Here is a 113,150-nt window from a genome sequence, read left to right on the forward strand (position 1 = left end):
TCCTTCTTCTCTCCATGAACCACCTCCGGTTTCATCTTCCACCTTAACAAGGTGTCATCGAAACCGGCAGCAGCCCAGTCTGGGGGTTCGCATTAGCAAGTTCGAGAGTGCAAAGATCGCAGATTACACCCCACAGTCACTCTTATTACATCTGCTCTGGCGTCACCGCTTGGAGCTGTACAGAGGGATTCCCTGATCGGGGGCTCTGCAGCCGCATCTGCATACAAGCGCGGCTTTCAAGTCGGTCCAGACGACACTGCAGCAGGTCTCCTATTGCTCAACAAGTGCAACTACCGCTACGTTTTTTGGCCCTGTGACAGCGAGAATAGAGACAAGGGGGAGTTGATCGAGCAGAGCAGCGAGCGCATTGACGAGCTGTGCTGTCATCGCGAGGCCATGTCTCACCCTGGTCCAGTACATGTTAATGCGATGCACCTGAGCCCAGACATTCAGGGGATCTCGCTGCCCTGAGCCGACAAACGTCTACGACAGGAAAAAGTCAAAAATGACAATAAGTGTTTGGTTTAGATCGTCCATCGCGGCGACCTTAACGGCAGGCTTCACAGGCGCCATCGCAGCGCCACTATCGGACCTCAGTGGCGGTCAAACCGGCCGCATTGAATTCACATCCGCCACCCCCGACCACCGCTGGGCACTGATCCGTGGCCGCTTGGGTCCTGAAGTCACGGTTTACGGCGACCTGTTGATGCCAACCCAAGCGAGCAGCGGAAAAGTGCCCGCCGTGGTGTTCTCGCACGGCAGTGAGGGCGTAAGTAGCCTGTACTTCGATGTGTGGGCCAAAGCACTGAACAACGCGGGGTATGCCGTTTTCGTGGTGGACAGCTTCAAGCCGCGTGGAGAGGACCGCGTGACCGGCCCCACAAAGCAATTGACTTGGAACACAGTGGCCAACACTACGGATGCCCTGTATGCGCTCAAGCTGCTGGCAACCCATCCCCAGATCGACAGCAACCGTGTCTTCCACATGGGTTGGTCGCGTGGCGCGCAGGCTTTGCTGGATGCGGCATGGCCGACCTACCAGCAGCATGTGCTTCCCGCCAACGTGAAATGGGTCGGCAGCGTGGCGGTCTACCCCGGCTGCAACATGCGCTACCGGGTGGATCAGCACAGCAAGCTACCTGCACCCCTGCTCATGATTCTTGGTGAAAAAGACGACATGACCTTCCCCAAGCCCTGCATGGAGTTGGCAGAGGAGTACGCCGCAGCTGGCAATCCGGTGAGCTACAAGATTTATCCGGGTGCAACGCATGTGTTTGACCGGCTCAACCAGCCATGGAAGAAGTACAACGAGGGCAACTTCAATCTCTGTTCCATGGACGTGCGAATGCCCTATGGCACGAATGACCGCAGTTGGGGGCCAGCTCACGACAAGTATTCAGGAAAGAACTTTACGGACAACGCGGAATGGAATGCCTACTTGCCAAAGTGCAGACAGACGTCCTGGGTCACGGTGGAAAGCAATGACAAGGCCCGCGAGCAGGCCGTGAAGGACGTTCTGGCGTTTATGAAAGGCATCCAATGAAGCGCGCCGCCAAGCTTTGCCTGCGTTTGCTGGCTGGTGCTGCGTTGGCCTTCTGCGCAAGCGTAATGGCTCAGGTCACTCCAGTGGCAGATGGCGGTGCAGCCGCGCCGGACGAATGGCTGCTGGCCAAAACTGGCCCGCGCTGGTTCCAGATCACGCAGCCCAGCCCTAACCCGAGCGCGTTGAACACCCGCGCGCCATCGGCTGGTGAAAGCGCTCTCGTAGACCGTGCTCGCGCCCTCGTCGGCCAACGGCCAGCCAAAGCCTTTGCGCTGCTGGACGGCAACACCATCGTGTACTCGGCGTTCAATGCGCCGGCATACTCTGAATCACTGTTCTTCGGGATGTCCATGGGCAAGACGGTGACGGCGATGGCGGTGGGACAAGCCCTCTGCGCGGGCAAGCTCACGCTGCAATCCAAGGCCGGTGAGGTGCTGCCGGAACTGCAGGGCAAAGCGCTGGGCAATGCCACGGTGCACGATCTGCTGCGCATGGCATCGGGTGCCGCCGAACAGAATGGCGACAGCACCATTTGGACGCCAGAGCAGACCAAGGATTGGAACCAGGGCTTGCTGAATCTTGCGGAGTTGATTGCGACAGAGCGCATCTCTAAAGCGGCGCGCGGCGCTTTCTCAGAGTACAAGCCCGGTGAGGTGTTCGCGTACAAGTCCACCGACCCCGTGACGCTTGGCCTCATGGTCAGCCGCGCAACCGGCATGCCGCTGAGCCAGTGGATTCAAGAACAGGTACTGAACCCCATGGGCGCGGCTCATCCTGGGCTGTATTCACAAGACCGCGCCAAGAATGGACTTGGAGATTCAGGCATGCGGCTGCGAATGGAAGACTGGATGCGTTTCGCGGTATGGGTTAAGGAGTCGTCCAAAAAGTCTGATTGCTTTGGCGACTTCGTGAAGACCGCGATGGCCAAGCAGATTGGCAACGACCGCAACCCAGCGGCGCACAAGCATGGCCGGATGTTCGGTGGTTATGGCTACTTGATCTGGACGGAAAACGTCACAGCGCCTGATACGGCGTGGGCATCTGGCTGGGGTGGTCAGCGCATTGGCTGGAACTACCGCAATGACCGGATGTTGGTGGTGTTCTCCAGCCGAGAAGCGTGGATGCCGGAGGTGTATGAGCTTGCGCGTGACTGGGGAAAAGCTAAGCGCTGATCCTTGAGTCGAAAATCTGTTCGATGCAGACGAATCCATCGCACGAAGGCAGACTTGAAATTGGCTGTATTGATCAGTGCCAAAGGTCACTGTTTCGACGGTGGAAAAGTTCCAATTTTCCACGCCAGAAAGGCCAGCAGAGTGCTGGCACATCTGCATCTAGTTCAACGGAAAACCAGAAGGTTGAAATGATGGTAGTTAAAAAGCAAACAAGCGCCCCGAGGGGCGCTTGTTTATTGATTGGCGGAGACGGTGAGATTCGAACTCACGGACGGTTGCCCGTCGGCAGTTTTCAAGACTGCTGGTTTAAACCGCTCACCCACGTCTCCGGGCACGCAAGCTCCGAATTCTAGCCCACGGAGAGCGCTGATTTTTACAGCATGCCCCGGGTCTCGATGAACTTGACCACATCGGCCACGCCGGCCAGGGTTTTGAGGTTGGTCATCACAAACGGCTTGAGGCCCTGGGCGTTGGTGCGCATGCGGGTGGTGTCGGCGTGCATCACATCCAGGTTGGCGCCCACGTGGGGGGCCAGGTCGGTCTTGTTGATGATGAACAGGTCGCTTTTTGTGATGCCAGGGCCGCCCTTGCGGGGGATTTTTTCGCCAGCGGCCACGTCGATGACGTAGATGGTGAGGTCGCTCAGCTCGGGGCTGAAGGTGGCGGCCAGGTTGTCGCCGCCGCTTTCCACAAACACGATGTCTGCGTTGGGGAACTCGCCCAGCATGCGGTCGATGGCTTCGAGGTTGATGGAGCAGTCCTCGCGGATGGCGGTGTGGGGGCAGCCGCCGGTTTCCACGCCCAGGATGCGCTCTGCGGGCAGCGCGCCGCTCACGGTGAGCAGGCGCTGGTCTTCCTTGGTGTAGATGTCGTTGGTGATGGCGATGAGGTCGTAGTCATCGCGCATGGTCTTGCACAGCATTTCCAGCAGTGTGGTCTTGCCGGAGCCGACGGGGCCACCGATGCCCACGCGCAGGGGCGGCAGGTTCTTGGTGCGGTTCGGGATGTGGTGCAGGTTGCTGGTGGTCATGATCGGAAGAGGCGGGAGTATTGGGTTTCGTGCTGGGCTGACAGGATGGCGAGCATGGGCGAAAAGGCCTGGCGCTCGCTGTCCATCAACCCGATGGCATGGTCGGCTGCGGCTGGGATGGCATCGGCCAGCCGGGCCAGGATGCGCTGGCCGGCGCTTTGGCCCAGCTGCATGGATTTGAGGGCGGCCTGCACCATGTTCTCCGCCCAGCCAAAAGCGTAGGCCAGCAGGACGTCGCGCACGGGCGCCTGGGTGGTGGAGGCGGCCAGTGCGAATGCCACAGGGTAGGTGGGAGGCAACGCGGCCAAGTGGCGCACGGCGGGCATCAGGGTCTCGTCGCCCTGGCTCTGATTGCGCAGCCAGTCGGCCATCGATCGGCCCATTTGCTCGGTCTGCAGGCGCAGTTCGCTCGTTTCTCGGGTGTGCAGCACCCAGTCGTTGAGTTCGCGCACATGCGCCCAGTCGGCGCGCCGCCACGCACCCACAGCCTTGGCGATGAGGGCCATGTCGCCCCGGGCCTGGGTGATGTGGAGCTGGTCCTGCAGCCAGTCACCCACGGCGGTTTCGCTGGCGAGGCCCACATATTCAATGGCGCTTTCCAGCCCCTCGGAATACGAAAACCCGCCCACCGGCAGTGCAGGGGAGGCCAGCCACATCAGCTGCAAAAAGCTGGCGGCCGGCAGCGGCGCGGGGCGGTCCAGGCGCATCGGCGGTGGCTCAGTGGTCGTGGTTGCAGTTCGGGCCGTGCACGTGCCCTTGGGCCACCACGGGGATGGACACGGTGCGGCCTCGGGCTGGGGGCGTGGCCGCAGCCGGTACCTCTGTGTGAGCGTGCCCGTGGTCATGGCCATGATCGTGCGCGTGACCATGCTCGTGCTCGTGGCTATGGCCGTGACCCCCATGGTGGTGCCCGCCGCCATGCCCCGCAGCATAGGCTCCGCCTTCGGGTTCAAACGGCAGGTTTTGCTCGTTCACGATGAGGTGCATGGCGCGCAGCATGTCGGCCAGCACGTGGTCAGGCTCGATCTTGAGGTGGTCGGGCTGCAGCTCGATGGGCACGTGGCGGTTGCCCAGGTGGTAGGCGGCGCGGGTCAGGTCAAACGGTGTGCCGTGTTGTTGGCAGTGGGTGATGACCAGCACCGGCTGCGGCGCTGCGATCACGCGCACCATGGAACCGTCTTCGGCCACCAGCACATCGCCGCCGCGCACCAGGGTGCCACGGGGCAGGAAGATGCCCAGTTCGCGTCCGGCCGAGTCGGTGGCTGCAAAGCGGCTTTTCTGGCGCACGTCCCAGTCCAGCTCGATGGTGGTGGCGCGCTTGAGCAGTACGGGAGCGAGGCCTTGGCCTTGGGGGAGAAGTTTGGAGACCTGGATCATGGCAAGAGGGAAGGGCGGAGCCGGATAGGCGAGGTCAACATTGTGGCCCTGGCCGAAAGGCGATGCGCGGATGCGCTACAGGGTGCGGCTCATGTAGCGGCTGTGGGGATCGGGCCGGTAGCTGCCGAATGGTGCACAGTCGGTAAAGCCATAGAGCAGGTAGAGCTGGTGCGCGGGCTCAAAGAAGGGCTGGGTGCCCGTTTCCAGGCTGATGCGCTGGTAGCCCAGGTCCACCGCCTGGCCCAGGATGTGTTCCAGCACGGCCCGGCCCACCCCCTGGCCACGCACGCTGGCTGCTGTGCGCATGGACTTGAGTTCGGCATGGTCGGCATCCAGGTGCTTGAGTGCACCGGTACCCACCAACTCGCCCTCGCCGCGCCAGGCCGTCCAGAAGCGGATCTCGGGCTGGCGCAGTTGCACCATGTCGAGCGCGTGCACGCTCTCCGGTGGCGAGGTGGCACGCATGTCCTTCAAATGCTCCTGCATGAAGGCTTCGATGCGGGGATCGGTCAGGTCGTCCAGGCGGATCCGCAGGTCTTGCAGCAAGGCGTTCATGGGAAGCGACCTCAGAACAGGAAGTAGCGCTGTGCCATGGGCAGCACGGTGGCTGCTTCACAGGTGAGCAGCTGGCCGTCGGCGCGCACGGTATAGGTCTGCGCGTCCACCTCCATCTTGGGCGTGTAGCTGTTGTGCACCATGTCGCGCTTGCGGATGCCGCGGATGTTGCGCACGGCGGAAAGCGTCTTGCGCAGGCCAAAGCGCTCGCCAATGCCAGCAGCCAACCCTGCCTGCGAGACAAAGGTGAGCGACGTTTTGGCGATGGCCCCGCCAAACGCGCCAAACATGGGCCGATAGTGCACGGGCTGCGGCGTGGGGATGGACGCGTTGGGGTCGCCCATCGCGGCCATGGCGATCAGCCCGCCCTTCAGGATGAGCGCGGGCTTCACGCCGAAGAAGGCGGGCTTCCAGATCACGATGTCGGCCCATTTGCCCACTTCGAGTGAGCCCACCTCGTGGCTGATGCCATGCGCAATCGCGGGGTTGATGGTGTATTTGGCCACGTAGCGCTTGATGCGCTGGTTGTCGTTGCGGGCCGTGTCGCCCTGCAGGCTGCCGCGCTGCACCTTCATCTTGTGCGCCGTCTGCCAGGTGCGCAGGATGACCTCGCCCACGCGGCCCATGGCCTGGCTGTCGCTCGACATCATGCTGATGGCGCCCAGGTCGTGCAGGATGTCTTCGGCCGCGATGGTTTCCTTGCGGATGCGGCTTTCGGCAAAGGCCAGGTCTTCGGCAATGCTGGCATCGAGGTGGTGGCACACCATGAGCATGTCCACATGCTCGTCAAGCGTGTTGTGCGTGTAGGGCATGGTGGGGTTGGTGGAGCTGGGTAGAAAGTTGTCTTCGCCCACCACGCGCAGGATGTCCGGTGCATGGCCGCCGCCCGCGCCCTCGGTGTGGAAGGCGCAGATGCCGCGCCCGCCCACGGCGGCAATGGTGTTCTCCACAAAGCCCGATTCGTTGAGCGTGTCGCTGTGGATGGCCACCTGCGTGTCGGTGGCTTCGGCCACATCCAGGCAGTTGCTTATGGCCGAGGGCGTGGTGCCCCAGTCTTCGTGCAGCTTCAGGCCAATGGCACCCGCGTTGATCTGCTCGTGCAGCGCATCGGGCAGGCTGGCGTTGCCCTTGCCGAGGAAGCCGAGGTTCATGGGGAAGGCGTCGGCCGCCTGCAGCATGCGCTCCATGTTGAAGGGGCCCGACGTGCAGGTGGTGGCCAGCGTGCCTGTGGCGGGGCCAGTGCCGCCGCCCAGCATGGTGGTCACGCCGCTGGCCAGTGCCTCTTCGATCTGCTGCGGGCAGATGAAGTGGATATGGCTGTCGATGCCGCCTGCGGTGACGATGTTGCCTTCGCAGCTGATGACCTCCGTGCCGGGGCCGATGACGATGTCCACGCCGGGCTGGGTGTCGGGGTTGCCGGCTTTGCCGATGGCGGCGATGCGACCTGCGCGCAGGCCGATGTCGGCCTTGAAGATGCCGGTGTGGTCTACCACCAGGGCGTTGGTCAGCACTGTGTCCACCGCGCCTTGTGCGTTGCTGCGCTGGCTCTGTGCCATACCGTCGCGAATCGTCTTGCCGCCGCCAAACTTCACCTCTTCGCCGTAGCTGCCGGCGCGCAGGGTGTGGTCGGCCTCGACTTCGAGAATGAGTTCGGTGTCGGCCAGGCGCACGCGGTCGCCCACCGTGGGGCCGAACATCTCGGCGTAGGCGCGTCGTCCAATGGTTGCCATGTGAGGGGTGCTCCGCAAGAACGGTTTACTATGTTTTTGATAGCTGCTGGGGTAATTGATACCGGCGCTATCGGCCAATTGGGCTTGAATTTGCTACAGCGGGCCCTGGGTCAGGCCCTGAAAGCCGAACACGCGGCGCTCGCCTGCGTAGTCCACCAGCTCCACGGTGCGCTCCTGGCCGGGTTCAAAGCGCACGGCGGTGCCGGATGCGATGTTGAGCCGCATGCCGCGTGCAGCCGCACGGTCAAAGCCCAGGGCGTTGTTGGTCTCGGCAAAGTGGTAGTGCGAGCCCACCTGGATGGGACGGTCGCCGGTGTTGCGCACCACCACGGTCAGCGTACGGCGGCCGGTGTTGAGCGCGTGCTCGCCGGGTTCGGTAAAGAGTTCGCCTGGGATCATGGTCGGGTCCTTGAGGGGGGAGCTGCTGCGGTGTCGGTATGCATGACGCCAGTCAGACCTGTCAGGCCATCTGGGCCAGCAGGGCGCCACCCATCAGCGCCACGGCAGCGCCTGCAGCGCGGCTGAGCCACACGGTGCGGTGGCGCAGTGCCCAGCCTGCCGCCAGCCCCGCGCCATGCAGCAGCACGGTGGCCGTCAGCATGCCCGCCAGGGTTTGCCAGGCGCTGTGGCTGCCCGCCAGCTCGACGCCGTGTGCCACGCCGTGAAAGACGGCAAACACGCCCACGCCTAGCGCGGCCATGAGGCCGGGCACGCGCAGGCGCGACACGACGAGCAGGCCCGTGGCCAGCAGCGACACGGCAATCATCGGCTCCACCGCAGGCAGTGTCACGCCCTGCAGGCCCAGCACGGCGCCTGCCAGCAACATGGCCGCAAAGCCCACGGGGCCCCACAGCAGTTCGCGTCCAGCACGGCGCGCGGACAGGGCGCTCCACAGGCCCACGGCCACCATGGCGGCCAGGTGATCCAGGCCGAACAGGGGGTGGGCCAAGCCGCTCAGAAAACTGTTGTGGATGTGGGATTCAGCGCCGGTATGGGCGAAGGCGCTAGAACTGATTGCACTGGCTGCTATGAAAAGAAGAGCGGCTGTGTGACGGTGTGAGAGGGCGATGCGCATGGGGGCTCCACAGAGAGAAGAGGGGGAATAGAAAGTAGAAGGGGGTTCAGACGATCGGCTGGTGCACGGTGACCAGCTTGGTGCCGTCGGGGAACGTGGCCTCGACCTGGATGTCCGGAATCATCTCGGGGATGCCTTCCATCACATCGGCACGGGTCAGCACGGTGCGGCCTTCGCTCATGAGCTGGGCCACAGTCTTGCCGTCGCGCGCGCCTTCCATCACGGCGGCGCTGATCAGGGCCACCGCCTCGGGGTAGTTGAGCTTCAGCCCCCGGGCCTTGCGGCGCTCGGCCAGCAGGGCGGCGGTGAAGATCAGCAGCTTGTCTTTCTCACGAGGGGTCAGTTCCATGTCGTTCTGCTCAATGTAAGGAGAGGTGGGCTCGTGTAGCGGGTTGTTCAGGCCGGACACACGGGGCAATCGTCAACGATGGCCATGCGGTCCGAAGGGCAGTGGATTCATCATAGGCAGCAAGCCCCGTGCCCGCCATACGCCAGAGGGCGAAGGTGCACCGCATACAAAGGCAACCCGTGGCATGGAAACTGCACTTGCAGGGGCTGTCGCCGCCCTTTGCCCATGCCTCCCTCCAACACCTCCTTTGCCCTGCCCGACGCCAGTTTGGCCCCTGTGCCAGGGCCGGACGCCGACGCGCAGGCGCCCCAGCAGGTGGTCAAGGTCCGGCGCGACTACAACAGCTGGGTGGCCACCGAGACCATGGAGGACTACGCACTGCGCTACACGCCGCAGCGCTTTCGCAAGTGGTCCGAATGGCGGGTGGCCAACACGGCCTTCGGCGCCGCATCCTTCCTGATCCTTGAAGCCGTGGGCGCCACGCTGCTGGTGCAATACGGCTTCATCAATGCCTTCTGGGCCATCGTGGCCACGGGGCTCATCATCTTTCTGGCGGGGCTGCCCATCAGCGTGTACGCGGCGCGCTACGGGGTGGACATGGACCTGCTCACGCGCGGCGCGGGCTTTGGCTACATTGGCTCCACGCTCACCTCGCTGATCTACGCGAGCTTCACCTTCATCTTCTTTGCGCTCGAAGCCGCCGTGATGGCCTATGCGCTGGAGCTGGCGCTCGACATCCCTCCCACCTGGGGCTACCTGATCTGCGCCATTGTGGTGATTCCGCTGGTCACCCACGGCGTGTCGGCCATCAGCCGCCTGCAGGTGTGGACGCAGCCGCTGTGGCTGCTGATGCTGGTGGTGCCGTTTGTGTACGTGCTGGTGCGCGATCCTGGTGCGTTTTCTGGGGTTGTGCACTACGGTGGTGAATTGGCGCGCGGCGCCACGTTCCAGCTGCCCTTGTTTGGTGCGGCACTCACCGTGGGCATCGCGCTCATTACCCAGATGGGGGAGCAGGCCGACTACCTGCGTTTCATGCCCGCCCGCACCGCCACTACGCGTGGCCGCTGGTGGCTGGGGGTGCTGGTGGGCGGCCCGGGCTGGGTGGTGCTGGGCGTGCTCAAGATGCTGGGCGGCGCGCTGCTGGCTTGGCTGGCGCTCACGCACATGGTGCCCGCCGAGCGCGCGGTGGACCCGAACCAGATGTACCTGGTGGCCTACGAATACGTCTTCCCGCACTACGGCTGGGCGGTGGCGGCTACGGCGCTGTTTGTGGTGGTCTCGCAGATGAAGATCAACGTGACCAACGCCTACGCGGGCTCGCTGGCATGGTCCAACTTTTTCTCGCGCCTCACGCACAGCCACCCGGGGCGGGTGGTGTGGGTGGTGTTCAACACGCTGATCGCCTTCATGCTGATGGAGATGAACGTGTTCCGCGCCATGGGCGAGGTGCTGGGGTTGTACTCCAACATCGCCATCGCTTGGATCATGTCGGTAGTGGCGGACCTAGTCATCAACAAGCCGCTGGGCCTGTCGCCCAAGGGTATCGAGTTCAAGCGCGCGCACCTGTACGACATCAACCCCGTGGGCGTGGGATCGATGGCGCTGGCGTCGGTGCTGTCCATCAGTGCGCACCTGGGGTTGTTCGGCCCGCTGCCGCAGGCGTTCTCGGCCGTCATTGCGATGGCCGTGGCCTTTGTGACTGCGCCGTTGATCGCCTGGGCCACGCACGGCAAGTACTACATCGCACGGCAGAGTGAGCCGGTGGCTGTGCCTGTGGCAGGGCCCGTGCCTGGCGCGCGGGCTTCCGACATGGGCAGCTACCAGCGCTTCACTGTGCAGCGTTGCGTGATCTGCGAACGCGAATACGAAGCGCCCGACATGGCCCAGTGCCCCGCCTACCGGGGCGCCATCTGCTCGCTGTGCTGCACGCTGGACGCGCGCTGCGGCGACCTGTGCAAGCCCCATGCGAGCATGGCGGTGCAGTGGTCGGCCGCGCTGCGCTGGGTGCTGCCGCGTGCCATCTGGCGCTATCTGGACACGGGCCTGGGCCACTTCCTGCTGCTGATGCTGGTGATTGCGCCGCTGCTGGCCTCGGTGATGGGGCTGCTGTACCACCAGGAGCTCAACACCATTGCCCAGGCCGCTACCGACACCGAGGTGATGGCGGCCCCTGAAGTGGCGCTGCGCTCGGGCCTGCTCAAGGCCTATCTCGCGCTGCTGGTCATCTCGGGCATCGTGGCGTGGTGGCTGGTGCTGGCGCACAAGAGCCGCCAGGTGGCGCAGGAGGAATCCAACCGCCAGACGGGCCTGCTGGTGCGCGAGATCGAGCTGCACCGCCAGACCGACGAAGCGTTGCAGACCGCGCGCAGCGTGGCCGAGGCCGCCCAGCAACAGGCTGAGGAAGCCCGCTTGCGGGCCGACCAGGCCAACCAGGCCAAGAGCCGCTACATCAGCGCCATCAGCCACGAGATCCGCACGCCGCTCAACTCCATCCTGGGCTACGCGCAGCTCATGGGCGAAGACGCGGGCGTGCCGCCGCACCGCAAGCAGGCAGTGCACGTGATCCGGCGCGGGGGTGAACATTTGTTGTCGCTCATCGAGGGCACGCTGGACATCGCACGCATCGAGTCGGGCAAGCTCACGCTGGATGTAGCGCCCATGCGCTTTGCCGACGGTCTGCACGAGATGGCCAGCCTGTTCGAGCTGCAGGCCGCCGCCAAGGGCCTGGCGTTCACGTTCGACGTGCAAGGGGTGATTCCGGAGGTGGTGCGCGCCGACGACAAGCGGCTGCGCCAGATCCTCATCAACCTGCTGGGCAATGCCGTCAAGTTCACGTCGCAGGGCACCGTCACCTTGCGTGTGCGCTATGCGCGCGAGATGGCACGCATCGAGGTGCAGGACACGGGCCCGGGCCTCACGGCCGAGGAGATCGAGCGCATCTTTGAGCCCTTCGCGCGTGGCGGATCGGGCGGCGGTAGCACCGCTGCCGCGCCGGGAGCAGGGCTGGGCCTGACCATCGCCAAGATGCTCACTGCGCTTATGGGCGGCGAGCTGACGGTGAGCAGTACTCCGGGCGTGGGTTCGGTGTTCCATGTCAAGCTGTTCTTGCCCGAGGTGCATGGCGATGCGCTGGGCAAGGCCGCAGCGCCGGCGGCACTGGCTGCCCATGGTCAACGCCAGCGCAAGGGCTACGCGGGCGAGCGCCGCCGCATCCTGGTGGTGGACAACGAAGAGCCCGACCGCGAGCTGCTGGTGCAGCTGCTGGAGCCTCTGGGCTTTGAGCTGCGCCAGGCTGCCAGCGGCCACGATGCGCTGGACCTGCTGGCCACTGGCTACCGTCCGCACGTGATCTTCATGGACCTGGCCATGCCAGGGATCGATGGCTGGGAAACGCTGCGGCGCGTGCGGCAGATGCACCTGCCCAATGTGCAATGTGCCATTGTTTCCGCCAATGCTTTCGACAAGGCGCTCGACAACGACGTGGACATCCGCCCCGAAGACTTCATCGTCAAACCCGTGCGCCACAGCGAGCTGCTGGACTGGCTCGAACGCCGCCTGGGCCTGCAGTGGCAATACGACGAGGCCACTACAGCGCCCGCGGGTGCTGAACCCGCCGTGGCGTCTGCGGCGCCCGCACCCCTCACGTACCCCGATGCCGCTGCGTTGCTGGCTCTGGCACAGGCGGTGTCCTTGGGCTACTACCGGGGCATTCTCAACACGCTGGACGATATTGAACGCAGCCAGCCCGCGCACAGCGCTTTTGTCGGCACCATGCGGCAGCTGGCCAAGCAATTCCAGTTCGATGCCATGGGCCAGATCCTGGAGCAGGCACCCTCGTGATGACCACTGCCAACCCCTTTCCCTCTCACCCCCCCACAGCGCCCGCCAGCGCGCTGGACCGCAGCGACAGCGATGTGGTGCTGATCGTGGACGACGTGCCCGACAACCTGGCCGTGCTGCATGATGCGCTGGATGAATCGGGCTACACCGTGCTGGTGGCCATGCATGGCGAGGCGGCGCTGCAGCGTGCGGCCCAGGCCCTGCCCGACATTGTGTTGCTCGACGCCATGATGCCGGGCATGGACGGCTTTGAAGTCGCCCGGCGCCTCAAGGCATCACCTGCCACGGCGCACATTCCCATCATCTTCATGACCGGCCTCACCGAGACCGAGCACCTGGTCGCCGCGCTGGAGGCGGGCGGCGTGGACTATGTCACCAAGCCCATCAAGCCGCGCGAGGTGATGGCACGCATGGGCGTGCACCTGGGCGCAGCCCGCAAGGCCCGGCAGGACGCGCGCCAGGCGCGTGAGGCGCGCAACGCGCTGGATGCGTTTGGCTACGCCAGCATCACCGTGCGCGCAGCGGACGGGCGCATCGTGTGGCAGACCCCGCTGGCGCGCGAGCTGCTGCAAAGCTACTTTGGCGAAGTGGGGCCGGACGGCGCGCCCACCCCCTTTGGCCAATGGGCGCCCGAGCCCGTGCAGGCCTGGCTGCGCCGCCACGTGCTGGCCGACAACGCGGTCGAGCTGCTGGAGGCTTCGCTGGCCGAGCCGCCGCGCCTGGCGGTCGAGCAGGGAGCGCGCCGCCTCACCTTCCGCCTGCACCAGCAGGCGGGCGACAGCGCAGGCGGTGGCGACTGGCTCATCGTGATGCGCGAGGTGTCCGACGCGAAGATCATCGAGTCCATGAGCCTGTCCTTCAAGCTCACCGCGCGCGAGGCCGAGGTGCTGTACTGGGTCGTCAAGGGCAAGATCAACCGCGACATCGGCGACATCCTGGGGGCCAGCCCCGCCACGGTCAAAAAGCACCTGGAACGCGTGTTTGCCAAACTGGGCGTGGAAACCCGCACTGCGGCGGCCGCCATGGCCATGAACCGTATCCGGCAACTGCATCCCCAGTTCGAGGGCTGACCGCGGCTTCATCGCCGGGAAGGCCCAAAAAACACGTTGACCAACCAATGTTGCAGCGCAATAATCGCGCACCTTCATTTCCGGAGCCCCAGCGTGGAAAGTGCCAGTTGTTGCAGTGAAACCCAGCAAGCCGTGACGGCTGCTGCCTGCCAGGCCTCCTGACGCCCGCTCCCGGGCCGTGGGTTGCCTCGTGCAAGCCCCGGCCCCGTCCCTCCCAACCCCTGTTGTACCTGTGCGCCCATTGGGGCAGCTTTGGCCGTTTTGGCCATGGTGGTGTGGGTGGCTCCTCCGTCTTGCCGCTTCGTTGCATCTGTGCCGTCCGCACAGGCCATGCCCCCTTCGCCGGGGCGTTGCCCGCGTGCCGTGACGGCACCTTTCGGCATATCTCTGCGTCTGCGTGCTCCGTCCTGCCTGCCAAGGACGACGGCCATGCGTTTTTTTGTTGTAGACCTGCCCAGCCTTTTCCAGCGTGCGGTGGCGCCTGGCGCTGCCAGCGCTGAGCCGGGGGCACAGCTGCCCCCTGGCGCACAAGGCCCGGCCTGTGCGGCGGCTGACAGCCTGCAAACCGTGGCCGACCTGGATGGCGCCACGCTGTGGCCCACACACCGCATTCGCTGCTACCTGCACAGCCAGCCGCCAGCGCGCGCATCGCACCGCCGCGCGCGGCAGTCCTGAGAGGCTGAGAGTCTTTTGCCCATGCCCGCCTTGCACGCCAAAACACCGCTGCTCATCGTTGCAAATGCGCGCCATAGCCCGAGCTATGGCTGTGCTTTGCGCCTCGACCAGCGGCGTTTTGACGCACCTTTCGGGCTCGGGCAAAAAAACCTCAGCCTCTGAACCCGCCCACGACCGGCCCTGCACCCCAACCACCCCCCCAGGAGGCCCCATGGACCCAGACCCGCGCTGGCGCTCTGAAGCGCCACCCCACACCACCCCCTTGAACTTTGCATACCGGGCCCTGGGCCGGAGGCGATGGCTTGCGTGACCGCGTGAGCCGCATCCTCTGGCCGTTGCGGGCCAGAAGGAGTGACTCACCATGTTCCGTTTCATCCACATTTCTGCGCACACGGCACCACAGCCCGTGACGCGCAATACCGTCAGCGTTGGCTGCTAGGGAGACCGCCATGAGCTTCCTGCACCACCTGTTCGACCGCTTTTTGCACACCCGCCATGTGACGCGCCACTTTGCACGGCGGTTGATTCTGGACACGCTGACCCTGGGCCGCGCGCCCACCCCCGCCACGTCGCCCGACCTGCTCAGCCGCGAGCTGCAGCGTGCCGCGAGCGATGACCTGCCCAGCCTGCTTGAGCGCCTGCAGTCCGACCCTGCGGGCCTGAGCGACGCCCAGGCCGCCACCGCCCTGGCCCAGCACGGCCCCAACGAGGTCGAGCACGAAAAGCCGCTGCCCGCCTGGCTGCACCTGTGGCATTGCTACAAGAACCCGTTCAACGTGCTGCTCACAGCGCTGGCGCTGGTCTCCTATCTCACCGAGGACCGGGAAGCCACCGTCGTGATCCTGGCCATGGTGGTGCTCTCCACGCTGCTGCGGTTTGTGCAGGAAGGGCGCTCCAACCGCGCGGCCGAGCGTCTCAAGTCGCTGGTCAGCAACACCGCCACGGTGCTGCGCCGCAGCGACGCGGAAGGCGCCGCAAGTGCAGCCACGCCGCGCGAGCTGCCCATCCACCAGCTGGTGCCGGGCGACCACATCGTGCTGTCGGCGGGCGACATGATCCCGTCGGACTGCCGCGTGCTCACGGCCAAGGACCTGTTCGTGAGCCAGTCGGCCATGACGGGCGAATCGCTGCCGGTCGAAAAATTTGCCGAGCGCAGCCAGCCCGGCACGAGTGCGCTGGACGCCACCAACCTGCTGTTCATGGGCACCAACGTGGTCTCGGGCTCGGCCACGGCGCTGGTGGTGGCCACGGGCAACCACACCTACTTTGGCACGTTGGCCACCCGCGTCACGGCCACCGACCGCACGCCCACCGCGTTCCAGGCAGGCGTCAACAGCGTGAGCTGGCTGCTGATCCGCTTTGCGCTGGTCATGGTGCCCATCGTGCTGGTGGTCAACGGCTTTACCAAGGGCGACTGGCTGGAGGCGTTTCTGTTTGCGCTGTCGGTGGCCGTGGGCCTCACGCCCGAGATGCTGCCCATGATCGTGACCAGCACGCTGGCCAAGGGCGCCGTGCTGCTGTCGCGCAAGAAGGTGGTGGTCAAGCGGCTGGACGCGATCCAGAACTTTGGCGCCATGGACGTGCTGTGCACCGACAAGACCGGCACGCTCACGCAGGACAAGATCTTTCTGGAGCGCCACACCGACGTGTTTGGTCACAACAGTGACGAGGTGCTGGCCTTTGCCTACCTCAACAGCCACTACCAGAGCGGCCTGAAGAACCTGCTGGACCACGCCGTGCTGGAGCATGTGGAGCTGCAGACCGACCTGCGCCTGGCGCAGGACTACCGCAAGGTCGATGAGGTGCCTTTCGACTTTGTGCGCCGGCGCATGTCGGTCATCGTCAGCGAGCGCAACGACCACCACGAGCTGATCTGCAAGGGCGCGGTGGAGGAGATGCTGGACGTGTGCACCCAGGTGCGTGTGGTGGAAGACTCCGGCGCGCAAGACCTGCCGCTGGACGCCACCCTGCGCGCGCGGGTGCTGGAGGTGACGCGCGGCCTGAACAACGAGGGCCTGCGCGTGGTCGCCGTGGCCATGAAGGAGACGCCGCCCCAGCAGACGGTGTACAGCGTGGCCGATGAATCGGGCCTCACGCTGATCGGCTACGTGGCGTTTCTGGACCCACCGAAGGAATCCACTGCCCCCGCGCTTAAGGCGCTGGCTGCGCACGGTGTGGCCGTGAAGGTGCTGACCGGCGATAACGAGCTGGTGACGCTCAAGGTCTGCCGCGAGGTGGGCCTGGCGGTGCAGGGCGTGTTGCTGGGCAAGGACGTGGACGCCATGGACGACACCACCCTGGCGCGCGCGGCCGACACCCACAACGTGTTTGCCAAGCTCTCGCCACTGCACAAGGAGCGGCTGGTGCGCGCGCTGCGCGCGGGCGGCCATGTGGTGGGCTTCATGGGCGACGGCATCAACGACGCCCCCGCGCTGCGTGCGGCCGACATCGGCATCAGCGTGGACAGCGCGGTGGACATTGCCAAGGAGGCGGCCGACATCATCCTGCTGGAGAAAAGCCTGATGGTGCTGGAAGAGGGCGTGATGGAGGGGCGCAAGACCTTCAGCAACATGCTCAAGTACATCCGCATGACGGCCAGCTCCAACTTCGGCAACGTGTTCTCGGTGCTGGTGGCCAGCGCGTTCCTGCCCTTCTTGCCCATGCTGCCGCTGCACCTCTTGGTGCAGAACCTGCTGTACGACCTGTCGCAGATCGCCATCCCGTTCGACAACGTGGACGAGGAGCTCATCCGCAACCCGCTGAAGTGGAACCCGGGCGACATCGGCCGCTTCATGGTGTTCTTCGGACCCATCAGTTCGGTGTTCGACATCACCACCTTCGCCGTCATGTGGCACGTGTTTGGTGCCAACAACGTCGGGGCGCAGACGCTGTTCCAGTCGGGCTGGTTCGTGGTGGGGCTGCTCACGCAGACGCTGATCGTGCACATGATCCGCACCCCCAAGCTGCCGTTTGTGCAGAGCGTGGCCTCGGTGCCGCTGCTCACGGCCACGGTGCTCATCATGGCGGTGGGCATCTTCATCCCCATGGGGCCGCTGGCTGGGCACTTCAAGCTGCAGGCGCTGCCGCTGGCTTACTTTCCGTGGCTGGTGGGCATTCTGGCGGGCTATGTGCTGCTGACGACCGTGATGAAGCGCTGGTACGTGCGGCGCTACGGCTGGCAGTGAGGGGGCGCCAGGTGCGCGCCCGGGTCAGCGCGCCAGCGCCTGCTCCAGCTGCTGCTTGTTCATCCGGGACCGGCCCCGGATGTTCTCTCGCTTGGCGTCCTCATACAGCTGCTCGCGCGTGCGGCCCTGGGGGCCGCGGTGTGAGTTTTTGCCGCCGCGCACCGGCGCGGGCGTGGCTTTCAGGGTCTTGGGGTTGGCCGTGCGGGCTTCGCCATGTTGCGCGCGCTCCTTGTTCACGGTGCGCGCGGCAATCTCTTCGGCGGTGCTTTCGCTCTCACCGCGTTCCAGCAGGCTGTCCTTGATGTGTTCGTACTGGCGCTCGCGTTTGGCGCTCCAGGCTGCACGTGGCATTGGGGGCTCCTTTCCGATCAACAGCTGGGTTTTTCAGCTTAGGCCTGTGACCGGGAAGCATCGTCAGTACTTCGTGACGGCGGTTGTAGGACGGGCCCGCTGGGCTGGCCGGAGGAGCACCGCAGGCACTTCGGGCGCGTATTTGAGAAAAAGTGGCTGCAAGCGCTAGTGTTTCATGCGCTTGCAGCTATCTTTTTTGTAGTGTTTCTACATCCCCAACGACTTGAGCAGGGCATCCGTGTCGTCCTGGCCGGCGGGCGGTGGGGCGGGCACGGGAGGTGCTTCTTGCGACTGGGCCATCAGCGCGTCCGGGTCGGGGGCTTCCTGCGCTTCAAAGTCGTAGAGCTTGATGAACTCGGTGCGGTCGATGGCGAGTTCCAGATAGAAGATGTTGTTGTTGCTGGTGTAGAAGGTCACGCGCCGGGCCTCGGGCTTGTCGAGGTTGGCGTCCACCGACAGCTGCACCTGCTTGTTCAGCACCAGCATCTTGGGCTGGTTTTGTGTGATGTGGGTCTGCAGCTCGCGGCGCACCTTGCCGGTGAAGTCGCCCACCACCTGGTTCATCAGCTCGCCCATGACGTTGCTGACCTCGTCGGAGGTGTACGAACTGACCAGGTCGTCCTTGGACATGCCCATGTTCAGCAGGTAGTTGGCGTACAGCTCCATCGCCGCCTGGCCTGAGAAATTGATGATCACCAGCCCCGAGAAGCCGCCGTCAAACAGCACAAAGCAGCCAATGTCGGGTTTCAGGCAGGTCTTGCTGATGCGCTGCACCATGCCGGAATAGTGGATCTGGCTGTGTGTAGCCACGCCCAGCACGCGGGTGACGGAGTTGCACAGGCTGATCAAAAGGTCTTCGGTGCCGTAAACGGGGGATTTTTCGGGGGTGCTCATGGTGGGGTAGCGGAAAACAACTTAGTGCACAGCATAGGCGATGATGCCGCCGTAAACCAGAGTGCAGGCCCTGCCGTGGTGCCGATCCCCCCGTGGTATCCCGGTCATTGACTTTCGACGGGGCTCGGATATCGTGCTTTTCATCCAAATAAGAGAGGGGGGCCCGATGGGCAATGTCTATTTCTATGGCCTGACCGATTTCCAGGCGATCGCCACCGGGGCGGCCGTGCTGGCCAGCGGCGGTGGTGGCAGTTACCAAGACGCATGCGCCATCGTGCAGCAGCTGGCAGACCAGGGCTACACGGGCACGGTGCAGGTGCAGGACTACGACGGCGCCACCAATGCCTGTGTGCTGGCCATCATGGGTTCGCCCGACGCGGCCGACAACCTCACCCTCACGGCGGTGCAGAACTCCATCAGCAACACCGTGGCCGTGATGCAGGCGTACACCGGCATGCAGCCAGGCGCCTTCATCCCGGTGGAGATCGGACCCATCAATTCGCTGGTGCCGCTGATTGGCGCGGCCATGTCGGGCGGCAGCATCTGGGTGGTGAACGGCGATGGCGCAGGCCGTGCCGTGCCTGAGCTGCCCCAGACCACCTTCACCGCCCCTTCCGGGCCAGCGCCCAGTCCCGCCGTGCTGGCCAGCGATGCGTCCACGCTTATGGCGGCGGAGTACGCGGTGCTGGGCTCCGGCACGGCGTCGGGCATCGAGTCGCTGGCGGGCGGGGTGGTGGGCGGCTTCGGCGGGTATTCGGGCATTGCGATGTGGCCCTCCAACGCGGGCAACCAGTTCGCGTTGTCGGGCAGCTACATTCCGGGCACGCTGGAGCAGGCGCGCCAGCTGGGCCTGCAGCTCTTGCAGGCGGTCACGCCGCTGAGCACCCAGGCCGTGGCGGCGGGCATCCAGAACCTCACCGGCCGTGCCGCGCGCGCCGTGGTCACCAACTTTTTCATCACCTCGGTCAGCCAGTCCACGTCCAGCGCGTCGCTGGACTCGGGCATCATCCGGCTGGACAATGCATCCGACCCGGCCCAGAGCACCGAGACACATTACCTCTACAACCTCAACGAGAACCTGATCATGTATTCGGCGGCGAGCACCACCCCCGACATCATTGCGCCCGACTCGATCTGCTACTACTCAGAGAGCACGGGTCGTGGGTTCTCCAACGCCAGCGACGACCTGGCCCAGTATTTCGACCCTAAAACGGGCCGCAGCACCGGCAACCAGGTGAGCGTGATTGCGGTGCAGACTGCACCCCAGCTCTACAACACCCCCGGCGTCGTGGCATCGTTTGCCGCGCTGCTGCGCAATATCGGTTACGCGGGTGGCATGCCGCCCGGCTGAACCTTGAAGCCCGCACCGACGCACGAGAGAAACGGAACGCTGTGAAAAAAGGTGGTCATGGCCATGGGTGAGGCGGACCTGAACAAGGAGCGGCTGGAGCTGGCCCTGGAGGCCGCCGGGCTCGACCTGTGGGAGAACGACCTCATCACCGGCAACGTCACGCGCAAGGCGACCAAGACGTTTGAAGAGCTGGGGTTCTCCGAGGATGAAATCGTCTCGGGCGTTCAGGACATCTACGGCCTGTTCCACCCCGACGACATCGACACCGTGCGCAAGGCCGTGGCCGACCACCTGACGGGCGTCACGCCGCAGTACCGGTGTGAGTTCCGGCTGCGCTCCAAGAGTGGCGAGTGGATCTGGTTTGCCAACTATGGCCGCATCATGGACGGCCACAGCGAGACGCCCGGCAAGCGCTTGATCGGCGTCACGTTCAACATCCACGACCGCAAGTGCCGCGAGACCGAGATCGCCCAGATCAACCAGCAGCTCACCGAGCAGAACCGCCTGCTGCAGCAGCTCAACGCCACGCTGGAGCGGCTGGCCGCCAACGACTCGCTCACGGGCCTGTCCAACCGCCGCACGCTGATGGAGCTGGGCGCCAAGGAATACAAGCGCACGGAGCGTTTTGGGCACCCGATGTCCGTGCTGGTGGCAGACATCGACCTGTTCAAGACCGTCAACGACCTGTACGGCCACCTGGCGGGCGACCGCGTGATCTGCGCAGTGGCCCAGGTGTGTGCTGGGCACAAGCGCAGCGGTGTGGACATCGTCGCGCGGTTTGGGGGCGAGGAGTTTGTCATCGTGCTGCCCGAGACCGACAGCGCGAGCGCGTTGCAAGTGGCAGAGTCGCTGCGCCGCGAGGTCGAGTCCTTGCTGGTGTGCGTGGGCGACGAAGGGCAGGAGGTGGCCGTCACCGTGAGCATTGGCGTAGCCACCCTGTACAAGGGCTCGGGGATGAATTTTGAAGAGCTGGTGAACCGTGCCGACCAGGCCCTTTACCAAGCCAAGGGCACAGGGCGCAATGCCGTGTACTGCGCCGACATGCCGCCCGAAAAAGGGGGCGTGGTCGAGCAGGTTTCGCTCGACCTGGGAGGGGGGATCTCTCAGCCCTGAGGCCCGCGCGCAGCCTGGTGGATCGCCGCCCGGATGCGCGGGTAGGTGCCGCAGCGGCAGGCATTGCCCGACATGGCGGAGTCGATGTCGGCATCGGTAGGCTGCGGCGTTTTCTTCAGCAGGGCACAGGCCGACATCAGCTGCCCGCTCTGGCAGTAGCCGCACTGCGCCACATCCACTGCGGTCCATGCGGTGCGCAGTGCAGAGGCTTCGGGGCCCTGCAGGCCCTCGATGGTGGTGACCTGGGCGCTGCCCACGGCCGACAGGGGCGTGATGCAGGCGCGCACCGGCTCGCCGTTCAGGTGCACCGTGCAGGCGCCGCACAGCGCCATGCCGCAGCCAAACTTGGTGCCGTTCATCTGCAGTTCGCCGCGCAGCACCCACAGCAGGGGTGTGTCGGGTTCGGCGTTGACGGCGACGGGTTGGCCGTTGAGGTTCAGGGTCGTGGTCATGGGGGCTCCGGTGCGGCGGGTCAGCTGAGCTTGAGCGGCAGCGCGCGCAGGCGCTGGCCGGTGAGGGCAAACAAGGCATTGGCCACGGCGGGTGCAATGGGCGGCACGCCGGGCTCGCCCACGCCCTCGGGGGGCTCGGCGCTGGCGATGATGTGGGTCTCCACGCGGGGGCAGTCGGCCATGCGCAGCAGGGGGTAGTCGTGCAGGTTGCTCTGCTGCACCTGGCCGTCCTTGATCGTCACTTCGCCCCACAGCGCAGCGGTGAGGCCATAGACCACGGCGCTTTCCATCTGCTGGGCAATGAGGTTGGGGTTGATGGCCGCGCCGCAGTCGACCACGCACACCACGCGGTGCACGCGGATGGCCTTGTCGGCACCCACCGACACCTCGGCCACCTGCGCGACGATGGAGCCGAACGACTGGTGCAGCGCCACGCCGCGCGCCCGTTGCACGCCCGACGCATCCGGCGGCAAGGGCTGGCCCCAGCCCGCCAGCTCGGCCGCCTTTTGCAGGACCTTCAGGTGGCGCGGGTGTTTTTGCAGCAGCGCGGCGCGGAAGGCCACCGGGTCCTTCTTGGCGGCGTGGGCTGCTTCGTCCACAAAACTCTCTTTGAAGAACGCCTGGTGCGAATGCCCCACCGAGCGCCAGAAGCCCACGGGCAGCGGCAGGTCGATGATCTCGTGGGCAATGCGTGCGTGGGGCCACTCGTAGGGTTGGTCGAACGCGCCTTCGGACGTGGTCTTGTCCGGCCCCGCGCCCGGCAGGCCAAAGGTGCGGGCCAGCACCTGCGGCACGATGGCCTGACCGGCCGACACGTTGTGCCAGGCCACCAGCTGGCCCTGTGCGTCCAGCCCGGCCTTGAACCGGGCCACGCAGGCGGGGCGGTAGAAGTCGTGCTGCATGTCCTGCTCGCGGGACCACAGCGTCTGCACCGGCGCGCCGCCCGCGGCCTTGGCAATGGCGGCGGCCTGGGCCACATAGTCCACCTCCAGCCGCCGGCCAAAGCCACCGCCCAGCAGCAGCTGGTGCACAGTCACCTTGGTGTCGTCGATGCCCAGGGCCTTGGCGGCAGCCATGCGCGCCAGGCCCGGCACCTGGGTGGATGTCCACACGCTGGCCGCGCCATCCTTGAACTGCACGGTGCAGTTCATGGGCTCCATGGTGGCGTGGGCCAGGTAAGGCGCGCGGTAGTCGGCAGTGAGGGTGGTTGCAGCGCCTTGCAGGGCCTGGTCCACATCGCCCACGCTGTGGTAGCCAAAGCCCTGGGCCTGGTCCAGTGCCTGGGTCAGCTGGGTCATGACGGCGGCGCTCGACAGCGCGGCGGCGGGGCCGTGGTCCCACTGCGCGGTGACTGCTGCGGCGGCCTTTTTGGCGTGCCAGGGCGTGTCGGCAATCACGGCCACGCCGCCAGTGCCGCCGTGGTACGGCGCTACGGCCAGCACCTCCTTCACCCCGGGCATTTTTTGCGCGGCTGCGCCATCGAACTGGACTACTTTGCCGCCCCGCGTGGGGCACATCACCACGCTGGCGTACAGCAGGCCGGGCGGGTGGGCATCGATGCCAAACACCGCACTGCCGTCGAGCTTGGAGGGCGCCTCGATGCGGGTGAGCGGCTTGCCGATCAGCTTGAATTCAGCAGGCGCCTTGAGGGGCACCTTGCCTGGAGGCGGCTGCTGCGCCGCCAGTGCGGCCAGCTCGCCAAACGTGGCGCGCTGGCCTGCCGCATGTTCCACCACGCCGGCGTTGGCCTTGCATTCGGCGGCCTGCACCTTCCATTGCACGGCCGCTGCGTTGATGAGCATGGCGCGGGCGTGGGCACCGGCCTCGCGCATGGGGCGCCACAGGTCCTTGATGCTGCTGGAGCCGCCCGTCATCATCACGCCCACTTCGCGCATGGTCTTGGCGGTCAGCCAGCCCGCCACGGCCTTGATGGAGCCGTCGTTGTCGGGGTGGAACGGCAGGCCGTCCACCACCGTGGCCAGGTTGTTGTAGATGTCGTCGATGGGCGCCATCTCCAGCCGCACCTGGGCCCAGTCGGCGTCCAGCTCTTCCGTCAGTATGGCGGCCAGTCCGGTGTGCGCGCCCTGGCCCATTTCGGACTTGGCCATCATCACCGTCACTGTGTTGTCGGCTGCTACCTTGAGCCAGCCATTCAGCGCCACCTGGCCTGTGCCCTGGGGCAGGGGCTGCGCGGTGTGTAGCCGCTGGCGCGGGGGCACCACGCCCCAGCCGATGACCAGCGCGCCGGCTGTTGCGGCGCCACCGAGAAGCACTGTGCGTCGTTTCACCATGGGTTGTCCTGAGCGGTTGAGAAAGTGCACGCCGGCGCCTTCGATGGCAATCACCGCGTGGCAAGGGCAGGGGGCCATCCTAGCGCCACTGCGCAGCGCTGCGTTGCTGGCGAATGTCGGCTATGTGACGCTGCGCCGCACGCGCATGGCAATGCGGTTGAGCCCGACGGGCGTCAATCCCAGGTGGCGGGCCAGGTCTTTTTGCGGGATGCGCAGCGCCAGGTTGGGGTGTGATGCCAGGAAGGCGCGGTAGCGGCCCTCGGGGGTGAGGGTGAGCAGTTCGCGCTCACGCGCCTCCTTGCGCGCGGCGTACACCAGGGTCAGCTGGTACAGCGCCTTTGCCCAGGGCAGGTGGCGTTCGGCCAGCGCGAGCAGCACGCCGTGGTCGATGCGCTCCAGGGTGGCGGACTCGATGGCCGTCACCATGAAGGCCGTGCGGCCGCCCGGCTGCAGGGCGGACACGCTGGCAAAAAAGCGTCCTTCTTCGGCAAACGACTTGATCCATTCCGTGCCGTCATCCTGCAGGTAGCTCAGCTTGAACAAGCCTGCTTGAACCGCGTAAACATACGGGTGCTGTACCCCCTGCAGAAAGACCGTGCCGCCTGCCTGTACCGCGTGCGTGGTGATGGCGCGCTCTGCCGTGGCCCAGTCGGGCAGGGCCTGCGTGCCCGCCGCCTGTGTGAGGAGCGACCAGAAGGCGGGGTGCGGGATGGGTGCCATGGCGCGCAGTATGCCGCGTGGCAGCGTTGCGAAGTTTCCGCCGCGCCTGAGGGTGAGAGCCTCCTTCGTTCGCCAATTAACCTGGGTTGATGACGACGGACGGCGCCATGCCTAGAGTGCGGCCCATGTCACACGCTCGCACCCCCACCACCGCACGCCATGCCACGTCCGCAGGCCCGTTGCCACGCACCATCGTCACCGGCGCCAGCTCGGGCATTGGCCTGGCGCTGGCCCTGGAGCTGGCACGGTGCGGCGTGCCCGTACTGGCCGTGGCACGGCAGGCCGAGCCGCTGCAGGCGCTGACAGATGCCCATGGACTGATCGAGCCCTGGGTGGCCGACCTGTCCCGCATTGAAGAGATCGACGGCCTGGCGGCGCAGTGGTTGCTGCGCTATCCCGATATTGGCGCGCTGGTGAACAACGCAGGCATCCAGCACGACCTGCGGGTGGACGATGCCGGTTACAAGGTGCAGGACATGCGCGCGGAGGTCGAGATCAACCTGCTGGCGCCGATGGCGCTGACGCGTGCGTTGCTGCCCCATTTGCAGGCCCAGCAGCGCGCATGGGTGGTCAATGTCGGGTCGGTGCTGGGCTCTTGCCCCAAGCGCACGGCGGCGGTTTACAGCGCCACCAAGGCCGGGCTGGACCTGTTCACCCAGGCGCTGCGGGTGCAGATGCAAGGCAGCCCAGTGCGGGTGGTTCACGCTGTGATGCCGCTGGTCGATACGCCCATGACCCGGGGCCGAGGGCGCGGCAAGATCCCTTCCGATGTCGCTGCACAGGCACTGGTCCGCGGCCTGATGGCGGGGCACACCGACATCCGCATCGGCAAGGCGCGCGCGGCCTGGCACTTGCAGCGCTGGGCGCCCGGGCTGCTGGCCCGCCTGCTGCGCACGGCTTGATCCAAGCCCGCTGGCTCAACACCTGTCTTCTCATCGACCCCAGGAGATCACCCCCATGGCCACCCGTTATGCCTTCTTCATCCACCTGCGCGCACTGCCCGAGTGGCTGCGTTTGCCCCGTGAGCAAAGGCGTGAGCTGGGTGGGGCGCACCTGCATGCCCTGCTGCCCCGCTACCAGGGAGCCCTGCGCCTGCGCCACTTCGATGCCGAGGCCTTCGCAGCGCCCTGCAGCGACCTGATGCTGGTGGAAACCGATGACCCGCTCAAGCACTACGACTTCATGGAGCGGCTGCGCGATTCCCCCCTGCTCACCGTGCCGTATTTCGAGGTGCTGCAGATCCTGCCTGCCATCGAAGACGGCTACGTGGCGTTCGAGCGCGCACAAACGGCTTAGGCCGCCTTGCAGTCGGCCAGCGCCGGAGCCTTGTGTGTGGGCTGCCGGTCCAGCCAGGCAATGTAGGCTGTGAGCGCCAGCGCACTCAGCGTGACGGCGGCCGCCACCAGCGGAATGGTCTGCAGCGACCATCCGGCCGTGATGACTGCGCCCCCCAGCCAGGCACCAATGGCATTGCCGAGGTTGAATGCGCCGATGTTGAGCGTGGACGCCAGGCTGGGCGCATCGCCCGCCTGCGACACCACCCGCGCCTGCAGCGGCGTGCCCGCCGCGAACGACACCATGCCCCACACCACCACGGTGATGACGGCAGGCCACAGCCACACGCTGGTGAACGAAAACGCTGCCAGCACCCCCGCCAGCACGGCGAAGATGCCCATCAGCGAGGGCAGCAGCTTCCAGTCTGCCAGGCGGCCGCCCAGCAGGTTGCCAATGGTCAGGCCCACGCCGCACAGCAGCAGCACGCCGCTCACGTTCTGGGGCGAGACACCGGTCACGTCGCGCAGGATGGGCGTGATGTAGGTGAACAGCGTGAACATGCTGGTGGATGCGAGCACGCTCACCGCCAGCGCCAGCCACACTTGGCGAATGCGCAGCACGCGGAACTCGCCCAGCGCGCTGCCGCTGATCTGGTGGCGCAGGTGTGGCACCCAGCGCACCACGGCGGCCACGGCCAGCACCCCAATCACCACCACCGCCCAGAAGGTGGAGCGCCAGCCCAGGTGCTGGCCCAGCAGCGTGCCCAGCGGCACGCCCAGCACGTTGGCGAGCGTGAGCCCAGTGAACATCAGCGCCATGGCCTGGGCGCGCTTGTGGGGCTCCACCACGCTGGCGGCCACCACGGCGCCAATGCCAAAAAACGCGGCGTGGCAGAACGAGGTGACCACGCGCGCCACCATTAGCCACGCATAGCTGGGGGCCAGCGCGCAACCCACATTGCCCACGATGAACAGCACCATCAGCCAGGTCAGCGTGGTCTTGCGCGGCCAACGCGCGGTGGCCACCGCCAGCAGCGGTCCACCCACAGCCACGCCCAGTGCGTAGGCCGACACCAGCATGCCGGCGGCGGGGATGGAGACGGACAGGTCACCTGCCACTTCGGGCAGCAGCCCCAGGATCACGAATTCGGTGGTGCCAATGCCAAAAGCGGCAATGGCCAGGGCCAGCAGGGGGAGGTTCATGGAGCGCAGGGGGACTAAAGGGCAGCACCGGGGCCGATGGGGCCAGGCGCGCAAGACTAGGGAAAACCCTTGGATTCTACGGAGGCCCCACAACCTTTGCAGGCCAAGGTTTTTGCATGAAATGGGCCGGTAGCGCTAGTGGTACATGCCGTAACAGCTATTGTTTTCATAGTGAATGCCATCCTTGCCCTTGTGCGCCTGTGGCGTGCATCGGGGGTGGTGAGTCGCCTCGCAACGGCCCCCGTGTGATGCGGGCTCGCAGCGGGGCGTGTACGCCACCCGGCGTATTTCGCCAACTGGCCCCGCTCTCCAGAATCCATTCCATCGCCCGATCCACAGGGGCTCCAGACCGGGGCCCACCGGGCGAAGCGGTTTGATTGATTTCCTGATTGAAACCACCACCGGAGAAGCACACATGCAACGTCGTTATTCCCTCAAGGCCCTCGCGGCCGTCGCTACGCTCGCTGGCCTGTCTGCGCTGCCAGCCCACGCCCAGGACACGATCAAGGTCGGCATCCTGCACAGCCTGTCGGGCACCATGGCCATCTCTGAGACCGTGCTGAAAGACACCGTGCTCATGGCGATCGACGAGATCAACGCCAAGGGCGGCGTGCTGGGCAAGAAGCTCGAACCCGTGGTGGTGGACCCAGCATCCAACTGGCCTCTGTTCGCCGAAAAGACCAAGCAGCTGCTGGGCCAGGACAAGGTCTCGGTCATCTTCGGCTGCTGGACCTCGGTGTCGCGCAAGTCGGTGTTGCCGGTCGTGGAAGAAATGAACGGCCTGCTGTTCTACCCCGTGCAGTACGAAGGTGAAGAGCTGTCCAAGAACGTGTTCTACACCGGCGCCGCGCCCAACCAGCAGGCCATCCCCGCAGTGGACTACCTGATGAGCAAGGACGGCGGCAGCGCCAAGCGCTGGGTGCTGCTGGGCACCGACTACGTCTACCCCCGCACCACCAACAAGATCCTGCGCGCCTACCTCAAGAGCAAGGGCGTGAAGGACAGCGACATCGACGAGAAGTACACCCCCTTCGGCCACTCTGACTACCAGACCATCGTGGCCGACATCAAGAAGTTCAGCCAGGGCGGCAAGACGGCGGTGGTCTCCACCATCAACGGTGACTCCAACGTGCCCTTCTACAAGGAACTGGGCAACGCCGGCCTGAAGGCCAAGGACGTGCCCGTGGTCGCCTTCTCGGTGGGCGAGGAAGAGCTGCGCGGTGTGGACACCAAGCCGCTGGTCGGCCACCTGGCTGCCTGGAACTACTTCCAGTCCATCAAGAGCCCGGCCAACACCGAGTTCATCAAGAAGTGGAGCGACTACGCCAAGGCCAAGGGCATTGCCGGCCACAAGGACAAGCCGCTCACCAACGACCCGATGGAAGCCACCTACATCGGCATCAACATGTGGAAGCAAGCGGTTGAAAAGGCCAAGAGCACCGATGTGGACAAGGTGATTGCCGCCATGGCCGGCCAGACCTTCAAGGCACCGTCGGGCATCGTCTCCAAGATGGACGAGAAGAACCATCACCTGCACAAGAGCGTGTTCATCGGCGAGATCAAGGCCGACGGCCAGTTCAACGTGGTGTGGAAGACCCCCGGCCCCGTGAAGGCCAAGCCATGGTCTCCTTACATCGAAGGCAACGACAAGAAAAAAGACGAACCCGAGAAGAAGTGATCTCCCCCTGAGCGGCTACGCCGCTTCCCCCTCTCTCACGCTGCGCGTGGGAGGGGGACGCCCCCAGCGCGGCGGGGCGGCCCTTGCGCGGGGGCCCTGGTCTAGGCCCTGCCCTCTGCATGGGCCTTTGCATATTGACCGACTGGCCCCTCCATGAATTTCTCTTTCGTATCTCGCCTCATTGTCTGCCTCTTGCTCTACGCAACTGCGCAGGCACAAGCACTCACCGCCGAGCAGGCCCTGGCCATGGCCGCTGGTGACACCGACGACCGTGTGGCCGCCGTGCAGCAGGCCGTGGTGGAGCCCAGCGAACGCACCGCCGCCTTCTTGCAGGCGCTGGCCGACGACGCGGTGAAGGTGGCCGATGGCAAGGCGCTGATCGTGCGCGATGACAAGGGCATCGACCCTGTCACTGGCGCCGAGGTCCCTGTGCCCGCCGATGCCGAAGACATCATCAACAACAACCGCATGCGCGGCGAGATCGACACGGCCCTGGCGGGCCTGGCGCTGTTTGGCAAGGACGAAACCCAGCGCATGGCCGCCGCCAAGGCACTGACCAAGGAGCCGGATGCAGGCCGTCTGCCCCTGCTCGACAAGGCACTGGCGCAGGAAACCAACGACAAGATCAAGACCCAGCTGGAGCTGGCGCGCGCCGCTACGCTGCTGGGAAGCGACGACCCCGCACAACGCATCGCAGCCGCCCAGGCACTGTCGCTCAGCGCCACACCTGATACGCGGCTGCTGCTCAACGAACGCGTCACCGTCGAAGAAGACGCCAAGGTCAAGGCAGCACTGCAGGCCGCACTGCGCGCCATGGAAGGCCAGCTCGCCTGGGGCGAGCGCCTGGGCGCCGCGTTCTCGGGCATCAGCCTGGGCTCCATCCTGCTGCTCGTCGCCTTGGGCCTGGCCATCACCTATGGCCTGATGGGCGTGATCAACATGGCCCACGGCGAGCTGATGATGATCGGCGCCTACGCCACCTATGTGGTGCAGGGCATCTTCCAGAAGTATTTTCCGGGTGCGTTCGACTGGTACCTGGTCGCTGCGCTGCCCCTGGCCTTTGGCGCCTCGGCCGCCGTGGGCGCGGTGCTGGAGCGCGGCGTGCTGCGCTTTCTGTACGGCCGCCCGCTGGAGACGCTGCTGGCCACCTGGGGCATCAGCCTGGTGCTGATGCAACTGGTGCGCACGATTTTTGGCGCGCAGAACGTGGGTGTGGAAAACCCCGCGTGGATGAGCGGTGGCGTGCAGGTGCTCTCCAACCTCACGCTGCCCTACAACCGCCTCGTCATCATCGGCTTTGCCATCGCCGTGCTGCTCGGCATGGGTTACCTGATCGGCCGCACGCGCCTGGGCCTGTTCGTGCGTGGTGTGACGCAGAACCGCCCCATTGCCTCGTGCATGGGCGTGAACACTGCGCGCATCGACACCATGGCCTTTGCGCTGGGCTCGGGCATTGCGGGCCTGGCGGGTTGCGCGCTGAGCCAGGTGGGCAACGTGGGGCCGGACCTGGGGCAGAGCTACATCGTCGATGCCTTCATGGTGGTGGTGCTGGGCGGCGTGGGCCAGCTGGCGGGCACGGTGTATGCCGCGCTGGGCCTGGGCATCCTGAACAAATTCCTCGAAGGCTGGGCGGGCGCGGTGCTGGCCAAGATTGCGGTGCTGGTGTTCATCATCATCTTCATCCAGAAGCGGCCCCAGGGCATCTTCGCGGTCAAAGGGCGTACGGCCGACTGAAGCACCAGAGACGACTGATCATGACTACGCCAACCTCTCCCAACATCCAACTGCCCGCACCGGCGCCGCTGCTCACGCGCGGTGGCTGGTCGGCCTTCATCGTGGCGCTCATCGTGGTGTGCGCCGTGGCCCCCGTGCTCAACCTCTGGGTGCCCGTAGGCAGCATGTTCCACCTGTCGGACTACGCCGTGGCCCTGCTCGGCAAGATCATGTGCTACGCCATCTGTGCACTGGCCATGGACCTGATCTGGGGCTACACCGGCATCCTGAGCCTGGGCCACGGCCTGTTCTTTGCGCTGGGCGGTTACGTGATGGGCATGTACCTCATGCGCCAGATCGGCCGCGACGGCAACTACAAGAGCGACCTGCCGGACTTCATGGTGTTCCTGGACTGGAAGGAGCTGCCCTGGCACTGGGCGCTGTCCGACAGCTTCATCGCCACGCTGATCCTCATCGTGGCCGTGCCGGGCGTGATCGCGTTTGTGTTTGGCTACTTCGCCTTCCGCTCGCGCATCAAGGGTGTGTACTTCTCCATCATCACCCAGGCCATGACGTATGCGGCCATGCTGCTGTTCTTCCGCAACGAAACCGGCTTTGGCGGCAACAACGGCTTTACCGACTTCAAGCGCATCCTGGGCACGCCCATTGCCACGCAGAACATGCGCATGACGCTGTTCGTGCTGACGGGGTTGTCGCTGCTGGGCTTCTTCCTGCTGGCGCGCTGGCTGGTGCGCAGCAAGTTTGGCCGCGTGCTGCAGGCCGTGCGCGATGCCGAGAGCCGCGTCATGTTCTCGGGCTATTCGCCGCTGCCCTACAAGCTCACCATCTGGACCATCAGCGCCATGATGTGCGGCGTGGCGGGGGCGTTGTATGTGCCCCAGGTCGGCATCATCAACCCCGGCGAGATGAGCGCCGCCAACTCCATCGAGATCGCCGTATGGGCGGCCGTGGGCGGGCGCGCCACACTCATCGGACCCATCGTGGGGGCGTTCATCGTCAACGGTGCCAAGAGCTGGCTCACGGTGACGGCGCCGGAGTTCTGGCTGTACTTTCTGGGCGCGCTGTTCATTGCGGTCACGCTGTTCCTGCCCGATGGTGTGGTGGGGCTGGTCAAGAAGCTCAAGGCAAAAATGACAACAACGAAGGGAGCCGCGCAATGACGCCCGATCTGATGGAAGAAGGCGCGCGGCGGCTGCAGAAGACGCTGGCGCCCGTCGCACTGGGTCAGACCGAGTCGGGTGGCCGCACTGCAGGCTTCTCGCGCATTGCCACGCCGGGCGAAGTGGACGTGACCCACGGCCGCATCCTGTACCTGGAAGACGTGCATGTGAGCTTTGACGGCTTCAAGGCCATCAACGGCCTGAGCCTGGACATCGCACCCGGCGAGCTGCGCTGCATCATCGGCCCCAATGGTGCGGGCAAGACGACGATGATGGACATCATCACCGGCAAAACCCGGCCCGACAAAGGCACGGTGTTCTTTGGCTCCACCATCGACTTGCTGCGCCACAACGAGCCCGAGATTGCGAGCCTGGGTATCGGCCGCAAGTTCCAGAAGCCCACGGTGTTCGAGCAGCTTACCGTGTTCGAGAACCTGGAGCTGGCGCTCAAGACCCACAAGGGCGTGAAGTCCAGCATGTTCTTCAAGCTCGACTCCGCACAGTCGGACCGCCTGGCCGAGATCCTGCACACCATTCACCTGGCCGACAGCGTCACGCGCCAGTCGGGCAACCTGAGCCACGGGCAAAAGCAGTGGCTGGAGATTGGCATGCTGCTGATGCAGGACCCCAAGCTGCTGCTGCTGGACGAACCCGTGGCCGGCATGACCGATGAAGAGACTGCCCGCACTGCGGAGCTGTTCCTCACGCTCAAGGGCAAACATTCGCTCATGGTGGTGGAGCACGACATGGGCTTCATCCGCACCATCTCAGAGAAGGTGACGGTGCTGTGCGATGGCTCGGTGCTGGCCGAAGGCACGCTCGATCAGGTGCAGGCCGACGAGCGCGTGATCGAGGTGTACCTCGGCCGGTGAAAGTATTCACTATCAAAAATATAGCTGCCGGCGCATATTGAACTAGCGCTAGCGGCCCAAAACACCCCAAGTCACCATGCTCACCGTCCAGAACATCAACCAGTACTACGGCGGCTCCCACATCCTGCGTGACGTGAGCCTCACCGCCACCCCGGGCAAGGTCACCGTGCTGCTCGGCCGCAACGGCGTGGGCAAGACGACGCTGCTCAAAAGCCTCATGGGGCTGGTGTCCATCAAGAGCGGCAGCATCAGCTTCGACGGCAAACCCATCGACAAAGCCACGCCCTACGACCGGGCGCGCGCAGGCATCGGCTTTGTGCCGCAAGGCCGCGAAATCTTCGGCCGCCTGACCGTGGAAGAAAACCTGCGCATGGGCCTGGCCTACAAAAGCGGATCGACGCCGGTGCCTGCACACCTGTACGAGCTCTTCCCTGTGCTCAAGCAGATGCTCAAGCGCCGGGGCGGTGACCTGTCGGGCGGGCAACAACAGCAGCTGGCCATTGCCCGCGCGCTGGCCCCCGGCCCGCGTTTGCTCATCCTGGACGAGCCCACCGAGGGCATCCAGCCCAGCATCATCAAGGACATCGGCCGCGTGATCCGCATGCTGGCCGACCAGGGAGAAATGGCCATCCTGCTGTGCGAGCAGTACTACGACTTTGCGCAGGAACTGGCCGATGAGTACCTGGTGATGGAACGCGGCGAGGTCATCGCCCGCGGGCCAGGTAGCGAGATGGAAGCCAAGGGCATTCGCAACCTCGTGGCGATTTAAGAGCGCACCCCCTGAGTCGCCTGCGGCGCCTTCCCCCTCTCTTGCTGCGTGGGAGGGGGATGCACCCGGTGGCCCGGCGAGGCCAGTTCCACGGGGGCACTGGCGAGGGGCGTACCAGTTTCAGAGAGCTGAAGGCAATGCCACGGCGGGGGAAGGTGCTTCCATCGCCTCCACCAGCAGTCGCGTGAAGGTGTCATGCAACGGCGAGGCCGGTGCGTTGTTCACCGTGGCGATGCCCAGCTGGTAGGCGATGCGGGGCCTGAACGGGCGCGACGTGATCGCCTCGTACGGGCAGTGCTGCGCCAGCAAGGCGTTCACGATCGAGACCCCGAGCCCTTGGGCCACGTGGGCGCAGGCCTCGCTGATGGAGTGCACCTCCAGCGCCACGCGCGGCTGCACGCGCCGCTGGCGAAAGGCCATGTCGATGTCGTGGCGGATCTGCCGCTGGCGCCCCAGCAGGATCAGGCTGACGTCGATCAGGTCGGTGGGGCTGACCTCTGCCAGGCCTTCGAGCGCATGGCCCCGGGGCATGATGCACACGGCTTCGGAGTCCAGGCTGGCGCGGGTGTTCAGTCCCTGCATTTCCATGGGCAGGCGCACGAGACCGATGTCCGCATCGCGGCTCAGCAGCGCGCGCTCCGTGTCGTTGTACGAGCCTGACAGCACCTCCAGCACCACGTCCGGGTGCGCCTGCATGAAGCGCTTGGCCAGCACCGGCATGAGCGTGGTGGCCAGCGTGCTGGGCACCGCCACCTTCAGCAGGCGCCGCTTGAAGCCGCCCAGACGCAACTGTTCGGCATGGCGGCGAAAGCACTGCGCCGAGTCCATCAGCACCTGGGCGTCGTGCAGCAGCGCATGGGCTTCGGCCGTGGGGCTCAGGCGGCCTTTTTCACGCACGAACAAACGCAGGGCCAGGTCCTCCTCCAGCTGCGCCAGCAAGCGGCTGATGGCGGGCTGCGACAGCCCCATGCGCTCGGCCGCGCCGGTGGTGGAGCCGCTGAGCATGATGGCCTGGAAGGCCTCGAGTTGCTTGAAGTTCATGGGGTGGAAAAGGGGCAGACGTTCGGGTATGCAGGCAGCCAGCCTGCATCTTTGCACTGCTGCCACCCCAGCGCAAACCTGCGGTCTATTGCATAGGGTCATCAGCGTTCGTCATAGCGTTGTGGCCGAGCACCTCGCTCCACAGAATCGGCGGCGTCATAAGCCAACCTGGCACCACCCCTTCAAGGAGCAAGATTTCATGAGGCGCTCATTTCCCTTCGCGCTGGCCGCCTGCGGCCTTTCCGTTTCGGCTGCGGGGCCCGCTGCTGCACAGGACCTGCAGGTCTATGGCCAGGTGCGACTCACCGTCAACAATGTCAAGACCGGCAACGCCGGTTCCGTCACGGAAGAGCGCGACAACGCATCCCGCCTGGGCTTTCGCGGCAAGGAAGACCTGGGCGATGGCCTGGCGGCCTTGTTCGGCCTGGAGATGGGGCTCGAAGCCGACTCCGGTGCCGCCACCGCGCCAGCGTTTCGCAACAGCTATGCCGCCTTGCGCGGCAGCCTGGGCACGGTGGCGCTCGGGCGGCTCGACTCCGCCAACCCGACCGGTTCGCCGCTGTACTCGCAAGTCACGCGCATCACCTCGTTCGCCGCCAACGATGCCGGGGCCACGGCCATCGGCACCTCCATCCTGAACGCGCGCAACCGCACGTCCAACGCCATCGGCTACCAAAGCCCCACCTGGGGCGGCGTCAACCTGCGGGCGCGCTACTACCTGCGCGGCGATGCCAAGACGCCCGAGCAGGAAAACGGCGCCAAGTCGCTGGACCTGGGCCTCAACTATGCCGACGGGCCCTGGTCGGCAGGCATCGGCTACGGCAAGGACACGCGCCCCGGTGGACTGCTGGCCAACGAGTTCTCCAGCAAATGGCAGGCCGGCGTGCGCTACGACTTCGGCGCGATCGAGCCCTATGTGCTGCTGGGCCGCGATACGTACGCCAGGACGTCGGCCACCACCCGCGCCGATGTGGACTATTGGCTGGTGGGCACCCGCTTTTCAGCTGGCCAGCACGCCATCGTGGTCAACGTGATGCAGCGCGATGTGCAGGCGTCGCTGCGCGGCCTGCGCAAGCGCCAGCAGGTAGCCTATACCTATGCCCTGTCCAAACGCACCGAGCTGCAGGCCTTCATCGACCGCGACGGCGTCGATTCGAGCCGCAGCAATGTGTCCGTGCGCGCCATTGGCGCGGGAGTTCGCCATGATTTCTGATAACAAGCACCGCATGATTCCCTGGATGTCCCGCATTCCGCAAACGCTCGCGCTGTTGTGTTCCTTCATGCTGTGCCACCCGCTGATCGCGGGCGCGGCCGAGTTCCCCGAGAAGCCCGTGCGCATCGTGATTCCGTTTCCGGCAGGGGCAGCTGCGGACACGGCCATGCGTGTGGTGGCACGCAAGATGTCGGACCAGTGGCGGCAGCCTGTCGTCATCGACAACCGGCCCGGTGCGCACGGCTTCCAGGCGGTCTCCTCGGCGCCGGCCGACGGGTACACGCTGCTCATGGGCGCAGGTTCCGGCATGGTGACGGCGCCGCTGCTCTCCAGCAAGCTCACGTACAACCCGTCGCGCGACTTCGTGCCGGTGGGGCGGGTGGTGGTCAACGTGCCCATCCTCACCACACACCCAAGCCTGCAGGTTCGCACGGTGCAGGAGCTCATCGAGCTGGCACGCAAGAACCCCGGCGGCCTGAACTACAGCACCAGCGGCAACGGTAGCCCGGGGCATTTGTCGATGGAGATGTTCCAGGCGGCCACTGGCACGCGCATGGTGCAGATCCCGTACAAGGGCGGCGGACCGGCGGTGAACGAGCTGGCGGGCGGGCATGTGCAGCTGGGCATCAATGCAGTGCCCAGCGTGGCGGCTCATATCAAGGCGGGCAAGCTGGTGCCGCTGGCGGTGGCCAGCGCCAAGCGCTCGCGCGCCTTCCCGCAGGTGCCGACCATGGCCGAGGCGGGGCTCAAGGACTTCGAGTACGACATCTGGTACGCCCTGTTCGCCCCCACCGGCACGCCGGCTGATGCGGTGCAAAAAATCAGCAAGGTGCTGCGCGCCTCGCTGGCCGACGCGGAGGTGACTGCCTCGCTGGTGGCGCAGGGTGCGGAGCCCGCGCCCACCACGCCGCAGGAGCTCGGCCGCTTCATCCAGGAAGACACGGCGCGCTGGGCCAAGCTGGTCAAGGACCGCAACCTCAAGCTCGACTGAGGCAGGACCTTCCATGACCACGATGATGAATCCAATGGCGCCGTCCGCCGCCCCGGCCGGTGTGGGCGGGGTGGTGCGTCACACCTGCTGGGTGCCCATGCGCGACGGCGTGCGCCTGGCCACCGATGTGTATCTGCCGGCCGGCCACACCGGCCCCCTGGCGGTGCTGCTGGAGCGCACACCCTACGGCAAAGACGAGCCCACCCGGCGAGAGCGCACCGCCGCCAACCCCGCACCCCTGCGGCGCGGCGAGGTGGCCGAGCGGTTTGCCCGCGAGGGCTACGCGGTGGTGGTGCAGGACTGCCGGGGCCGCTTCGACTCCGAGGGGCAGTTCACCAAGTACCTGGGCGAGGCCCACGACGGCGCCGACACCATGGCCTGGATCGTGGCGCAGCCCTGGTGCAACGGCTCCGTGGGCACCTACGGCCTGTCGTACGCGGCACACACTCAGACGGCGCTGGCCAGCCAGCGGCCCGCCGGGCTCAAGGCCATGTTTCTCGAATGCGGCGGCTTTGCCAATGCCTACCGGGGCGGCATCCGCCATGGGGGCGCTTTCGAGCTCAAGCAGGCCGTGTGGGCCCTGCGCAATGCGCGCAGCGGAAGCAACAGCCTGAGCGACGCCGCGCGCCAGGCGCTCGACCAGGCAGACATCGGCGAATGGTTCTTGCGCCTGCCCTGGACGCGCGGCGATTCGCCGCTGCAGTGGGCGCCCGAGTACGAGGACTATCTCTTCGGCCAATGGGAGCGCGGCAGTTTCGATGACCACTGGCGCCAGCCCGAGCTGTATGCGGCAGGCCACTACGGCGCCTTCGAAGGCGTGGCCGTGATGCTGATGTGCGGCTGGTGGGACCCCTATGCGCAGACCACGACCGACAACTACCTCGGACTCTCGCAGCGCGGACAGGGCGATGTGCGCATGGTGCTGGGCCCCTGGACGCATGGCGAGCGCAGCGTGCCGTACGCGGGCGATGTGGACTTCGGCCGCGATGCGGTGCTGGATGGCACGCTTGCACCCGACTACGTGCACATGCGGCTCGCGTGGTTCAACCACTGGCTGCGCGGGCAGCCGCTGCCCGCGGGGCAGGACGATGCCGTGCGCTACTTCCGCATGGGCGGGGGCACGGGGCGGCGCACGCCGCAAGGCCGGCTCGACCATGGCGGCGTCTGGCGCAGCGCGGCCCGCTGGCCTGTACCGGCGACCACGCTGGTGCCCTGGTACCTCGCGCCGGGCGGGCTGCTGTCGCAGTCCGTACCGCAGGCCGAGGCCCAGACCGGTTTTTGCTTCGACCCCGCAAGGCCGGTACCCACCATCGGGGGCTCCGTCACCTCGGGCGAACCGCTGATGGTGGCCGGTGCCTACGACCAGCGCACGCACGACGGGCTGTTCGGTGCGCAGGCGCCGTTCGGGCCGCTGGCGGGCCGGGACGACGTGCTGGTGTTCCAGACGCCGCCGCTCGACGGCGATGTGGAGATCACCGGCCCGGTGACCATCGCGCTGTGGGTGTCGTCCACCGCACCCGACACCGACTTCACGGCCAAGCTGATCGACCAGTACCCACCCAGCGAGGACTACCCCGAGGGGTATGCGATGAACCTGACTGACGGCATCCTGCGCTGCCGCTACCGCGACTCGTGGGAGGAGCCGGGGCTGATGGCGCCTGGCGAAGTGGTGGAGATCACCATTGAGCCCATGCCCACGTCCAACCTCTTCCGCCGGGGCCATCGGATACGGCTCGACATCTCGAGCAGCAACTTCCCGCGGTTCGACGTCAACCCCAACACCGGCGCTCCGGAGGGCAGTGCGGGGCCACGGGTGGTGGCGTTCAACACCGTGCACATGGGGCCGGGGCGTGCGTCCTGTGTGGTCTTGCCGATGCAGCCCATGGCGTCTGCCGAGGACTCCCCCGCGCGGTGACCCAGGGCGCCCGGGCGGCGGCTCAGCGGCGCGTCGCCGGGGGCGCCGCGCCGCGCCAGCGCGACACGCTCTCCATGATCAGCACCGTGCACACCATCCACGTGCCGCCCAGCAGCCAGCCTGCCAGCACATCACTGGCGTAATGCACGTGCAGCACCACACGGCTCCAGCCGGTGGTGAAGATCAGCGCACCGGCCAGCACCACCGCAGGCAGGTGCCAGGCGCGGGGCAATAGCCGCGTGGCCAGGTAGGCCAGCATGGCGTAGGCCACCATCGATGCGCTGCTGTGCCCACTGGGAAAGCTGTAGCCGCTGGCCTCGGCGATGCCGTGCGTGTGCTCGGGCCGCACGCGCTCGAACAGACGCTTCAGCACCTTGGTCAACGCGCCGTTGCCCGCCATGGCCACCAGCCAGCCGGTGGCCAGCAGGCGATGCCGGCGCAGCCACAGCAGGGCGGCCACGCCCAGTGCCAGCGCGGTCAGCACCCAGGTGTCGCCCAGGTGGGTGAGGGTGGCAAACCATTGCAGCACGGCGGCGGATGCCTGTGCTTGCAGGCCTGCGGCCAGTGCGTCGTCCAGTGTGCCCCAGGTGCCCGGGGCGCGCCCGCTTTCGGCCAGCTCTGCGAGCGCGGCACCTGCCAGAGCCAGCGTGCAGGCCGATGCGGCCATGGCGGCCACCAACACCCAGCGCGCTTGCGCTGGAAACATGCGGCCCAGCGGGGCGCCTGCGTGTTGTCGCAGGCGGCGCAAGCCGGTCAAGGCGACGCTACCCAGCAGGGCAAACGACAGCACGCCAGCCATCCACCAGCCCAGGGGGTGTTGCGCCAGCAGGGCGCCGATGTCGCTGGCGGCCAAAGCGCTGGAGGTTGTGGTCATGGAGATAGTGGGTCCTTTCTTTGGATGCACCCGCAGGGCGGGCGGCCCATGGAGAGAAGCCGTGGGTTGTACCGAAGTTCCCAGCATCCCGTTGCATGGTGGGTGTATTGCATCGCCGCTGCCGCTGTCGGAGCCGGCTGACAAAGGGTAGGCGTGGCTACCGGCTGCACGGGGGTCAGCCGTTTGTCACCATGGAGTGCCCTGCAATCCTTGTTGGCGCTCATGGTGTGGTGTGGGCCTGCGGGCTCGCCCGGTCGCTGCGATTGGCTCAGCGCGGTGTGGGGTTGCTCTTGTTTGTTGCAGAGTTTTTGAATGACACCTTTGGAACACACCCTCCCTCCCCAGCCCCGTGGCCCCATCCATCTGGTGGTGCCACAGCGGCCAGGTGCCGACCTGGACCTGCTGCGCGCCAAGCTCGAAGGTGTGCCTGCCCTGCAGGCGCACGACGTGGTGTGGCACGTGCCTGACCGGCGCGCCGACATCGTGCAGCTGGCCGAGCAAGCCGCCCAGGCCGCGCAGGATGATGGCGGACTGGTGGTGGCCGCCGGGGGGGACGGCACCATCAACGCGGTGGCGTCGGCCGCGCTGCGCGCCGGGGTGCCGCTGGGGGTGGTGCCCATGGGCACCTTCAACTATTTCAGCCGCGAGCACGGCCTGGCGCTGGACCCCGAGACCGCCGTGCAGGACCTGCTGCAGGCGCTGCATGCCGGGGACCTGCGGCCGGTGCAGGTGGGGTTTGTGAACCGCCGCATGTTTGTGGTCAACGCCAGCGTGGGCCTGTACCCCAAGATGCTGGCCGACCGCGAGATGGCATCGCGCCGCTTTGGCCGCAAGCGCTGGGTGGCCATAGCGGCGGCGGTGTGGAGCCTGTTTCGTCCCGCATCGGGCCGCCGCTGGCGCGTGGTGATGAAGACGCACCAGGGCGCCGAGGCGCAGCAGGAGGAGCATCTGGTCACCACCCTGTTTGTGGGCAATAACCCCTTGCAGCTGGACCGCATGGGCCTGCCGCAGGCGCAGAAGGTGGCAGACGGCGGGCACTTGGCCGTGGTGATGCTCAAGCCCCAGGGGCGCTGGGCCATCGCCCGCACTGTGTGGAACGCGGCCACCGGCCAGCTCGACAAGGACAACGCGGTGGTCAGCATGGCGTGTGCCGAGCTGACCGTGGCGCCCGCCAGCTGGCGGCCCCCGCAGGTCAAGGTGGCGTTTGACGGCGAGCGGGAGTGGATGGCTCCACCCCTGCATTTCCGCATCAGTGCGCGGCCGCTGTGGCTGGTGGCACCGAGCCCGCTGGTGCGCGATGGCGCAGCGCAGACCCCACCACCAGAAGAGACCGCTTTCGCAGCCTCCGCAACCGACACGCCTGCGCCCGGCACTACCCCCGCCCCCGGCTTGCTGCCTGCATGATGGTGCCCCCCGTGCGCCAGCCCACTGCCTGCGACCACCTGCCATGACTGTTTTGATGCACCTGTCGGACTTGCACTTCGGTGCGCACGACCCGTTGGTGTGTGCTGCTGTGCAGCGGCTGGCGCAACGCCTGGGGGTGGCCATGGTGGTGGTGTCGGGCGACCTCACGCAGCGCGCCACGGCCGAGCAGTTTGAGCAGGCCGCGCGGTTTGTGCAGGGCCTGCATGCGCGCAGCACCCTGGTGCTGGCGGGCAACCACGACCTGCCCCTGTTTGCGTGGTGGATGCGCTGGGGCCGTTCGTACGAAAGGTTCTCCGAACAGTTCGGCATGGACCAGGAGCCTGTACGGCAGATGGGAGCGTTCTACGTGGTGGGTGTGAACACTACCCGTGCCTGGCGGCACGAGCGCGGCAGCCTGTCGTCTGCCCAGATCGAGCATGTGGCGCTGCTGCTGGCGCGTGCACCCCCGGGTGCATGGCGCATTGTGGCCAGCCACCACCCGCTGGTGGCGCGCGACGCCGAGGACCATGACCACCGCCCCCACCGCGCCGACGAAGCCGTGGAGCGCTGGCGCATTGCCGGTGCGCAAATGCTGCTGTCCGGCCACGTGCACCAGCCGCGCCTGTTGCAGCCGGTACCGGGGCTGTGGGCCAGCAGCGCGGGCACGGCGGTGTCGCACCGCCTGCGGCACGGCAGCCCCAACAGCCTGGTGGTGCTCAGCACCGAGGCATCGGGCGCCGCGCCAGACGGCCAGGCGAGGGTGGCGGCACGGTGGGACTATGACGGCGCGGTGGGCGAGTTTGTGTGTGTGGACCGGGTGGCTGCCAGGTGACGGCGGAAGACGCATCAATTGCTATGTTGTTGATAGCATTTGATACATATGGATGTAGCGCTTCAAGCCAAAAAGATCGAATTTTTCTACCGGGAAGCGCTGCGGCGCTGCTGGCACGCCCCACACCGGTTTGCTGATAGCGGGCAGGTGCCGCTGACCTCGCTGTTGCTGCTTTGCCCGGGGTGTTTTCACCGGTTGACCAGCCGTGGGGCGGCGCCTATTCTGGGTGGTGAATGGCAGGCATTGCCTTTAGAACCTGTTCAAGATCTGGAGCAGGTTCTTACCCCACCCACAAAAACCCGGCCGCTCCACGCCCCAGACCTCCATGCACAAAGAATTCCACCACGACGCTGTGCGCCGCCTGCAGGCGCTGATCGAACGCGAAACCGGCAAGCCGCTGGGCGAGGCGGCGCAGGCCGAGATGGCGGGCATCCTGCACGGTATGGAAAACCCCGAAGGTGCTGCCGCCAATGGCCTGGAGGTGGCGCCGCGCGAGGTCACCATCCTGCTTGCCGACCTGCGCGGGTTCACTGCGCTGTCGGGCTCACAGCCTGCGTCGGTGGTCATTGCGGCGCTCAACCGCTGCCTGGCACGGCTGTCGGAGGTGGTGTTCAAGTACCAGGGCACCATCGACAAATTCATGGGCGACTCGATCATGGTGCTGTTCGGCGCCCCGGTGGCCCGCGACGACGATGTGGACCGCGCGCTGCTGTGTGCGGTGGAGATGCAGATCGCCATGCGCGAGCTGAACCTGGCCCACCTGACCGAGCGCCTGCCGGAGGTGTTTCTGGGCATTGGCGTGAACACGGGCACGGTGATGGCCGGGCGCTTTGGCTCGGATGTGTATTCCGAATACACGGTGATCGGCGAGGCCGTGAACCTGGCTTCGCGGATTGAGGCGCTGAGCCTGCGGGGCCAGGTGCTCATCAGCGACTCCACCTACCAGCGCTGCTGGGGGCTGGTGTCGGCGTCTGCGCCCATGCAGGTGTTCGTCAAGGGGCGCACGCAGCCCGTCAGCCTGCGCGAGCTGATCGCCATCCCGTCGCACAAGCTCAAGGTGCCCCGCCAGGAGTTCCGCCGGAGCCACCGTGTGGACGCGCGCCTGCCCTGCCTGTGCCAGCGCATGCAGGACAAGATCGTGGTGCCCCACATCGTGCACGGTGCCATCCGCGACATTGGCTACCACGGCCTGCTGGTCGAGCTGATCGAGCCGCTGGAACCCCACAGTGAGATCAAGCTGGAGTTCGAGCTGCCGCTGGTGGACTACCGCGTGGCCGATGTGTATGCGCGGGTCATCACCCTCAAGCAAGAGGGCGACGAATGGGTGGCCGGGCTGGAGTTCACCTCCATCAGCGCCGAATGCCGCGCCAAGGTACAGATGTTTGTGCAGCTGCTGGTGGCGCACTGACGCGCGCGCACACCGCACCGCTGGCCGTTCAGCATCCCAGCAGGCTGGCGAGATCGGTCAGGTCCTTGACGTGCAAGTCATTGCCGGGCTGCGGCGACACATCCTTGGGCTGTGCCACGCCAAACTCGTGTGGCCGTTCGATGTACGCCGTGCGCAGGCCACAGCCCCGCGCAGCGGCCAGGTCGTCGTGGTGCGCCGCCACCAGCGCCACCTGCTGTGGTGGCAGGTCAAACACCCGCGCCACGCCCAGGTAGGTGTCGGGATGCGGCTTGTAGGCCTTGAACACCTCGGCGCTCAACACACAGTCCCAGGGCAACCCGGCGCGCTTGGCCATGTTGGCCAGCAGGCCGATGTTGCCGTTCGATAGCGTGGTGATGGTGTAGCGCTGCTTGAGCCGCGTCAGCCCCTGCACGCTGTCGGGCCAGGCACGGAGCCGGTGCCACGCGCGGTTGAGGTGGTGGCGCTCGGCATCGCCCAGGTGTGCCAGCCCAAAGCGCGGAAGGATCTCGTCCAGGATCTGCCGGTGCAGGGCATCGATCAGCGTCCAGCCCTGTTCGCCGCGCATCACCCGCGCCATGGCGGGCTGGTAGCCCGCGCGCCACGCCAGTGCAAACGCATCGGCATCCACCTGGGGATAGAGTGCCCGCACCTCGCGCGCAATGCTGCCGTGCCAGTCCACCACGGTGCCAAAGATGTCGAAGGCCAGCACCTGCACCTGGGCAAAGGGATGGTCGGCAGGCAGGGCAGTGGGGTTGGTGGATGGGAGGGTGTTCATGCGCCCATCGTAGATGGCGGCGGCCAGCCCTCGTCCCCACTGCGGCATTGCCGCCACACTGCGCACAAAGGGCTGGAGCGCTACCCGCAGCTTGCGCTACATTGGCTGCGGGCTGGCCTTTCTGCCAGCCACGTCGCTCGGACGGTTCCGGGCGCTTACGTGAAAGTCACACCGCATGTCTGCATCGCAGGGCAAGCGCCGTTTTGCGCGCATCGATCGCCTCCCTCCCTACGTCTTCAACATCACTGCCGAGCTCAAGCTCGCCGCCCGCCGCCGGGGCGAAGACATCATCGACATGAGCATGGGCAACCCCGACGGGGCCACGCCACCGCACATCGTCGCCAAGCTCACCGAAGTGGCCCAGCGGCCCGATACCCACGGCTACAGCGCCAGCAAAGGCATCCCGCGCCTGCGCCGCGCCATCAGCCACTGGTACAAAGACCGCTATGCGGTGGACATCAACCCCGATACCGAGGCCATCGTCACCATCGGCTCCAAGGAGGGCCTGGCCCACCTGATGCTGGCCACGCTGGACCGGGGCGACACCGTGCTGGTGCCTGACCCGAGCTATCCCATCCACATCTACGGTGCGGTGATTGCCGGTGCCGACATCCGCAGCGTGCCCGTGGCGCCCGATGTGGACTTTTTTGCCGAGCTGGAAAAGGCCATTCGCGGCAGCTACCCCAAGCCCAAGATGATGATCTTTGGCTTCCCGAGTAATCCCACGGCGCAGTGCGTGGACCTGAGTTTCTTCGAGCGCGTGATCGCCCTGGCCAAGAAGCACGACATCCTGGTGGTGCACGACCTGGCCTATGCCGACATCGTGTACGACGGCTACCGCGCGCCCAGCATCATGGAAGTGCCCGGCGCCAAGGACGTGGCGGTGGAGTTCTTCACCCTCTCTAAAAGCTACAACATGGCTGGCTGGCGCGTGGGCTTCATGGTGGGCAACCCCGACCTGGTGTCTGCCCTGGCCCGCATCAAGAGCTACCACGACTACGGCACCTTCACGCCCCTGCAGGTGGCCGCCATTGCCGCGCTGGAGGGTGACCAGCAGTGCGTGAAAGATATTGCTGCCCAGTACCAACGCCGCCGTGACGTGCTCTACAAGGGGCTCATCGAAGCGGGTTGGGCGGTGGACTGCCCAAAGGCCAGCATGTACATCTGGGCCCGTATCCCCGAGCCCTACCGCGCGCTGGGTTCGCTGGAGTTCGCGCGGCAGTTGCTGGACAAGGCCAAGGTGTGTGTGTCGCCTGGCATTGGGTTTGGCGACCAGGGGGACGAGTACGTGCGGTTTGCGCTGATCGAGAACGAGGCGCGGATTCGGCAGGCGGTGCGGGGGATTCGTGCCATGTTCAAGGCGGATGGGTTGTTGAAGCTGCCCCCGGTGATACCCGCCTGAGAAAGGCGCCGCAAGGCGGCGCTGAAACCCGTTGCAACGACTGCTTACGGCATCGGCGTGCGCCGCCGCGTAGACTGCGGCGCATGTTTCTGGACTACAACCCCGACGACCTCGACGTCACCATTTCCGAACTGCTGGTGGCCACCAGCGACGCTGCCGACCCCGACCTGCCAGCGGCTGTACCGCAGGTGCTGAAGCTGCTGCGCACCCGCCTCAACATGGACGTGGCCTTCGTGTCCCAGATCACCGAGGGGCGCAGAACCATTAAGGCGGTGGACAGCGCCGCAGACTTTTCCGCAGTGCAGCCGGGCAGATCGGACCCCGTGGAGGAAAGCTGGTGTCAGTGGGTGATCGAGGGGCGCTTGCCTGAAGCGATCAAGGACGCCGGGCCCCTGGTGGTGGCGGGCCGGGCACCCAACCCCGGCTTTCCCATCGGCACGCATCTGAGCACGCCGGTGCGGCTTTCGGGCGGGGAGATATATGGCACGTTGTGCTGCTTCAGCCGTGGCGTGCAGGCCGACGTGGACATCGGCCGTCTGCGGTACACAGCTGACCTGCTGGCCTCCAGGCTCACACTGGATCCCGGGCAGCGCTGACCTCCTGCAGGGCAGTGTTGATCGGCTCCTTACATCGCCCAGATCCGGGGTGCTTCCCCTTCCAGCGACCACATCGCCTGGCGCCACGCCACCCGCACGGCCTTGAGCAGTTTCATCGCGGGCTCCACCTGCGGCGCCAGCACGCGCACCACCACCATGCGGTCGTTGGGGCTGGTGGCGCCTGCGGTGGCCTTGACCAGGGGGTGCTGATCCATCACCGCACGGGCCGCGTCCAGTGCGGTGTCGCGGCGCGTCCGGTCAAGTGGGGTGCCTGCGGCAAAGAACATGCTGGCCATGCAGCGGTGGCCCCCCAAGCCCAAGGGGCTGCTCAGCAGCCGGTCATCGGCGGCGTCGACGACGCCGCGCTCCAGCCACAGGCCGGGCACTTCCAGGTGCTGGGTGAAGCGGCCTTGTTCAAACGGCTGGCCCGCGTGCGGCAGGCCCAGCGCGGTCACGTCCCAGGCGATGCATTCTGCGCCGGGGGCCAGGTTCAGCGTGAGGTGGTTTTCAGCGTGGCAGGCGCTGTAGCACAGGGCCTCCAGCGGCAGCCATTCCAGGCGCGCGCCTTCGGCCAGGGTGAGGTGGCTGCGCTGCAGTGCCAGCGGGCCGGTGGAGCGGTAAAAGCGCGTGGCGCCGGGCGTGGTGACCAGGCCGTGGGCGCCTGGGCCCACGGTGGCGGTGATGTCCAGCGTGTCGCCGCCCACCAAGCCGCCGGGCGGGTGCACCAGCACGTTGTGGCAGATGGCGTCGCCCTCGGGGTACAGGCTTTGCAGGATGCGCAGCGGCCCGTTGTGCTCGTAGCGGGCTACCGTGCGGGCGTTGTGTTCTGCCGTGTAGTCGAGCTGAAGGCGGGCGTGCCAGGGCATGTTTCGATGGTTTGCTACTAAATGAGTAGCTGATTATGCCCTGCAGGCAAGCGGTAGAGGCCCGTGGGTGCGACACGCGCCACCCGTTTTCTCTACGCTGTTTGGCGTACAGGTGTCTGCACGGGGGCTGTGGGTTCGGCCGTGTACCAGCTGCGCAGCTTGCCCGGGTTGAGCAGGCCCTGGGGGTCAAAGCGGCGCTTCATGCCCACCACGGCCGGGTCCAGGTTGTTCTGCTTGCCGTCTTCTACGATGTACACGTGCGGGTTGTTGATCTGCACGCCGTGGTCGCGGTAGATCTGCATGATCTGGTTCAGACGCTCTTCGGTGGTGTAGCGGATGATCTGCAGGCCGCTGCAGTTGAAGGCGCCCTCCTTGGTGCGCAAGAACTCCAGATGCATCATCACCTCGCCTTTCAGCGCGGCCTCCAGCGCCTTCACCTGCTTGAGGCGGTGCACGGGGTTGAAGCCGCTCTGGATGTAGGTCAGGCCCTTGTCCACCTTGAGGGCGTGCAGGGTGGTGTGGTTCCAGGTGTATTCGAGCAGCGTCTTGTGGCTGCTGGCCACTTCGTCGGCCGTCTTGCGGTAGGTGACCTGGCCGCCGTGCTGGGCCACCATGTCGCGCATGCCGGCCTCGGAGTGCGGGGCCACCAGCAGCAGCACCGCGTGCTGGTCGGCAGGCAGGTGCTCTGCCAGACTGGTGAAGTACTGCGGGATGGGCGCGGCCAGAAAACACACCTCTTTTTTCTCCAGCCCGGGCGCGCTGCCAAAGCGGTCGGCAAACTCCAGCGCGGCGTCAAACTGCCCGAAGGTGGCGATGCATTCGGTCCATGCCACGGCAGGGGTCAGCGCTACCTCCAGCTCCAGCACGATGCCGTTGGTGCCGTAGGTGTGGTGCAGCAGCATGGCCTCGGGGCCTCGCAGCTCGATGATTTGGGGCTCGGGTTCCACCGTCATGGCGCGCACGGCCAGTACGTTGCCGGGCGCGGCCAGCGGGCCGTGGTTGATGGAGCCCGCACCGCCAAAGCCGCCGCCGAACAGCCCCCCCAGCGTGGCGCTGCGGTAGGTGCTGGGCAGCCAGCGCAGCTCTTGCCCCTGGGGCTTGGACTGCGCATCAAAGTCTGCCAGCCGGATGCCCGATTGCGCGCGGCCCACGCCGCCGCGCACCCAGCCAAACGCGTTGTAGCCCGACAGGTCCAGGATCACGCCGCCGTGCAGCGGTGTGCTCTGGCCATAGTTGCCGGTACCGCTGCCGCGCACGGTGAGCGGAATGCCCGCACTGGCGCAGGCGGCCACCACTTGGCGGATTTCTGCTTCGGTGCGCGGGCGCACGGCAATGTCGCCGCGCTTGCCCGCCAGATCGCGCTTGAGCACGGGGCTGAACCAGGCGAAGTCCTGCGAGAGGCGGCCCACGCGCAGCGGGTCGGCAATCCAGTCGAGGTCGGGCAGCAGGTCGGGCAGTTGGTGGGCGGTGGTGGTCATGTCGTTATCTCCTAGAGGCCGTTTGGGGGCAAAGGGGGGCCTGCACCGCGCAATCTGAAGGTCATGCGCGGTGTGGTGTCGGAAGTGGTGGGTTCAGTCCTGCGAGTTTTCGGAGGCGTGCCAGCCGCCCAGCGCCAGTCGCGTGAGCCATGCCATCAGCACGAACAGCGCGACACCGGTGAGCGAAATCAGCAGCAGTGCAGCAAACATGCGCGGGATGTTGAGCTGAAATCCCGCCTGCAAGATCTGGTACGCCAGCCCCGCACCCTGGCCCCCGGTGCCCGCCACAAACTCCGCCACCACGGCGCCGATGAGCGCCAGGCCGCTGGAGATGCGCAGCCCGCCAAAGAAGTAGGGGAGCGCGCTGGGGATGCGCAGGCGCAACAGCGTCTGCAGCCGCGTGGCGCGGTTGAGCTGAAAGTAGCTTTGCAAGTCAGGCTCCACGCTGCGCAGGCCCAGCGTGGTGTTGCTGATGATGGGGAACAGGGCGACCAGTGCGGCGCAGATCACCATCGATGCCGTCGGGTCCTTGACCCAGATGATGATGAGTGGTGCCACGGCCACGATGGGCGTGACCTGCAGCAGCACGGCGTAGGGGAAGAGCGCGGTCTCGATGCGTTTGCTCTGGACAAACAGGAACGAGATCAGCACGCCCGCCACCGTGGCCACCACAAAGGCCAGCACCGTGATCTTGACGGTGACCCACAGCGAGCCGCCCAGGGCGGCCCAGTCGGTGAACAGCGTCTTCATCATCAGGATGGGTGAGGGCACCAGGTAGGGCGGTAGCTCCATGGCCGTGACCAGCCCCTGCCAGAGCGCGATCAGCACCAGGCCGACCAGCACGGGGTAGACCACGCGCTGCACGCGGGGTTGGGCCATGAGCGGCGGGCGTTTGGGTGTGGCCTTGGCGGCAGGTTTGGCAGCGACTGGTGCAGGCGCTGAGCGCGGGGCGGCTGCGGGGTGGGCGGTGACCACGGGCGACGCCATGGGTGCGGAAGGGAAAGGGGTGCTCATGCCACGGTCTCCTCGGTGTCCACGCTGGCGCGCAGCAGGCTGTCTTGCAGCAGCTTGGCGTAGCGGCTGAATTCGGGCGAGACCATGAAGTCGGCCGTGCGGGGGTAGGGCGCATCGATGCGGAACTCTTCGACCACGCGGCCCGGGCGCGCGGCCATCATGACCACGCGGCTGGAGAGGAACACCGCCTCGTGGATCGAGTGAGTCACAAAGATCACGGTGAGCTTCTTCTTGCGCCACAGATCCAGGAGGTCGGCGTCGAGCTTGTGGCGCGTGATTTCGTCGAGTGCGCCAAAGGGCTCGTCCATCAGCAGCAGGTCGGGCTGGGTGACCAGGCCGCGCGCGATCGATACGCGCATCTGCATGCCGCCCGACAGCGCACGAGGCAGGGCGTTGGCAAACTTGGACAAGCCCACCAGTGCCAGCGCTTCGGTCACGCGCGCATCGGCTTCGGCGCGAGGCACGCCCGCCAGGTCCAGCGGAAGGCGCACATTGGTCTGCACACTGGCCCAGGGCATGAGCGTGGGCGACTGGAAGACAAACGCCATCTTCTTGCCGCTCTCTTCCAGCTGCGCCACGGGCTTGCGCCACAGGTGCAGGCGGCCGTCGGTGGGCTCCAGCAGCCCCGCCACCATTTTCAGCAGCGTGCTCTTGCCGCAGCCCGAGGGGCCGAGCAGGGTGACGAACTCGCCTTCCTCAATGGTCAGGTCCACCGGCAGAAGGGCCTGCGTGCCGTTGGGGTAGGTTTTTTCGGCGGAGAGCACCTCCACGGCGGGCGTGGAATGGTGCACCGGTGCCTGGGCGTGTGCCAGCGGTGGAGATTCAGCGGGGGATGTCATGGTCGCCTTTCGATGGATGCGGCCGGGCGTGGGAGGGCTGCGCACCGGCCGCTGTTTCAGGGCTGTCAGGGCTCAGGGCAGAACCTTGAGGTCTTTGACGAAGGCGGTGGTGTAGGTCTCGGTCAGCTTGACCTTGGCGGGGTCGATGAGCTTGGCGTCCACCAGGAAGTCGTAGCTGGCCTTGGCGCGCGCGTCGGTCATGATGCCGATGCCCATGGTGGCTGCGTCGCCCCCGGTCGCCATGCCCATTTCCTTGAGCTTGGCCACGCTGTAGGCGAGCTGCTCGTCAGTCATGTTGGGGTTGTCTTTCTTGATGAGCGCGTTGGCGGGGGCCGGGTCGGCCAGGTAGCTCTTCCAGCCTTCCATCGACGCCTTCACGAACGAGGCTACGGCGGCGCTGCGGTCCTTCACCGTCTTTTCCATGCACGAGATGGTGGTGGCATACGCTGGGTAGCCCTGGTCGCTGAACATCAGCGTGTTGGCCTTGACGCCCGCCTTGGCAATCGCAAACGGCTCGGATGTCAGGTAACCCTGCTGGGCGGAGTTCTTGTCAGCGACAAAGGGCTGGATGTTGAAGGTGTAGGGGCGGGTCTGCGAATCGGTGAAGCCGTACTTGGCCTTGAGCCAGGGCCAGTAGCCGCGCTGGGCCGACGACGCGATCAGGATGGTCTTGCCCTTGAGGTCTTCGAATTTCTTCACGTCCTCGTGCGCGATGAGCACCTGCGGGTCCTTCTGGAACACGGCCGCCACATTGACTACGGGCACGCCGCCTTCACGCATCTGGATCATCTGCAGGTCGCTCGACCCCATCACGCATTCGGCCTGGCCGGCGGCCATCATCTGCACGATGTTGACCTGCGGGCCGCCCATCTTGATGGTCACATCCAGCCCGTACTTTTTGTACAGGCCCGTAGCCACCGCCTGGTAGAAGCCGCCATGCTCGGCCTGCGCATACCAGTTGGTCATGTAGGTGAACTTTTCCTGCGCGTGGGCCTGCATGGTGCCGACGGCACCAACAGCGAGCAGCGCGGCTGCACCAAGTTTGGAAAGGCGGGAGGCGGTCTTCATCATGGTGGTACTCCGGTAGGGTGGTGGAGGTGGAACGAAGGGACAACGAAGGGGAAGGCGAAAAGGTTTTGCGGTGGCGTTCGCAGGTTTCAGGCCAGTGCGCTGGAGTGCTCCACGTGGCCGGTGTGATGGGCGCGGCCCCAGGTGGGCTCAGCGCGCGGTGCCCACTGCAGCTTGTGCAGCTCGGCAATGGCGGCGGCCCAGCTCACGGCCAGCGAGTCGAGGATGGCGTGCCCTTGTTCGGCCGTGGCGGGCAGCGGGTCGCCAATGATTCCGCTGGGGCCGAAGTCGCGTGCACTCCAGGCGCAGGCCGGGCGGCCGTCGGGTGAGAGCAGGGGCGAGTCAAAAACGGGCGGGTAGTTGACTACCGCACGCTCCATGTGCACGGTGTCGGGGGCCAGCGCCAGCATCAGTGCGGTTTCGGCATGACCGGCGTGCATGGCCAGGCGTTTTTCCTTGTCGGAGAGGAACTTGCCCGCCACATGCGGCACACGCCAGGTGAAGCTGGGCACGACGATGAAGTCGCCATGGCGCAGGCGCAACTCGCGTGCGCACATCTCCATCACCTGCGGCTGGCCGCCGTGGCCGTTGACGAACAGCAGCTTGCGAAAGCCCGCGCGGTACACCGACTCGCCCACCTCGTTCATGGTGGCCAGCAGGGTCTCGCCGCTGAGCGTGACGGTGCCGGGAAAGTGCAGGTGCTCTTCGGACTTGCCGTAGGTGATGGGCGCCATCGCGAACGCAGGCACATCGGCCGGCAGGCGCGCCAGCGCATGGCCCACCACACCCGCGCTGATCACCGTGTCCACCGCACAGGGCAGGTGCGGGCCGTGCTGCTCGGTGGCGCCCGTGGGCAGCACGATGACGGTGTTTTCCTTGTCGGGCAGGTCGGCGATCTCGGTCCAGCTCAGGTAAGGCAGGTAGCGGTGGGGCGGGTTGTAGCCGTGCAGCATGAAAGACTTTCGTGAAGGTGTTGGGGGTGTATCAGCGCTGTGGCAGATAGGCCGTGGCTTCGACCTCGATCAGGATGTCGGGCGTGGGCAACATGCCGCTCACTTCCACTACGGTGGATGCGGGGGGCTCGCCGGGGAAGAACAGCTTGCGCACGCGGCTGTACTGCGGGAAGTGGTCCAGGTTCTTGAAGTACTGCACCAGCTTGAACACGTCGGACATCTGGCCGCCTGCGGCCTCGATGGTCAGGCGGATGCGGTCGAGCACGTACCAGCTCTGCGCGAGGATGGGGCCCTCCTTGATGTCGCTGCTGAACTCGCCCGTGCGGCCAATCAGCGTGGCGGCCTCATGCGGGATGTCGTCGTAGCCACGCACGATGCGGCTGGCGGCAGGGTCCACGGCAATGATCCCGCTCAGGTAGATGAAGTCGCCTGCGCGGCGCCATGCGGCGTAGCGGGCCAGGGGCTGGGCGATACCTGGCGCAGATGTGGGGCTCATGCGAGGCTCCTTGTGGATTGGGTGGTTGGCACATGCCAGGCAGCCGGTGCATGGCCGCTGGCGACGCGGCCCTGGCGCAGCACCACACGGCTTTGTGCGCGCGATGGAAAGCCCCAGTGGTCAGCCTGCGTGAAGACCAGCAGGTCAGCCACCGTGCCAGGCTGCAGCGGCAGCGCCGTGGTGCCAGTGCGGCCGGTGCACAGCCAGTCGGCGCGGCACAGCGATTCGCTCCATTGGTCGAAAGGTGCATCCAGCTGCGCAGCCAGCACACCCGTGGCCAGGGCTTCCAGCGGGTCAAAGCTGCCCACGGGGCAGAACGGGTCTTGCACGTTGTCGCTGGCGACCAGCACCGGGATGCCGCGTGCACGGGCCTCCTTCACCAGCGTCAGACCACGCTGGCGCGGCGTGCGGCCGGTGGTGGCGTCCTGCAGCAGCAGGTTGGTGATGGGCAGCGTGACCAGGGTGATGGGGCTTTGTGCCACGGCATCGAGCGTGGCGAGGGCCGTGGCCTCGTCCTGTGCGGCCAGCGCGCAGGTGTGGCCGCAGACCACATGGCCTTCGAAACCCAGCTCCTTGAGCAGTGCGGCCGTGGTCGCCAAGCCCTGGGCGCCGGGGTGCAGTTCTTCGTCCACATGCAGGTCCACGTTCAGGCCGTGGTGTTGTGCGGCTTCGAACAGGTGGCGCAGCGCCTGCGGGTCCCAGTTGGTGGAATGCACAAAGCCGCCCAGCAAGGCACCAGGGCCGCTGGCGGCCACGGTGGCGGCAAGCTGCATGGCGGCGCTGCGGTCCTTATACAGATGCAAGGGGATCAGGCTTACGCGCTCCAGCGTGATGCGGTCGGCCCAGTCGTGGGCCAGTGCGTGCAACACGTTCCAGGCCAGCGGCTGCGCGTCGGGCTCCCACCAGTCGCAGTGGGTGCGCAGGTGGACGGTGCCTGCGTCGTAGGCCCATTGCAGCGCGCGGCTGGCGCGGGCGTGGATGTCGGCTTCGGTCCAGCCCTGGCGATCCACCATCATGGCCTCGATGGCGCCCAGCAGGCCGGGTTTGACCTCTCCCATGCGCGGCAGGGTGAAGGCCTTGTCCAGGTGGGTGTGCGCATCGACCAGGCCGGGCAGCACCAGCGCGCCTGCCACGTCCCACACAGCGCCGTGTAGCGCAGGCTGGGTGCCGTGGGGCAGCACTTGCACGATGCGGCCCTGGGCCAGGCGCAGATCGGCCAGTGCGGGCTGGTGGCCCTGCTGCGGCCACGCGGAGGGCAGCAGCCAGCGCGGCAACCGGGCGCGCAGGATGTGGTCGGGGGTGTTGGATGCGTGCATGCCGTGGCCCTTAGAACGTTGTCTTATGCAAAGCGCGCCATGGCCTGGCCCACGCGGGCCTTGAAGGCCGCCAGCCGGGGCGGTGTGGCCACGTTCATGTGGTAGTAGGCGTGGTAGTCCACCCGCGCCTTGCCGCCCGTGAGCAGGCGCATGTAGCGGGTGATGGACTTGCGCGGCGGGTCGCCCATGAACAGGGCCGTCCAGCGGGGGCGCCCGTAAGTGACCACGGCTGAGATGCGCTTGATGTGCGTGAGCGAGGGCTTGACGTTGTGCGGATCGCTGATGTCAAAGGCCACGCCGGGCATGAGCACGCGGTCAAAAAAACCTTTGAGCATCGCCGGCATGCCAAAGCACCAGGTGGGAAAGCAGAAGACCACGGCTTCGGCCCAGAGCAGGCGGTCCACATAGCCCTGCACGGGCAACTGGTTGCTGGGCACCTCGTGGTAGCCCAGGCGCTCCTCGCGGGTCATCACGGGGTTGAAGCCCTCGGCGTACAGGTCGCAGTCGTCCACCTCATGGCCCGCGCCGCGCAGCTGCTGCACCACCTCGGTGTGCAGGGCTGCGTTGTAGCTGGTCTCTACCGGGTGGCAATAGATCACGAGGATGCGCATGGCGGGGGTCCTTCGGGTTGTGGGGGATGGGCCTACAGGTCCAGCGTGAGCGTGGCGCTGTGGCTGCGCGCGCAGCACACGGCGACGTGGGTGGCTTGCTCTGCAGCGCTCAGGCAGCTGTCGCGGTGGTCGGGTTCGCCGTCCAGCCAGCGGGTCACGCAGGTGCCGCACACGCCCTGCTCGCACAGGGTTTCCAGCGGTACGCCAGCGAGCTGCAGCACATCGGCCATGCTCTCGCCGGGGGCGACGGGCAAGCGCATCTGGCTGCGCTGCAGAATCAGCTCGAACGTGTGTTCTGTGCGGGCGGCGTCGGCGGTGTCAGGGGCTGTCTGCATTGTTTGACCATGTGATTTGATCGATTGGTCAAACTATTGCAAAGGCTGTGCCAGCCACAAAAAGCGGTCAAACGTCTTTGTGGTGGATCAACGTGGCCTTGTTGCGACCGATTTGCGCCGCTTGCTGGTGCGCATCACGCCCCGCAGGCCCTCTGGCGCGCAGACCATGCCCAGAAATGGGCATGGGGCTTTAGTCTGGTGCGAGGCCGCAGCCCAGCAGCACAAAGCTGGTGAGTTCGTGCACGATGGGCTCGCGGTCGATGGGTTCATCGGGCGCCAGGCCCAGCATGATGTGCACCTGCACGCCGTAGTCGGCGTAGTGCTGCGTCATGCCCCAGATCTGCATGAGCAGCAGTGTGGGGTTGACGGCGCGCATGCGGCCTTCGGCGATCCAGCGGTTGATGAGGTCCACCTTCTGCTGGGTGGACTTGACGGCCACGGGCCAGTATTTGCCCAGGTTGCGCCCACCGCCCAGCACCTCGGTGGTGAAGATGCGCGACAGGCCCGGGTTGTCCAGCGCGTAGTCGAGCTTCTTGCGCACGTAGCTGCTCAACACCTTCTTGGGATCGTCGCTGTTGCTGTCAAAAATGAAGGCCCCCGACCAGCCGTTGAGCACCGAGTACAGCAGCTCTTCATACAGCTCTTCCTTGCTGCTGATGTAGTAGTGCAGCTGGGGCTTGGTCAGGCCCGCGCGCTCGGCAATGGCCTTGGTGGATGCCCCTTTGAACCCGTGGCGGCTGAACTCGGCAATGGCCGCTTCGCGGATGGCGCCCAGGATGCGTTCACGGCCCTGTTTGGCGCGGCTGAGCAGCGCGCCGGAGGCGGCTTCGGCTTCGGATTCGGTCATGGCTTTGGTGCGAGGCATGGGGGACGGGCGATGGCAGAGTGTGCGCTGCAGATTCTGCCCGCGCAGCAACGGGTCAGACTTTCCAGAACCCGATATGGGGTGCGCTGGCTTCTTCGACCAGCGCCGGGCCGATGCATTCGATAGCGTGGGGCGACGCGGCAAACACGTCGCGGCACGACAGCTCGGCGTCGCGCTGCTCGGCTCGCTCGCCCCGGAACACGCGCAGGCGCTCGGCGTCAATGCCAAACACCACGCGCCCGATGCCGGACCAGAAGATGGCGCCCGCACACATCACGCAGGGCTCGGCCGACGAATACAGCGTGGCCTTGGCCAGGGCATCGCGCCCCACGCGCGGACTGAGCTGGCGCACGGCATTGGTCTCGGCGTGGCCGGTGCAGTCGCCGGTCTCGGTGGTGTTGCAGTAAGCCTCGGCCAGCAGGCGCCCTTCGGCACTGATGACCACCGCACCAAACGGGCGGTTGCCGCGCGCGCGGGCCGTGCACGACCACGCGATGGCCTGGCGCAGGTAGGTGCCGTCCGTGTCGTTGATGGGGGTGGGGTCGTCAAAGCTGGCTGGGGGTGCAGACATGAGCGCGTGCATGGTGTAGGTGTCTCCGTCGATGGTGGGTGGGTGGCTGTCGTTGTGCAACGCCGGACTGTCTGCACGCCCGCCGTTGTGGTGCAGGGCGCTATGCATTTGGCATGCCAATCACAATCAGTGACATGTATGCATGGCTTTTGATGCGCTGTACACAAGTGCTCGCAGCCTGCGTGACACACAAGCAAGGCGCCGTGGGCATTCTTCTTGCATCGGTTTTGGCAAGAGTAGAAGCGTTCACTGCGTTGCCCCCTGTGTGATCCGGCACGGGGCGATGCCAGTCGGAAATTGCTCTTGAAGCCCGCTGTGCACACAGCGGTGTGCGTTGACACATCGTGGCTTCAAGGGTTGAAAGGACGGCCGCCGCAGGCGGTGTCACCCACTCTTGAAGCACCCAGCGGGAGGGCCTTTCTTCCTTCCACTTGCCTTCAGGAGAACTGCATGACCACCACCGCCACCTACGACCTCGCCGAGCTGCAAAAAGAAACGCGCATGGGCGCGATGGGCTCGGAAACCGCGAGCCGCGAGATCCGCCGCATCGACCTCAGCGACTTTGCGCAGCGCAAGATCGAGATTGCCGACCAACTGTGGGACGCCGCCGTCGATGTCGGCTTTTTCCAGATCGTGAACCACGGCATTGACCTGGCCGAGGTGCACAACGCCTTTGCAATGACCGAGCGCTTCTTTGCGCTGCCGGATGCCGTGAAGGCGCAGTACCCGCTCAAGAAAGCGCTGAATGTGGGCTGGGAGAGCCGCGCGCAGGTGCGCCCCTCCACCGGCACACCAGACCAGAAGGAGTCGTACCAGATCACCTGCCCACACATGGCGGGCCTGTGGCCCACCGACGAGGAGCTGGCGGGCTTTCAGGCCACCATGCTCGCCTTCGAAGGCCAGTGCTGGCAGGTGGCCATGCAGGTGCTGTCGTGCTTTGCGTGGAAGCTGGGGTTTGACGAAGCCTTCTTTGCCCGCGCGCACGACCCTGCGCAGGCCAGCTACCAAAGCACCTTGCGCCTGCTGCACTACTTTGCGACCCCGCCCGAGCAGCAAGCCCACCTGGGTCTGTGGCGCGCCGGGGCGCATACCGACTTTGATTGCCTGACCCTGCTCTTTCAGCGCCAGGGTCAGGGCGGCTTGCAGGTGTGCCCGGGCAAGGAGATGGACACCCAAGCCTGGACCTCGGTGGAGCCCGACGAGCAGGCCATCACCTGCAACATCGGCGACATGCTGATGCGCTGGAGCGACGACCAGTTGCCCAGCAACTTCCACCGCGTGAAGAACCCGCTGCCCGGCGAGTACATGGGGCCGCGTTACAGCATCGCCTTCTTTGCCCAGGCCAACCGCGATGCCATCATCGAAGGGCCGGGCAAGAAGTACCCCGCGATTGCCGCTGGCGACTACCTGAACCAGCGGGTGGCGGCCAACTTCAAGGCCTATTGAGGCGCGATGGATGGCTCAGGGGTGGGCGTTGGTTCACCCCGCTCATGCTTTGGCGGGCACCGCCGTCGATAGTTTGGCCGGGTAGGGGCGGCTCAAACAACGTTGCGGGGCACGCCCACAGCGCTCACCCGGAACACGTTGTCTTCCGGGTCCGCCAGCACAGCCTGCCATTGGCCGTAATAGGTGGCGTAGGGTGGCTTGATGATCTGCCCGCCCAGAGCTTTTGTCTTCTCGCTGGCAGCGTCCACGGCATCTGGCATGTCCAGCATGAAGGTGGCGTAGCCTGTCACGCTGCGTGGTGACGGCAAGGTGGCACCGGGCTGCCGGTCAGCCAGGCCCAGTAGGGCATAGGCCTCGGGGGCGTTAATGCCGAGCTGGAAGTGCTCGGTCTCCACCGCCCGGTAGATGGCCGAGCGCGTCCCCGGCGCCTCGGGCAACTGCAGCAGGGCTTGATAGAACTGCAGTTGTGCCTCGATGTCCTGGCACAGCAGGTTGAACCAGAGCCTCATGCCATCACCTCTGCGCTGGCCGGGGTGGTGGATGTGGTGGTCTGACCCAGGCCGTAGGTCTTGCGGTACATGGCCTGCAAGTGCTCGCCCACGGTGCAGGGTGCAAAGCGCGGCGACTCACCGGCAGGCACACAGGTGGGGACGGGGACTACCTGGGCCTCGTAGTCGGGCGTGTAGAAAAAAGGAATGGAGTGGCGCGGTGCGCCCCCGCTGTGCACGTTGCGCACGCGATGCGGGTTGGACCGGTACAGCCCGTTGGTCCAGCGCGGAATCATGTCGCCCAGGTTCACCACCAGCGCGCCCTCGATGGGTGTGGCGGCCACCCATTCGCCGGTGGGCAGCTTCACCTCCAGCCCGCCATGGTGGTCCTGGGCCAGCAGGGTGATGGCGCCCCAGTCCGTGTGCTCGCCCGCGCCAAAGGTGAGTGCTTCGGCGTTTTCAGGATGGGGTGGGTAGCGCAGCAGCCGCAACGTGAGCATGGGGCTCTGGTGTGTGTGGTCGAAGTAGTCCTCGGGCAGGTCGAGCGAGAGAGCCAGCAGCTGCATCAGCCGCAGGGCCAGTTGCCGCATGGCGGCGATGTAGGTGCGGCTTTGGGTGGCCAGCTCGGGCAACCCCTCTGGCCATTGGTTGCTGCCGTAGGAGTGGTAGCCGCGCTGCACGTACGGATGTTCGGCAGCGTAGTCCAGCCCGCAGTAAAAGCTCTCCTTGAGGTCTGGCCGTGCGCTGGCGTCCAGGGTCTGCCCGCCCAGGCTTTCGTAGCCCCGCATGGCGGGGGAGTGGTGCAGCGAGATGGCTTCTTTGGATGCGAGTGGCAGGTCGAAGAACTGCTGCGCCAAGGCAAACTGGCGCGCAATGACGTCCTGCGGCACGCCGTGGTGGCGCACGTAGAAGAACCCTGCGCCCATGCAGGCCTGGCGTAGTTGGGCGGCCACGGCCATTACGGCAGGGCTGCGCGGTGCGCCCGGCTGCAGGGCGCCGCTGAGGTCGATGAGGGGGATGCCCATGGATTTCCCCGGGTCAGGCTTTGAGCTTGCGGTCGGCGGCCGGGGGCAGGAAGCGGTCGGTCCAGATGTCGGCCACCGCCAGGCTGCTCTTGAGGCCGAAGGCGGCCACGGTCTCATCGATGGTGGCCTGCAGGCGCGCAGGGGTGGCAGCGCCCCAGCCGTTGGTGCGTGTCTCAGCGGTCTTCATGGTGCCGTCCACGATGAGCTGCAGGCGTTCGAACTCGATCTCTTCATGGGCCAAGGGCTCGCGGGCCTTGATGGCGGCAGCGCCGGCGCGCGGGTCGGCAATCGCATCGACCCAGCCGCGCGTGGTGGCCTTGACGAAGGCCTTCATGGCATCCGGGTTGTCCTGCATGCTCTTGGCGTTGGCGATCAGCCCGTTGCCGTAGGACTTGAGGCCGTAGTCCGAGAAGCGAAACACCGTGATCTGATCCGGCGTCAGGCCGCGCGCCTTCAGGTTGAGCAGACCGGTGAAGAAGAAGTACGCCGCCGCGTCGAAATCGCCTTTGACGAAGCGTGTGTCGCCGATGTCGGGTGCCACGTTTTCCCATTTCACGCCGCTGCCATCAAAGCCCTGTGCCTTGGCAAAGGCGGGAAAGAGCTTGCGCGAAGCGTTGAAGGGCTGGCCCAGGATGGTCTTGCCCGCCAGGTCGGCGGGCTTCTTGATGGCGCCGTCCTTGCGTACCATGACCGAGTTGGGGTTCAGGTCGTACTGGATGGCGACCGCTGCCAGCCTGGACTGCGGATTGGCGGTGTTGAACTCGATCATGGTCGAGAGGTCGGCCGATGCCACGTCATACGCACCGCCCGCCACCAGGCTGATGGCCGAGGCAGACCCGTTGCCGGTGTCGATGGTGACATCGAGGCCCGCATCCTTGTAATAGCCCCGCTGCTGCGCCAACAAAAAGCCTGCGCCCGAGGCCTCGATCTTCCAGCCCAGGTTGAACTTGAACTTCTGCAGATTGCCCTGGGCGCGCACAAACGGTGTGGCAGACAGAAGGGCGGCGGCGCCGGTGGCGCGGATGAGGGAACGGCGTTGCATGGTGGAGCACTCCTGGTCGTTGGCGGATAACCACGGGGGAGTGAAAAGCCAGGCTTCACACCCCTCCGGACGGGGTGCATGCAATCAACCGACAGGGCGCTGGGGCTGCAAGGTGGGGGCAGCGGCCTCCTGAAGACGCACAGTCCTGCGCGCCCGTGGTGGCGTCAGTCCATTGCATGCTTCAAGAGCAATTTCCGGGCGGTGGCCGCTGAACGCTTCTACTCTTGGCTTCGGCGTATTTGCAGGATCTGTGCCATGCGATCCCATCGTGTGGGCTATACCCGAACACCCTTGCGCGCCACACCATGGTGCGCCCTGCACCAGCGTCAGGCGTGCAGCGGCAACTGTGGTGCGGGGTAGGTTTTTACAGCCAGGGCTTGAGCCAGCCCAGCCCGTCGCTGGTGGCGTGGGCGGCAGCGCCACGCGCGGGGCGGTATTCGCAGCCAATCCAGCCGTCGTAGCCCATGCTATCCAGCAGCTTGAACAGGTAGGTGTAGTTGATCTCGCCCACATCGGGTTCGTGGCGCTCGGGCACACCGGCAATCTGGAAGTGGCCGACGTTGCCGGTGGGCAGGTACTGGCGCACCTTCATGGCCAGGTCGCCTTCCACGATCTGGCAGTGATACAGGTCCATCTGCACCTTCACATTGGCGGCACCGATCTCGGCGATCAGTCCATGGGCTTGGTCCTGGCGGCTCAGGAAGAAGCCAGGCATGTCGCGGCCGTTGATGGGCTCCAGCAGGATCTGGATGCCATGGGGCGCGGCCTGCTCGGCGGCGTAGCGCACGTTGGCGATGTAGGTGGCGCGCACGGCGGCGGCGTCTGCCCCTTGGGGCACCAGCCCGGCCATCACGTGGATGCGGGGGCATTGCAGCGCCTGGGCGTATTCAACCGCCTTGGCAATGCCTTCGCGGAACTCGGCCTCACGCCCGGGCAGGCAGGCCAGCCCGCGCTCGCCAGCGTCCCAGTTGCCGGGCGGGGCGTTGAACAGCACTTGCTGCAGGCCGTTGGCTTGCAGGCGTGTGGCCAGTTCTTGCGCCGGGTAGGCGTAGGGAAAGAGGTACTCCACCGCCTTAAACCCATCGCGGGCAGCGGCGGCAAAGCGGTCGAGAAAGTCCACGTCGTTGTAGAGCATGGACAGGTTGGCGGCAAAGCGGGGCATGAAATGTTCCTGAAAAGAGAAGATCAGCGGCGCGGTGCGCTGGTGAGCACCTGTGCCAGCCGGTCTTGGTAAAAGCGCGCCAGGCCCACCGTGCTGTGGCCGAGGGTGTCGGCGCTGGCAGGGATCACGTAGGCCTGTGCGTGCGGGATGCGGGCGATGGCTTTGTCCAGCACGCCCAGCTCGGGTGGGTTGCGCTCATCGTCTGCCGAATTGATGGCCAGCACGCGCGCGGTGATGCGTTCCAGCCCGGGCTCGGGGTCGTAGTCGCGTGATGCCTCCCACTGGTAGATGTGGTCGTTGGCATCGCCACGGAAAGGGGCTTTGAGGCGTTGCTCCACCAGCGCATCGGCCGCAGCGCGATTGGGGGCCAGCTTTTGCAGGCCCTGGTGACCCCCGTTGGTGCCCGTGCCAAAGAACACCGACGCGAACTGCAGGCTGCGGGGCTGGCGGGTGTAGTTGCCGCCCTGCCATTCGGGGTCGTTGCGGATGGCATCCACCAGCAGGCGGCGCATCATCCAGTTGCGGCCCGACATGGCAGCGGGCAGCGAGGCCATGGGCACGGCGATGTCCATGAAGTCGGGATAGCGCTGGGCCCACACCCAGGTGTGCATGCCGCCCATGGAGTTGCCGATGATGGCGCGCACATGGCGCACGCCCAGGTGCTCGGTCACCAGGCGGTACTGGGCCTGCACCATGTCGTCATAGTTGTAGGCCGGAAAGGCAGCGCGCAGGCCGTCAGACGGCTTGCTGGAGCGGCCGGTGCCGATGGCGTCCGGCAGGATGATGAAGTACTTGCGCGCATCCAGCGGCTGGCCGGGGCCAAACAGCGTGCCTGCAAAGCCGGGCGTGAGCATGCTCTCTGCCGAGCCATTGGTGCCATGCAGCACCAGTACCGGCTCGCCTGTGGGATCACCCACGGTGGAGTAGGCCAGCTTGAGTTCGGGCAGGGTCTGGCCGGTGTGGAAGCGGAAATCCTTGACGACCCACTCGCCGTGCTTGGGGGCGGGGTAGTCCGCAGCCGATGCACCGCCAGTGGCCAGCACGCCCAGCAGCATGGGAGCAAAGGCTTTGCGCCAGAAAGAAAGGGTCATGGTTTGTCTCCTTGTATGTGTTCTTTCATCCCCGCGCCATGGGCACAGCCCGTCCGTTACCAGTGGGCACCAAAGCTCTGGCGCAGCTCCTCGATCTGGGGCTCAGTCAGTGGCGCAGGGCGGGGCTGGCACAGCATCCATAAGCGCGCGGTTTCTTCCAGCTCTTCCAGCACGGCCATGGCGGCGGCGGGCGTGTCGTGCCACACGTTGGGCCCCAGGCGCGCCAGCATCACGGCGCGCACAGGGCTGCCCTGTGCGGCATAGCGGGTGATGGTTCGCGCCACCAGTGCTGCCGCTGCGGCATCACCCGGGCGGTGGTAGGGGATGTGCGGCACGCGGCCCACCTTCATGACGAAGTAGGGCGTGATGGGGGGCAGCAATTGCGCATCGGGCGCCAGCTGGCCACCTGCAGCGGTGTCGGCTTGCAGCGAGTAGCCCACCAGGTGCGTGCTGTGCGTGTGGATCACGCAGCGCGCGGGGGCTGCTGTCGATGCCGATGCCTCGTAAATCTGCCGGTGCAGCGCAATGGTCTTGCTGGCCCGGTCGCCTGCCACCTGCTGGCCCTGGGCGTCCAGGCGCGCCAGCCGCTCGGGCTGCAGCGTGCCCAGGCAGGCGTCGGTGGGTGTGATGAGGTAACCATCGGCCAGGCGCACGCTGATGTTGCCTGCGGTGGCGTGTACATAGCCCCGCTCAAACAGGCTGCGGCCCACGCGGCAGATTTCGTCGCGGGCCTGGCACTCATCCATGAAGGCGGGGGTAGAGGTCATGCCTGCAATTGTGCAAAAGCCTTGGTGAAAAAGTCGGTGCTGCCAAAATTGCCCGACTTCAGCGTGATGTGCAGCCCGTCCTTGGCGTCGGGGGCCACTGCATGGCACCACGGCACGCCGGGGTCAATCTGCGCGCCAATACGCATCTGCGTGATGCCCAGTACCTGCACGCAGGCGCCGGATGTTTCGCCACCCGCCACGATGAGCTGGCGCACATCGCGCTGCACCAGGCCGCGTGCAATGGAGGCAATGGTGTCTTCCACCATGGCTCCGGCTTTCTCGGAACCCAGCTTGCCTTGAATGGCGCGCACGGCCGAGGGCTCGGCGGTGGAATACACCAGCACCGGGCCGTTGCCAATATGGCTTTCGGCCCAGGCCAGCGCTTCGGCGGCCACGTCCACCCCTGCGGCGATGCGCAGCGGGTCGATGGCCAGAGCGGGCTTGCCCGCCTTGATGAAATCCATCACCTGCTGGTTGGTCGCCACCGAGCAGCTGCCCGACACGATGGCCTGCAGGCCCTGCGCGGCAGGCAGGCGGGCGGCCTCGTTGCTGGGGGCCACACCAAAGTTGCCCGGCATGCCAATGGCCACGCCCGAGCCTGCGGTGACCAGCGGCATGCCCTTGAGGGCAGGGCCCAGGCGCATCAGGTCGGCGTTCGACACCGCATCCACCACGGCCATGCGCACGCCCTCGGCCTTGAGTTGATCGATGCGTGCGCGGATGGCGGCCTCGCCCTGTGCGACCACGCTGTGGTCGATCAAGCCCACGCGGCTGGGTGTTTGTGCCTGCAGCACGCGCACCAGGTTGGGGTCGGCCATGGGCGTGAGCGGGTGGTTCTGCATGCCGCTTTCGTTGAGCAGCACATCGCCCACAAACAGGTAGCCCTTGAACACGGTGCGCTTGTTGTCGGGGAAGGCGGGCGTGGCGATGGTGAAGTCGGTGCCCAGCGCCTGCATCAGCGCATCGGTCACGGGGCCGATGTTGCCTTCGGCCGTGCTGTCAAAGGTGGAGCAGTACTTGAAATAGATTTGCTCGGCGCCCTGCGCCTGCAGCCACTGCAGCGCGGCCAGGGACTGGGAAATCGCTTCGTCCTTGGGAATGGTGCGCGACTTGAGTGCGACCACGATCGCATCGGCCTCGGTATCCAGCGGTGCCGTGGGCACGCCCATGGCCTGCACCACGCGCATGCCGGCGCGCACCAGGTTGTTGGCCAGGTCGGTCGCGCCGGTGAAGTCATCGGCAATGCAGCCCAGCAGTGCTCGTGCGCGTGTCATGCCTTGTCCTTCCCTTCGGGGAGCGTAATGCCGGGGAAGATCTTGATCACGGCGCTGTCGTCTTCCTTGGCAAAGCCTGCGGTGGAGGCTTGCATGAACATCTGGTGTGCGGTGGCGGCCAGCGGCAGGGGGAATTTGCTGGCGCGTGCGGTGTCCAGCACCAGGCCCAGGTCTTTCACAAAAATATCGACGGCCGACAGCGGCGTGTAGTCGCCCGCCAGCACATGGGCCATGCGGTTTTCAAACATCCAGCTGTTGCCCGCGCTGTTCGTGATCACTTCATACAAGGCGCTGGCTTCCACGCCTTCGCGCAGGCCCAGGGCCATGGCTTCGGCGGCCACGGCAATGTGCACACCGGCCAGCAGTTGGTTGATGATCTTGACCTTGCTGCCCGCGCCCGCCTTGTCGCCCAGGCGGTACACCTTACCGGCCATGCCGTCGAGCACGGCGTTGGCCGCGGCATAGGCCTCTGGCTTGGCCGAGGTCATCATCGTCATCTGGCCCGACGCTGCCTTGGCTGCGCCGCCGGAGATAGGCGCGTCCACATAGTGCAGGCCCAGGGCGTTCAGGCGCGCTTCCAGTGCCACCGACCAGTTTGGGTCCACCGTGGAGCACATCACAAAGGTGCTGCCGGGGCGCATGGTGCTGGCTGCGCCGCTTTGGCCATCGTCGCCAAACAGCACGCTCTCGGTCTGCGCGGCGTTGACCACCACCGACACCACCACATCACTCACCGCTGCCAATGCAGCGGTGGTGGCGTGTGCCGTGCCGCCGTCGGCCACAAAGGCATCGGCCACGCCGGGGCGCACGTCGCACACGTGGATGGTGAAACCGTTGTTGCGCAGGGTCTTGGCAATGCCAACGCCCATGGCGCCCAGGCCGATGATGCCGACGGTGGGTTGGGTCATAGTGGTGTCTTTCTAGAGCAAAGAGGAAAAATCAGGCAACGGCCACCCACAGCAGGGCAGTCAGGGCAAAGCCCGCAAGGCCCAGCACGGTGGTCAGCACGGTCCAGGTGCGCAGGCCATCGCCCACGCTCAAGCCCAGGTAGCGGGTCACGATCCAGAAGCCCGAATCGTTGACGTGCGACAGGCCCAGGCTGCCAAAGCCAATGGCAACCGTGAGCAGCGCCACTTGCAAGGGGGAATACCCGCCACCCGCCATCGCATCGGCCAGCAGCCCGCAGGTGGTGATGATGGCCACGGTGGCCGAGCCTTGGGCAGCGCGCAGGGCCAGAGAGATGATGAACGCCAGCAGGATGAGCGGCAGATGGGTAGCGGTGAGGCTTTGCGACAGCGCAGCGCCAATACCGCTGGCCGTGAGCACCTTGGCAAACACGCCGCCTGCGCCCGTCACCAGGATCACGGTGGCAGCAGGGGGCAGGGCGGATTCCATGATGGCGTTGGTGCGCTCGCGGTTCCAGCCCTGGTTGCGGCCCAGCAGAAACATCGCCAGGCCCACGGCCACCATCAGCGCAAAGATGGGCGAGCCGATGAAGCCCAGCACGTTGCGCAGGTTGTCACCCTTGGGCAGCAGCGTGGCGCCGGTGGTGCCCGCCATGATGAGGGCCAGGGGAATGATGATCAGCGCCATGATGGTGCCCACGCTTGGAGCAGCGCTTGCTTTGCTGGTCTTGCTGTCTTCGCTGTTGCCAAAGGCCGCAAACTGCTCGGCCGTGGTGGGCAGCATGGGGTAGCCCTTGCGATTGAGCCAGCCCGCCACGACCTGCGACAGCGCCGCCAGCGGGATGCAGATGGCCAGGCCAATGATGGTGATCCAGCCAATGTCGCCCTTGACGATGGCCGCCCCGCCCACGATGCCGGGGTGCGGTGGCACCACCACGTGCGCAGCCAGCATGATGCCCGCCACGGGCAGGCCGAACTTGATGGGGTTGACGCCCGCTGCCTTGCAAAAGCCGTAGACGATGGGCACCAGGATGATGAAGCCCACGTCAAAAAACACCGGGATGGCCAGAACCAGCGCTGCGGCCGTGAGGGCCATGGGCACCCGTGTGGGGCCCAGCAGCTGCGTGAAGCGGTTGGCCAGGCTGGCCGCACCGCCCGAGACCTCGATCATGCGCCCCAGCATGGAGCCCAGCGCCACCAGGATGGCCACCGACCCCAGCGTGCCGCCCATGCCCGCAATCAGCGTGCTGATGATGTCGCCAATGGGCATGCCCGTGGCAAACGCCACCAGAAAGCTCACCAGCATCATCGCCACGAAAGCGTGGACCTGCCAGCGGATGATGAGCAACAGGAGCAGGCCAATGCTGCCGGCGCCGATGCCGAGAAGTGCGAGGGTGGACATGAACGGGGTATCTCCGGGATGGAAGGGGGCAGGCCCAGACGGAGGCCGCTGAAAACGGCCTGTTGAGGAAGGCTGGGCGCACCCGGTTTGATCTGTTTATATGGTTATCATACAAATTATTGCGATCTGTACTCCTACGGGTTAACCCGCGTGTGCCAGTGCGTGGAGAGGGTGGGTGACGCGCTTTTGAGGCATTTTGGTGCTCCAGCGCTAGTGCAATATGCCTGAGTAGCTACCAAATAGATAGCAAATCAACAATGCGGCCGGGGTGCAAGCCCCGCCGCCGCCATGCCACAGGCCTCACACGGATGCGTGCTATGCCGCTAACGCAGACGCGCTCAAGCCCGTCGCGCAGGCATCTCTGCGATGCAGCTCAGAACACCAGCGGTGTAGATGCCGCCACCAGCGGCTGGGCCAGCCGCGCGCCGTCCTGGGCCCAGAACGACAGGTCGGCCTGCTCGATGCGGGCGAGTGCATTCTTCATGTGCTGGGCTGCAGCCGCCCGCGCAGCCACCGGGTCGCCCGCCTCGATGGCGCGCACGATGTGGGTGTGCTCGTGGGTCACCGCATCGGCAAAGTCGGTGCGCCGCGCCTCGTTGGCGCGGGTCACACGCGTGGCGCCTTTGAGAAACTGGGCCAGATAGTCCAGCGTGCTGATCATGAACGGGTTGCCCGCCGCCTGGGCAATGGCGCGGTGGAATAGCACGTCTTCTTCCACCCCATCGCGGCCTGCGCGCACGGCGTCTGCAATGTGCTGCATGGCGGCGCGGATGGCGGCCATGTCGTCATCGGTGCGGCGCAGGGCCGCCAGCTCGGCCACCTCGGCTTCGAGCGCACGGCGCACTTCCACAATCTGCATCACCGCCTCGCGCGATGCGGCAAGGGGCACATCAAACTGCAGCGGCTCGATGCCCGGCGCCAGCACATACACGCCACTGCCCTGGCGAGAGTCCACCAGCCCCAAAGACTTGAGGCGCGAGATGGCCTCGCGCACTACGGTGCGGCTCACCTGGAACTGCTGTGCCAACACGGCCTCGGTGGGTAGCTTTTGCGCTGCCTGGATGCGGCCCGCGCGGATCTCGGCCTCCAGCGCGCTGGCCACCTGGTCGGAGAGCTTGGCGCTGGGTTTGACGGCGGAGAAGGGCGAAGACATGGAATGGGTGGCGCGGGCAGTGGGGGGCATGAACGCGTTGCCGGGTGGTGCGGGCAGGCGTTGGGCGCAATGGACTTTACCCGAAGGGCGCTGTGCCGGAAGGGTTTGTTGACTGCTCTACTTAGGCGCCGGGCAGGAGTCGTCCAGCTTGGCCAGGCCCGCCAGCTTCTGCAGCCGGCTGCGGTTGTCCAGGCAGGCCTGGTACTGCGCCTCGGCCGCCTTCTGCTGGGCCTGCGCCGCCGCCTTGCTGCGCTCGGCTTGGAGCTGGGCCACGCGCTCGCGGATCTGCGGCATCACGGCCAGCGCGGCCTTTTCGCCTTCCACGATGGCATTGGCGCGCTGGCTGAAGTCGGCGGCACCGATGTCCAGCACCTGCGGGCGGACGATCACATCGGCCCGCGCCAGCTCTGCCTGGCCCAGCTTCTGGCCCATGATGGCAATCGACTGGTTCAGCGCGCCCAGCATGTTGCCGGGCGTCTGGCCCCGGGCCTTGTTGGAGATGTCCACGGCAATCACGATGTCGGCACCCAGCTGGCGTGCGGCATCCACCGGCACGGGGCTCACGATGCCGCCATCCACAAAGTGGTACTTGCCGATGGTGACGGGCTGGAACACGCCCGGCACGCTGCTTGATGCGCGCACGGCCTGACCGGTGTTGCCGCGTGCAAACACAGTGCGCTCACCGTCCTCCAGTCGGGTGGCGACGACAACAAAGGGCTTGGCCATCTGCTCCAGCGGTTTGCGGCGCACCTGCTCGTTCACATAGTCTTCCAGCTTCTGCCCCAGCACCAGGCCGCCGGACGAGAGCTGCAGGTCGCGGATCTTGGCTTCGTCCAGCGCCACGGCCTTTTCCTGCATCTCGAAGGCATTCATGCCGCTGGCATACAACGCGCCGACCACGCTGCCTGCGCTGGTGCCCGAGACCACGGCGGGCGCCAGGCCGTTGGCCTCCAGCATCTTGATCACGCCAATGTGCGCAAAGCCCTTGGCCGCACCCCCGCCCAGGGCGATGCCGATGCGGATGGGGGGCGTGGTGGATGGGGTCGCTGCGACCGGGGTGGCATCGCCCGCCGCTGGCTGGGTCGGCGCGGTGCCGCCGCATGCAGACAGACCTGCTGCGGCCCCAAGGGCCAGAAGGCACAAAAGATGGGTCAAGCGCATGCGGTGTGATCCTGCTGTCGTCCAAACGGGGCGGGCAGTATAGCGGCAGGGTGCCGCGGCACCCGTTGATGGTGTCTTTTGCTACTGAAAGAGGAGCTGCTTGCGCTTGATGTACAAGCGCCAGAGCCCGCTACCGCCAGAAATCGCGGTGCAGGGCCGTGATCTCGTCCTGCAGTGCGGGCACCGGACCCAGTACCTCGGTGGGGCGCTGGCCGCTAGCAAATACCGTGCGGCAGGGCAGGGCCAGCGTGGGGTTCTCGGGGTGGTCGCCCGTCAGGGCGAGCAGGGCGGTTTCTTCGGCGCCATACAGCACGCGGCCGATGCCCGACCAGTAGATGGTGCCCGCACACATGGCGCAGGGCTCGAAGGTGGTGACCAGCGTGCACTGGGCCAGATAGGCGCCGGGGTAGTTGGCCGCCGCCGTGCGCGCCAGCGTGCTCTCGGCGTGGTTCACCGTGTCGATGTTGCCCTGCTCGGCCAGCACGGTTTCGCCATCGGGCGCAACGAGCAGCGCGCCAAAAGGGTGGCGGCCCATGTCCTTGGCGCGTTGAGCTACGGCGTTGGCGCGGCGCAGCAGTGCGGCTGCCTGTGCATCGCTCAACACGGACGTGTTATTCACCCTGGGAGCCCCGGTGCGCCCAGCCCGTGGTGCGTTTTTCGATCCAGCTGAACAGCTCGTACATCACCATGGCCATGGCGCCCACCACCATCAGGCCTGCAAAGGCCAAGCCCATCTGCATGGACGAGCCTGCGCTGATCAGCAGGTAGCCGATGCCTTCGTTGGCCGCGGTCATTTCCGACACGGTGGTGCCCACAAAGGCCAGCGTGATGGCCACCTTGAGCGAGCCGTAGAAGTACGGCATGGAGCGGGGCAGCCCCACCTTGGTCAGCACGTCCCAGCGCTTGGCGCCCAGCACGCGCAGCACGTCTTCCAGCTCGGGCTCCAGCGTGGCGAGGCCCGTGGCGATGTTGACCATGATGGGGAAGAAGCTGATGAGGAACGCCGTGAGGATGGCCGGGCCCACGCCGATGCCGAACCACACCACCAGGATGGGCACAAAGGCGGCCTTGGGCAGCGCGTTGAAGGCCGTCATCAGTGGGTACACGGCGGCATAGGCGATGCGCGAGCTGCCGATCACAAAGCCCAGCAGCACACCCACGACGATGGCGATGCCGAAGCCCGCCATGGTGACCCAGAAGGTGCGCCAGGCATGGCCTGCGATGACGCCGCTGAACTCCACCAGCTGCACGCCGATGGCCCAGGGGCTGGGGAACAGGTATTCAGGGATGCTGAAGGCCGAGCAGATGATTTGCCACAGCAGGATGGTGGCGACGAGCAGGATCCAGGGGGACCAGCGCTCCACGGTTTTCTTGTGCATAGGGATGAGGCGCTTTCTTTGTTCTTATTGCTGGATGGGCGCGCCTGCTTTTCGCAGGGCACCGATGTGGCCGCGCAGCTCGTGCACGATGTCGGTGAACTCCTTGGTGTAGGTCACTTCCAGGTCGCGCGGGCGGGGCAGCTCGATCTCCTTGCGCACCACAAACCGGCCGGGGCTCTTGCTCATCACATACACCGTGTCGGCCAGGAAGACCGACTCGCGCAGGTCGTGCGTGACCAGGATCACGTTGAACTGCTGCTCGGTCCACAGGTCGCGCAGGATGCACCACAGTTCCTCGCGGGTGAAGGCATCGAGTGCGCCGAAGGGCTCGTCCAGCAGCAGCATCTTGGGTTCGTGGATCAGCGCGCGGCAGATGCTGGCGCGCTGCTGCATGCCGCCCGAGAGCTGCCAGGGGAATTTGTCTTCATAGCCCGCGAGGCCCACCTTTTGCAGCAGCTTGCGGGCGCGCTCTTCGTATTCCTTGCGCTTTTGCTTGAAGTGGCTGCGGTAGGGCTCAACGATTTCGAGCGGCAGCAGCACGTTGTCCACCGTGGTGCGCCAGGGCAGCAGCGAAGGCGCCTGGAAGGCCATGCCCGACACCTTGAGCGGCCCCGTCACCGGCTGGCCGTCGATGAGGATCTTGCCCATCGACGGCATCTTCAGCCCCGTGGCCAGCTTCATGAAGGTGGACTTGCCACAGCCCGAGGGGCCGACGATGGCGATGAACTCGCCGCGCCGCACCTGCAGGTCGATGGCTTCGACCGCAAACTGGTTCTTGGCGCGCAGCTCGTCGTTGTAGGCGAGCCAGACGTCCCGGAAGTCCACAAAATAGTTGTCAGCAGCCTGCATGGAAGTTTTTATGCTCAGAATGGCCGCAAGCGATAGTCAATCATGCGCTTGCAGCTATCAAATTAATAGTAATTACTTCTTGGGCAGGATGTTCAGCTCGGCAGCACTGGGCAAGAAGCTGGCGTTCCACACATCGTCGGCGTTCACACGGGTCTTGGTGTTGAACGCATCGGACACCTGCGACGCCATCAGCGAGAGGCGGCCGGGCTTGAGCTGGCCAAAGCCCTCGGCGCGCGCGTCGGGGCTGTTGATCACGGTGTCGATGGCCAGCTGCAGGCGGCGGGTTTCGAGCGGCACGTTCACGATACCGTCGCGCGCCTTCACGTATTCGATGGACGCAGCGGGGTTGGCTATGACTTCCTTGGCGCCCTTGGTGAACGCTGACAGGAACGCCTTGATGGCGCCCGGGTTCTCCTTGATGAGCTTGGGGCTGGCGATGATCACGTTGCCGTACAGCTTCACACCAAAGTCGGCATAGGGCAGCACCACCACATCGGCGGCCTTGGCGCCCCGGGCTTCCAGGTTGAGCAGCGAGGTGAAGGTGAAGCCGGTGATGGCGTCCACGTCACCGCGCACCAGCATGGTTTCGCGCAGTGGTGGGTCCATGGCGGTCCAGGTCACGGCGCCGATGCCGTTGGCCTTCTGGAAGATGGGGAACGCGCGGCGGCCTGCGTCAAACACGGGGGCGCCCAGCTTCTTGCCGGCCAGGTCGGCGGGCTTGGTGATGCCGCTCTTTTTCAGCGCCATGACCGAGGCGGGCGTGTTGTTGTAGACCACCATCACCGCCACGGGCTTGTTCTGCGCGTCGGGGTTGTTGGCGTGGAACTCCATCACGGCGGCCAGGTCGGCAAAACCCATGTCGTACGTGCCCGATGCCACGCGCTGCACCGCACCGCCGGAGCCGTTGCCCGCATCCACCGTTACGTCGAGGCCAGCGGCCTTGAAGTAGCCCTTGGCCACGGGTTGCAGGAACAGCGCCGCAGGGCCTTCAAAACGCCAGTCCAGCTGGAACTTGATGGGCGTGGTGGCCTGCGCCTGGGCCAGCGATGCGCTGCCGATCAGGGCCAGGGCGGCGGCGGTTTGCATGAACAGTCTTTTTTTCATTCGGGGCTCCTGTCGGGCTAGGGGAAATGCGGTGAGGGAAGGTGTTGGCCCCATCCAGGGGCCATGCACCTGCAGTCAGCAAAAACGATGCCCGGTTTGCGGATGCGGGTGTTTTGCCGTGCCCCATTGTTCACCGAAGTGGTGCATGCCAGCATGCTGGGTTTCCCGAAATGGTGCGAGTGCAGTGCAAGGGGTTGTCGCACGCATAAAAAAACGGGGCCCAGGGGCCCCGTTGACTCGGTGTGCAGGCCGGCCAGCGCAAGGCCGGCACGGTACTTTCAGCGCGGCCGGGTGGCAGCGCTGGCCACGGCCAGGGCCGTCATGTTGAGCACGCGGCGCACGGTGGCGGCCGGGGTCAGGATGTAGGCCGTGGCAGCGGCGCCCATCAGGATGGGGCCCACGGTGACGCCACCGCTGGTGGTGGTCTTGAGCACGTTGTAGAGGATGTTGGCGGCATCCAGGTTGGGGCAGATCAGCAGATTGGCTGAGTCCGTCAGGGTCGAGTCCGCCATGTAGGCGTTGCGGATGTTCGGCTCCAGCGCGGCATCGCCGTGCAGCTCGCCGTCGCACTCGATCTCGGGGTGGGCGGCCACGAACAGGTCGCGCGCCTCGCGCATCTTGCGGGCCGATGCGCGCTTGGACGAGCCGTAGCTGGAGTGCGACAGGAAGGCGACCTTGGGCGGGATGCCAAAGCGCTGCACCTCCTGCACCGACATCCAGGCGATGTCGGCCAGCTGCTGGGCCGTGGGGTCTTCATTCACGTAGGTGTCGGCAATGAACAGCGTGCCCCGGTTGGTCATCAGCGCGTTCAGCGCGGCGTAGTTGTTGGCGCCTTCCTGGCGGCCGATGATGCTGTGGATGCGCTCCAGGTGCGTCTCGTACGTACCCACCAGGCCGCAGATCATGGCGTCGGCATCACCCAGCGTGACCATCAGCGAGGCGATGATGGTGTTGGACCGGCGCACGGCGGCCTTGGCCACTTCGGGCGAGGCACCGTTGCGCTTCATGAGCTGGTGGTAGTGCTCCCAGTACTGGCGGAAGCGCGGGTCGTCCTCAGGGTTGCACACCTCCACGTCCTTGCCCAGCTGCATGCGCAGGCCGGCCTTGGCAATGCGCGCGGCAATCACGGCGGGGCGGCCGATGAGGATGGGGTGGGCGATCTTGTCGTCAATCGCCATCTGCGCGGCGCGCAGGGCGCGCTCGTCTTCACCGTCGGCGTAGGCCACGCGCTTTTGCGCATCGGGCAGGGCCTTGGCCGCGTTGATCACGGGGCGCATCAGCATGCCGGTCTGGTAGACAAAGCGCGACAGCGTTTCCTTGTAGGCCTCCATGTCTTCGATGGGGCGCGTGGCCACGCCGGACTCGGCGGCGGCCTTGGCCACGGCGGGCGCGATCTTGAGGATCAGGCGCGAGTCGAACGGCGTGGGGATCAGGTAGTCAGGGCCGAAGGTCAGCTCTTTGCCCGCATAGGCGCTGGCCACTTCTTCGCTGATGTCGGCCTTGGCCAGGTCGGCGATCTGGCGCACGCAGGCCAGCTTCATGGCCTCGGTGATCTTGGTGGCGCCGCAGTCCAGCGCGCCGCGGAAGATGTACGGGAAGCACAGCACGTTGTTGACCTGGTTCGGGTAGTCTGAGCGGCCCGTGGCGATGATGCAGTCAGGGCGAATGGCCTTGGCCAGTTCGGGGCGGATTTCGGGCTCGGGGTTCGCCAGGGCCAGGATGATGGGCTTGGGGCCCATGGTCTTGACCATCTCGGCCGTGAGCACGCCGGGGGCCGAGCAGCCCAGGAACACGTCGGCGCCGTTGACCGCATCGGCCAGCGTGCGGGCGTCGGTCTTTTGCGCGTAGGCCGCTTTCGATTCGTCGTAGCCGCCGGGGCGGCCTTCGTAGATCACGCCCTTGGAGTCGCACACAAAAATGTTCTCGACCTTCACGCCCAGGCCCACCATCACGTTCAGGCAGGCAATGGCGGCAGCGCCCGCGCCCGACACGGCAATCTTGACCTGGTCGATCTGCTTGCCCACCAGCTCCAGGCCGTTGAGCAGCGCTGCGCTGCTGATGATGGCCGTGCCGTGCTGGTCGTCATGGAACACCGGGATGTTCATGCGCTTGCTGAGTTCGCGCTCGATGTAGAAGCACTCGGGCGCCTTGATGTCTTCGAGGTTGATGCCGCCCAGCGTGGGCTCCAGCGCCGCGATGATCTCGATGAGCTTGTCGGGGTCGCGCTCGGCCAGTTCGATGTCGAACACATCGACACCGGCAAACTTCTTGAACAGGCAGCCCTTGCCTTCCATCACTGGCTTGCTGGCCAGTGGGCCGATGTCGCCCAGGCCCAGCACGGCCGTGCCGTTGGTGATCACCGCAACCAGGTTGCCGCGCGAGGTGAAGTCAAACGCCTTGGAGGGGTCGGCAGCGATGTCGAGGCACGGGTAGGCCACACCCGGCGAGTAGGCCAGCGACAGGTCGCGCTGGTTGGACAAAGGCTTGGTGGGGGTGACCGAAATCTTGCCCCGGGTGGGGTTGCGGTGGTATTCGCGCGCAGCGTCGCGCAGGGCCTGTTCGGCGGCGGAAATGTTCTGTGTCATGCGGAAATCCTGGAAGTCCTGGGCGGAAAGCGAAAACAAGGGTACCCGATGGCGTGGGCGGCTGGCATGCAGGTTTATGCGGATGCAGCATAAGAGCCTGTTCAAAGTCTTTTTGGAGTCGCACAAGTCCCTTGCCGGGATGGGATGCAAGGCGCGGTGCGCTGCCGATAGCCCGTGCTATCGGCAAGCTTTGCTCCGCCGCAGACCGCCCGGCAAGGCACTTGCCCGAAGGTGGGAGTGAAATCGGGCCGATGAACTTGGAGTTTTGGCGCCCCGGCTGCTTGCATGGGCACGAACCCATGCGGCGCACCCGACGCATCCACTCCTCCCGATTGCACTCCAATGCGATCTCCAAAAAGACTTTGAACAGGCTCTAAAGCCAAAACCCCCTGGCGGCCGAGGCGGACAGGGGGCGGGGCCACGCGGGCGGTGGCGGGTTTTCGGCAGCGGGCAGGCGGGATGCTAGTGGGCGTCGGCCTGGCGTGCGGCGTTGACAGCGGCGGAGGTGTCGCGGCTGGCGCCATTGAAGAAAACGTTCAGGGCCACCGCCGTGATCGAGGCCAGGAGGATACCGGATTCGATCAGCGGGTGGATGGCGTGCGGCATCCACTGGCGGAAGTTGGGCGCGATCAGCGGCACCATGCCCACGCCGATGGAAACGGCCACGATCATGGCGTTGAAGCGGTTGGTCTTGAAGTCCACCCCGCCCAGGATGCGGATGCCCGTGGCCGCCACCATGCCGAACATCACCAGCCCCGCGCCGCCCAGCACCATGGTGGGCAGCGACTCGACCAGTGCGGCCATCTTGGGCAGCACGCCCAGCACGATCAGGATCACACCACCCGCCACGCACACAAAGCGGCTCTTGACGCCGGTGACGGCGACCAGACCCACGTTCTGCGAGAAGCTGGTGTACGGAAAGGTGTTGAAGATGCCGCCCAGCAGCGTGCCCAGGCCATCGGTGCGCAGGCCGCGCGTGAGGGCGGCCTGGTCCACCTTGCGGTCGGTCATCTCGCCCAGGGCCAGGAACATGCCGGTGGATTCGATCATGACCACGATCATCACCAGGGTCATGGTCAGGATCAGGATGGGGTCGAACACAGGGCCGGCAATCTCGAACGGCAGCACCAGGTCAAACCACTGCGCCTTGGCCACCTTGTCGAAGTTCATCATGCCCAGCGCCACGGCCACCACCGCACCAATGACGATGCCCAGCAGCACCGAGATGTTGGCGACGAAGCCCTTGGCAAATTTGGCAATCAGCAGGATGGACAGCAGCACCAGGCCCGAGATGCCCACACCGGTCAGGTCGGCGTACTTGGGGTTGGGCACCGTGGGCACCACCGCAAACCCCTTGGGAACCGGTGGCAGTGACGAGCCGGGGGCTCCGGCAGCGGCCTGCGCATCGGCCAGCCACTTGAGGTGCTCGGGGTTGGGCACGCTGGGCGCCGTGGGGCCCACGGGGTTGCCAAAGATCCAGTTGATGCCCACGCGCATCAGGCTGATGCCGATGACCGCAATGATGGTGCCGGTCACCACCGGCGGGAAGAAACGGAGCATGCGGCTCACCAGTGGCGCGATCAGGATGGAGATCACCCCCGCGCCAATCACCGAGCCAAAGATCAGCCCGGCCCCGGCGGTGCCGCCGGTGGTCTGCGCCATCGAGATCATGGGCGCCACCGAGGCAAAGGTCACCCCCATCATTACCGGCAGCTGAATGCCAAACCATCGCGAGGCGCCCAGCGCCTGGATCAGCGTGACCAGCCCGCACACAAACAGGTCGGCCGAGATCAGCTTGGCTACCTGGTCGGGCGTGAGGTTGAGCGCACGGCCCACGATGAGCGGCACCGCCACGGCACCCGCATACATCACCAGCACATGCTGCAGGCCCAGCGCCGTGAGTCGCCCCAGGGGCAGGTGTTCGTCCACGGGGTGTACGGGCGGGTTCATGGGTGTCCTTCGGGGGTTGGGTTTTGAATACGGAATGGAAACCTGTGCCGAATGGTGCACAGATGTCCATACAAAAATCGTATACAAAATGACCGAGAGCGCTTATCCCGGTTAACCCTTAGAGGGGCGCAGCAAAGTACCCGCCTGCCGTGGACGCAGGCGATGGGAAGGTTAGGGGCCGGGGCGTGCCCGGCGTCAGCTAGCCCAGGTCCGTGGATGCAGCCTTGGTGCGTTGACTGGTCAGCGGTGCCAGCGACTCGCGCAGGCGGTCGCGCACCAGCGGCTGGCCGGGGTTGAGGGCGCCTTCCACATGGCCAATGTGGGCGAGCATGCGTTCGCGGGCCAGGGTGGTGTTGCCGGCCTCCAGCGCCTCCACAATGGCGGCATGCTCCGCACAAGACTGGCTGGCCGCGTGCTGCGACTGGTACAGCGACGCGGCCAGGGTGGTGCGCGCCGTGAGGTCGCGCAGGATGTCGCTCAGGCTGCGGTGGCCCATCGCTTCGGCCAGGCAGACGTGGAAATCTGCGAGCAAAAAGGCCCGTGTGGCAGCGTCAGCTCCTTCGATGGCCTGCTGTTCGTCGGCGATGTGCGCACGCAGGCGGCGGGTCACGCTCTGCAGCGGGCGGCCCGCATCGGCCAGGATGCCCGATTCGATGATGCGCCGGGCGGAGAACGCGTCGCGCGCATCCTCCACCGAAGGCTCCACCACGTACCAGCCCCGGCGCGAGCGCACTTCCACAAAGCCCCGTGCCTGCAGCTGCATCAGGGCCTCGCGCACCAGCGTGCGGCTCACGCCGAACAGATCGGCCAGCTCCTGCTCGCCCAGGCGCTCGCCGGGGGAGAGTTTTTGCGCCAGGATGGATTCCACCACCTGCTGGGCGATCTGGGTCTGGTTGATGCTCATGGCCGGATTGTCGCGTGCTGTGTCGGGGCTTGCCCGATCAGGCACGCGGCGAGGGTGGCTCGCGACCATCCAGCACGGCGTGGGCGCGTTCGCGGTCGATGTCGCCTTCCCAGGCTGCCACGGCCACGGTGGCGACACAGTTGCCAATGAGGTTGCCCAGCGCGCGGGCGATGCCCATGAACCAGTCCACCGACAACACCAGCACCAGGCCAATCGCCGGGATGGCGGGGATGGCCTGCAAGGTGGCTGCCAGCACGACGATGGCCGAGCCGGGCACGCCGTGAGCGCCCTTGGAGGTGACCAGCGAGATCGCCAGGATCGTCAGCAGGTCGGCCATGGAAATCGGCGTGTTGGTGGCCTGGGCGATGAACACGGCGGCCAGTGTGATGTAGATCGAGAACGCGTCCAGGTTGAACGAGTAGCCCGTGGGGATCACCAGGCCCACGGTCGAATCGCGGATGCCCATGTGCTTGAGCTTGGCCATGATCTGGGGCAGCACGCTGTCGGACGACGTGGTGGCAAACACCACGGCCAGTTCCTCGCGCAGATAGCGCAGCAGCTTAAACAGGCTGAAGCCCGACACCCGCATGATGAGGCCCAGCACCACCACGACGAAGATGACCACCGCGGCGTAGAACAGCGCCACCAGCATGCCCAGCTGCTTGAGGGAACCCAGGCCGTATTTGCCCACGGTGAACGCGATGGCGCCCAGCACACCCAACGGTGCGAGCTTGATGATGAGGCCCATGGTCTTGAACAGCACATGCGACAGGTCATCGATCAGGCCGGTGACCCGCGCCCCGCGCTCACCGATCAATGCCAGGGCGCAGCCAAAAACGATGGAAAACAGCAGAACCTGCAGCACATCGCCGTTGGCAAACGCGCTCACGGCGGTGGTGGGGATGAGCTTGAGCAAGAAGTCGGTAAAGCCGCCCCCGGTGAGCTTGCTGGCGTTTTCGGCATAGGCACCCATGGCTTTAGGGTCGAGCGCCTTGGGGTCCACGTTCATGCCCACGCCGGGCTCGAACCAGAACGCCAGCGCCAGGCCCAGCACCAGGGCGATGGAAGTGACGACCTCGAAGTAGATCAGCGATTTGACGCCCACCCGGCCCACCCGCTTCAGGTCGCCCGTGCCTGCGATGCCATGCACCACCACGCAGAACACGATGAGCGGGATCAGCATCTTGATGAGTTTGATGAAGCCGTCACCCAGGGGCTTGAGCGCGATGGCGGTGTCGGGCCACGCAAGGCCCACCACCACACCGGCTATCAAGGCCAGCACCACCTGGCCAAAAAGGGATTTGAAAAACCGGGGCATGCCAACTCCTTCAGTAGCTTTTTGAACGCAAATCTTGCATACAAGAACTGTAGGCAAGTCTGAAGGGCGGCGTATGAGGGTATGCCCGCATGCTGTCGCGAAGGGCTCAATGAAAAAGGCCACACCTTTAGAGGGCGTGGCCTTGCAAAGGCTGACAGGCGCAGTTAGCCCGCACTAGGCGGGCCCTGGCAATCAGTAGCCGAGGGTCTTGCCGTCGGGGTTGCGTGGGTCCGAGTAGCCGTACAGCGCGCCACCGCGGATCTGGATGGTCTGCGTGCGGCCCATTGAGGGCTTCACCGCGATGTTGTGGCCGCGCTGCTTGAGCAGGGCGATGGTGTCGGGCGACAGGCCCTTTTCCACGCGCAGCTCGTCGGGCGTCCACTGGTGGTGCACACGGGGAGCGGCAGCGGCCTCGGCGGGGTTCATGCCAAAGTCGATGGTGTTGACCACCGTTTGCAGAACCGTGGTGATGATGCGTGCGCCGCCGGGGCTGCCGGTCACCAGCGTGGGCTTGCCGTCCTTCAGAACCAGGGTGGGCGTCATGGACGACAGGGGGCGCTTTTTGGCGGCCACGGCGTTGGCGTCACCGCCGACCAGCCCGTAGGCATTGGCCACGCCGGGCTTGGCCGAGAAGTCGTCCATCTCGTTGTTGAGCAGGATGCCTGTGCCCTTGGCCACGATGCCGCTGCCGAAGTTGGTGTTGAGCGTATAAGTCACGGCCACGGCGTTGCCCGCCTTGTCCACCACGCTGTAGTGGGTGGTCTGGTCGCTCTCATACGGCTGGGGCTGGCCGGGCTTGATCTCCTTGGCCGGGCGGGCGCGGTTGGGGTCGATGCCCTTGGTCAGCGATTCGGCATAGCGCTTGGAGGTCAGGCCCTTGAGCGGGATCTTCACGAAATCCGGGTCGCCCAGATATTCGGAGCGGTCGGCATACGCCAGCTTGCTGCTCTCGGCCATGTGGTGGATGGTCTGCGCGCTGTTGGGACCCCACTGGGCCAGGGGCAGCGGCTCCAGCATGTTCAGGATCTGCACCAAGTGCGGGCCGCCCGAGGAGGGTGGGGGCATGGTTACGATCTCATACCCACGGTAGGTACCACGCGTGGGTGCGCGCTCCACCACCTTGTACTCGCGCAAATCCTGCAGCGTGATGGCGCCCGCGTGGGGTGCCATTTCGGCCGCGATCTTCTGGGCGATCTCGCCTTCGTAGAACGCCTTGGCACCCTGCTGGGCAATCAGGCGCATGGACTGCGCCAGGTCTTTTTGCACCAGCGGGTCGCCCACCTTCAGCGGTTCGCCGTTCTTCCAGAAGATGGCCTGGGTGGCGGGCCATTTGCCCATGTTCTTCTTCTCTTGCTGCAGGATCTTGGCGAGCGTTTCGCTCACCGGGAAGCCCTTGTCTGCCAGCTCGATGGCCGGAGCGATCACACGCGACAGGGGCAGGGTGCCCCAGCTCTTGAGCGCGTGCTCCATGCCGGCCACGGTGCCGGGCACGCCCACGGCGTAGTGGGTGTACAGCGACTTGCCGTCCACCACATTGCCTTTGGCATCCAGGTACATGTCCCGCGTGGCCTTGATAGGCGCCACTTCGCGGAAGTCCAGGGCCACGCTCTTGCCGGTCTTGGCGTCGTGCACCATCATGAAACCGCCGCCGCCCAGGTTGCCCGCGTTGGGCAGGGCCACGGCCAGCGCAAAGCCAATGCCGACGGCGGCATCCACCGCGTTGCCACCGGCTTTCAGGATGTCCAGGCCGATTTGCGAGGCCAGTTCCTGTTCGGTGGCCACCATGCCGTTGCGTGCCACCACGGGGTGGAACACATCCATGTCGAAGTCGTAGGCTGCGCTGGCGGCCTGGGCCGAGGCGGTCTGCTGTACTGCGGCTACCGGCTGAGCCTTGGCCACCGGCGGCGTGCTGCCGCAGGCCGTGAGGCTGGCCAGGGCCAGCACAACGCTGCCAGCCAGCAGCGTATGGCGAATGTTCATGGGATATCTCCTGGTGTGTGGAATCTGGAAATGACAACGGGCGCACCCAGTCGATGGATGCGCCCGCGCCAGTGTAGGTTGGTCAAGGGGCTGTCAGAGGCAATCTAGTCATGACATTGCAGCGCAGCACTGATGTGCTGCATGCATGACTCCATCTCAAGCCCTGCGGGCCTTCAGGCGAGCAAGTCGCTCAATGTCCGCGCGATCACCTTGGTGGCGCGGCGCAGGTCTTCGAGTTGCAGGCGCTCGTCGGCGCGCTTGGCGTGCGATTCGAGCACGGTGCGGGGGCCGGCGCCGTAGATCACGCCGGGAATGCCGCGCTCCACATACAGGCGCACATCGGTGTAGAGCGGCGTGCCCACAGCCGGGACCGGTTCGCCGATCACGGCTTGGGCATGTTGTTGGATGGCGTCGACCAGAGGCTTGTTGCCCGCCAGCGGCGTCATCGCGTTGGCCAGCAGCAGGCGTTTGATCTCCACGCTGATACCTGCGCGCTCACCTGCGGCCTGTTCGATCACGCGGCGGATGGTGGCTTCGACCTCCACCGGGTTTTCCTCGGGGATCATGCGGCGGTCGAGCTTGAACATCACCTTGCCGGGCACGACATTGGTGTTGGTCCCGCCCTCGATGCGGCCCACGTTCAGGTAGGGGTGCTTGATCCCCTCGACCTTGGACGTGACCTTCTTGTACTCATCGTTCTGCGCGTACAGCGCGTTCAGGATGTGCACGGCGCCCTGCAGAGCGTCCACGCCGGTGTGGGGCACGGCGGCGTGGGCCATCTTGCCGTGCACCGTCACTTCCATCTGCAGGCAGCCGTTGTGGGCGGTGACCACTTCGTAGCTGAAGCCCGCGGCAATCATCAGGTCCGGCTTGGTCAGCCCCTTTTGCAGCAGCCAGCCGGGGCCGAGTTCGCCGCCAAACTCTTCGTCGTAGGTGAAGTGCAGCTCTACCGCGCCCTGGGCGGGCCTGGCCACGGCTTCGAGTGCGCGCACGGCAAAGGTGAACGATGCAAAGTCGCTCTTGCTCACGGCGGTGGCGCGGCCATACATGGCGCCATCGACGATCTCGGCGCCGTAGGGGTCGTGCGTCCAGCCTTCGCCGGGCGGCACCACGTCGCCGTGGGCGTTCAGGGCGATGGTCTTGCCGCCGCTGCCGTATGGTCTGCGCACGATGAGGTTGGTGATGGACTCCATGCCGTAGGCCTGCACGTCGGCGGTGGGCACGGCGTGCTTTTCGGCCTCGTAGCCAAAGTCCTTCAGCAGCTCGGCGGTGCGCTCGGCATGGGGTGCGTTGTTGCCCGGGGGCGTGTCGGTGGGCACGCGCACGAGGGCCTGCAAAAAGCGCACTTCTTCGTCAAAGTGCTGGTCGATCCAGGCGTCCAGCGCGGCGTGGTGGTTCGGGGGGGTCATGGTTGTTGTTCCTCGGCAAGCTGGTGCAGCACCTGGGTGAAGGCGTCCACGGCCAGTTGCATGTCGTTGTTGGTGGTGGATTCGAGCGGGTTGTGGCTGATGCCGGAGTTTTCTCCGCGCACGAACAGCATGGCCTGCGGCATGATTTCGTGGAGCTTCATCGCATCGTGGCCTGCGCCACTGGGCATGCGGAACACGGGTACGCCCAGGTGGTCCACCGCGCGCTCCCAGTGGTGCTGCAGCGCCGGGGCGCTGGGGGCGGCGGCAGCGCGCATGGATTCTTCGAGCGTGTAGCGCAGGCCGCGCCGGGCTGCGATCTGGCCCAGGTGGTCCAGCACATCGCGCACCAGCGCGTCGCGTTGCGGGTCGGTGGGCGCACGCAGGTCCAGGCTGAACTGGCAGCGGCCCGGCACCACATTGATGGAGCCGCCGGGCACGTTGAGCAGGCCTATCGTGCCCACCGAGTCTCCGTCCTGGGCGGCGCGCTGCTCGATGTACAGCGCCAGCTCTGCCACCGCCACGGCCGCATCGCGGCGGCGGTCCATGGGGGTGGTGCCTGCGTGGCTGGCGGTGCCGATCATTTCGCCCACAAAGCGCACGCCCCCATTGATGGAGGTGACCACGCCCAGCGGCAGGTCCAGCTCGTTGAGCACCGGGCCCTGTTCGATGTGGACTTCAATAAAGCCCAGGTACTGGGCCGGGTCGCGTTGCAGCTTGGCAATGTCGTCAATGCACAGCCCCGCGTGCTGCATGGCAGCGCGCATGGTTACGCCGTCGGCATCCTTCTGGTCCAGCCAGGCAGGGTTGAAGTGCCCGATGAGCGCGCCCGAACCCAGGAAGGTGGCCTTGTAGCGCTGGCCTTCTTCTTCGGCAAAGGCAATCACCTCGATGCCGAACGGCAGACGCTTGCCCGCGCGGTGCAGTTCGCGCACGCAGGCCATGGGCACAAAAATGCCCAGGCGCCCGTCGTACTTGCCGCCGTTGCGCACGGTGTCGTAGTGCGAGCCGGTCATGAGGTACTTGGCACCGGGTGTGGCGGCGCGATACCGTCCCACCACGTTGCCCACGGCGTCCACCTCGACCTCGTCGAAGCCGCAGTCGCGCATCCAGTGGCTGATGCGCTGGGCGCAGGCGCGGTGGGCGTCGGTGAGGTATGTGACGGTGAGCTGGCCCTTTTCGGCAAAGCCGGGGTCGGAGTGTTCGGCCAGCTTTTCATGCCAGTCCCACACGTCATTGCCCAGCACAGGTTCGGCGGCGAACTTGTCGTTCAGGCGGATCTCGGCGATGCGGTGGATGTTGCGCAAGGCCTCTGCCACCTCGAACTCCGGGTGGTTGTCGAGCCGCCGCGCAAAGGTATCGATGATCTGCTGCTTGTTCAGCCCCGCGCCGCGCGGACCGCGCACGGCCAGAATGAAGGGGAAGCCAAAGCGGGCGTTGTAGTCCGCATTGAGCTGCTGGATGCGCGCAAATTCTTCGGGCGTGCACTGCGTCAGGCCCGCCTTGGACTGCTCGTTGGTCGATTCGGCCGTCAGGCTTTTCGCCACCATTGCCTTGCCCGCCAGTTCGGGGTGGGCGCGGATCAGGCCCAGCTGCGCCTCGGTGCTGGCGGTGCGCACCGCGTGAGCCAGGGCGTGCTTGAGGTGTGCCAGCGAGCGAAACGGCCGCTGGGCAAGCGCCTGTTCGGCAATCCAGGGGGAATGCTCGTACACACCGTCCAGCGCCTCCAGGGCCTGTGCGGGCGTGGCAGCGTTCAGTTGGTCAAGGGTCCATGCCATGGTCATCAGGCCTTTGTGGTGGGGTAGGGGTGCACGGCCTTCCAGTGGCGCGCGATGTCGATACGGCGGGCCACCCACACCTTGTCGTGCTGCGCAATGTGGTCCAGAAAGCGCTGCAGCGCCGTGATGCGGCCCGGGCGGCCCAGCAGACGGCAGTGCATGCCAATGCTCATCATCTTGGGGGCGTTGTCGCCATTTGGGTCGCCCTCGGCATACAGCGCATCGAAGGTGTCCTTCATGTACTGAAAAAACGGGTCGGCGTGCGAGTAGCCCTGGGGCAGCGCAAAGCGCATGTCGTTGCAGTCCAGCGTGTACGGCACGATGAGCTGGGGCACCACGCTGCCGTCGGTCTTCTGCACCTTCATCCAGAATGGCAGGTCGTCGCCGTAGTAGTCGCTGTCGTATTCAAAGCCACCGTAGTCAGCCACCAGGCGGTGGGTGTTGGGGCTGTCGCGGCCGGTGTACCAGCCCAGACCATGTACGTGGTCTTGCGAACTTCCTCTTTCGCCCGTCATGCGTTGAATGATGTCCATCGCCTCTTGCATGTGGGCGCGCTCCACCTCTTCGGGGATGTGCTGGTAGTGAATCCACTTGAGGCCATGGCAGGCAATCTCGTGGCCCAGCTCCACAAAAGCTGCGGTGAGGTCGGGGTGGCGCTGCAGGGCCGTGGACACGCCAAACACCGTGAGGGGCAGTTTCCGCTTTTCAAACTCGCGCAGGATGCGCCACACGCCAGCGCGCGAGCCGTATTCATAAATGCCCTCCATGCTCATGTGCCGCTCGGGGTAGCTGGCCGGGTTGAACATTTCGGACAGGAACTGCTCGCTGCCCGCATCGCCATGCAGCACCGCGTTTTCGCCGCCCTCTTCGTAGTTCAGGACGAATTGCACGGCAATGCGCGCGCCACCGGGCCACTGCGCATGGGGCGGGGTCTTGCCGTAGCCAATAAGGTCGCGGGGGTAGGCCTGGGTGGTGTCGTAGATCATGGTGGGGTGGTTTTCAAGAGGCCAGCGCGGCGGCCAGGTCACTGGCCGGGCGCTTGCGGTCAAAGGTCAGGCTCGCTTCGACATGTTCGAGGTGGCTTTGCATCAGGGCGACGGCACGTTCTTCGTCGCGCGCGGCCAGGGCCGCCACGATGTCGGCGTGCTCCTCGTGCGAGTGTTCGGCGGCGCTGGCCGACTGGTACATCAGCGTGATGAGGGCGCAGCGCGAGATCAGGTCGCCCAGCATTTGCGCCAGCACCTCGTTGCCCATCAGTTCGGCCATGCGCACATGGAAGTCGCCGAGCAACTCGGTGCGGGTGCTGGCGTCCTGCGTGCCCATGGCGGTCTTCTCGCTGGCCACGTGGGCGCGCAGGGCCTTGAGCTTGGCGGGCGTCACGCTGCGCACAAAGGCGCGGGTCATCTCGGTTTCCAGCATGCGGCGCACGGCAAACACCTGGCGCGCCTCCTCGACCGAGGGCGTGGCCACAAATGCGCCCCGTGCGGGCTCCAGCGTGACCAGCCGGTTCTGTGCCAGCTGGAACAGCGCCTGGCGCACCAGCGTGCGTGACACGCCAAAGTGGTCGGCCAGCTTTTGCTCGGCCAGCTTGGTGCCGGGTTGCAGGCGGTGTTCTACGATGGCGCGGGTCAGCGCTTCGACGATGGCGCTGGTGGAGGAGGATTCCATGGCTGCATGATACGGTGGATGGTGAAAAGTGTATACACTTTTGGTCTACACACTGCGATCTGGCAATCGTCGCCGATTGGACAGACTCTTACTTCAGGAGATTCCCCCATGGGATTGAGCACCCACGTTCTGGACACCATGAACGGCTGCCCTGCGGCCGGCATGGAAGTGGCCCTGTATTCCACCGACGGCGACAACGCCACCCTCATCAAGCGCCTGGTGCTGAACCATGACGGCCGCACCGACGCACCGCTGTTCGACAACGCCAGCCTGCGCACCGGCACCTACCGGCTGCGCTTTGATGTGGCGGGCTACTTCAAGGCCCGGGGCGTGCATCTGCCCGAACCCAATTTTCTGAACCAGGTGAGCCTGGACTTCGGCATTGCGCATGCCGACCAGCACTACCACGTGCCGCTGCTGGTCAGCCCCTGGAGCTATTCGACCTACCGGGGCTCGTAGCAAGCGCTGCCTGACGGCCGAAGTGGCCTGGCTGCTCAGGGGGATATTGCTACAGCTGCCCTTCGGTCAGCGTATCGAGCTGAAAGTGCCCGCTCTTGTCCCACAGCCAGGTCTCGGTGTAGGTGACCTTGCCCATGCGGGCAGGGACTGGGAAGGGGGCCGCAGCGCGCACCGTGCGCTCGATCTCGGTGACCACCTCGGGGGCATGGCGCGGGGCGCGCATCCAGTGCAGGCGGGTGATCTTGCCCGCGCGGTCGATGTCGAGCTGCAGCACACCGATGGCATACAGCTGCGGCGGCAGTTTGCCTTTGAAGATGCGTTCGCGGTTCAGCCCATACAGGTGCGTGGCGGCATCCTGGCGGTAGGCCAGCGGTGTGGCAGCGGCCGAGGGGCGCGCAGATCCGGCCGTGGCAGGCACGGGGCCCTTGACGCCGCTGGCATCGGGGCCGGTGGAGGGGACGCTGTCGGGCGCGGGGGCTGGCGTGGGCTCTGGCGGGGACTTGCAGGCCGAGACCAGCGCCGCACCCACGGCCATGATGCCTGCCAGCAACCAGTGGCTGCGCTTTCCGGTGGAGCGGGGAGAGGGCGTGTCGGGCATGGTGTGAAAGGTTCCTGAGGCTGCGGGCACGATAACCCAGCGGCGAAGGTGGTACGTTACAAAATGACGACGGCTGCAAAGGGGATGCAGCAACATGCCTCACCGGAGGGTGAGCCGCTTGCCTGGCCCCGTTTTGCGTCCGTCACGAAAAGGATCGCGGTGACAAATTTGCAAATGCTGCTGGACGGCCTGGGGGCCGCGCCAGCCTGTCTGGTGACCGTGGAGTCTACCCAAGGGTCCGTGCCCCGGGAGCACGGCGCCTGGATGGCGGTATTTGCCGACCAGCTGGTGGGCACCATCGGCGGCGGGCATCTGGAGCTGCAGGCGATTGCCGAGGCGCGCCGCCGCCTGGCGGGTGGGCCGGTGACGGCGCTTGGGCCGATGCGGTTTGCGCTGGGACCGGCGCTGGGCCAGTGCTGCGGTGGGGTGGTGCACCTGGGATTTGAGCTGCTCACGGCGCAAGACGCCCCGGGGTTGGCCCAGCGCCTCACACCCAACCTGCACCCGGTGGCCCTGTTTGGCGGCGGGCACGTGGGCCACGCGCTGGCCCGCGTGCTGGCGCCACTGCCCTTTGCCCTGACCTGGATCGACAGCCGGGACGGCATCTTCCCGCCCGACCCGCCGGAGGGCGTGGTCTGCGAACACTCCGAGCCGGTTCAACTCGCCGTGCCCCGCCTGGCACCAGGCAGCCGCGTGCTGATCATGAGCTTCAGCCACGCCGAGGACCTGGACGTGGTGGCCGCCTGCCTGCGCCGCCAGCGCGAGCAGGGCGACCTGCCCTTCATCGGGCTGATTGGCAGCCAAACCAAGTGGGCCACCTTCAGCAACCGCCTGCATGAGCGCGGGTTCGCGCCCGAGGAGCTGGCGCAGGTGACCTGCCCCATCGGCATTCCCGGCATCGGGGGCAAGGAGCCCGAGGTGATTGCCGTGGCCGTGGCAGCGCAGTTGCTGCAGACGCTACCGCCCATGCCAAAGGCCGGGAAATGAGGGTAATTCCGGCCCCGAATGCCCCAGGTTGGGGCTGGAATCGGGAACAATTCCTGCATACACTTTGACGTACCGGTCGCAGCGGTGCCCCGGCCAGCAACCCACTGGCCAAGGTGCGCGACCTCAATGTCTGCTCAGAGCGCCCGCAGTGGTGAGCAGGTTTGCTGTTTGGCGCTAACGCGCCATCAAGGTTGAGATATGGAAAGCTACTTTCTCGACTGGGCCAACCTGCTTTTGCGCTGGGTCCATGTCATTACGGCCATCGCCTGGATCGGCTCGTCGTTCTACTTCGTTTTTCTGGACAGCAGCCTCACGCCGCCCGAGGACGAAGACCTCAAGAAACAAGGCGTGAGTGGCGAGCTCTGGGCCGTGCACGGCGGCGGGTTCTACCACCCGGTCAAGTTTGCGGTGTCGCCGCCGCAGTTGCCCAAACACCTGCACTGGTTCTTCTGGGAGAGCTACAGCACCTGGATCAGCGGGTTTGCGCTGTTCACCGTGTCCTACCTCTACAGCGCCAGCACCTACCTCATCGACAAGTCGCGCATGGACTGGGCGCCCGCCACCGCCATCGTGGTGGCGCTGGGCTTCTTTGTGGTGTTCTGGCTGCTGTACGACGCCATCTGCCGCATCTTCGGCCAGCGCAAGAACGGCGACGCCATCGTGGGTGCGCTGGTGCTGGTGCTGGTGTGCGTGGCCTCGTGGCTGGCCTGCCACTGGTTTGCGGGCCGCGCAGCCTTTCTGCTGGTGGGGGCGATGATCGCCACGTCCATGAGCGCCAACGTGTTCTTCTGGATCATCCCCGGCCAGCGCACCGTCATCAGCCAGATCAAGGCCGGCCAGCCCGTGGACCCGATCCACGGCAAACGCGGCAAGCAGCGCAGCGTGCACAACACCTATTTCACGCTGCCCGTGCTGTTTGCCATGCTGAGCAACCACTACAGCTTCACCTGGAGCCACCCGCAAAACTGGCTGGTGCTGATCCTGATGATGTTCGCGGGCGCCGCCATCCGCCAGTTCTTTGTGATGCGCCACGGCTACAAGCTAGGCCGCAACGGCAACCCGCTGCCGTATGCGCTGGTCGGCGTGGCGGTGATCGTGGGCGCTATTGTGTGGATGCGCCCCGCACCGGTGGCCACCCCCGTGGCGAATGCTCCTGTTTCAGGAGCGGCCAGCGCAGACAAAACCGGCGCTAGCGGCCAAAATGACTTCAAGGCCGTGCAGGCGGTGCTGGAACAGCGCTGCTACATGTGCCACGGCGAGCAGGTGCAGATGAAGAACCTGCGGCTTGATTCGCCCGACAGCGTGAAGCAACACGCCCAGGCCATCTACCAGCAGGCCGTGGTGCAAAAGCTCATGCCCATGAACAACGCCACGGGCATCACCGATGCGGAGCGTGCGCTGATTGGGAAGTGGTTTGAGGCAGGGGCTGCAACGGGGCCTTGAATGTGTTGAGTGCCACGGTAGTCGACCAGAAGCAGTCGCTCACAGAATCGCCAAGAAGCGGACGTAGCTCAAATGAGCCTTAGGCCGTTGCGGCGCGCCTCTGATAATCTCCAATACTGATCCGGGGTACCGCTCTTAGAACCTCTGGCCGCGCTCGGTATAGGCGCCTGGCTTGAGAGGTGCTCTATGCGTGACTCAACCTTTGCCTGGCTTGTACTGGCGGCAAGCGTGCTCGCGGAAGTCGGTGGAACCATTGCACTCCGCTATGCAGACGGCTTCACACGTATTCTCCCTTCCGTCCTTTCAGGGCTTAGTTATTCCGCCGCTATCTGGCTTATGGCTATCGCCGTCCGGCATATGGAAGTCGGACTTACCTATGCGGTATGGGCAGGAAGCGGAACAGCTTTGACAGCGGTGCTCGGAATGCTATGGTTTGGTGAGTCGGTGAGCTTCCTTCGACTGGCCGGTTTGAGCTTCATTGTTTTGGGCGTCATTGCTTTGAACTTGAGTGCTCGATAAGTCGCCGGGCACGCCTTTTCAAAGACTGACTCACGCTTCAGAGAACGAATTCAAAGGAGCCAAGCGGACTTGTTTGACCTGAGCCATGGGGCGTCAAGGACCCAATACCTTTACGCGAGAACTCTATTTTTGCGTCGGCGTTGAGTCCCTGGGATGCGCTCCATGCAGTCCCTATGCCGCCAACACATCCTGCAGCGCCCGCGTGGCAGCCACCGCCCCCAGGCTGGATTCGGTGAAGCCGCCATGCAGCACCACTCCCGTGGATGCCTGCTTGGCCTCATGTTTGGCCACGGCGGCCAGGTTGGCCACTTCTTCGGCGTGCCGAAAGCGCCCGGGCGTGATGCGCACGGCGCCGATGGCCAGCGTGGTGCACGGAAAGAACCGCTGCACGCCATGCCGGTCCTCGGCATGGATGCCGCCTGCCAGCCGAGCGCTGTCGTCAAACAGCGTGACGGCCTCGCGTGCGAACTCGTCCACGATGTTCTTGCAGCGCTGCAGCCAGTTGCTGCTTTGGAAGATCAGCATGAAGTCGTCCCCGCCCACATGGCCCACAAAGTCGCTGCGCGCGTCGCAGTGGGCCGTGGCCAGGCGCGCCACCAGGCGGATCATCTGGTCGCCGCGCCAGTAGCCGTAGTGGTCGTTGAAGGGCTTGAAGTTGTTCAGGTCCGCATAGCAGGCCACAAACTCGGTGCCGCTTTCCAGCAAGCGCTGGATGTGCAGGCTGATGGGGATGTTGCCGGGCAAAAAGGTCAGCGGATTGGCGTGGCGCGCGGCCTCGATGCGGGTCTCTGTCACGGCGCGCACCAGCTGGTCGCCGGTGCCCAGGCCCAGGTAGCGGCCGTTGTCGGTGACGATGTAGCCGTCGCTCAGGTAGCGCTGGTCCTGCGAGGTGAGGATGCCCACGAGCTGGTCCACATCGCAGTCCAGCTCCACCACACGCGGCGCCAGGTTGGCAAACGCCAGGCAGGACTTGCGGCCATGCACCTCGCGGAAGTACGGCGTGGCGTAGTGGTTCATGAACTGCTGGCGGTTGATGAGGGCCACGGGGCGCGACCCGTCCACCACCGCTAGCGCATGCAGGTCCGTGTGCTGGCGGAACAGGGCGGCCACGGCATCGTTGTTGGTCGCGGGCGCTGCGGTGGGCGCCTGCACCACCAGCAGGCTGCGCAGGATGCCCGGGCGGGCAGTCTGGCCCAGGTGCGGCAGCACGGCGACGCGGCGGTCGTGCATGACCTCCAGCGCTGCGTCGTCCACGGCCTCGCGCGGCGCCATGGCCGGGCGGCCCAGCAGCCAGCCCTGGCCCAGGGGGATGTCCAGGTCGCGCAGCGCGCGCAGGTCGTCGCGGGTTTCGATGCCTTCGGCAATGAGCTGGGTGCCGAACACGTCGGCAATGCCCTTGATGGCCTGCAGCATCTGGAGGTTCTCGGGGTGGTCGCTGATGTCGCGGATGAAGTATTTGTCGATCTTCACGAAGTCGGGCTTCACCTCGGACCACAGCCTGAGGCTGGAGCGGCCATCGCCAAAGTCGTCCAGCGCCAGCCGCGCGCCGCAGGCATGCACAGCCTTGATGGCCTGGCGCAGCTGGGGCATGTCGGTCACGCGTTCGTGCTCGGTGATCTCCAGCACCAGCATGCGGGCGCTCAGGCCCAGGCTGCGCACGGTGTTGCCCAGTTCGGTGGCGCCGATCAGCTGGACGCCATGCACCAGCGCATCGGCGCTGATGTTCACAAACAGCCGGCCCGGCGCGTCGTGGCGGCCCCATTGCTCCATGGCGGTGTAAACGCACAGCAGCTCAAAGTCCTGCAGGATGCCCTCGCGGCGGGCCAGCTCCAGCAGTTTGTCGGGGGTGTGCAGCGGGGTGTTCTGGGGGCCTCGGATCAGTGCCTCGTGCGCGTACACCTGGCCCTCGCGCAGGTCGGCCAGGGGCTGGAACACGCAGTACAGCCCGCCCTCGCGCATCAGCCGCGCCAGGGGGCCGGTGCCCTGGCGGGCGGCGGGCGATAGCAGCGCCATCATCGCCTCCAGTCGGCTCCATGGGGTGTTGTGCATGGCTGTTGTGGGTCCCTGAGCAAGGGTGCCGACGATACCGGTGGCGTGTGACAGGCTGGTTACAGCAACGTGACTGGTACGGCCGCTGCACAATGCGCGGCATGCACCCAGAAACCCAGCCAGCCAGCCCCTCCCTGCCGGACTACCGCACCCACCCCCGCGCCTTTCTGAAGGCGCTGTTTGATGCCGCCGTGCACAGCGCACAACCCCTGCACGGCATGCGCCAGTGGCTGCCCCAGCCGCCCAGCCGCGAGAGCGGGGGCCGCACCCTGGTGCTGGGCGCGGGCAAGGCGGGGGGCGCCATGGCCCAGGCACTGGAGGCCCTGTGGCCGCAGGACGCGCCCCTGTCGGGCCTGGTGGTCACCCGCTACGGGCATGTTCCGCCCCGGCCTGCGGGCGTGCCGCAGCGCATCGAGGTGGTGGAGGCCGCGCACCCCGTGCCCGATGCGGCGGGGCTGGCCGCGGCGCAGCGCATTCTCGATCTGACCCAGGGGCTGACGGAGCACGACCTGGTGCTGTGCCTGATCTCGGGCGGGGGCTCGTCCCTGCTGACCTTGCCCTGCGACGGGGTGACGCTGGAAGACAAGCAGCGCATCAACCGCGCCCTGCTCGACAGCGGCGCGCACATTGGCGAGATGAACTGCGTGCGCAAGCACCTCTCGCGCATCAAGGGCGGGCGCCTGGCGGCGGCCTGTGCGCCAGCGCGCGTGGTCACGCTCACCATCAGCGACGTGCCCGGCGACGACCCGTCGGTGATCGCCAGCGGCCCCACCGTGCCGGATGCGACCACCTGCGCCGATGCGTTGGCCATTCTGGCGCGCTATGGCATCGAGGTACCCCCGGCCATCCGCACTGCGCTGGAGGCAGGCCGCCTGGAGACGCCCAAACCCGGCGACGCGCGCTTTGCCGGGCATGCCGTGCATCTGATCGCCACGCCTCAGCAGGCGCTGGAGGCCGCGGCCGCGCTGGCCCGTTCAGCGGGGCTGCCTGCGCATGTGCTGTCGGATGAGATCGAGGGCGAGTCGCGCGAAGTGGGCAAGGTGCATGCGGCGCTGGCCCGCGCGGTGGCGCGGCGCGGCCAGCCGTTTGCGGCGCCGTGTGTGATCCTGTCGGGGGGGGAGACCACCGTCACCGTGCGTCCGCGTGCATCCGGTGTGCCTCGGGGGCGGGGCGGGCGTGCGGGCGAGTTTTGCCTGGGCCTGGTGCAGGCGCTGCAGGGCGAGCCCGCCGTGTGGGCGCTGGCGGCCGACACCGACGGCATCGACGGCAGCGAAGACAACGCGGGGGCCTTTGTGTGCCCCGACACGCTGGCGCGCGCAGGCGCTGCAGGCCTGCGCATTGACGACCACCTGGCGCGCAACGACGCCTGGGGATTTTTTGCGGGGCTGGACGACCTGCTGGTCACCGGCCCCACACACACCAACGTGAACGATTTTCGGGTGCTACTGGTTTTGTAGCGCCTCAGGCATATTGCACTAGCGCTTGGGGCTGCTGGGGCTTGAAGAAGGCCCCAGGCGCCCTGTGCAGGCCTCAGAACCGGTGGCGGATGCCCACGCCGAAGCTGTTGCCCTTGGTCTGGTTGGTGATGCGGTCGTTCATGGCCATCACGTACACATCGGTGCGCTTGGACAGGAAGTAGTCATACCCCACGGTGAAGGTCTTGCGCGAGATGTCAGTAGCCGTCATCTTGGTCTGCGCCCACGATGCCAGCACCTTACCGGTGGCGCCTGCGGGCACCGACACGCCCAGCTGCGTCGTCTTGGCCTTGTTGGTGGTGTTGTCGGCCTTGGCCTGGCCGTAGCTCGCAAAGGCCTTCACGATCGCGAAGTCATACGCGCCGCCCAGCATCCAGTCGGTCTTGGTGGTGCCCAGGTAGGTGCTGGGCACGGCGGGGTTGCTCATCTGGTCGCGCTCGTAGAAGCCGGTGAGGGTGATGGGGCCGTTGAAGTACAGCGCGTTGATGCCCACGTTCTTCTTGCTGCTGTCGCCCGCGACCTCGCCAAACTGGTAGTGCAGGTTGGTGGTCAGGCCGCCCAGGTTGGGCGTGCTGTAGATGATTTCGTTGGACCAGCCGGTGTCGGACGGCGTGGTCGAACCCCAGCCCGTGCCGTTGAACAGGGGCACGTTCATGTGCAGGATCAGCGGTGCAAAGGTGAACGAGTCGCCCAGCGGGTTCGACAGGATGGACGGCAGGAAGTTGGGGGCCAGGCCGCGTCCCACGGTCACGGTGCCCCAGCTGTCGCTCAGGCCCACGTTGGCATCGCGCGAGAAGAAGGTGTCGTTGGCAAAGCGGCCCTGGATGCCGCTGTCCACCTTGATGAACGAGGTGAGCGCAAAGTTGGCCCGGAGCCCGCCGCCCAGGTCTTCGGTGCCCTTGACGCCGAACCACGACGTGGTCATGCCGCCGCTGTTGACGACCTTGCTGCTGCCGGCATCACCCGCGTTTTTCATGGAGCCCACAAACACATCGGTCAGGCCCATCAGTTGGACGGAGCTCTGGGCCTGGGCCCCGGTGGCACACAGCAGGGCGCCACCAAGCGATAGAGACAGTGCAATCAGGTTTTTCTTCATGGAGTGATTCCTGGGGAAAAAAGCGCCGGAGGGCCGGCGGGGCAAAGGAGACGCGGCCCCTGTTGCACCGTGGTGCAGGGCGGGGCCCGCCGGTAGGGCTTCGCAAGTTCCATGCCCTGGTGCAACACCTGTTTACATCCCTGTCGAGCGCTCTCATCGCGCATCCATGCACGTTGCTGGCGCAGTTTTCGTGTGTTTTGGCGCAAACCTGGGGCGCGCGGGGCGGGCGAGATGGTGCGGTTTTGATGTGGCTCAATGCCGCAGGCGCAGCCGCACGGCACAGTGGCTTCCATGCTGCCACCTAACCTTTTTTCTCTGCCCGCTGACACCGAGGTCATCGCTCCCGGCGAAGTGCTGCGCAGGCGCAATGAGGTGCTGACGACGGTGTTGCACCTCGAAAGCGGCCGTGTGCTGCGCGGAGTGCTGGACGACGGTTTCCTGCGCCACCAGCTCGGTGCTGTCGAGGGGCCGTTCTGGCTCGATGCCGCGTCGGCCTTGCTGGGCCTGCCTTTGCCGGTGGACATGGTGGCCGACACCCGCGTGCATGTGCGGCGCGTGCCCATCGAGGCCTTCCAGCGCAGTCTGGCCGCCATGCCGGCGGGCGCGCGCGGCCTGCTGCTGGACATGGCCCAGGGCTACCGGCAGCAGTCCGAACTGGCGGTGAGCCGCCTCGCGCAGGACGCCGAGTCGCGCTGCGCGCAGTGGCTGCTGAACCATGCCCAGCCTGACCACAGCGGCGCCATGCAGGTCACCCTGCACCAGCGCAAACGCCTGATCGCCGCCCAGCTGGGCATTGCGCCCGAAACCTTCTCGCGCGTGCTGCGCCACCTGCGCGAGCTGGGCCTGATCCACGGCACCGGCAATGTGCTGGCACTGCCCCAGCCCCGGGCCTTGCAGTCGATGGCGGGCTGCTGACGCCGCTTGGTGGAGGCTCAGCAGCGGCCAACGGGCTGCTTGCTTCTGAGCGCTGTCACGGGCTGGCGCTCCGTTGCATTTGCTGACAAACGGACACCTCTGAGGCGATCGGCCCGGAGGGCGGCTCTTCTGCGCGGCGATGCGCGCGTGCACCGCGCTGCACGGCCCTTGCCGCGTCTTCTTTTCATCCCTGCCGCACCCCGGCGGGCTCAGGGTTTTTCCTTGGCTTTACCCAAGGGTTCCACCCAAGCCCCGGGGCACAGGCCCTGCGTATATTTGTTGGGACATGTCTGCTGCGACCCGTCCCCATGTCGAACTTTGAGCGTGCCCATCAGCCCGCAGGGGGGAAGCGTCCATGACGCCGCCGCCCGGCCCCCAGGCTGCCCCGGACCCTGCGCCGGGCTGGCTGGTGCCCGGCGCCCTGGTGCTGCGGCTGATGCTGGTGGCTGCGCTGGCGGTGGCGCTGTCGGGGGCAGTGGCCGCCTGGCTGGTCACACGGGCCTCCGGACAAGAGGCCATGCGCCGGGTGGTGAGCCAGCAGACCGACGAGGTCGAGGTGGTGGCCCGGTTGCTGGCCAGCAAGATCGAACAAAGCCAGAAGGTGCTGCGCACGGTGGCTGCTGGCATCACGCCGGCCGTGCTGGAGTCGCCCTCGTCGCTGGAATGGCTGCTGCAGCAGGGGCTGCCTGCGGTGCAGTTTTTCGACACCATGCAGGTCGCCCGCGACAACGGCGAACTGCGCCTCAATTTGCGCGCCGGCCAGATCGAAAAGGCGGCGGACCTGGACCCTGCCGAGCGCGACGCCCTGCGCCGCACCCTGGTCGATGGCAAACCCCTGGTGTCCGAGCTGATCGCCGGGCGCCGGGGCGAGGCGCGCGTCATGTTCACCATGCCACTGCACCGCGATGACGGCACCGTAATGGGGGTGGTGGCGGGTGCTTTGCGCCTGCAATCCCAAAGCCTGCTGCCACCGTCGATGACGCTGCCCGCGCGCGACGACTCGCAGCTCATCGTCTTCACCCGCGACGGCACCATCCTGTCGCACTCCGACCCCGCCCGCGTGCTGGGCCAGGTGCGTGACGAGGCGGGCCTGGCCCCCGTGTACACCCGCTGGCAGAGCCAGGCCCAGCCGGTGGTCGGGCGGGGCATGACCCATGTGCAGGCCGACCACATCGTGAGCATGGCGGGCATGCCGCTGCCGCAGTGGATCGTGGCGCGCGTGAGCCAGTCGCAGGCGCTGCTGGCACCGCTGCGCGGCGCCCAGCGCGAAGCCTGGTGGCTGGCGGTGGCCAGCATGGTGCTGTGCATGTTGCTGGCCGTGGCGCTGATGGGCTGGATGGCCCAGCCACTGGCGCAGCTGACCTTCAAGGCGCGCCAGCTGCTCCGGACCAGCACGCGCCAGCAGCCCGCACAAGCGGTGGACTGGCCCCGCGCGGGCGGCGAGGTGGGTGAGCTGGTGCGGGTGTTCCAGGGCCTGGTGCAGCAGGGCAGCCTGCAGCAGTCGCGCAAGGACACGGTGGTCGGCCAGTTCCAGGCCGTGCTGGACAGCGCCCCCGTGGGCATCGTCATCACGCGCCACGGCATGCTGGAGGTGGCGAGCCACCAGGCCTGCGTGATGCTGGGCTACACCGCGCAAGAGCTGCAGGGCCGCCCCGCGCGCATCCTGTACGCCAGCGACGCCGACTATGCCCAGGTGGGCGACCGCGTGCGGGCCGAAGTGGCTGCGCATGGTGCGTTCGATGGCGACATCTGCTTTATGCGCAAGGACGGCAGCCCCGTGTGGGCCCGCGTGCAGGGCCGGGGCGTGCGCCCCGAGGAGGTGCACGGTGGCACCGTGTGGATTCTGGAAGACATCACCGCCGCGCGCGAGGCCCAGGTGCAGCAGTCCTGGGGCCGCGCGCACGATGCGCTGACGCAGCTCTACAACCGCGCCGCGTTCGACGAGCGACTGGGCCAGCTGATGGCCGAGCGGTCGGCCCGCCAGCGCGCGGTCGTGCCCGCTGCCGACGAGGAGGGTGGCGAGACCCAGGGCGACGGCGTGGTGCTGTTCCTCGACCTGGACCATTTCACCGTGGTCAACGACATTGCGGGCCATGACGCGGGTGACGATGTGCTGCGCCATGTGGCCCGGCTGCTGGAGTCCCATGTGCGCCAGATTGGCTGGGCGGCGCGCCTGGGTGGCGATGAGTTTGCGGTGGTGTTGCCCGGCTGTGCGCTGGCACGCGGCCAGGCCGTGGCCGAGCAGTTGCGCGCGGCGGTGCATGCGTGGGAGCCGTCGTACCAGGGGCGCAGTTTTACGCTGGGGGTGAGTATTGGGCTGGTGGTGCTCGATGCCAGTCTGCAGGATGTGCCGTCGGTTTTGTATGCGGCGGACATGGCTTGTTATGACGCGAAGCGGGCGGGGCGCAACCGGGTGGAGACGCGGCATGCGAGGGATGCGTCGGTCACTTCTTCGGGGCGGATGGCTTTGGGGCCTGTTTGAGGGGTTTTTGGCTGGATGCGCTAGTGGGATATGCGGTGGTTGCTATTGATTTTGTAGTGTTGGTTTTTGTGTGCTGATTGAACCGCATGCCTTGGTTGAGGGCGGAGGCCGGGAGTCGCCCGGCGTGCGAGTAACTTTCTTTTGCTTCGCCAAAAGAAAGTCACCAAAGAAAAGGCGACCCCCAGTCTGCGACCCCTTCGCGGAGCAAAGGGGCAAACCTGCGTCGTGTCGGTTGCGGGGTGCGCCGAGGAACTCACTGCGCTGCGATGCAGCTTCGTTCAGACATCCACGGCGAGTTAGTTAACGAGGCATGGGCGCTCCGACGCCCATGCTCACCCCGCAACCGCCCCGCCACAGGCGAAGCCAGCAGGGGGTGGGCAGCCGAACATCCAAACAACCTAACAGCCGGACATCCATTCGGGCCATTGCTGCGCTCGGCCTCGTTTTGCTGGCGCAAGCGCCACGCGCTGCGCAAGCTGGGCCGAGCGAAGCAAAGGCCCGTGTGGATGTTTGGTCCCTCTTGCCCCTCTGGATGCGCCGAGGAGCGCAGGGTTTGGCGGATCAGGGCTCGCGATTGTCTGAGCGAAGTGAAACGGAGCGAGTTCGAGCGAGACCCCGCCAAACCCGAGCACCACAGGTTGCCCCGGAGCGAAGCGCAGGGGACGCAGACAGTGGGGTCGCCCTTTCTTTGGTTCCTTTCTTTCGGCGACGCGAAAGAAAGGGACTCGCCTGCCGGGCGACTCCCGGCCTCCGCCCTTGAAAAAGGCATGCGGCCCAATCAGCCACCCCACCAAACACTACAAAATCAATAGCTACCAGCGCATATCCCTTCACAGCCAGCAGCCAAAAAAATCACTCTCCCAACCGCCCCAACGCCCTGAGCACATTCTCCGCAGTCGCCGGCGCTGTCAGCACCACCGGCGCCGCCGCATCCACCCCGCTACGCCCCGCCGCCACCGCATTGCGCAGCGCCTCATACACACTGATCGCCAGCATGAACGGCGGCTCTCCCACCGCCTTGCTACCACCCACGTTGTCCTCCCGATTCGCCTCGGGCCACAGGTGGACGTTGAAGTGCTCCGGAATATCGCCCGTGGCCGGGATCTTGTAGGTGCTCGGCGCGTGAGTGGCCAGATAACCCTTGTCGTTCCACACCAGTTGCTCGGTCGTCAGCCAGCCCATGCCCTGCACAAACCCGCCCTCGATCTGACCGATGTCGATGGCCGGGTTGATGCTGTGACCCACGTCGTGCAGGATGTCCACCTTCAGCACGCGGCTCTCGCCGGTGAGGGTGTCGATGGCCACCTCGGTGCAGGCGGCGCCGTAGGCAAAGTAATAGAACGGCCGGCCCGTGAGGGTCGTCTTGTCGTAGTGGATCTTGGGCGTGCGGTAAAAGCCGTCGCTCCACAGCTGGATGCGGTTGGCGTACGCGGCCTGCACCACCTCTTCAAAACTGCGCACCGTCTTGGGCGAGATCACCTGGCCGCCCGCAAACCGGATCGCGCCTGCGCCGCAGCCGTCCAGGCCGCACACGAATGAGGCCAGGTTGTCGCGCACGTTGCGCGCAGCGTACTGGGCGGCGCGGCCGTTCAGGTCGGTGCCGCTGCTGGCGGCGGTGGCGCTGGCGTTGGGCACCTTGCTGGTGTCGCTGGCCGTCACCAGCACGCGGTGCAGCGGCACGCCCAGCTCGTCGGCCACGATCTGCGCCACCTTGGTGTGCAGGCCCTGGCCCATTTCGGTGCCGCCGTGGTTCACCTGCACGCTGCCGTCGGTGTACACATGCACCAGCGCGCCGGCCTGGTTGAACAGCGTGGCGGTGAAGCTGATGCCGAACTTGACGGGCGTGATGGCCAGGCCGCGCTTGATGACCGCATTGCGCGCGTTCCAGTCCGCAATTGCGGCCTGCCGCTGGCGGTAGTGCGAGGTCTGCTCCAGCGTGGGCAGCAGCTCGTGCAGGATGTTGTCTTCCACCGCCATCTGGTAGTGGGTCACATGGCGGCCGCTGCTCGCGTCCTTGCCATACAGGTTGGCCAGGCGTACATCCTGAGCGTCCACACCGAGTGCCCGGGCGATGTCACCCAGGATGGCCTCGATCACGATCACACCCTGCGGGCCGCCAAATCCGCGGAAGGCGGTGTGGCTCTGCGTGTTCGTCTTGCAGCGGTACGACGCGATCTCGACATCGCTCAGGTAATACGCGTTGTCGGCGTGGAACACCGCGCGGTCGGCCACGGGGCCCGACAGGTCGGCGCTGAAGCCGCAGTTGGCGGCCATCTGCAGCTTCAGGCCCGTGATGCGGCCGGTGCCGTTAAAGCCCACGTCGTACTCGTACGCAAACGGGTGGCGCTTGCCGGTGACCATGAAGTCCTGGTCCCGGTCCAGCCGCAGCTTGATGGGGCGGCCCAGCTTGTTGGCGGCCACGGCGGCCCACACGGCCAGGTGCCCGGCCTGCGTCTCCTTGCCGCCAAAGCCGCCGCCCATGCGGCGGCATTCCACCTTGACCGCGTGGTTGTCGATGCCCAGCGCGTGCGCCACCCAGTGCTGCACCTCACCGGGGTGCTGCGTGCTGGAGTAGATCCACCACTGCTTTTGCTCCAGTGGCATGGCGTAGGCGATCTGGCCCTCCAGGTAGAAATGTTCCTGGCCGCCGACTTCAAACGCTCCCTGCATGCGGTGCGCCGATTGCGCGAGGCCCGTGGTCGCATCGCCCCGGCGCACAAACACCGGCGGCAGCACATAGCTTTGTGCCTTCAGTGCGTCCTGAACCGTCAGCACGGCGGGCAGGGGGGTGATGTCGAGCTTCACGGCCCGCACCGCGCGGCGCGCCTGCATGACCGAGTCGGCCACCACCAGGCCGATCACCTGGCCGACAAACTGCACGCTGTCCAGTGCGAATACGGGCTCGTCGTGTCCGAACGCGGCGAGGATCTTGTCGCCCGGCACGTCGGCTGCCAGCACCACACCACGCACGCCGGGCAGGGCCAGTGCGGCGGTGGCATCCACACTGTTCAGGGTGCCGTGGGCCACGGTCGAGAGGATGGGCGCGGCATACAGCGTGCCCTTCACCTCCGGCAGGTCGTCGATGTAGTGCGCGGCGCCCGCCACCTGGGCGCGGGCGCTTTCGTGGATGTGCGACTGGCCCATGGCGGCGCGGGCGGGTGCGGGCAGGGCGGTTTCGGCGATGGTGTGGGGGGCGTTCATACGGCGGCCTCCAGTGTCAAAGTGTCCAGGCTGACCGAGGGCTGGCCCTGGGTCTCCAGCCAGTAGCGCTGCAGCAGGCTGCCCAGCACCTGGCGGCGGTAGGCGCCACTGGCGCGCATGTCGGAGATGGGGCTGAACTCGGCCTGCAGCACCGCAGCGGCGCGCTGCGCGGTGGCCTCGGTCCAGGGCTGGCCGGTCAGTGCTGCCTCGGTCTGCCGCGCGCGGGCCGGTGTGGCGGCCACGCCGCCTGCGCCAATGCTGGCGCGTTGCACCGTGCCGTCCGCGATGTCGAGGTTGAGCACCAGGCACACGGCAGAAATATCGTCGTCAAAGCGTTTCGAAATCTTGTAGGCGCGCAGCTGTTCTTGCGCCGAGGGGCGGGGCACCACAATGCGCACCAGCAGCTCGTCTGCGGCCATCACGTTCTGCCGGTAGCCGGTGTACAGGTCTTCCAGCGGCAGCTGGCGCTCGCCCCGGGCCTGGCTGGCCAGCACCACCTGGGCGCGCAGCGCGATCAGCAGGGGCATGGAGTCGCCAATGGGCGAGCCGTTGGCCACGTTGCCGCCCAGCGTGCCCGAGTTGCGCACCGGCAGCCCCGCAAACCGCGTGGCAAAGCGGTGCAGCTGCGGCCACTGCGCAGTGAGGGCCGCAAACGCGTCGGTCAGCGTGACCGCCGCGCCGATGTGGATGGCGTCAGGGTGTTGCACCACCTGCCGCAGCTCGGCCGCGCGGGTCACGTCCAGCACCTGGGCGTACTGCTTGTGCTGCTTGGTCACCCACAGCCCCACGTCGGTACAGCCCGCCACCACCTGGGCACCCGGGTGGGCGGCGCGTGCTGCAAGCAGCTCTGGGAGGGTGGAGGGCGCGATATAGGCCGAATCGGCTGCATGCGCAAGTGCATCATGCCTCAGCAGCTTCAATTTTTGTAGCACTTCGGATTCATTGACCGCCATGCCGGGCAGCGACGCCATCTGCTGGGCGGCATCGAGGATGGGGCGGTAGCCGGTGCAGCGGCACAGGTTGCCCGAGAGTTCTTCTTGCGCCAGTGCGCGGGTGATGGGCTCACCGTGGCAGACATGGTTTTGGTACATGCCGAAGAGGCTCATCACGAAGCCTGGCGTGCAGAAACCGCACTGCGAACCGTGGCACTGGACCATCGCCTCCTGTGCCGGATGGAGCGTGATGGTTTGCTGTGCAGCGGGCGCTGTGTCGTCCACGGGCTGGATCAGCGGATCTTCCGCCAGGTCTTCCACGGTCCACAGTGCCATGCCGTCCACCGAATGGGCCAGGCGGATGCAGCTGTTCACGGCGCTGTAGTGCAGCTGGCCGTTGCGTTCTTCGCCCAGCACCACGGTGCAGGCGCCGCAGTCGCCTTCGCCGCAGCCTTCCTTGGTGCCGGTGCAGCCCAGGTCTTCGCGCAGCACCTCCAGCAGGGTGCGGTCGGGTGGTACATTGCCCAGCGCCACGGGCTGGCCTCGGCGCAGGAATTGCAAGGGTCTTGTTGTCATGACAAACGCCACTTCGATCTTGGATGGAAAGGTTCAGCAGAGGGTAGAACGCAGTACCGTTACCGGCATATGCGCAAGCTTATGGCACCCATGCCCACACCGCTATGAGAGACCACGCCCTTTTCGACAAGATAGACCTCCATCTCATAAGGGTCTTGCACACCGTGCTCACAGAACGCAGCGTATCGAGGGCCGCCGTCCGCCTGGGCATGCACCAGCCGGCGGTGTCGGCTGCGCTCAAAAGGCTGCGCGACCTCTCGGGCGACCCGCTGCTGGTGCGCTCCGGCGCCAGCATGATGCCCACCGATGCCGCGCTGCGCATGGTGGAGCCCGCCGGGGCCATCCTGCGTGCGGCGGAGGCCCTGTTTTCGGATGCGCGTGGGTTTGACCCGCGCACGGCCACCCGCACCTTCCGCGTGGCGGCCAGCGACTACCTCGACCCGCTGTTCCTGCCACAGCTCGTGGCCCGCATCAAGGTTGAGGCCCCTTTGTGCCCCATCGAGATCCTGCCCCTGTCGGCCGACGCGCACTACCACGCGCACCTGGCCCAGGGCGATGTGGACGTGGTGATCGGCAACTGGCCCCAGCCGCCCGACGACCTGCACATGGGACGCCTGTTTGGTGACGAGGTGGTGTGCCTGGTCGGCAAGGACCACCCTGCCGTGCGGCGCGGCTGGGATGTGGAGAGCTGGCTGGCCGCCGAACACATCGCGCCCACGCCCACCCACCCCGGCGCGCGGGGCGTGATCGACGCCCACCTGGACAGCCTGGGCATGCAGCGCCACATCACGGCGCGCTGCGCGCATTTCAGCCTCATCCCCAGCATCGTGGCATCGAGCTTGCTTGTGCTGACCACCGGCCGTCAGTACTGCGAGCGGTATGTGGACCAGCTGCCACTGGCCATCCTGCCGTGCCCGGTGCCGTTTCCCCGGCTCATGTACTACCAGCTGTGGCATGCCCGCACGCGCCACTCGGCCGCCGCGGCCTGGCTGCGAGATTGCGTGAAAACCGTGGCTGCTTCGCTACGAAAAGAATAGCTGCTTGGGCATACTGAACAAGCGCCATGAGGTATTTTCATTCTTATAACAAGTTGTAAAACTGAGAGACAATCCCCGCATGAGTTCTCCCCCCAATCCTTCAGCGCCTGGTGCGGCGCCGCCACGGCTGCAGCTGGTGGGCATCACCAAGCGCTACCCGGCCGTAGTGGCCAACAGCGGCGTGTCGCTCACGGTGCTGCCGGGTGAAATCCACGCCGTGCTGGGCGAAAACGGCGCGGGCAAGTCCACGCTGATGAAAATCATCTACGGCTCGGTTAAGCCCGACGAAGGCAGCGTGTTCTTCAACGGCCAGGCCGTGCAGGTGCGCAACCCGCAAGAAGCGCGGGCCCTCGGCATTGCCATGGTGTTCCAGCATTTCAGCCTGTTCGACACCCTCACGGTGGCCGAGAACGTGTGGCTGGGCCTGGACAAGAGCCTGACGCTGGCCGAAGTGACCGGCCGCATCACCGCCAAGGCCGCCGAATACGGCCTTGACATCGACCCCCTGCGCCCCGTGCACACGCTGAGCGTGGGCGAGATGCAGCGCGTGGAAATCATCCGCGCGCTGCTCACCAACCCCAAGGTGCTGATCCTGGACGAGCCCACTTCGGTGCTCACGCCCCAGGCGGTCGAAAAGCTCTTTGTGGTGCTGCGCAAGCTGGCCAGCGAGGGCTGCAGCATCCTCTACATCAGCCACAAGCTGCACGAAATCCGCGCGCTGTGCACCGCCTGCACCGTGCTGCGCGGCGGCAAGGTGACGGGCGTGTGCAACCCGGCCGAGGAATCCAATGCCTCCCTGTCGCGCCTGATGATTGGCGCCGAGCCGCCCGCGCTGGAGCACCGCGCGGTGCAGACCGGCGCCACGGTGCTGCGCGTGCAGGGCCTGTCGCTGCCGCGCGCCGACCAGTTTGGGGTGGATTTGATCGACCTGCAGTTCGAGGTGAAAGCGGGCGAGGTGGTGGGCATTGCCGGGGTGTCGGGCAACGGGCAAAAAGAATTGCTCTATGCGCTGTCGGGCGAAGACCAGCGGGCTGACGCGGCCAGCATCCAGGTGGCGGGCCAGAACGCGGGCCGCATGGGCCCGGGCCAGCGCCGTGCGCTGGGCCTGCATTTTGTGCCCGAAGAGCGCCTGGGCCGGGGCGCCGTGCCCACCATGGGGCTGGCGCACAACCTGCTGCTCACCCGCACCAATTCGGTCGGCGGCAGTGGCTGGATCAAGGTGGGCGCGCTGCAAAAGCATGCTGAGGACATCATCCGGCGCTTCAATGTGAAGGCGGGTGGACCCAACGCAGCGGCCAAGTCGCTGTCGGGTGGCAACCTGCAGAAGTTCATCGTGGGGCGCGAGATTGACGCCAACCCCAAGCTGCTCATCGTTTCGCAGCCCACCTGGGGCGTGGATGTGGGCGCCGCCGCACAGATCCGGGGCTCCATCCTGGCCCTGCGTGACGCAGGCTGCGCCGTGCTGGTGGTCAGTGAGGAGCTGGACGAATTGTTTGAAATCTGCGACCGGCTGCATGTGGTGGCCAAGGGGCACATGTCGCCCTCGGTGCCGCGCGCCGAGGCCACGGTGGAACGCATCGGTGAATGGATGAGCGGGCTGTGGCATGCCGATGTCCAAGCGCACCTCGCACAACAGGCCAAGGCAGCGGAGGTGCAGCATGCTTAAGCTGGAACCACGCCCCCAGGCTTCCAAGCTCTGGACCTATGGCTCGCCGCTGCTGGCGCTGGCCGTCACGGTGCTGATTGGTGTGGCCTTGTTCATTGCGCTGGGCAAAGACCCGGTGCGCGGGCTGCAGGTGTTCTTCTGGGAGCCCATCAAGACGCAGTACGCCATTGGCGAACTCATGGTCAAGGCCACGCCACTGTTGCTGATTGCGCTGGGGCTGGCCGTGTGTTTCCGCTCGAACGTGTGGAACATCGGCGCCGAAGGCCAGTTTGTGATCGGCGCCGTGGTGGCGGGCGGCGTGGCGCTGATGGCAGACAAGACGACCGGCCCCTGGATCGTGCCCGCCATCCTGCTCGCCGGGGTGCTGGGCGGCATGGCCTGGGCAGGGCTCACGGCGCTGCTGCGTGACAAGTTCAACGCCAACGAAATCCTGGTGAGCCTGATGCTCGTCTATGTGGCCACGCTGGTGCTGGGCTACCTGGTCTATGGCCCGTGGAAGGACCCGATGGGCTACAACTTTCCGCAGACCAAGACCTTTGAAAAGGTCACGCAGATCCCGCGCCTGATGCAGGGCTCGCGCGTGTCCATCGGCCTGCTGCTGGCGCTGGCTGGTGCCGGGGCGCTGTGGGTGTTTTTGTTCCGCACCCGGGCGGGCTTTGCCCAGCAGGTGGGCGGCTTGGCACCGGCAGCGGCGCGCTATGCGGGCTTTTCGTCGCGCCGCGCGCTGTGGACGGCATTGCTGATTTCGGGTGGTGCCGCCGGTTTGGCGGGTGCGCTGGAGGTGGCCGGGCCCATCGGCCAGCTCACGCCCTATGTGCCGGCAGGCTATGGTTTTGCGGCCATCATCGTGGCCTTTGTGGGGCGGCTGCACCCTGTGGGCATGATTCTCTCGGCCATCCTCATGAGCATGTTCTACATCGGCGGTGAACTGGCGCAGTCGCGCCTGGGCCTGCCCAAGTCGCTCACCGGCGTGTTCCAGGGACTGCTGCTGTTCACGCTGCTGGCCTGCGACACATTGATTGCCTACCGCATCCGCTGGGTGGGTAGCAGAAAGGTGGTGGCCTGATGGAATCCTACGCACTCCTCATCGGCGCCACACTCAGTGCGGGCACCGTGCTGGCCATTGCGGCCCTGGGCCTGCTCATCAACGAGAAGGCGGGCATCGTCAACCTGGGCGCCGAGGGCATGATGCTCTGCGCCGCCATTGCCGGGTTTGCCACGGTGGTGCACACCGGCAACACCTGGCTGGGCTTTGCTGCAGGCATGGCGGCCGGTGCCGTGCTGGCCGCCATCTTTGGCGTGCTGGTGATCTGGCTCAACACCAACCAGTACGCCACGGGCTTGGCGCTCAGCCTCTTCGGTGTGGGCTTTTCGGCGTTTGCGGGCATCAGCTACGTGCAGGCCAAGCTGCCCGAGTTGCCCAAGTACGCGATCCCGGTGCTGGGCGATGTGCCGCTGCTGGGCCCCGCGCTGTTCCGTCAGCATCCGCTGGTGTATCTCACCATGGTGCTGGTGGCGGGGTTGATCTGGTTCCTGTACCGCTCGCGCGCCGGGCTCGTGCTGCGCTCGGTGGGCGAGTCGCCCGAGTCGGCGCATGCATTGGGCTACCCGGTGCGGCGCATCCGGCTGGCGGCCGTGGTGGTGGGCGGTGCCCTGTGCGGGCTGGCCGGGGCCTACATCTCCACCGTCTACACGCCGCTGTGGGTCGAGGGTATGGTGGCTGGGCGCGGCTGGATCGCGCTGGCACTCACCACCTTTGCCACCTGGCGCCCGGCACGGGTGTTGCTTGGTGCTTATCTGTTTGGTGGCGTGACCATGCTGCAGTTCCATTTGCAGGCCACGGGCGTGCAGGTGGCCAGCCAGTTGCTGAGCATGCTGCCGTATGTGGCCACCATCGTGGTGCTGGCGTTGATCTCGCGCAATCCGACCTGGATTCGCATCAACATGCCGGCATCGCTGGGCAAACCGTTTTATCCGGGCTCGTGATAGGGATTGTGCACGCGAAAATCTGGTTACCCTGCGGTAGATCGCACCATAATTGATAGTTTCGTCCCCCAACCTTTGCAAGTCTTACTTCTTCGATAAGGAAACCGACATGACTGATCTGCAGAAACGCTCCATGCTCAAGGTGGCAGCGCTCTCCGCTGTGGCCGCTGCCGCCCTCGTGGGTTGTGGCAAGAAGGAAGAACCGGCACCGGCCCCCGCGCCTGCTCCGGCCCCTGCCGCAGAAGCACCGGCCCCCAAGCCCGAGCCACTGAAGATCGCGTTTGCCTATGTCGGCCCTGTGGGCGACGGCGGCTGGTCGTTTGCACACGACAACGGTCGCAAGGCCATCGAGAAGGAATTCGGCGACAAGGTCGTGACGAGCTTTGTGGAAAGCGTGCCCGAGTCCGCTGACGCCGAGCGCGTACTGCGCGACCTGGCCGGCCAGGGCAACAAGCTGATCTTCGGCACCACCTTCGGCTACATGGAGTCCATGCTCAAGGTGGCGGAAGACAACAAGGGCGTGAAGTTCGAGCACGCCACCGGCTACAAGACGGCCGAGAACCTGCGCACTTACGACAGCCGCACCTACGAAGGCGCGTACATGGCCGGCATCATCGCTGGCGCCATGACCAAGTCCAACACGCTGGGCGTGGTGGGCTCGGTGCCGATTCCTGAGGTGATCCGCAACATCAACAGCTTCACGCTGGGTGCGCAGTCGGTCAACCCCAAGATCAAGACCAAGGTGGTGTGGGTGAACGAATGGTTCAGCCCACCCAAGGAAACCGAAGCGGCAACCAGCCTGATCAACGGCGGCGCTGACATCCTGTTCCAGAACACTGACTCTCCCGCCGTACTCAAGACTGCTCAAGAGAAGGGCAAGCGCGCCTTCGGCTGGGACAGCGACATGACTGCCTATGGTCCCAAGGCCCACCTGGCATCGGCTGTCATCAACTGGGGCCCGTACTACGTCAAGGCTACCAAGGACGTGCTGGACGGCACCTGGGCTTCGGGCCAAAGCTGGTGGGGCGTGAAGGAAGGCGCGATCGACATCGTCTCCATCGCTGAAGACGTGCCTGCCGAAACCAAGGCCAAGGTGGAAGAAGTGAAGAAGGGCCTGGCCGACGGCAGCTTCAGCATCTGGAAGGGCCCCATCATGGGTCAGGACGGCAAGCCCGTGCTGGAAAAGGACGCTGTGGCCGACGACAAGTTCCTGGGCGGCATCAACTTCTACGTCAAGGGCGTGGAAGGCAAGATCCCCGGCGGCGACAAGAAGTAATTCGCACCGCGTGCGTCAGCAGCTCTTGCGGGCTGCTGTGACAAAGGGCCGCCCTGGGGTGGCCCTTTTGTTTTGCAGGGGCCTTTTGCGGTCCGTGGCTTTTTGAGGAGCAAGGACGATGGTGGAATCAACGTTGTGGCACCCCGTGGCCCTGTCAGAGGCCGTGGCTGCGCAGGCACCGCTGGCCGTGCAATTGCTGGAACAACCCGTGGTGTTGTGGCGCGACAGCGGAGGCGCTGTGCACGCGCTGGCCGACCAGTGCCCGCACCGGGGCGCCCGCCTGTCGCTGGGCCGCGTCACGCCCCAGGGCCAGTTGGAGTGCCCCTACCATGGCTGGCAGTTTGCGGCCGGCGGGCAGTGCACGCATGTGCCCGCACTGCCCAGCTTTGTGCCTCCGGCCACCCACTGCGCTAGGCACTTTGAGACGCAGGAGGCTTATGGCATGGTCTGGGTTCGCATCGCACCGGGTGAGCAGGGGCTGCCTGTGTTTGCGGCGGAAGGGGACGCCCGCCTGCGCAAGCTCAACTGCGGTCCTTACGATGTGGCGGCCAGCGCGACGCGCATCATCGAAAATTTTCTGGACATGTCGCATTTCGGCTTTGTGCACGAAGGCTGGCTGGGCAGCCGCGAAGCGACGGCCATCGACGACTACCGCGTGGAGCCCACGCCCACGGGCGTGCTGGCCACGGGCTGCAAGGCCTGGCAACCGCAATCCAACCTGCATTCAACGGCGGCTGCCCAGGTCGAATACACCTACGAAGTCACTGCGCCCTATGCAGCCGTGCTGACCAAGGTGCCCGAGGCTGGCACCACGGCGGTGGATGGCTGGCGTGAATCCATTGCGCTGTTCATCTGCCCGGTGACGCCGGTGCGCAGCCGAGTGTGGTTCCGGCTGGCTGTGGCGGATTTTGATTCGCCGGACGAGAAGCTGCAGGCCTTCCAGCACACCATCTTCACGCAGGACCAGCCCGTGCTGGAGTCGCAGATGCCACAGTGCCTGCCACTCGACCTGCGCGCGGAGTTGCATACCGCCGCCGACAAGGCATCATCTGCTTACCGCCGCTTTCTGCGCCAGAGTGGCATCACCTTTGGAGTCTGCTGATGTTCAAGATCCCCCCCATCTCCGCCGAGCGCCTGCCCAGCCTGCTGCGTGCCATGCCCAAGGCCGAGCTGCACATCCACATCGAGGGCTCGCTGGAGCCTGAGCTGATCTTTGCGCTGGCGCAGCGCAACGGGCTGACGCTGCCCTATGCCAGTGTGGACGCCTTGCGCAGCGCCTATGCGTTCACCAACCTGCAGAGCTTTCTGGACATCTACTACGCGGGCGCCAGCGTGCTGCTGCATGAGCAGGACTTCTACGACATGGCGCGCGCCTACCTGAGCCGCGCGGCGCGCGACAACGTGCTGCACGCCGAACTCTTCTTCGACCCGCAGACCCATACCGCGCGCGGCGTGCCCATGGAGACCGTCATCAACGGCCTGCACCGCGCCTGCGAGGACGCCCGCGCCGAACTGGGCATCAGCGCCACGCTGATTTTGTGTTTCCTGCGCCACCTTAGCGAGGAGTCGGCGTTTGAGACGCTGGAGCAGGCCATGCCGCTGCTCGACAAGATCGTGGGCGTGGGGCTCGATTCCAGCGAGCTGGGCCATCCACCCGAGAAGTTTGCCCGCGTCTTTGCCCGCTGCCGCGAACTGGGCCTGCACCTGGTCGCCCATGCGGGGGAGGAGGGACCTCCCGCCTACATCTGGAGCGCGCTCGATGTGCTCAAGGTCGAGCGCATCGACCACGGCGTGCAGGCCGTGCACGACGCGGCGCTGATGCAGCGCCTGGCGCAAGACCGCATTGCGCTCACGGTGTGCCCGCTGTCCAACCAGAAGCTGTGTGTGTTCCCCAATCTGGCAGACCACAACCTCGGCAAGCTGCTCGATGCCGGGCTGGCTGCCACGGTCAATTCAGACGACCCGGCCTACTTTGGCGGCTACATCAACGAGAACTTCACCCAGGTGTTTGCGGCCACGGGCCTCACGGCCAAGCATGCCTACCAGTTGGCGTTCAACAGCTTTGAAGCCAGCTTTGCAGGCAACGCCGACAAGCGGGTGTGGGAGCACAAGCTCAAGGAGGCGTTTGAGCGGTGTGTGGAGCACGATTACTGAGCTGGGCGCAGCCCGCACGGATGGGCTGTCGCCTGTGCGGCAGGGGGCTGATTTGGGTAAACCCTTAAAATAGTAAGCATTCGTTCGAATTGCGTCCGGCCCAGGCCCACGGGGTGATCCACCACCATGGCCCTTACCCTGCGCCCCTTGAGACCTTGAACAGTTTCTTTGCGGAGTGCACGGGTGCCGTGTTGCCCCCCTTTTTTGGAGCCTTCCATGTTTCTCAGTCAAATTTCCATTGGCAAGCGCCTCACGCTGGTGCTCGGCCTGATCCTGGCGTTGTTTTTTGCCAGCAGCGTGGTGGCTGTGGTCAAGCTCAGCCAGCTGGGCCGAGAGATCGACGCCATGGTCAACGACAACATCAAGACCGAACGTGCTGGCTCGGACTGGCTGCGCCACACCACGTCCGGCGTACAGCGCGCTGCAGCCATCGCCAAGAGCAGTGACGCCAGCCTGATCCCCTACTTTGCGCCTGCCACGGCGGCGTCGATCCGCGAAACCAATGAGCTGCAGAAGTTCATCGAGTCCAAGATGGACACGCCGGAGAAGAAGCAGCTTTTTGCCAAGGTGGGTGACCTGCGCAAGGACTATTTGGCGGCCCGCGAGGAGGTGAGCAAGTTCAAGCAGGCGGGCGATGCCGAGAACGCCAACAAGGTGTTCACCGAGCGTTTTGAGCCCACCTCCCGCAGTTATCTGGCAGGCGTGCAGCAGATGGTGGACGGCCAGCGCGCCGAGCTGGATGCCGCCGGCAAGCGCAGCGAAGAGCTGCGCGCGCAGACCACACTGCTGCTGCAAATCTGCACCGGCGTGTCGCTGCTGCTGGGCGCCTTGCTGGCCTGGCTGCTGACCACCAGCATCACGCGCCCGCTGCGCCAGGCTGAGGCCATTGCCGAGACCATCGCCAACATGGACCTGACGGGGGCTCCCCAGGCGAGCTACGCCAACGATGAAACCGGCCACCTGCTGCGCGCGCTGGATGCCATGCGCAGTGCGCTGCACCGTTCGCTGCAGCAAGTGCGGGGCGTGGTGGACAGCATCTCCACAGCCAGTACCCAGATCGCGATTGGCAACCAAGACCTGAGCGCACGCACCGAGCAGACGGCCAGCAGCCTGCAGGAGACCGCCAGCTCCATGGAAGAGCTGACCAGCACGGTGCGCCAGAGCGCCGATTCGGCCGTGCAGGCCAACCAGTTGGCCGTGTCGGCGGCGCAGGTGGCCCAGCGCGGGGGTGATGTGGTGGCCCAGGTGGTGACCACCATGGACGAGATCAACACCAGCAGCAAGAAGATCGCCGACATCATCGGCACCATCGACGGCATTGCGTTCCAGACCAACATCCTGGCGCTGAACGCGGCCGTGGAAGCCGCCCGTGCAGGTGAGCAGGGCCGTGGCTTTGCCGTGGTGGCGAGCGAAGTGCGCTCGCTGGCCCAGCGCTCGGCCCAGGCGGCCAAGGAAATCAAGATGCTGATCGGCGTGTCCGTGGAAAAGGTCGAGTCGGGTGCTGCGCTGGTGCAGAACGCCGGCACCACCATGGGCGAGATCGTGAGCTCCGTGCGCCGCGTGACCGACATCATTGGCGAGATCAGCGCAGCCGCTTCGGAGCAGAGCCAGGGCATTGGCCAGGTGAACGTGGCCGTGACCCAGCTGGACCAGATGACCCAGCAAAATGCAGCCCTGGTGGAAGAGTCCACCGCCGCCGCCGAAAGCCTGAAAGACCAGGCTTCGCGCCTGGCCGAAGTGGTGGGCGCCTTCCGCCTGGGCGCAGGCCCACAGGCGCTGCGTCTGAATTGAAATGCATGGCGGGGCTCCGTGCGCTGCTGCAGCGCACGCCCACACTTGAATCCTGTTTTTTTTAACCCGGCAGTCTTTGCAACACCGCTCCATGTAGTTTTCGCACAGTCTGACCGTCCCGGTGGCACCGTCGTCCTGCGGTGCTTCCGTTCCATTCCATCAGGGCCATGTAGAGGAACACCATGTACAAAAACCTCGCAGCCACGCTCGTGGCCGCCTGTTTTTTCTCCCCCGCTTTTTCCCAGACCACGCCCGCCAAAGGCAGTGTGACGGAGCCGGTCAAAGCCGGTTTTGTCTATGTCTCACCGATCACCGAGGCAGGCTGGACGCGCCAGCACGACGAAG

The 113,150-nt window shown here is 66.0% G+C and carries 99 protein-coding genes, 1 tRNA gene and 1 pseudogene (1 of these 101 running past the window's edge); 41 read left to right on the forward strand and 60 right to left on the reverse strand.

Annotation, left to right across the window (positions count from 1 at the left end; translation table 11 throughout):
- Window positions 1-505 precede the first annotated feature (505 nt).
- Both ACT531_RS07370 and ACT531_RS07375 read left to right on the forward strand, forming a co-directional pair.
- Window positions 506-1,543, forward strand: a complete 1,038-nt coding sequence (locus ACT531_RS07370; protein ID WP_476017003.1) for a dienelactone hydrolase family protein — start codon at window positions 506-508, stop codon at window positions 1,541-1,543.
- A complete protein-coding gene (locus ACT531_RS07375; protein WP_476017004.1) occupies window positions 1,540-2,715 on the forward strand; it encodes a serine hydrolase domain-containing protein in 1,176 nt (391 codons plus the stop codon). Before ACT531_RS07370 ends, ACT531_RS07375 begins: the two co-directional genes overlap by 4 nt.
- Before the next feature lie 241 nt (window positions 2,716-2,956).
- Here the strand turns inward: ACT531_RS07375 and ACT531_RS07380 are convergent.
- The 9 genes from ACT531_RS07380 to ACT531_RS07420 form a co-directional block, all read right to left on the reverse strand.
- Window positions 2,957-3,044: transfer RNA gene (locus tag ACT531_RS07380), tRNA-Ser, on the reverse strand.
- Between the two features lie 44 nt (window positions 3,045-3,088).
- Entirely contained in the window at window positions 3,089-3,745 is a 657-nt protein-coding gene (gene ureG, locus ACT531_RS07385; protein ID WP_476017005.1) for an urease accessory protein UreG, read from the reverse strand.
- Window positions 3,742-4,452, reverse strand: a complete 711-nt coding sequence (locus ACT531_RS07390; protein WP_476017006.1) for an urease accessory protein UreF — start codon at window positions 4,450-4,452, stop codon at window positions 3,742-3,744. The genes ureG and ACT531_RS07390 overlap by 4 nt, the downstream gene beginning before the upstream one ends.
- Before the next feature lie 10 nt (window positions 4,453-4,462).
- Complete coding sequence (ureE, locus tag ACT531_RS07395) at window positions 4,463-5,122, reverse strand: urease accessory protein UreE (protein ID WP_476017007.1); 660 nt, start codon at window positions 5,120-5,122, stop codon at window positions 4,463-4,465.
- A gap of 75 nt (window positions 5,123-5,197) precedes the next feature.
- The gene (locus ACT531_RS07400; protein WP_476017008.1) at window positions 5,198-5,677 is read right to left on the reverse strand and encodes a GNAT family N-acetyltransferase; all 480 of its coding nucleotides are present in this window, start codon (window positions 5,675-5,677) and stop codon (window positions 5,198-5,200) included.
- Between the two features lie 11 nt (window positions 5,678-5,688).
- On the reverse strand, window positions 5,689-7,407 hold the full coding sequence (gene ureC / locus ACT531_RS07405) for an urease subunit alpha (protein ID WP_476017009.1): 1,719 nt from the start codon (window positions 7,405-7,407) through the stop codon (window positions 5,689-5,691).
- Window positions 7,408-7,500: 93 nt separating this feature from the next.
- Window positions 7,501-7,806, reverse strand: coding sequence for an urease subunit beta (locus tag ACT531_RS07410; protein WP_056060586.1), 306 nt, complete (start codon window positions 7,804-7,806; stop codon window positions 7,501-7,503).
- Window positions 7,807-7,867: 61 nt separating this feature from the next.
- On the reverse strand, window positions 7,868-8,482 hold the full coding sequence (locus ACT531_RS07415; RefSeq protein WP_476017010.1) for a HupE/UreJ family protein: 615 nt from the start codon (window positions 8,480-8,482) through the stop codon (window positions 7,868-7,870).
- A 46-nt stretch (window positions 8,483-8,528) separates the two neighbouring features.
- Window positions 8,529-8,831: an urease subunit gamma gene (locus tag ACT531_RS07420; protein WP_015012806.1), complete on the reverse strand. Its 303-nt coding sequence runs from the start codon at window positions 8,829-8,831 to the stop codon at window positions 8,529-8,531.
- A gap of 225 nt (window positions 8,832-9,056) precedes the next feature.
- On the opposite strand from ACT531_RS07420, the gene ACT531_RS07425 reads away from it, so the two are divergent.
- From ACT531_RS07425 to mgtA, 5 genes are all read left to right on the forward strand, one after another.
- A complete protein-coding gene (locus tag ACT531_RS07425; protein WP_476017011.1) occupies window positions 9,057-12,671 on the forward strand; it encodes a hybrid sensor histidine kinase/response regulator in 3,615 nt (1,204 codons plus the stop codon).
- Window positions 12,671-13,741, forward strand: a complete 1,071-nt coding sequence (locus tag ACT531_RS07430) for a response regulator (RefSeq protein WP_476017012.1) — start codon at window positions 12,671-12,673, stop codon at window positions 13,739-13,741. The genes ACT531_RS07425 and ACT531_RS07430 overlap by 1 nt, the downstream gene beginning before the upstream one ends.
- A 429-nt stretch (window positions 13,742-14,170) precedes the next feature.
- A complete protein-coding gene (locus ACT531_RS07435) occupies window positions 14,171-14,416 on the forward strand; it encodes a hypothetical protein (protein ID WP_476017013.1) in 246 nt (81 codons plus the stop codon).
- A 21-nt stretch (window positions 14,417-14,437) separates the two neighbouring features.
- On the forward strand, window positions 14,438-14,578 hold the full coding sequence (locus ACT531_RS07440; RefSeq protein ID WP_476017014.1) for a hypothetical protein: 141 nt from the start codon (window positions 14,438-14,440) through the stop codon (window positions 14,576-14,578).
- Between the two features lie 287 nt (window positions 14,579-14,865).
- The gene (gene mgtA, locus ACT531_RS07445) at window positions 14,866-17,601 is read left to right on the forward strand and encodes a magnesium-translocating P-type ATPase (protein ID WP_476017015.1); all 2,736 of its coding nucleotides are present in this window, start codon (window positions 14,866-14,868) and stop codon (window positions 17,599-17,601) included.
- A 24-nt stretch (window positions 17,602-17,625) separates the two neighbouring features.
- Here mgtA and ACT531_RS07450 read toward each other — a convergent pair whose 3' ends face one another.
- Window positions 17,626-17,952: a hypothetical protein gene (locus ACT531_RS07450; protein WP_056060603.1), complete on the reverse strand. Its 327-nt coding sequence runs from the start codon at window positions 17,950-17,952 to the stop codon at window positions 17,626-17,628.
- A gap of 207 nt (window positions 17,953-18,159) precedes the next feature.
- Entirely contained in the window at window positions 18,160-18,846 is a 687-nt protein-coding gene (locus tag ACT531_RS07455) for a DUF3334 family protein (protein WP_056062049.1), read from the reverse strand.
- Window positions 18,847-19,012: 166 nt separating this feature from the next.
- Between ACT531_RS07455 and ACT531_RS07460 the strand changes: the two genes are divergently transcribed.
- Window positions 19,013-20,197 carry an S-methyl thiohydantoin desulfurase domain-containing protein gene (locus ACT531_RS07460; RefSeq protein ID WP_476017016.1) on the forward strand — a complete coding sequence of 395 codons (1,185 nt, stop codon included), beginning with the start codon at window positions 19,013-19,015 and terminating at the stop codon, window positions 20,195-20,197.
- 57 nt (window positions 20,198-20,254) lie between these two features.
- On the forward strand, window positions 20,255-21,310 hold the full coding sequence (locus ACT531_RS07465; protein ID WP_225580894.1) for a sensor domain-containing diguanylate cyclase: 1,056 nt from the start codon (window positions 20,255-20,257) through the stop codon (window positions 21,308-21,310).
- On the opposite strand, the gene ACT531_RS07470 is transcribed toward ACT531_RS07465, so the two are convergent.
- From ACT531_RS07470 to ACT531_RS07480, 3 genes are all read right to left on the reverse strand, one after another.
- Window positions 21,301-21,762, reverse strand: a complete 462-nt coding sequence (locus tag ACT531_RS07470) for a (2Fe-2S)-binding protein (RefSeq protein WP_476017017.1) — start codon at window positions 21,760-21,762, stop codon at window positions 21,301-21,303. The two genes, ACT531_RS07465 and ACT531_RS07470, sit on opposite strands and share 10 nt — an antisense overlap.
- Window positions 21,763-21,782: 20 nt before the next feature.
- Window positions 21,783-24,053, reverse strand: coding sequence for a xanthine dehydrogenase family protein molybdopterin-binding subunit (locus tag ACT531_RS07475; protein ID WP_476017018.1), 2,271 nt, complete (start codon window positions 24,051-24,053; stop codon window positions 21,783-21,785).
- Window positions 24,054-24,173: 120 nt separating this feature from the next.
- Entirely contained in the window at window positions 24,174-24,773 is a 600-nt protein-coding gene (locus tag ACT531_RS07480; protein ID WP_395456114.1) for a Crp/Fnr family transcriptional regulator, read from the reverse strand.
- 125 nt (window positions 24,774-24,898) lie between these two features.
- Between ACT531_RS07480 and ACT531_RS07485 the strand changes: the two genes are divergently transcribed.
- Window positions 24,899-25,675: an SDR family NAD(P)-dependent oxidoreductase gene (locus ACT531_RS07485; RefSeq protein WP_395456112.1), complete on the forward strand. Its 777-nt coding sequence runs from the start codon at window positions 24,899-24,901 to the stop codon at window positions 25,673-25,675.
- A 55-nt stretch (window positions 25,676-25,730) separates the two neighbouring features.
- Window positions 25,731-26,069 (forward strand): darcynin family protein, encoded by a 339-nt coding sequence (locus ACT531_RS07490; protein ID WP_476017019.1) that lies wholly within the window; start codon window positions 25,731-25,733, stop codon window positions 26,067-26,069.
- On the opposite strand, the gene ACT531_RS07495 is transcribed toward ACT531_RS07490, so the two are convergent.
- Window positions 26,066-27,250 carry an MFS transporter gene (locus ACT531_RS07495; RefSeq protein WP_108497591.1) on the reverse strand — a complete coding sequence of 395 codons (1,185 nt, stop codon included), beginning with the start codon at window positions 27,248-27,250 and terminating at the stop codon, window positions 26,066-26,068. The genes ACT531_RS07490 and ACT531_RS07495 overlap by 4 nt on opposite strands.
- 415 nt (window positions 27,251-27,665) lie before the next feature.
- Here ACT531_RS07495 and urtA point away from each other — a divergent pair, with 415 nt between their 5' ends.
- From urtA to urtE, 5 genes are all read left to right on the forward strand, one after another.
- Window positions 27,666-28,928 carry an urea ABC transporter substrate-binding protein gene (gene urtA, locus ACT531_RS07500; protein ID WP_056641426.1) on the forward strand — a complete coding sequence of 421 codons (1,263 nt, stop codon included), beginning with the start codon at window positions 27,666-27,668 and terminating at the stop codon, window positions 28,926-28,928.
- Between the two features lie 153 nt (window positions 28,929-29,081).
- Window positions 29,082-30,662, forward strand: coding sequence for an urea ABC transporter permease subunit UrtB (gene urtB / locus ACT531_RS07505; RefSeq protein ID WP_056747355.1), 1,581 nt, complete (start codon window positions 29,082-29,084; stop codon window positions 30,660-30,662).
- A gap of 20 nt (window positions 30,663-30,682) precedes the next feature.
- On the forward strand, window positions 30,683-31,822 hold the full coding sequence (urtC, locus tag ACT531_RS07510) for an urea ABC transporter permease subunit UrtC (protein ID WP_476017020.1): 1,140 nt from the start codon (window positions 30,683-30,685) through the stop codon (window positions 31,820-31,822).
- Window positions 31,819-32,694, forward strand: a complete 876-nt coding sequence (gene urtD / locus ACT531_RS07515) for an urea ABC transporter ATP-binding protein UrtD (RefSeq protein WP_288851493.1) — start codon at window positions 31,819-31,821, stop codon at window positions 32,692-32,694. The genes urtC and urtD overlap by 4 nt, the downstream gene beginning before the upstream one ends.
- Window positions 32,695-32,770: 76 nt before the next feature.
- Window positions 32,771-33,463 carry an urea ABC transporter ATP-binding subunit UrtE gene (gene urtE / locus ACT531_RS07520; protein ID WP_476017021.1) on the forward strand — a complete coding sequence of 231 codons (693 nt, stop codon included), beginning with the start codon at window positions 32,771-32,773 and terminating at the stop codon, window positions 33,461-33,463.
- A 120-nt stretch (window positions 33,464-33,583) separates the two neighbouring features.
- On the opposite strand, the gene ACT531_RS07525 is transcribed toward urtE, so the two are convergent.
- Window positions 33,584-34,504 (reverse strand): LysR family transcriptional regulator, encoded by a 921-nt coding sequence (locus ACT531_RS07525; protein WP_476017022.1) that lies wholly within the window; start codon window positions 34,502-34,504, stop codon window positions 33,584-33,586.
- Window positions 34,505-34,703: 199 nt separating this feature from the next.
- Between ACT531_RS07525 and ACT531_RS07530 the strand changes: the two genes are divergently transcribed.
- From ACT531_RS07530 to ACT531_RS07540, 3 genes are read left to right on the forward strand one after another with little or no spacing between them, the layout of a single operon-like run.
- A complete protein-coding gene (locus ACT531_RS07530) occupies window positions 34,704-35,717 on the forward strand; it encodes a porin (protein WP_436075679.1) in 1,014 nt (337 codons plus the stop codon).
- Between the two features lie 25 nt (window positions 35,718-35,742).
- Window positions 35,743-36,708 carry a Bug family tripartite tricarboxylate transporter substrate binding protein gene (locus ACT531_RS07535; RefSeq protein ID WP_436076072.1) on the forward strand — a complete coding sequence of 322 codons (966 nt, stop codon included), beginning with the start codon at window positions 35,743-35,745 and terminating at the stop codon, window positions 36,706-36,708.
- 13 nt (window positions 36,709-36,721) lie between these two features.
- Entirely contained in the window at window positions 36,722-38,623 is a 1,902-nt protein-coding gene (locus tag ACT531_RS07540) for a CocE/NonD family hydrolase (RefSeq protein ID WP_476017023.1), read from the forward strand.
- Window positions 38,624-38,645: 22 nt separating this feature from the next.
- Here ACT531_RS07540 and ACT531_RS07545 read toward each other — a convergent pair whose 3' ends face one another.
- Complete coding sequence (locus ACT531_RS07545) at window positions 38,646-39,497, reverse strand: phosphatase PAP2 family protein (protein ID WP_476017024.1); 852 nt, start codon at window positions 39,495-39,497, stop codon at window positions 38,646-38,648.
- A 312-nt stretch (window positions 39,498-39,809) separates the two neighbouring features.
- Between ACT531_RS07545 and ACT531_RS07550 the strand changes: the two are divergent.
- Window positions 39,810-40,136 (forward strand): annotated as a pseudogene (locus tag ACT531_RS07550) (diacylglycerol kinase family protein); the annotation flags it as partial.
- On the opposite strand, the gene ACT531_RS07555 reads toward ACT531_RS07550, so the two are convergent.
- Window positions 40,130-40,747 carry a hypothetical protein gene (locus tag ACT531_RS07555; RefSeq protein ID WP_353937047.1) on the reverse strand — a complete coding sequence of 206 codons (618 nt, stop codon included), beginning with the start codon at window positions 40,745-40,747 and terminating at the stop codon, window positions 40,130-40,132. The pseudogene ACT531_RS07550 and the gene ACT531_RS07555 overlap by 7 nt on opposite strands.
- A gap of 197 nt (window positions 40,748-40,944) precedes the next feature.
- Between ACT531_RS07555 and ACT531_RS07560 the strand changes: the two genes are divergently transcribed.
- Both ACT531_RS07560 and ACT531_RS07565 read left to right on the forward strand, forming a co-directional pair.
- Window positions 40,945-41,733, forward strand: coding sequence for a metallophosphoesterase family protein (locus ACT531_RS07560; RefSeq protein WP_476017025.1), 789 nt, complete (start codon window positions 40,945-40,947; stop codon window positions 41,731-41,733).
- 325 nt (window positions 41,734-42,058) lie between these two features.
- Window positions 42,059-43,141, forward strand: coding sequence for an adenylate/guanylate cyclase domain-containing protein (locus ACT531_RS07565; protein WP_056060658.1), 1,083 nt, complete (start codon window positions 42,059-42,061; stop codon window positions 43,139-43,141).
- Between the two features lie 28 nt (window positions 43,142-43,169).
- Here the strand turns inward: ACT531_RS07565 and ACT531_RS07570 are convergent, their stop codons facing one another.
- Window positions 43,170-43,916: a haloacid dehalogenase type II gene (locus tag ACT531_RS07570; RefSeq protein ID WP_476017026.1), complete on the reverse strand. Its 747-nt coding sequence runs from the start codon at window positions 43,914-43,916 to the stop codon at window positions 43,170-43,172.
- Between the two features lie 175 nt (window positions 43,917-44,091).
- Between ACT531_RS07570 and alaC the strand changes: the two genes are divergently transcribed.
- The gene (gene alaC / locus ACT531_RS07575) at window positions 44,092-45,318 is read left to right on the forward strand and encodes an alanine transaminase (protein WP_288851485.1); all 1,227 of its coding nucleotides are present in this window, start codon (window positions 44,092-44,094) and stop codon (window positions 45,316-45,318) included.
- Window positions 45,319-45,401: 83 nt separating this feature from the next.
- Window positions 45,402-45,914: a GAF domain-containing protein gene (locus ACT531_RS07580; RefSeq protein WP_056060666.1), complete on the forward strand. Its 513-nt coding sequence runs from the start codon at window positions 45,402-45,404 to the stop codon at window positions 45,912-45,914.
- 29 nt (window positions 45,915-45,943) lie between these two features.
- Here the strand turns inward: ACT531_RS07580 and ACT531_RS07585 are convergent, their stop codons facing one another.
- The 12 genes from ACT531_RS07585 to ACT531_RS07640 form a co-directional block, all read right to left on the reverse strand.
- Window positions 45,944-46,780, reverse strand: coding sequence for an urease accessory protein UreD (locus ACT531_RS07585; protein WP_476017027.1), 837 nt, complete (start codon window positions 46,778-46,780; stop codon window positions 45,944-45,946).
- Between the two features lie 92 nt (window positions 46,781-46,872).
- Window positions 46,873-48,258 carry an FAD-binding oxidoreductase gene (locus ACT531_RS07590; protein WP_476017028.1) on the reverse strand — a complete coding sequence of 462 codons (1,386 nt, stop codon included), beginning with the start codon at window positions 48,256-48,258 and terminating at the stop codon, window positions 46,873-46,875.
- Between the two features lie 93 nt (window positions 48,259-48,351).
- Complete coding sequence (locus tag ACT531_RS07595) at window positions 48,352-49,272, reverse strand: ABC transporter permease (RefSeq protein WP_476017029.1); 921 nt, start codon at window positions 49,270-49,272, stop codon at window positions 48,352-48,354.
- Window positions 49,269-50,111 carry an ABC transporter ATP-binding protein gene (locus ACT531_RS07600; protein WP_476017030.1) on the reverse strand — a complete coding sequence of 281 codons (843 nt, stop codon included), beginning with the start codon at window positions 50,109-50,111 and terminating at the stop codon, window positions 49,269-49,271. Before ACT531_RS07600 ends, ACT531_RS07595 begins: the two co-directional genes overlap by 4 nt.
- Window positions 50,112-50,183: 72 nt before the next feature.
- Complete coding sequence (locus ACT531_RS07605; RefSeq protein ID WP_476017031.1) at window positions 50,184-51,182, reverse strand: ABC transporter substrate-binding protein; 999 nt, start codon at window positions 51,180-51,182, stop codon at window positions 50,184-50,186.
- Window positions 51,183-51,268: 86 nt separating this feature from the next.
- Entirely contained in the window at window positions 51,269-52,132 is an 864-nt protein-coding gene (locus ACT531_RS07610) for a creatininase family protein (protein WP_108498306.1), read from the reverse strand.
- A 31-nt stretch (window positions 52,133-52,163) separates the two neighbouring features.
- Window positions 52,164-52,628 carry a RidA family protein gene (locus tag ACT531_RS07615; protein ID WP_476017032.1) on the reverse strand — a complete coding sequence of 155 codons (465 nt, stop codon included), beginning with the start codon at window positions 52,626-52,628 and terminating at the stop codon, window positions 52,164-52,166.
- The gene (locus ACT531_RS07620) at window positions 52,625-53,944 is read right to left on the reverse strand and encodes an amidohydrolase family protein (protein ID WP_476017033.1); all 1,320 of its coding nucleotides are present in this window, start codon (window positions 53,942-53,944) and stop codon (window positions 52,625-52,627) included. The genes ACT531_RS07615 and ACT531_RS07620 overlap by 4 nt, the downstream gene beginning before the upstream one ends.
- Window positions 53,945-53,967: 23 nt before the next feature.
- Window positions 53,968-54,555: an NAD(P)H-dependent oxidoreductase gene (locus tag ACT531_RS07625; RefSeq protein ID WP_044398955.1), complete on the reverse strand. Its 588-nt coding sequence runs from the start codon at window positions 54,553-54,555 to the stop codon at window positions 53,968-53,970.
- A 32-nt stretch (window positions 54,556-54,587) separates the two neighbouring features.
- A complete protein-coding gene (locus ACT531_RS07630; RefSeq protein WP_476017034.1) occupies window positions 54,588-54,890 on the reverse strand; it encodes a 2Fe-2S iron-sulfur cluster-binding protein in 303 nt (100 codons plus the stop codon).
- Window positions 54,891-55,080: 190 nt separating this feature from the next.
- The gene (locus ACT531_RS07635; protein WP_476017035.1) at window positions 55,081-55,737 is read right to left on the reverse strand and encodes a TetR family transcriptional regulator C-terminal domain-containing protein; all 657 of its coding nucleotides are present in this window, start codon (window positions 55,735-55,737) and stop codon (window positions 55,081-55,083) included.
- A 73-nt stretch (window positions 55,738-55,810) separates the two neighbouring features.
- Complete coding sequence (locus tag ACT531_RS07640) at window positions 55,811-56,326, reverse strand: nucleoside deaminase (RefSeq protein WP_369750496.1); 516 nt, start codon at window positions 56,324-56,326, stop codon at window positions 55,811-55,813.
- Between the two features lie 450 nt (window positions 56,327-56,776).
- Between ACT531_RS07640 and ACT531_RS07645 the strand changes: the two genes are divergently transcribed.
- Entirely contained in the window at window positions 56,777-57,772 is a 996-nt protein-coding gene (locus ACT531_RS07645; RefSeq protein ID WP_476017036.1) for an isopenicillin N synthase family dioxygenase, read from the forward strand.
- A gap of 92 nt (window positions 57,773-57,864) precedes the next feature.
- On the opposite strand, the gene ACT531_RS07650 is transcribed toward ACT531_RS07645, so the two are convergent.
- From ACT531_RS07650 to ACT531_RS07765, 24 genes are all read right to left on the reverse strand, one after another.
- Window positions 57,865-58,281, reverse strand: a complete 417-nt coding sequence (locus tag ACT531_RS07650) for a VOC family protein (RefSeq protein ID WP_476017037.1) — start codon at window positions 58,279-58,281, stop codon at window positions 57,865-57,867.
- On the reverse strand, window positions 58,278-59,285 hold the full coding sequence (locus tag ACT531_RS07655; RefSeq protein WP_476017038.1) for an isopenicillin N synthase family dioxygenase: 1,008 nt from the start codon (window positions 59,283-59,285) through the stop codon (window positions 58,278-58,280). Before ACT531_RS07655 ends, ACT531_RS07650 begins: the two co-directional genes overlap by 4 nt.
- 13 nt (window positions 59,286-59,298) lie before the next feature.
- Window positions 59,299-60,327, reverse strand: a complete 1,029-nt coding sequence (locus ACT531_RS07660) for an ABC transporter substrate-binding protein (protein ID WP_476017039.1) — start codon at window positions 60,325-60,327, stop codon at window positions 59,299-59,301.
- Between the two features lie 364 nt (window positions 60,328-60,691).
- Complete coding sequence (otnI, locus tag ACT531_RS07665; protein WP_476017040.1) at window positions 60,692-61,489, reverse strand: 2-oxo-tetronate isomerase; 798 nt, start codon at window positions 61,487-61,489, stop codon at window positions 60,692-60,694.
- A gap of 23 nt (window positions 61,490-61,512) precedes the next feature.
- On the reverse strand, window positions 61,513-62,580 hold the full coding sequence (locus tag ACT531_RS07670) for an alpha/beta fold hydrolase (protein WP_476017041.1): 1,068 nt from the start codon (window positions 62,578-62,580) through the stop codon (window positions 61,513-61,515).
- Window positions 62,581-62,636: 56 nt separating this feature from the next.
- Window positions 62,637-63,326, reverse strand: a complete 690-nt coding sequence (locus ACT531_RS07675) for a class II aldolase/adducin family protein (protein WP_476017328.1) — start codon at window positions 63,324-63,326, stop codon at window positions 62,637-62,639.
- Window positions 63,327-63,343: 17 nt separating this feature from the next.
- Window positions 63,344-64,621 carry a 3-oxo-tetronate kinase gene (gene otnK / locus ACT531_RS07680; protein ID WP_476017042.1) on the reverse strand — a complete coding sequence of 426 codons (1,278 nt, stop codon included), beginning with the start codon at window positions 64,619-64,621 and terminating at the stop codon, window positions 63,344-63,346.
- A complete protein-coding gene (gene ltnD / locus ACT531_RS07685) occupies window positions 64,618-65,529 on the reverse strand; it encodes an L-threonate dehydrogenase (protein ID WP_476017043.1) in 912 nt (303 codons plus the stop codon). Before ltnD ends, otnK begins: the two co-directional genes overlap by 4 nt.
- Window positions 65,530-65,560: 31 nt before the next feature.
- Window positions 65,561-66,928: a GntP family transporter gene (locus ACT531_RS07690; RefSeq protein WP_476017044.1), complete on the reverse strand. Its 1,368-nt coding sequence runs from the start codon at window positions 66,926-66,928 to the stop codon at window positions 65,561-65,563.
- Between the two features lie 373 nt (window positions 66,929-67,301).
- Window positions 67,302-68,081: a FadR/GntR family transcriptional regulator gene (locus ACT531_RS07695; RefSeq protein WP_476017045.1), complete on the reverse strand. Its 780-nt coding sequence runs from the start codon at window positions 68,079-68,081 to the stop codon at window positions 67,302-67,304.
- A gap of 117 nt (window positions 68,082-68,198) precedes the next feature.
- Window positions 68,199-69,242, reverse strand: coding sequence for a patatin-like phospholipase family protein (locus tag ACT531_RS07700; protein ID WP_476017046.1), 1,044 nt, complete (start codon window positions 69,240-69,242; stop codon window positions 68,199-68,201).
- A 130-nt stretch (window positions 69,243-69,372) separates the two neighbouring features.
- Complete coding sequence (locus ACT531_RS07705; RefSeq protein WP_476017047.1) at window positions 69,373-69,861, reverse strand: nucleoside deaminase; 489 nt, start codon at window positions 69,859-69,861, stop codon at window positions 69,373-69,375.
- On the reverse strand, window positions 69,854-70,621 hold the full coding sequence (locus tag ACT531_RS07710; RefSeq protein ID WP_060986854.1) for an ABC transporter permease: 768 nt from the start codon (window positions 70,619-70,621) through the stop codon (window positions 69,854-69,856). Before ACT531_RS07710 ends, ACT531_RS07705 begins: the two co-directional genes overlap by 8 nt.
- A gap of 24 nt (window positions 70,622-70,645) precedes the next feature.
- On the reverse strand, window positions 70,646-71,470 hold the full coding sequence (locus tag ACT531_RS07715; protein WP_043566088.1) for an ABC transporter ATP-binding protein: 825 nt from the start codon (window positions 71,468-71,470) through the stop codon (window positions 70,646-70,648).
- A 72-nt stretch (window positions 71,471-71,542) separates the two neighbouring features.
- On the reverse strand, window positions 71,543-72,574 hold the full coding sequence (locus tag ACT531_RS07720) for an ABC transporter substrate-binding protein (protein ID WP_015012860.1): 1,032 nt from the start codon (window positions 72,572-72,574) through the stop codon (window positions 71,543-71,545).
- Window positions 72,575-72,852: 278 nt separating this feature from the next.
- Window positions 72,853-75,159, reverse strand: a complete 2,307-nt coding sequence (locus ACT531_RS07725) for an NADP-dependent malic enzyme (protein ID WP_476017048.1) — start codon at window positions 75,157-75,159, stop codon at window positions 72,853-72,855.
- Window positions 75,160-75,621: 462 nt separating this feature from the next.
- Window positions 75,622-77,109, reverse strand: coding sequence for a nucleobase:cation symporter-2 family protein (locus tag ACT531_RS07730; protein WP_056747391.1), 1,488 nt, complete (start codon window positions 77,107-77,109; stop codon window positions 75,622-75,624).
- Between the two features lie 199 nt (window positions 77,110-77,308).
- Window positions 77,309-78,013 (reverse strand): GntR family transcriptional regulator, encoded by a 705-nt coding sequence (locus ACT531_RS07735; RefSeq protein ID WP_099729440.1) that lies wholly within the window; start codon window positions 78,011-78,013, stop codon window positions 77,309-77,311.
- A gap of 37 nt (window positions 78,014-78,050) precedes the next feature.
- Window positions 78,051-79,331 (reverse strand): C4-dicarboxylate transporter DctA, encoded by a 1,281-nt coding sequence (locus tag ACT531_RS07740; protein ID WP_476017049.1) that lies wholly within the window; start codon window positions 79,329-79,331, stop codon window positions 78,051-78,053.
- Between the two features lie 192 nt (window positions 79,332-79,523).
- Window positions 79,524-81,311, reverse strand: a complete 1,788-nt coding sequence (gene ggt / locus ACT531_RS07745; protein ID WP_309826064.1) for a gamma-glutamyltransferase — start codon at window positions 81,309-81,311, stop codon at window positions 79,524-79,526.
- 173 nt (window positions 81,312-81,484) lie between these two features.
- Window positions 81,485-82,720, reverse strand: a complete 1,236-nt coding sequence (locus tag ACT531_RS07750) for a M20 family metallopeptidase (RefSeq protein ID WP_476017050.1) — start codon at window positions 82,718-82,720, stop codon at window positions 81,485-81,487.
- A complete protein-coding gene (gene uraD / locus ACT531_RS07755) occupies window positions 82,717-84,495 on the reverse strand; it encodes a 2-oxo-4-hydroxy-4-carboxy-5-ureidoimidazoline decarboxylase (RefSeq protein ID WP_015012867.1) in 1,779 nt (592 codons plus the stop codon). The genes ACT531_RS07750 and uraD overlap by 4 nt, the downstream gene beginning before the upstream one ends.
- A 5-nt stretch (window positions 84,496-84,500) precedes the next feature.
- A complete protein-coding gene (gene puuE, locus ACT531_RS07760) occupies window positions 84,501-85,481 on the reverse strand; it encodes an allantoinase PuuE (protein WP_476017051.1) in 981 nt (326 codons plus the stop codon).
- A gap of 13 nt (window positions 85,482-85,494) precedes the next feature.
- Window positions 85,495-86,163, reverse strand: a complete 669-nt coding sequence (locus ACT531_RS07765; protein ID WP_056060765.1) for a GntR family transcriptional regulator — start codon at window positions 86,161-86,163, stop codon at window positions 85,495-85,497.
- Between the two features lie 108 nt (window positions 86,164-86,271).
- On the opposite strand from ACT531_RS07765, the gene uraH reads away from it, so the two are divergent.
- Entirely contained in the window at window positions 86,272-86,622 is a 351-nt protein-coding gene (gene uraH / locus ACT531_RS07770) for a hydroxyisourate hydrolase (protein WP_099729445.1), read from the forward strand.
- A gap of 49 nt (window positions 86,623-86,671) precedes the next feature.
- On the opposite strand, the gene ACT531_RS07775 is transcribed toward uraH, so the two are convergent.
- Window positions 86,672-87,220, reverse strand: coding sequence for a hypothetical protein (locus ACT531_RS07775; protein ID WP_082522390.1), 549 nt, complete (start codon window positions 87,218-87,220; stop codon window positions 86,672-86,674).
- A gap of 159 nt (window positions 87,221-87,379) precedes the next feature.
- Between ACT531_RS07775 and xdhC the strand changes: the two genes are divergently transcribed.
- The 3 genes from xdhC (at window position 87,380) to ACT531_RS07790 (ending at window position 90,169) form a co-directional block, all read left to right on the forward strand.
- The gene (gene xdhC, locus ACT531_RS07780; RefSeq protein ID WP_146872226.1) at window positions 87,380-88,207 is read left to right on the forward strand and encodes a xanthine dehydrogenase accessory protein XdhC; all 828 of its coding nucleotides are present in this window, start codon (window positions 87,380-87,382) and stop codon (window positions 88,205-88,207) included.
- Between the two features lie 198 nt (window positions 88,208-88,405).
- Window positions 88,406-89,650, forward strand: a complete 1,245-nt coding sequence (locus ACT531_RS07785; protein ID WP_146872225.1) for a urate hydroxylase PuuD — start codon at window positions 88,406-88,408, stop codon at window positions 89,648-89,650.
- Between the two features lie 186 nt (window positions 89,651-89,836).
- Window positions 89,837-90,169 carry a DMT family transporter gene (locus ACT531_RS07790; RefSeq protein ID WP_476017052.1) on the forward strand — a complete coding sequence of 111 codons (333 nt, stop codon included), beginning with the start codon at window positions 89,837-89,839 and terminating at the stop codon, window positions 90,167-90,169.
- 171 nt (window positions 90,170-90,340) lie between these two features.
- Here ACT531_RS07790 and ACT531_RS07795 read toward each other — a convergent pair whose 3' ends face one another.
- Window positions 90,341-92,218, reverse strand: a complete 1,878-nt coding sequence (locus ACT531_RS07795) for an EAL domain-containing protein (RefSeq protein WP_233584287.1) — start codon at window positions 92,216-92,218, stop codon at window positions 90,341-90,343.
- A 101-nt stretch (window positions 92,219-92,319) separates the two neighbouring features.
- Here ACT531_RS07795 and ACT531_RS07800 point away from each other — a divergent pair, with 101 nt between their 5' ends.
- The gene (locus ACT531_RS07800; protein ID WP_476017053.1) at window positions 92,320-93,675 is read left to right on the forward strand and encodes a glycerate kinase type-2 family protein; all 1,356 of its coding nucleotides are present in this window, start codon (window positions 92,320-92,322) and stop codon (window positions 93,673-93,675) included.
- Between the two features lie 73 nt (window positions 93,676-93,748).
- Here the strand turns inward: ACT531_RS07800 and ACT531_RS07805 are convergent, their stop codons facing one another.
- Window positions 93,749-94,789, reverse strand: coding sequence for a porin (locus ACT531_RS07805; protein ID WP_476017054.1), 1,041 nt, complete (start codon window positions 94,787-94,789; stop codon window positions 93,749-93,751).
- Between the two features lie 291 nt (window positions 94,790-95,080).
- Here ACT531_RS07805 and ACT531_RS07810 point away from each other — a divergent pair, with 291 nt between their 5' ends.
- Complete coding sequence (locus ACT531_RS07810; protein ID WP_060985679.1) at window positions 95,081-95,704, forward strand: Crp/Fnr family transcriptional regulator; 624 nt, start codon at window positions 95,081-95,083, stop codon at window positions 95,702-95,704.
- 355 nt (window positions 95,705-96,059) lie between these two features.
- The gene (locus tag ACT531_RS07815) at window positions 96,060-98,186 is read left to right on the forward strand and encodes a sensor domain-containing diguanylate cyclase (protein WP_476017055.1); all 2,127 of its coding nucleotides are present in this window, start codon (window positions 96,060-96,062) and stop codon (window positions 98,184-98,186) included.
- Window positions 98,187-99,038: 852 nt separating this feature from the next.
- Here ACT531_RS07815 and xdhB read toward each other — a convergent pair.
- Together xdhB and xdhA are read right to left on the reverse strand one after the other, a co-directional pair.
- The gene (xdhB, locus tag ACT531_RS07820) at window positions 99,039-101,387 is read right to left on the reverse strand and encodes a xanthine dehydrogenase molybdopterin binding subunit (RefSeq protein ID WP_476017056.1); all 2,349 of its coding nucleotides are present in this window, start codon (window positions 101,385-101,387) and stop codon (window positions 99,039-99,041) included.
- Window positions 101,384-102,895 (reverse strand): xanthine dehydrogenase small subunit, encoded by a 1,512-nt coding sequence (xdhA, locus tag ACT531_RS07825; protein WP_476017057.1) that lies wholly within the window; start codon window positions 102,893-102,895, stop codon window positions 101,384-101,386. The genes xdhB and xdhA overlap by 4 nt, the downstream gene beginning before the upstream one ends.
- A 104-nt stretch (window positions 102,896-102,999) precedes the next feature.
- Here xdhA and ACT531_RS07830 point away from each other — a divergent pair, with 104 nt between their 5' ends.
- The 9 genes from ACT531_RS07830 to ACT531_RS07870 form a co-directional block, all read left to right on the forward strand.
- On the forward strand, window positions 103,000-103,932 hold the full coding sequence (locus tag ACT531_RS07830) for a LysR family transcriptional regulator (protein ID WP_476017058.1): 933 nt from the start codon (window positions 103,000-103,002) through the stop codon (window positions 103,930-103,932).
- 79 nt (window positions 103,933-104,011) lie between these two features.
- Complete coding sequence (locus ACT531_RS07835; RefSeq protein ID WP_476017059.1) at window positions 104,012-105,598, forward strand: ABC transporter ATP-binding protein; 1,587 nt, start codon at window positions 104,012-104,014, stop codon at window positions 105,596-105,598.
- Window positions 105,591-106,664, forward strand: coding sequence for an ABC transporter permease (locus ACT531_RS07840; RefSeq protein ID WP_476017060.1), 1,074 nt, complete (start codon window positions 105,591-105,593; stop codon window positions 106,662-106,664). Before ACT531_RS07835 ends, ACT531_RS07840 begins: the two co-directional genes overlap by 8 nt.
- Complete coding sequence (locus tag ACT531_RS07845) at window positions 106,664-107,584, forward strand: ABC transporter permease (protein WP_015012884.1); 921 nt, start codon at window positions 106,664-106,666, stop codon at window positions 107,582-107,584. Before ACT531_RS07840 ends, ACT531_RS07845 begins: the two co-directional genes overlap by 1 nt.
- A gap of 109 nt (window positions 107,585-107,693) precedes the next feature.
- A complete protein-coding gene (locus ACT531_RS07850; protein ID WP_015012885.1) occupies window positions 107,694-108,860 on the forward strand; it encodes a BMP family ABC transporter substrate-binding protein in 1,167 nt (388 codons plus the stop codon).
- A gap of 118 nt (window positions 108,861-108,978) precedes the next feature.
- Complete coding sequence (locus ACT531_RS07855) at window positions 108,979-109,962, forward strand: aromatic ring-hydroxylating dioxygenase subunit alpha (protein WP_476017061.1); 984 nt, start codon at window positions 108,979-108,981, stop codon at window positions 109,960-109,962.
- Window positions 109,962-111,014: an adenosine deaminase gene (locus tag ACT531_RS07860; RefSeq protein WP_476017062.1), complete on the forward strand. Its 1,053-nt coding sequence runs from the start codon at window positions 109,962-109,964 to the stop codon at window positions 111,012-111,014. Before ACT531_RS07855 ends, ACT531_RS07860 begins: the two co-directional genes overlap by 1 nt.
- A gap of 216 nt (window positions 111,015-111,230) precedes the next feature.
- A complete protein-coding gene (locus ACT531_RS07865; RefSeq protein ID WP_476017063.1) occupies window positions 111,231-112,805 on the forward strand; it encodes a methyl-accepting chemotaxis protein in 1,575 nt (524 codons plus the stop codon).
- 182 nt (window positions 112,806-112,987) lie between these two features.
- Window positions 112,988-113,150 carry the 5' end (the start) of a BMP family ABC transporter substrate-binding protein gene (locus tag ACT531_RS07870; protein WP_476017064.1) on the forward strand. It continues 938 nt past the right edge of the window, so only the first 163 of its 1,101 coding nucleotides appear in the window; the start codon lies at window positions 112,988-112,990; its stop codon lies beyond the right edge, outside the window.

Source organism: Acidovorax sp. DMC1, assembly GCF_056314325.1.

Excerpts from the sequence above, each read along its gene's own strand:
- ACT531_RS07370 (WP_476017003.1), top strand. The coding sequence starts at position 506 with ATGACAATAAGTGTTTGGTTTAGATCGTCCATCGCGGCGACCTTAACG.
- ACT531_RS07375 (WP_476017004.1), top strand. The coding sequence starts at position 1,540 with ATGAAGCGCGCCGCCAAGCTTTGCCTGCGTTTGCTGGCTGGTGCTGCG.
- ureG (WP_476017005.1), bottom strand. The coding sequence starts at position 3,745 with ATGACCACCAGCAACCTGCACCACATCCCGAACCGCACCAAGAACCTG.
- ACT531_RS07390 (WP_476017006.1), bottom strand. The coding sequence starts at position 4,452 with ATGCGCCTGGACCGCCCCGCGCCGCTGCCGGCCGCCAGCTTTTTGCAG.
- ureE (WP_476017007.1), bottom strand. The coding sequence starts at position 5,122 with ATGATCCAGGTCTCCAAACTTCTCCCCCAAGGCCAAGGCCTCGCTCCC.
- ACT531_RS07400 (WP_476017008.1), bottom strand. The coding sequence starts at position 5,677 with ATGAACGCCTTGCTGCAAGACCTGCGGATCCGCCTGGACGACCTGACC.
- ureC (WP_476017009.1), bottom strand. The coding sequence starts at position 7,407 with ATGGCAACCATTGGACGACGCGCCTACGCCGAGATGTTCGGCCCCACG.
- ACT531_RS07410 (WP_056060586.1), bottom strand. The coding sequence starts at position 7,806 with ATGATCCCAGGCGAACTCTTTACCGAACCCGGCGAGCACGCGCTCAAC.
- ACT531_RS07415 (WP_476017010.1), bottom strand. The coding sequence starts at position 8,482 with ATGCGCATCGCCCTCTCACACCGTCACACAGCCGCTCTTCTTTTCATA.
- ACT531_RS07420 (WP_015012806.1), bottom strand. The coding sequence starts at position 8,831 with ATGGAACTGACCCCTCGTGAGAAAGACAAGCTGCTGATCTTCACCGCC.
- ACT531_RS07425 (WP_476017011.1), top strand. The coding sequence starts at position 9,057 with ATGCCTCCCTCCAACACCTCCTTTGCCCTGCCCGACGCCAGTTTGGCC.
- ACT531_RS07430 (WP_476017012.1), top strand. The coding sequence starts at position 12,671 with ATGACCACTGCCAACCCCTTTCCCTCTCACCCCCCCACAGCGCCCGCC.
- ACT531_RS07435 (WP_476017013.1), top strand. The coding sequence starts at position 14,171 with ATGCGTTTTTTTGTTGTAGACCTGCCCAGCCTTTTCCAGCGTGCGGTG.
- ACT531_RS07440 (WP_476017014.1), top strand. The coding sequence starts at position 14,438 with ATGCCCGCCTTGCACGCCAAAACACCGCTGCTCATCGTTGCAAATGCG.
- mgtA (WP_476017015.1), top strand. The coding sequence starts at position 14,866 with ATGAGCTTCCTGCACCACCTGTTCGACCGCTTTTTGCACACCCGCCAT.
- ACT531_RS07450 (WP_056060603.1), bottom strand. The coding sequence starts at position 17,952 with ATGCCACGTGCAGCCTGGAGCGCCAAACGCGAGCGCCAGTACGAACAC.
- ACT531_RS07455 (WP_056062049.1), bottom strand. The coding sequence starts at position 18,846 with ATGAGCACCCCCGAAAAATCCCCCGTTTACGGCACCGAAGACCTTTTG.
- ACT531_RS07460 (WP_476017016.1), top strand. The coding sequence starts at position 19,013 with ATGGGCAATGTCTATTTCTATGGCCTGACCGATTTCCAGGCGATCGCC.
- ACT531_RS07465 (WP_225580894.1), top strand. The coding sequence starts at position 20,255 with ATGGCCATGGGTGAGGCGGACCTGAACAAGGAGCGGCTGGAGCTGGCC.
- ACT531_RS07470 (WP_476017017.1), bottom strand. The coding sequence starts at position 21,762 with ATGACCACGACCCTGAACCTCAACGGCCAACCCGTCGCCGTCAACGCC.
- ACT531_RS07475 (WP_476017018.1), bottom strand. The coding sequence starts at position 24,053 with ATGGTGAAACGACGCACAGTGCTTCTCGGTGGCGCCGCAACAGCCGGC.
- ACT531_RS07480 (WP_395456114.1), bottom strand. The coding sequence starts at position 24,773 with ATGGCACCCATCCCGCACCCCGCCTTCTGGTCGCTCCTCACACAGGCG.
- ACT531_RS07485 (WP_395456112.1), top strand. The coding sequence starts at position 24,899 with ATGTCACACGCTCGCACCCCCACCACCGCACGCCATGCCACGTCCGCA.
- ACT531_RS07490 (WP_476017019.1), top strand. The coding sequence starts at position 25,731 with ATGGCCACCCGTTATGCCTTCTTCATCCACCTGCGCGCACTGCCCGAG.
- ACT531_RS07495 (WP_108497591.1), bottom strand. The coding sequence starts at position 27,250 with ATGAACCTCCCCCTGCTGGCCCTGGCCATTGCCGCTTTTGGCATTGGC.
- urtA (WP_056641426.1), top strand. The coding sequence starts at position 27,666 with ATGCAACGTCGTTATTCCCTCAAGGCCCTCGCGGCCGTCGCTACGCTC.
- urtB (WP_056747355.1), top strand. The coding sequence starts at position 29,082 with ATGAATTTCTCTTTCGTATCTCGCCTCATTGTCTGCCTCTTGCTCTAC.
- urtC (WP_476017020.1), top strand. The coding sequence starts at position 30,683 with ATGACTACGCCAACCTCTCCCAACATCCAACTGCCCGCACCGGCGCCG.
- urtD (WP_288851493.1), top strand. The coding sequence starts at position 31,819 with ATGACGCCCGATCTGATGGAAGAAGGCGCGCGGCGGCTGCAGAAGACG.
- urtE (WP_476017021.1), top strand. The coding sequence starts at position 32,771 with ATGCTCACCGTCCAGAACATCAACCAGTACTACGGCGGCTCCCACATC.
- ACT531_RS07525 (WP_476017022.1), bottom strand. The coding sequence starts at position 34,504 with ATGAACTTCAAGCAACTCGAGGCCTTCCAGGCCATCATGCTCAGCGGC.
- ACT531_RS07530 (WP_436075679.1), top strand. The coding sequence starts at position 34,704 with ATGAGGCGCTCATTTCCCTTCGCGCTGGCCGCCTGCGGCCTTTCCGTT.
- ACT531_RS07535 (WP_436076072.1), top strand. The coding sequence starts at position 35,743 with ATGTCCCGCATTCCGCAAACGCTCGCGCTGTTGTGTTCCTTCATGCTG.
- ACT531_RS07540 (WP_476017023.1), top strand. The coding sequence starts at position 36,722 with ATGACCACGATGATGAATCCAATGGCGCCGTCCGCCGCCCCGGCCGGT.
- ACT531_RS07545 (WP_476017024.1), bottom strand. The coding sequence starts at position 39,497 with ATGACCACAACCTCCAGCGCTTTGGCCGCCAGCGACATCGGCGCCCTG.
- ACT531_RS07555 (WP_353937047.1), bottom strand. The coding sequence starts at position 40,747 with ATGCGGAAATGCAGGGGTGGAGCCATCCACTCCCGCTCGCCGTCAAAC.
- ACT531_RS07560 (WP_476017025.1), top strand. The coding sequence starts at position 40,945 with ATGACTGTTTTGATGCACCTGTCGGACTTGCACTTCGGTGCGCACGAC.
- ACT531_RS07565 (WP_056060658.1), top strand. The coding sequence starts at position 42,059 with ATGCACAAAGAATTCCACCACGACGCTGTGCGCCGCCTGCAGGCGCTG.
- ACT531_RS07570 (WP_476017026.1), bottom strand. The coding sequence starts at position 43,916 with ATGAACACCCTCCCATCCACCAACCCCACTGCCCTGCCTGCCGACCAT.
- alaC (WP_288851485.1), top strand. The coding sequence starts at position 44,092 with ATGTCTGCATCGCAGGGCAAGCGCCGTTTTGCGCGCATCGATCGCCTC.
- ACT531_RS07580 (WP_056060666.1), top strand. The coding sequence starts at position 45,402 with ATGTTTCTGGACTACAACCCCGACGACCTCGACGTCACCATTTCCGAA.
- ACT531_RS07585 (WP_476017027.1), bottom strand. The coding sequence starts at position 46,780 with ATGCCCTGGCACGCCCGCCTTCAGCTCGACTACACGGCAGAACACAAC.
- ACT531_RS07590 (WP_476017028.1), bottom strand. The coding sequence starts at position 48,258 with ATGACCACCACCGCCCACCAACTGCCCGACCTGCTGCCCGACCTCGAC.
- ACT531_RS07595 (WP_476017029.1), bottom strand. The coding sequence starts at position 49,272 with ATGAGCACCCCTTTCCCTTCCGCACCCATGGCGTCGCCCGTGGTCACC.
- ACT531_RS07600 (WP_476017030.1), bottom strand. The coding sequence starts at position 50,111 with ATGACATCCCCCGCTGAATCTCCACCGCTGGCACACGCCCAGGCACCG.
- ACT531_RS07605 (WP_476017031.1), bottom strand. The coding sequence starts at position 51,182 with ATGATGAAGACCGCCTCCCGCCTTTCCAAACTTGGTGCAGCCGCGCTG.
- ACT531_RS07610 (WP_108498306.1), bottom strand. The coding sequence starts at position 52,132 with ATGCTGCACGGCTACAACCCGCCCCACCGCTACCTGCCTTACCTGAGC.
- ACT531_RS07615 (WP_476017032.1), bottom strand. The coding sequence starts at position 52,628 with ATGAGCCCCACATCTGCGCCAGGTATCGCCCAGCCCCTGGCCCGCTAC.
- ACT531_RS07620 (WP_476017033.1), bottom strand. The coding sequence starts at position 53,944 with ATGCACGCATCCAACACCCCCGACCACATCCTGCGCGCCCGGTTGCCG.
- ACT531_RS07625 (WP_044398955.1), bottom strand. The coding sequence starts at position 54,555 with ATGCGCATCCTCGTGATCTATTGCCACCCGGTAGAGACCAGCTACAAC.
- ACT531_RS07630 (WP_476017034.1), bottom strand. The coding sequence starts at position 54,890 with ATGCAGACAGCCCCTGACACCGCCGACGCCGCCCGCACAGAACACACG.
- ACT531_RS07635 (WP_476017035.1), bottom strand. The coding sequence starts at position 55,737 with ATGACCGAATCCGAAGCCGAAGCCGCCTCCGGCGCGCTGCTCAGCCGC.
- ACT531_RS07640 (WP_369750496.1), bottom strand. The coding sequence starts at position 56,326 with ATGTCTGCACCCCCAGCCAGCTTTGACGACCCCACCCCCATCAACGAC.
- ACT531_RS07645 (WP_476017036.1), top strand. The coding sequence starts at position 56,777 with ATGACCACCACCGCCACCTACGACCTCGCCGAGCTGCAAAAAGAAACG.
- ACT531_RS07650 (WP_476017037.1), bottom strand. The coding sequence starts at position 58,281 with ATGAGGCTCTGGTTCAACCTGCTGTGCCAGGACATCGAGGCACAACTG.
- ACT531_RS07655 (WP_476017038.1), bottom strand. The coding sequence starts at position 59,285 with ATGGGCATCCCCCTCATCGACCTCAGCGGCGCCCTGCAGCCGGGCGCA.
- ACT531_RS07660 (WP_476017039.1), bottom strand. The coding sequence starts at position 60,327 with ATGCAACGCCGTTCCCTCATCCGCGCCACCGGCGCCGCCGCCCTTCTG.
- otnI (WP_476017040.1), bottom strand. The coding sequence starts at position 61,489 with ATGCCCCGCTTTGCCGCCAACCTGTCCATGCTCTACAACGACGTGGAC.
- ACT531_RS07670 (WP_476017041.1), bottom strand. The coding sequence starts at position 62,580 with ATGACCCTTTCTTTCTGGCGCAAAGCCTTTGCTCCCATGCTGCTGGGC.
- ACT531_RS07675 (WP_476017328.1), bottom strand. The coding sequence starts at position 63,326 with ATGGATGAGTGCCAGGCCCGCGACGAAATCTGCCGCGTGGGCCGCAGC.
- otnK (WP_476017042.1), bottom strand. The coding sequence starts at position 64,621 with ATGACACGCGCACGAGCACTGCTGGGCTGCATTGCCGATGACTTCACC.
- ltnD (WP_476017043.1), bottom strand. The coding sequence starts at position 65,529 with ATGACCCAACCCACCGTCGGCATCATCGGCCTGGGCGCCATGGGCGTT.
- ACT531_RS07690 (WP_476017044.1), bottom strand. The coding sequence starts at position 66,928 with ATGTCCACCCTCGCACTTCTCGGCATCGGCGCCGGCAGCATTGGCCTG.
- ACT531_RS07695 (WP_476017045.1), bottom strand. The coding sequence starts at position 68,081 with ATGTCTTCGCCCTTCTCCGCCGTCAAACCCAGCGCCAAGCTCTCCGAC.
- ACT531_RS07700 (WP_476017046.1), bottom strand. The coding sequence starts at position 69,242 with ATGCGCTTGACCCATCTTTTGTGCCTTCTGGCCCTTGGGGCCGCAGCA.
- ACT531_RS07710 (WP_060986854.1), bottom strand. The coding sequence starts at position 70,621 with ATGCACAAGAAAACCGTGGAGCGCTGGTCCCCCTGGATCCTGCTCGTC.
- ACT531_RS07715 (WP_043566088.1), bottom strand. The coding sequence starts at position 71,470 with ATGCAGGCTGCTGACAACTATTTTGTGGACTTCCGGGACGTCTGGCTC.
- ACT531_RS07720 (WP_015012860.1), bottom strand. The coding sequence starts at position 72,574 with ATGAAAAAAAGACTGTTCATGCAAACCGCCGCCGCCCTGGCCCTGATC.
- ACT531_RS07725 (WP_476017048.1), bottom strand. The coding sequence starts at position 75,159 with ATGACACAGAACATTTCCGCCGCCGAACAGGCCCTGCGCGACGCTGCG.
- ACT531_RS07730 (WP_056747391.1), bottom strand. The coding sequence starts at position 77,109 with ATGAACCCGCCCGTACACCCCGTGGACGAACACCTGCCCCTGGGGCGA.
- ACT531_RS07735 (WP_099729440.1), bottom strand. The coding sequence starts at position 78,013 with ATGAGCATCAACCAGACCCAGATCGCCCAGCAGGTGGTGGAATCCATC.
- ACT531_RS07740 (WP_476017049.1), bottom strand. The coding sequence starts at position 79,331 with ATGCCCCGGTTTTTCAAATCCCTTTTTGGCCAGGTGGTGCTGGCCTTG.
- ggt (WP_309826064.1), bottom strand. The coding sequence starts at position 81,311 with ATGAACATTCGCCATACGCTGCTGGCTGGCAGCGTTGTGCTGGCCCTG.
- ACT531_RS07750 (WP_476017050.1), bottom strand. The coding sequence starts at position 82,720 with ATGACCCCCCCGAACCACCACGCCGCGCTGGACGCCTGGATCGACCAG.
- uraD (WP_015012867.1), bottom strand. The coding sequence starts at position 84,495 with ATGGCATGGACCCTTGACCAACTGAACGCTGCCACGCCCGCACAGGCC.
- puuE (WP_476017051.1), bottom strand. The coding sequence starts at position 85,481 with ATGATCTACGACACCACCCAGGCCTACCCCCGCGACCTTATTGGCTAC.
- ACT531_RS07765 (WP_056060765.1), bottom strand. The coding sequence starts at position 86,163 with ATGGAATCCTCCTCCACCAGCGCCATCGTCGAAGCGCTGACCCGCGCC.
- uraH (WP_099729445.1), top strand. The coding sequence starts at position 86,272 with ATGGGATTGAGCACCCACGTTCTGGACACCATGAACGGCTGCCCTGCG.
- ACT531_RS07775 (WP_082522390.1), bottom strand. The coding sequence starts at position 87,220 with ATGCCCGACACGCCCTCTCCCCGCTCCACCGGAAAGCGCAGCCACTGG.
- ACT531_RS07785 (WP_146872225.1), top strand. The coding sequence starts at position 88,406 with ATGGAAAGCTACTTTCTCGACTGGGCCAACCTGCTTTTGCGCTGGGTC.
- ACT531_RS07790 (WP_476017052.1), top strand. The coding sequence starts at position 89,837 with ATGCGTGACTCAACCTTTGCCTGGCTTGTACTGGCGGCAAGCGTGCTC.
- ACT531_RS07795 (WP_233584287.1), bottom strand. The coding sequence starts at position 92,218 with ATGCACAACACCCCATGGAGCCGACTGGAGGCGATGATGGCGCTGCTA.
- ACT531_RS07800 (WP_476017053.1), top strand. The coding sequence starts at position 92,320 with ATGCACCCAGAAACCCAGCCAGCCAGCCCCTCCCTGCCGGACTACCGC.
- ACT531_RS07805 (WP_476017054.1), bottom strand. The coding sequence starts at position 94,789 with ATGAAGAAAAACCTGATTGCACTGTCTCTATCGCTTGGTGGCGCCCTG.
- ACT531_RS07810 (WP_060985679.1), top strand. The coding sequence starts at position 95,081 with ATGCTGCCACCTAACCTTTTTTCTCTGCCCGCTGACACCGAGGTCATC.
- ACT531_RS07815 (WP_476017055.1), top strand. The coding sequence starts at position 96,060 with ATGACGCCGCCGCCCGGCCCCCAGGCTGCCCCGGACCCTGCGCCGGGC.
- xdhB (WP_476017056.1), bottom strand. The coding sequence starts at position 101,387 with ATGAACGCCCCCCACACCATCGCCGAAACCGCCCTGCCCGCACCCGCC.
- xdhA (WP_476017057.1), bottom strand. The coding sequence starts at position 102,895 with ATGACAACAAGACCCTTGCAATTCCTGCGCCGAGGCCAGCCCGTGGCG.
- ACT531_RS07830 (WP_476017058.1), top strand. The coding sequence starts at position 103,000 with ATGAGAGACCACGCCCTTTTCGACAAGATAGACCTCCATCTCATAAGG.
- ACT531_RS07835 (WP_476017059.1), top strand. The coding sequence starts at position 104,012 with ATGAGTTCTCCCCCCAATCCTTCAGCGCCTGGTGCGGCGCCGCCACGG.
- ACT531_RS07840 (WP_476017060.1), top strand. The coding sequence starts at position 105,591 with ATGCTTAAGCTGGAACCACGCCCCCAGGCTTCCAAGCTCTGGACCTAT.
- ACT531_RS07845 (WP_015012884.1), top strand. The coding sequence starts at position 106,664 with ATGGAATCCTACGCACTCCTCATCGGCGCCACACTCAGTGCGGGCACC.
- ACT531_RS07850 (WP_015012885.1), top strand. The coding sequence starts at position 107,694 with ATGACTGATCTGCAGAAACGCTCCATGCTCAAGGTGGCAGCGCTCTCC.
- ACT531_RS07855 (WP_476017061.1), top strand. The coding sequence starts at position 108,979 with ATGGTGGAATCAACGTTGTGGCACCCCGTGGCCCTGTCAGAGGCCGTG.
- ACT531_RS07860 (WP_476017062.1), top strand. The coding sequence starts at position 109,962 with ATGTTCAAGATCCCCCCCATCTCCGCCGAGCGCCTGCCCAGCCTGCTG.
- ACT531_RS07865 (WP_476017063.1), top strand. The coding sequence starts at position 111,231 with ATGTTTCTCAGTCAAATTTCCATTGGCAAGCGCCTCACGCTGGTGCTC.